Origin of the sequence: Pseudomonas sp. 21, from assembly GCF_000955805.1 — a bacterium.
In the GTDB taxonomy this organism is placed as follows: Bacteria; Pseudomonadota; Gammaproteobacteria; order Pseudomonadales; family Pseudomonadaceae; genus Pseudomonas.
Genome location: NZ_JYOA01000001.1, coordinates 184,710 through 278,629, shown reverse-complemented (window position 1 = coordinate 278,629; position 93,920 = coordinate 184,710). Strand labels below are relative to the sequence as shown.

General features: G+C 66.8%; 68 protein-coding genes. 34 read left to right on the top strand and 34 right to left on the bottom strand.

Annotated features, from left to right (window positions below; genetic code table 11):
• Positions 1 to 298 precede the first annotated feature (298 nt).
• The 4 genes from UB43_RS01150 to UB43_RS01135 all read left to right on the top strand — a co-directional run bounded on the left by UB43_RS01150 (position 299) and on the right by UB43_RS01135 (position 4,943).
• Positions 299 to 1,204, top strand: coding sequence for a LysR family transcriptional regulator (locus UB43_RS01150; protein WP_045207586.1), 906 nt, complete (start codon positions 299 to 301; stop codon positions 1,202 to 1,204).
• Positions 1,205 to 1,324: 120 nt separating this feature from the next.
• A complete protein-coding gene (locus tag UB43_RS01145; protein WP_045207584.1) occupies positions 1,325 to 2,518 on the top strand; it encodes a M20 aminoacylase family protein in 1,194 nt (397 codons plus the stop codon).
• Positions 2,515 to 3,789, top strand: coding sequence for an MFS transporter (locus UB43_RS01140; RefSeq protein WP_045207578.1), 1,275 nt, complete (start codon positions 2,515 to 2,517; stop codon positions 3,787 to 3,789). The genes UB43_RS01145 and UB43_RS01140 overlap by 4 nt, the downstream gene beginning before the upstream one ends.
• 44 nt (positions 3,790 to 3,833) lie before the next feature.
• Positions 3,834 to 4,943 (top strand): M14 family metallopeptidase, encoded by a 1,110-nt coding sequence (locus tag UB43_RS01135; RefSeq protein ID WP_045207576.1) that lies wholly within the window; start codon positions 3,834 to 3,836, stop codon positions 4,941 to 4,943.
• 144 nt (positions 4,944 to 5,087) lie between these two features.
• Here the strand turns inward: UB43_RS01135 and UB43_RS01130 are convergent, their stop codons facing one another.
• The 13 genes from UB43_RS01130 to UB43_RS01070 all read right to left on the bottom strand — a co-directional run bounded on the left by UB43_RS01130 (position 5,088) and on the right by UB43_RS01070 (position 21,159).
• Positions 5,088 to 5,267, bottom strand: coding sequence for a hypothetical protein (locus UB43_RS01130; protein WP_024762799.1), 180 nt, complete (start codon positions 5,265 to 5,267; stop codon positions 5,088 to 5,090).
• Positions 5,268 to 5,432: 165 nt separating this feature from the next.
• Positions 5,433 to 5,879: a hypothetical protein gene (locus UB43_RS01125; RefSeq protein ID WP_045207574.1), complete on the bottom strand. Its 447-nt coding sequence runs from the start codon at positions 5,877 to 5,879 to the stop codon at positions 5,433 to 5,435.
• 326 nt (positions 5,880 to 6,205) lie between these two features.
• Complete coding sequence (locus tag UB43_RS01120; protein WP_045207572.1) at positions 6,206 to 7,999, bottom strand: acyl-CoA dehydrogenase; 1,794 nt, start codon at positions 7,997 to 7,999, stop codon at positions 6,206 to 6,208.
• A gap of 133 nt (positions 8,000 to 8,132) precedes the next feature.
• Positions 8,133 to 9,569, bottom strand: coding sequence for a patatin-like phospholipase family protein (locus UB43_RS01115; RefSeq protein ID WP_045207570.1), 1,437 nt, complete (start codon positions 9,567 to 9,569; stop codon positions 8,133 to 8,135).
• A gap of 74 nt (positions 9,570 to 9,643) precedes the next feature.
• Positions 9,644 to 11,152: a wax ester/triacylglycerol synthase family O-acyltransferase gene (locus UB43_RS01110; RefSeq protein WP_045207568.1), complete on the bottom strand. Its 1,509-nt coding sequence runs from the start codon at positions 11,150 to 11,152 to the stop codon at positions 9,644 to 9,646.
• A gap of 30 nt (positions 11,153 to 11,182) precedes the next feature.
• The gene (locus UB43_RS01105) at positions 11,183 to 13,171 is read right to left on the bottom strand and encodes an alkyl/aryl-sulfatase (RefSeq protein ID WP_156160314.1); all 1,989 of its coding nucleotides are present in this window, start codon (positions 13,169 to 13,171) and stop codon (positions 11,183 to 11,185) included.
• A gap of 59 nt (positions 13,172 to 13,230) precedes the next feature.
• Complete coding sequence (locus UB43_RS01100) at positions 13,231 to 14,055, bottom strand: SDR family NAD(P)-dependent oxidoreductase (RefSeq protein WP_045207566.1); 825 nt, start codon at positions 14,053 to 14,055, stop codon at positions 13,231 to 13,233.
• Between the two features lie 11 nt (positions 14,056 to 14,066).
• Positions 14,067 to 14,486: a MaoC family dehydratase gene (locus UB43_RS01095; protein ID WP_045207564.1), complete on the bottom strand. Its 420-nt coding sequence runs from the start codon at positions 14,484 to 14,486 to the stop codon at positions 14,067 to 14,069.
• Between the two features lie 14 nt (positions 14,487 to 14,500).
• Positions 14,501 to 14,941, bottom strand: coding sequence for a MaoC family dehydratase N-terminal domain-containing protein (locus UB43_RS01090; RefSeq protein ID WP_045207562.1), 441 nt, complete (start codon positions 14,939 to 14,941; stop codon positions 14,501 to 14,503).
• A gap of 18 nt (positions 14,942 to 14,959) precedes the next feature.
• Positions 14,960 to 16,147 (bottom strand): lipid-transfer protein, encoded by a 1,188-nt coding sequence (locus UB43_RS01085; RefSeq protein ID WP_045207560.1) that lies wholly within the window; start codon positions 16,145 to 16,147, stop codon positions 14,960 to 14,962.
• A gap of 19 nt (positions 16,148 to 16,166) precedes the next feature.
• Complete coding sequence (locus UB43_RS01080) at positions 16,167 to 17,306, bottom strand: acyl-CoA dehydrogenase family protein (protein WP_045207558.1); 1,140 nt, start codon at positions 17,304 to 17,306, stop codon at positions 16,167 to 16,169.
• 123 nt (positions 17,307 to 17,429) lie between these two features.
• Entirely contained in the window at positions 17,430 to 18,257 is an 828-nt protein-coding gene (locus tag UB43_RS01075) for an enoyl-CoA hydratase/isomerase family protein (RefSeq protein WP_045207556.1), read from the bottom strand.
• Between the two features lie 85 nt (positions 18,258 to 18,342).
• Positions 18,343 to 21,159, bottom strand: a complete 2,817-nt coding sequence (locus UB43_RS01070; protein ID WP_045207555.1) for a LuxR C-terminal-related transcriptional regulator — start codon at positions 21,157 to 21,159, stop codon at positions 18,343 to 18,345.
• 248 nt (positions 21,160 to 21,407) lie between these two features.
• On the opposite strand from UB43_RS01070, the gene UB43_RS01065 reads away from it, so the two are divergent.
• The 19 genes from UB43_RS01065 to UB43_RS00975 all read left to right on the top strand — a co-directional run bounded on the left by UB43_RS01065 (position 21,408) and on the right by UB43_RS00975 (position 45,259).
• Positions 21,408 to 22,562, top strand: coding sequence for a CaiB/BaiF CoA-transferase family protein (locus UB43_RS01065; protein WP_045207553.1), 1,155 nt, complete (start codon positions 21,408 to 21,410; stop codon positions 22,560 to 22,562).
• Between the two features lie 45 nt (positions 22,563 to 22,607).
• Complete coding sequence (locus UB43_RS01060; protein ID WP_045207550.1) at positions 22,608 to 23,807, top strand: acetyl-CoA C-acetyltransferase; 1,200 nt, start codon at positions 22,608 to 22,610, stop codon at positions 23,805 to 23,807.
• A 15-nt stretch (positions 23,808 to 23,822) separates the two neighbouring features.
• On the top strand, positions 23,823 to 24,218 hold the full coding sequence (locus tag UB43_RS01055; protein WP_052969476.1) for a Zn-ribbon domain-containing OB-fold protein: 396 nt from the start codon (positions 23,823 to 23,825) through the stop codon (positions 24,216 to 24,218).
• Positions 24,215 to 25,360, top strand: a complete 1,146-nt coding sequence (locus tag UB43_RS01050; RefSeq protein ID WP_045207548.1) for a thiolase family protein — start codon at positions 24,215 to 24,217, stop codon at positions 25,358 to 25,360. The genes UB43_RS01055 and UB43_RS01050 overlap by 4 nt, the downstream gene beginning before the upstream one ends.
• Positions 25,361 to 25,369: 9 nt before the next feature.
• Positions 25,370 to 26,116 carry a 3-oxoacyl-ACP reductase FabG gene (gene fabG / locus UB43_RS01045; RefSeq protein ID WP_045207545.1) on the top strand — a complete coding sequence of 249 codons (747 nt, stop codon included), beginning with the start codon at positions 25,370 to 25,372 and terminating at the stop codon, positions 26,114 to 26,116.
• 3 nt (positions 26,117 to 26,119) lie between these two features.
• Complete coding sequence (locus UB43_RS01040; protein WP_045207544.1) at positions 26,120 to 26,923, top strand: enoyl-CoA hydratase/isomerase family protein; 804 nt, start codon at positions 26,120 to 26,122, stop codon at positions 26,921 to 26,923.
• Positions 26,924 to 26,940: 17 nt separating this feature from the next.
• Positions 26,941 to 28,095, top strand: coding sequence for an acyl-CoA dehydrogenase family protein (locus UB43_RS01035; protein WP_045207543.1), 1,155 nt, complete (start codon positions 26,941 to 26,943; stop codon positions 28,093 to 28,095).
• A gap of 29 nt (positions 28,096 to 28,124) precedes the next feature.
• On the top strand, positions 28,125 to 29,042 hold the full coding sequence (locus UB43_RS01030) for an SDR family NAD(P)-dependent oxidoreductase (RefSeq protein ID WP_045207541.1): 918 nt from the start codon (positions 28,125 to 28,127) through the stop codon (positions 29,040 to 29,042).
• Between the two features lie 13 nt (positions 29,043 to 29,055).
• The gene (locus UB43_RS01025) at positions 29,056 to 30,288 is read left to right on the top strand and encodes an acyl-CoA dehydrogenase family protein (protein ID WP_045207539.1); all 1,233 of its coding nucleotides are present in this window, start codon (positions 29,056 to 29,058) and stop codon (positions 30,286 to 30,288) included.
• A 49-nt stretch (positions 30,289 to 30,337) separates the two neighbouring features.
• Positions 30,338 to 32,065, top strand: a complete 1,728-nt coding sequence (locus UB43_RS01020; protein WP_082085738.1) for a long-chain fatty acid--CoA ligase — start codon at positions 30,338 to 30,340, stop codon at positions 32,063 to 32,065.
• Between the two features lie 40 nt (positions 32,066 to 32,105).
• Positions 32,106 to 33,662 carry a long-chain-fatty-acid--CoA ligase gene (locus UB43_RS01015; RefSeq protein WP_045207537.1) on the top strand — a complete coding sequence of 519 codons (1,557 nt, stop codon included), beginning with the start codon at positions 32,106 to 32,108 and terminating at the stop codon, positions 33,660 to 33,662.
• Entirely contained in the window at positions 33,662 to 34,102 is a 441-nt protein-coding gene (locus UB43_RS01010) for a PaaI family thioesterase (protein WP_045207533.1), read from the top strand. The genes UB43_RS01015 and UB43_RS01010 overlap by 1 nt, the downstream gene beginning before the upstream one ends.
• 274 nt (positions 34,103 to 34,376) lie before the next feature.
• Positions 34,377 to 36,227 (top strand): DUF1302 domain-containing protein, encoded by a 1,851-nt coding sequence (locus UB43_RS01005; RefSeq protein WP_045207532.1) that lies wholly within the window; start codon positions 34,377 to 34,379, stop codon positions 36,225 to 36,227.
• Positions 36,228 to 36,249: 22 nt separating this feature from the next.
• A complete protein-coding gene (locus UB43_RS01000) occupies positions 36,250 to 37,617 on the top strand; it encodes a DUF1329 domain-containing protein (RefSeq protein ID WP_045207530.1) in 1,368 nt (455 codons plus the stop codon).
• A gap of 187 nt (positions 37,618 to 37,804) precedes the next feature.
• A complete protein-coding gene (locus tag UB43_RS29980) occupies positions 37,805 to 40,270 on the top strand; it encodes a LuxR C-terminal-related transcriptional regulator (RefSeq protein WP_256204870.1) in 2,466 nt (821 codons plus the stop codon).
• Positions 40,271 to 40,381: 111 nt separating this feature from the next.
• Entirely contained in the window at positions 40,382 to 41,719 is a 1,338-nt protein-coding gene (locus tag UB43_RS00990; protein WP_045207525.1) for a coniferyl aldehyde dehydrogenase, read from the top strand.
• A gap of 48 nt (positions 41,720 to 41,767) precedes the next feature.
• Complete coding sequence (locus UB43_RS00985; protein ID WP_045207522.1) at positions 41,768 to 42,853, top strand: Zn-dependent alcohol dehydrogenase; 1,086 nt, start codon at positions 41,768 to 41,770, stop codon at positions 42,851 to 42,853.
• Between the two features lie 48 nt (positions 42,854 to 42,901).
• Positions 42,902 to 44,101, top strand: a complete 1,200-nt coding sequence (locus UB43_RS00980; RefSeq protein ID WP_045207520.1) for an acyl-CoA dehydrogenase family protein — start codon at positions 42,902 to 42,904, stop codon at positions 44,099 to 44,101.
• Positions 44,102 to 44,113: 12 nt separating this feature from the next.
• Positions 44,114 to 45,259, top strand: a complete 1,146-nt coding sequence (locus UB43_RS00975) for an acyl-CoA dehydrogenase family protein (RefSeq protein WP_045207517.1) — start codon at positions 44,114 to 44,116, stop codon at positions 45,257 to 45,259.
• A gap of 49 nt (positions 45,260 to 45,308) precedes the next feature.
• On the opposite strand, the gene UB43_RS00970 is transcribed toward UB43_RS00975, so the two are convergent.
• Complete coding sequence (locus UB43_RS00970; protein ID WP_045207515.1) at positions 45,309 to 45,650, bottom strand: hypothetical protein; 342 nt, start codon at positions 45,648 to 45,650, stop codon at positions 45,309 to 45,311.
• Between the two features lie 121 nt (positions 45,651 to 45,771).
• On the opposite strand from UB43_RS00970, the gene UB43_RS00965 reads away from it, so the two are divergent.
• Entirely contained in the window at positions 45,772 to 46,545 is a 774-nt protein-coding gene (locus UB43_RS00965) for an ABC transporter ATP-binding protein (RefSeq protein ID WP_045208833.1), read from the top strand.
• 128 nt (positions 46,546 to 46,673) lie between these two features.
• Here the strand turns inward: UB43_RS00965 and UB43_RS00960 are convergent, their stop codons facing one another.
• The 5 genes from UB43_RS00960 to UB43_RS00940 are packed head-to-tail and all read right to left on the bottom strand — an operon-like array spanning position 46,674 to position 51,729.
• Positions 46,674 to 48,299, bottom strand: coding sequence for a dienelactone hydrolase (locus UB43_RS00960; RefSeq protein ID WP_045207514.1), 1,626 nt, complete (start codon positions 48,297 to 48,299; stop codon positions 46,674 to 46,676).
• Positions 48,296 to 49,492 (bottom strand): MFS transporter, encoded by a 1,197-nt coding sequence (locus UB43_RS00955; RefSeq protein ID WP_045207513.1) that lies wholly within the window; start codon positions 49,490 to 49,492, stop codon positions 48,296 to 48,298. The genes UB43_RS00960 and UB43_RS00955 overlap by 4 nt, the downstream gene beginning before the upstream one ends.
• Before the next feature lies 1 nt (position 49,493).
• Positions 49,494 to 49,685 (bottom strand): hypothetical protein, encoded by a 192-nt coding sequence (locus UB43_RS00950; RefSeq protein WP_037011902.1) that lies wholly within the window; start codon positions 49,683 to 49,685, stop codon positions 49,494 to 49,496.
• Positions 49,682 to 50,830, bottom strand: a complete 1,149-nt coding sequence (locus UB43_RS00945) for a PepSY domain-containing protein (RefSeq protein WP_045207512.1) — start codon at positions 50,828 to 50,830, stop codon at positions 49,682 to 49,684. The genes UB43_RS00950 and UB43_RS00945 overlap by 4 nt, the downstream gene beginning before the upstream one ends.
• A 20-nt stretch (positions 50,831 to 50,850) precedes the next feature.
• On the bottom strand, positions 50,851 to 51,729 hold the full coding sequence (locus UB43_RS00940) for a TonB-dependent siderophore receptor (protein WP_256204868.1): 879 nt from the start codon (positions 51,727 to 51,729) through the stop codon (positions 50,851 to 50,853).
• A 21-nt stretch (positions 51,730 to 51,750) separates the two neighbouring features.
• Here UB43_RS00940 and UB43_RS00935 point away from each other — a divergent pair, with 21 nt between their 5' ends.
• Positions 51,751 to 53,061, top strand: coding sequence for an OmpA family protein (locus UB43_RS00935; RefSeq protein WP_256204867.1), 1,311 nt, complete (start codon positions 51,751 to 51,753; stop codon positions 53,059 to 53,061).
• A 63-nt stretch (positions 53,062 to 53,124) separates the two neighbouring features.
• On the opposite strand, the gene UB43_RS00930 is transcribed toward UB43_RS00935, so the two are convergent.
• The 6 genes from UB43_RS00930 to UB43_RS00905 all read right to left on the bottom strand — a co-directional run bounded on the left by UB43_RS00930 (position 53,125) and on the right by UB43_RS00905 (position 59,004).
• Positions 53,125 to 54,741 carry a gamma-glutamyltransferase family protein gene (locus tag UB43_RS00930; RefSeq protein WP_045207511.1) on the bottom strand — a complete coding sequence of 539 codons (1,617 nt, stop codon included), beginning with the start codon at positions 54,739 to 54,741 and terminating at the stop codon, positions 53,125 to 53,127.
• Positions 54,742 to 54,758: 17 nt separating this feature from the next.
• Positions 54,759 to 55,844: a polyamine ABC transporter substrate-binding protein gene (locus UB43_RS00925; protein WP_045207509.1), complete on the bottom strand. Its 1,086-nt coding sequence runs from the start codon at positions 55,842 to 55,844 to the stop codon at positions 54,759 to 54,761.
• Between the two features lie 21 nt (positions 55,845 to 55,865).
• Complete coding sequence (locus tag UB43_RS00920) at positions 55,866 to 56,645, bottom strand: amino acid ABC transporter ATP-binding protein (protein ID WP_045207507.1); 780 nt, start codon at positions 56,643 to 56,645, stop codon at positions 55,866 to 55,868.
• Between the two features lies 1 nt (position 56,646).
• Positions 56,647 to 57,414 carry an amino acid ABC transporter permease gene (locus UB43_RS00915; protein ID WP_045207506.1) on the bottom strand — a complete coding sequence of 256 codons (768 nt, stop codon included), beginning with the start codon at positions 57,412 to 57,414 and terminating at the stop codon, positions 56,647 to 56,649.
• 11 nt (positions 57,415 to 57,425) lie between these two features.
• Complete coding sequence (locus UB43_RS00910; protein ID WP_045207504.1) at positions 57,426 to 58,232, bottom strand: ABC transporter substrate-binding protein; 807 nt, start codon at positions 58,230 to 58,232, stop codon at positions 57,426 to 57,428.
• A 106-nt stretch (positions 58,233 to 58,338) separates the two neighbouring features.
• Positions 58,339 to 59,004 (bottom strand): GntR family transcriptional regulator, encoded by a 666-nt coding sequence (locus UB43_RS00905; protein ID WP_045207502.1) that lies wholly within the window; start codon positions 59,002 to 59,004, stop codon positions 58,339 to 58,341.
• 655 nt (positions 59,005 to 59,659) lie between these two features.
• Here UB43_RS00905 and mqo point away from each other — a divergent pair.
• The 5 genes from mqo (at position 59,660) to UB43_RS00880 (ending at position 78,332) form a co-directional block, all read left to right on the top strand.
• A complete protein-coding gene (mqo, locus tag UB43_RS00900; protein WP_045207500.1) occupies positions 59,660 to 61,294 on the top strand; it encodes a malate dehydrogenase (quinone) in 1,635 nt (544 codons plus the stop codon).
• 814 nt (positions 61,295 to 62,108) lie between these two features.
• A complete protein-coding gene (locus UB43_RS29465; protein ID WP_045207497.1) occupies positions 62,109 to 73,733 on the top strand; it encodes an Ig-like domain-containing protein in 11,625 nt (3,874 codons plus the stop codon).
• A gap of 15 nt (positions 73,734 to 73,748) precedes the next feature.
• A complete protein-coding gene (locus UB43_RS00890; RefSeq protein WP_045207494.1) occupies positions 73,749 to 74,993 on the top strand; it encodes a TolC family protein in 1,245 nt (414 codons plus the stop codon).
• Positions 74,993 to 77,152, top strand: a complete 2,160-nt coding sequence (locus UB43_RS00885; RefSeq protein WP_045207491.1) for a type I secretion system permease/ATPase — start codon at positions 74,993 to 74,995, stop codon at positions 77,150 to 77,152. The genes UB43_RS00890 and UB43_RS00885 overlap by 1 nt, the downstream gene beginning before the upstream one ends.
• Entirely contained in the window at positions 77,142 to 78,332 is a 1,191-nt protein-coding gene (locus tag UB43_RS00880) for an HlyD family efflux transporter periplasmic adaptor subunit (protein WP_156160313.1), read from the top strand. The genes UB43_RS00885 and UB43_RS00880 overlap by 11 nt, the downstream gene beginning before the upstream one ends.
• A 372-nt stretch (positions 78,333 to 78,704) precedes the next feature.
• On the opposite strand, the gene UB43_RS00875 is transcribed toward UB43_RS00880, so the two are convergent.
• The 4 genes from UB43_RS00875 to ccoN all read right to left on the bottom strand — a co-directional run bounded on the left by UB43_RS00875 (position 78,705) and on the right by ccoN (position 82,575).
• Positions 78,705 to 79,565: a LysR family transcriptional regulator gene (locus UB43_RS00875; protein ID WP_045207489.1), complete on the bottom strand. Its 861-nt coding sequence runs from the start codon at positions 79,563 to 79,565 to the stop codon at positions 78,705 to 78,707.
• Between the two features lie 74 nt (positions 79,566 to 79,639).
• Positions 79,640 to 80,773 (bottom strand): CBS domain-containing protein, encoded by a 1,134-nt coding sequence (locus UB43_RS00870; RefSeq protein WP_045207487.1) that lies wholly within the window; start codon positions 80,771 to 80,773, stop codon positions 79,640 to 79,642.
• A gap of 138 nt (positions 80,774 to 80,911) precedes the next feature.
• Positions 80,912 to 81,118 carry a hypothetical protein gene (locus UB43_RS00865; RefSeq protein WP_045207484.1) on the bottom strand — a complete coding sequence of 69 codons (207 nt, stop codon included), beginning with the start codon at positions 81,116 to 81,118 and terminating at the stop codon, positions 80,912 to 80,914.
• 11 nt (positions 81,119 to 81,129) lie between these two features.
• Positions 81,130 to 82,575: a cytochrome-c oxidase, cbb3-type subunit I gene (gene ccoN, locus UB43_RS00860; RefSeq protein ID WP_045207482.1), complete on the bottom strand. Its 1,446-nt coding sequence runs from the start codon at positions 82,573 to 82,575 to the stop codon at positions 81,130 to 81,132.
• Positions 82,576 to 82,943: 368 nt separating this feature from the next.
• On the opposite strand from ccoN, the gene UB43_RS00855 reads away from it, so the two are divergent.
• A complete protein-coding gene (locus UB43_RS00855; RefSeq protein ID WP_045207480.1) occupies positions 82,944 to 83,315 on the top strand; it encodes a DUF6306 domain-containing protein in 372 nt (123 codons plus the stop codon).
• Positions 83,316 to 83,445: 130 nt separating this feature from the next.
• On the opposite strand, the gene UB43_RS00850 is transcribed toward UB43_RS00855, so the two are convergent.
• Together UB43_RS00850 and UB43_RS28750 are read right to left on the bottom strand one after the other, a co-directional pair.
• On the bottom strand, positions 83,446 to 86,157 hold the full coding sequence (locus UB43_RS00850) for a cation-transporting P-type ATPase (RefSeq protein WP_045207478.1): 2,712 nt from the start codon (positions 86,155 to 86,157) through the stop codon (positions 83,446 to 83,448).
• Between the two features lie 77 nt (positions 86,158 to 86,234).
• Positions 86,235 to 86,957: an AraC family transcriptional regulator gene (locus UB43_RS28750; RefSeq protein WP_052969473.1), complete on the bottom strand. Its 723-nt coding sequence runs from the start codon at positions 86,955 to 86,957 to the stop codon at positions 86,235 to 86,237.
• Between the two features lie 213 nt (positions 86,958 to 87,170).
• Here UB43_RS28750 and UB43_RS00840 point away from each other — a divergent pair, with 213 nt between their 5' ends.
• On the top strand, positions 87,171 to 88,082 hold the full coding sequence (locus tag UB43_RS00840) for a LysR substrate-binding domain-containing protein (RefSeq protein WP_045207475.1): 912 nt from the start codon (positions 87,171 to 87,173) through the stop codon (positions 88,080 to 88,082).
• A 132-nt stretch (positions 88,083 to 88,214) separates the two neighbouring features.
• On the opposite strand, the gene UB43_RS00835 is transcribed toward UB43_RS00840, so the two are convergent.
• From UB43_RS00835 to UB43_RS00825, 3 genes are all read right to left on the bottom strand, one after another.
• Positions 88,215 to 89,480 (bottom strand): OprD family porin, encoded by a 1,266-nt coding sequence (locus UB43_RS00835; protein WP_052969472.1) that lies wholly within the window; start codon positions 89,478 to 89,480, stop codon positions 88,215 to 88,217.
• Positions 89,477 to 89,893: a DoxX family protein gene (locus UB43_RS00830; protein ID WP_045207473.1), complete on the bottom strand. Its 417-nt coding sequence runs from the start codon at positions 89,891 to 89,893 to the stop codon at positions 89,477 to 89,479. Before UB43_RS00830 ends, UB43_RS00835 begins: the two co-directional genes overlap by 4 nt.
• Before the next feature lie 62 nt (positions 89,894 to 89,955).
• Entirely contained in the window at positions 89,956 to 90,612 is a 657-nt protein-coding gene (locus UB43_RS00825; RefSeq protein ID WP_045207472.1) for a hydrolase, read from the bottom strand.
• A 345-nt stretch (positions 90,613 to 90,957) separates the two neighbouring features.
• On the opposite strand from UB43_RS00825, the gene UB43_RS00820 reads away from it, so the two are divergent.
• A complete protein-coding gene (locus UB43_RS00820) occupies positions 90,958 to 91,914 on the top strand; it encodes a GlxA family transcriptional regulator (protein WP_177329763.1) in 957 nt (318 codons plus the stop codon).
• 204 nt (positions 91,915 to 92,118) lie between these two features.
• Positions 92,119 to 93,498 carry a winged helix-turn-helix domain-containing protein gene (locus tag UB43_RS00815; protein ID WP_052969471.1) on the top strand — a complete coding sequence of 460 codons (1,380 nt, stop codon included), beginning with the start codon at positions 92,119 to 92,121 and terminating at the stop codon, positions 93,496 to 93,498.
• Positions 93,499 to 93,920 lie beyond the last annotated feature (422 nt).

Here is a 93,920-nt window from a genome sequence, read left to right as displayed (position 1 = left end):
GCTCGCTCCTACAAAATAAAGCCCCTGGCGTGACGCTTCTGGTTTGTTTCGGCGGCCTCCGAGTCGCTTTTTCCTGGACCTGTCTCGAGGGCTGACTGCTCTGGGTAGGAGCGAGCTTGCTCGCGAACCGCCCAGCACCAGAGGCGTCGGGGAATCCGTTCGCGAGCAGGCTCGCGCCTACAGAGTCCTGTAGGCGCGACCCGCCGGTCCGCCTCCGTTTACCAACCGTTACTCACGCCGGCCTCGTTTTTGCTTTATGTTCGGACCTGTTACCGATCCCCGAGCCGTCGTCCTAGCCATGAAGTTGCATCAACTCCGCGCCATCGTCGCCATCTGCGAGAGCGGCAGCATCCAGGAAGCTTCGCGCCTGCTGCATATCTCCCAGCCCGCCCTGTCCAAGAGCATCAAGGAGCTGGAGGCCGAGCTGGGCGTGCCGCTGCTGGTGCGTTCCAACCGTGGCATCACCGCCACCGAATACGGTGAGCGCCTGGTACGCCGTGCTCGACTGGTGGTGGAAGAAGTGCGCCGCGCGCGAGACGAGATCGAAACGCTCAAGGGCGCGATGGATGGCCGTGTGGCCATCGGCGTGTCACCGGTGACGCCCAGCCAGCAGTTCGCGACTTGCCTGCTGCGTTACCGCAAGCGCTACCCCAAGGTGCAATTGCAGATCAGCGAACTGCGCCCGGCCAAGCTGCTCGAAGGCCTGCGCGAAGGCCAGCTGGACCTGGTGCTGACCTCGCAACCGTCCTCGCGCAACATCGACGGATTCCACTGGCAGGAGCTCTACGCCCAGCCCACCACGCTGGCGGTGCGCAAGGGCCATCCGTTGCGCAATGCGCGCTCGCTGCACGAGCTGCTCGACGAGGAATGGCTGGTGCCCGACTCGCTGGACGTCTCCCTCGCCGGGCAGATGTTCGAGCAGTACCAGGTGCGCCACCCGGAGCGCGTCATCGAGTGTGCCTCGGTGGTGCTCTACGCGGAGCTGGCGGCCAACACCGATGCGGTGAGCTTCTGGTCGCGGCGGGTGTTCGACCTGCCGGTGGTCTCGGGCACCCTGGAGGCCCTGGACATTGCCGAGACCGTGCCGGGCACCGACATCTCGCTGGTCTGCCGCCCGCCGGAGCTGATGACCCGCGAGGCGCAGACCCTGGTGGACGAGCTGGTCTACGCCTTCAAGGGCCCGCACCTGCGCAAGGCCGACTGATCCTGGCTCGAGAGCGGCCGTCGATAACCAGCCTTGATAAGCATGCGCGAAGGTCATTATTCAGCGCCGCGCGCGTGGGGCATCCTGCCGGCCACATCAGAACAATGAGCAGGATGCGGCATGAGTCAGCACCCCACGATAGAAAGGCTTGCGGCAAGCACCGAGGATTTCGCGCGGATTCGCCGGGACCTTCACCAGCATCCCGAACTGGGCTTCGAGGAGGCGCGCACCGCCGCCATCGTTGCCGGCTACCTGCGCGAGTGGGGCTATGAAGTCCATGAGGGCGTCGGCGGCACCGGCGTGGTCGGGGTGCTGCGCCAGGGCAACAGCGCGCGCAGCATCGGCATCCGCGCCGACATGGACGCGTTGCCCATCGACGAGGCCAGCGGTGTTCCTTATGCCAGCCAGCACGCGGGCCGTATGCACGCCTGCGGGCACGACGGCCACACCGCGATCCTGCTCTGCGCTGCCCGCGACCTGGCCGAGCAGCGCCACTTCGACGGCACGCTCAACCTGATCTTCCAGCCTGCCGAGGAAACCCTCGGCGGCGCCGTGGCGATGATGGACGACGGCCTGTTCGAGCGCTTCCCGTGCGATGCGGTGTACGCGCTGCACAATGCGCCGGGCCTGCCGGTGGGCTGCTTCCTGACCCGCGAAGGCGCGCTGACGGCATCCTCGGACCGCGTGTCGATCCGCCTGACCGGCGTCGGCGGACACGGTGCCATGCCGCACCTGACCAAGGACCCGGTAGTCGCCGCCGCGGAGCTGGTGCTGGCGCTGCAGAGCATCGTCGCGCGCAACGTGCCGTCCACCGAGGTGGCCGTGGTGACCGTGGGCATGCTCAAGGCGGGGGAGGCGGCCAACGTCATTCCCGACCATGCCGACCTGCGCCTGAGTGTGCGCGCCACCAAACCGGAAGTGCGCGAGCTGCTCAAGCGGCGCATCGGCGAGATCACCCGTGGCGTCGCCGCCGTGCATGGCATGGAGCTGCAGTACGAGTACGAGGAGCTGGTGCCGGTGCTGGTCAACACGCCGGAAGAAACCCGACTCGCACGCCAGGTACTGACCGAACTGGTCGGTCCGCAGCGCCTGTTGTCCGAGGTCCCTTCGGGCTTCCTCGGCAGCGAGGATTTCGCCTGGATGCTCGAGCGTCGTCCCGGCTGCTACATCGCCCTGGGCAATGGCAACAGCGGCCCCAGCGGCTGCATGGTCCACAACCCCGGCTACGACTTCAACGACGGTGCCATTCCCTTCGGCGCGGCGCTCTGGGTGGCGCTGGTGGAGACTTCGCTGTCGAGTGGGGAGCAGGCATGAAACAGCGCACCGTAGTCCTCATCCTGCTGATGCTGGTGATGGTCATCAGCGTCCTGGACAAGACCATCTTCGCCTTCGCCGGCGCGCAGATCATCGACGAGCTGAAGCTTTCGCCAACCGAGTTCGGCTTCATCGGCAGTGCGTTCTTCTTCCTCTATTCCATCTCCGGCGTGCTGGTGGGCTTCCTCGCCAACCGCTTCCCGACGCGCTGGATTCTCGCTGGCATGTCGGTGGTATGGATGGCCTCGCAACTGCTGGTGGCGCTGTCCAGCGGCTTCGCCGCGCTGGTCGCCGGGCGCCTGTTGCTGGGTGCCGGCACCGGGCCGGGCACGGCAGTCACCCAGCACGCCTGCTTCAAGTGGTTCGGCCCGAAAGAACGCGTGCTGCCCTCGGCGCTGATCCAGGTGTCCATCATGCTCGGCGCGGTGCTGGGCGCGCTGAGCCTGCCGCTGGCGATCCAGCACTTCGGCTGGCGTACCGCGTACTTCCTGCTGGCGTTGCTCGGGCTGGTCTGGCTGGTCGTCTGGCTGGTCTTCGGCCGTGAAGGGCAGCAGACCGAGGAGGAGGGGCCGGGTTCGTCGCTGCGCCTGCCGTACAGCCGCCTGCTGCTCAACCGCAGTTTCCTCTGGATCACCCTGATGGGCTTCCTCAGCTACCTGCCCACCGCGCTGGTGTACAGCTGGGTGCCGGTGTACCTGCAGAAGGGCCAGGGCATGACGCCGATGCAGTCGGGCTACACAGTCATGGTGGTGACGGTCGGGGTGATCCTCGCCAACCTGCTGCTCTCCACACTGTCGCAACGGGCAATGAAACGCGGCGCCTCGGTGCAGCGCGCCATGGTACTGCCGCCGATGCTCTTCGCGGCGGTTGCCGGCGTGGCGTTCTGCGCGCTGACGCTGCTGCACGGCGATCGCCTGGCGATCCTGGTGCTCTACGCACTGGGCGCGATCCTGGTGAATGTCCTGCCGACCTTCTGCAACACCCTGGTCGCCTATATCGCGCCGAGCGCACAGCGCGGTTCGATGCTGGCCATTCACATTGGCGGCATGACCAGCGCCGGCATGCTCGCGCCCTGGATAGTCGGGCAACTGGTCGAGCTGCGCGGTGGCGACATAGCCCATGGCTTTGAGACGGCGCTCGGCCTGTTCGGCGTGCTCACCGTGGTCTGCGCCATCCTCGGCTGCCGGATCATCGCTCCCGAGCGTACCCGCCAGTCGCTGCAGGGCGAGCACAGCGAAGCGCCGCTCCCCGGTGCCGTCGGCCACGCCTGATCCCGTTCAAAGTCCTGACTCGTATCCAATCATCCGGAGTGGTGATGACCCCGTCTGCCTGTTTTTCCCAGAGCTACGCCGAAGCGCGTGGCAAGTTCCTCGCCGCCTGCCTCTCCGCCGGCCTGGTCGTCGAATCCCACCGCCATCCGCTGACTGGCCGCGACGGTGAGCCCCTGGCGCTGGACGTAGCGCGCAGCGGCCGCGCCGACGCGCAGAACCTGCTGATCATCAGCAGTGGCTGCCACGGTGTGGAGGGCTTCTGCGGCTCGGCAGTGCAGGTTGCGCTGCTCAACGACCCCGACTGGCTGGAACTCTGCGCCAAGGCCGATTGCGCGGTGCTCTACCTGCATGCGGCCAACCCCTACGGTTTTTCATGGTGGCGACGCTGGACCCATGAGAACGTCGACCTGAATCGCAACTTCATCGACTTCTCCCAGCCGCGCCAGCACAACCAGGCCTACGCAACACTGGACCCGATCCTGATACCGCGCCGCTGGCCGTCCTTCGCCAGTCACCTGCGTCTGCTGCGCTACGCCATGCACCATGGCCGCAAGCGATTGCAGGCGGCCATTTCCAGCGGCCAGGACAGCCATCCCAACGGCCTGTTCTATATCGGCGCGCAGCCGACCTGGAGCAACCAGGCCGTGCGCCAGGTGCTGCGCCAGCACGCCCGCGACTGCACCCGACTGGGCTGGATCGACGTGCACACCGGCCTGGGTCCCAAGGGCCACGGCGAGCGCATCTATGTTGGCGGCAACGATCCGCAGACCCTGGCGCGCACGCGCCGCTGGTGGGGCGATGAGGTGACTTCGGCGCACGAAGGGGGATCGGTGTCGGTGCAGTTGCAGGGGCAGATGATCCTGGCCGCCGCCAGCGAATGCCCGCAGGCCGAGCTGACCGCCATCGCCCTGGAGTACGGCACGCTGCCGGGGCTCAAGGTCCTCAAGGCGCTGCGTGCGGACCAGTGGCTGGCCAACAATCCCGGCGTGCCGGCGGACAAGGCCCGGCGTATCCATCGCCAGCTGCGCGATGCCTTCTACGTCGACGAGGATGGCTGGAAGCACCAGGTGCTGGAGCAGGCCGGCGAAGCGGCGCGGCAAGCCCTCGCCGGACTGGGCGAATCTCAGGCGATGCCGGCGCGCGCGTCGAGGTAGCCGGTGGTGAGCCGCCGCGACTCATCGGGGCGGCGCTGCCGGTCGGCCATGGGGATTTCCTCGAAGTCGGGACGCACGACGCCAGCCACTATCGGTGCATGGGGGCAGGCACAGTGGCTTGGGAAAACGCCAAGGGGGGGCGGCTCAGCGGCCGGGCAGCATCGGTGTCAGGTGCAGGATGTTCAGCAGGTGCGGAACGCGCAGCGGGTAGCAGGCCTGCAGGCGCACGCGCGCCTCGGAGAGGGTCATCTGACGGGAAAACGAGCGCAGCACAGTCTTGCCCAGGCAGTGACCGTCCTGAAAATGCACGAGGAATTCATTCATGGCGAAGCGACAACGAGGAAACACGCACGAGGTGGCGCACAGGGCGCGAATAATAACGACTTCGACGCGTTCATCGTTGCCATAAATCATCCTTTGCAGGAACTGTCCGACGGAACGCTCGTTCCGCCACCGGCCGAACCGACGACCGGCGGCGTCGGAAAAGACCTAAAGCCCAGAAACATGCTCGTAAGAGTAGTCCAGGCGCAACACGTTGTAGTCCAGCCGCATGCCAAAGGCATGCATGAAGAAGGCTTCCAGTTGCAGCTCCAGCGAGCGCGAGGTCAGCGTCGCCAGGCGCGCGCCCTGGCGGCGCGTGCGGCGGTTCACCGCGGTGAACTCCTCGTGGACTATGCCCTGGGCGGCCGGATCGGCAATCAGGCGATAGCAACTGTCCGGCAGGTCATCGCGCTGGGTGGCGCTAAGGCTGAGTTCGGGATGGCCGTCAGCGTTGGTGATCAGTTCCACGCTACAGCGCAGGCCTCGGTCGCGGGCGAAGCGCGAGGCCTCTTCGAAGGCCGGCAGGGCCTTCTGCAGGACCTGGATCTCGAAGGCGAGGAGGAATTGCTCGTCGAATTCGACGTCCTGGGTGTTCCGGGGTGCCTGGTTCAACATCGCCGGCATCTCCTGTGTCGATGAAACGAGAAAACTTTCGTAAGCGAGTCGGGATCGCCAAAGTTTCGTCATCGCGGCATTGCAGGACACAACGCACACAGTCGGCCAGCAATGCCATTTGCCTGAACGAAAGGCCATCTCACTGAAGCGGCGAGACCCTGTCAACGAGCATTCCTGCATAACGGCGCCCCGCGCAATAGCCAAGTGTGCACACGCCTGGCGCACGGCCTGTCGTGGCCATGGGCGACAGGATCGTCGGGGGGTGTAAAGTTTGCGTTACGATTCTCGGCCGCCCGCCGAGACTTCGGACGGGCGGCCATTCCTACTCAGAAGGCGAAGTCCTCCATCGCCAGGGCAGCGTCACCTCCCTCGACAATGGCCTGCGCGAGGCCCGGTGCGCGGGTGAGGAAATGCCCGGCGTAGAACTGTGCGGTGCACAGTTTGGCCCGGTAGAACGCGGCGTCGCCGTCGTTGCCGCTCAGGCGCTCGCGGGCCACCTGGGCGGAGCGCGCCAGCTGCCAGCCGCCGGTGACGATGCCGAACAGTTCCAGCAGCGGCACCGAGCCCAGTGCCACCTGGCGCGCCTGATCGTCGTAGTGGTTCACCACGTAGTTCACCGCGTCATCCAGGGCGTTGATCGCCGAGAACAGGCGATGGCGAATAGCGGCCAGTTGCGGGTCGTCGTCCGGCAGCGCCAGTCGCGCCTCGCGAAGGCGGGCGATCAGGGCGAATGCCGCCGCACCCCTGTCGCGGGCAATCTTGCGACCGATCAGGTCGAGCGCCTGGATGCCCGTGGTGCCCTCGTAGATCGGCGTGATCCGCGCGTCGCGCAGGTGCTGCGCGGCGCCGGTTTCCTCGATGAAGCCCATGCCGCCATGGACCTGCACGCCGAGGGAGGCGATGTCCACCGCGTTCTCCGTGCACCAGCCCTTGATCACCGGGATCATCAGCTCGACGAAGGCTTGCCGTTCGCGGCGTACCGCCTCGCTCGGGTGGCTGTGGGCCAGGTCGGTTGCCAGCGCCACTTCGCAGGCCAGCGCGCGCATGGCTTCCACCCGGGAGCGCATGGACATGAGCAGGCGGCGCACATCGGGGTGGCGGATGATCGCGGCCTTCTCACGGCCCGGTACGCCAATCTCCGTGCCCTGGATTCGCAGCCGGGCATAGGCCACCGCGCGCTGATAAGCCCGTTCGGCCAGGCCGATGCCTTCGATGCCGACGGAGAATCGAGCCGCGTTCATCATGATGAACATGTACTCCAGGCCGCGATTCTCTTCGCCCACCAGCCAGCCGCTGGCGCCGCCCTGGTCGCCGAAGGCCAGCACGGCGGTCGGGCTGCCGTGGATACCGAGCTTGTGCTCGATGGAGACGCAACGCACGTCGTTGCGCTCGCCCAGGCTGCCGTCGGTGTTCAGCAGCACCTTGGGCACCACGAACAGCGAAATGCCTTTCACGCCATCCGGCGCCCCCGGCACGCGGGCCAGCACCAGGTGGACGATGTTGTCGGTGAGGTCGTGTTCACCGTAGGTGATGAAGATCTTCTGCCCGAATACCCGGTAGCTGCCGTCCGCCTGCGGCTCCGCGCGCGTACGCACGGCGGCGAGATCCGATCCGGCCTGGGGCTCGGTGAGGTTCATGGTGCCGGTCCATTCGCCGCTCACCAGTTTCGGCAGCCAGGTCTGCTTCAGCTCCTCCGAGCCGCGCAGCTCGATGGCCTCGATGGCGCCACGGGTGAGCATGGGGCACAGGCCGAAGGCGACGTTGGCGGCGTTCCACATTTCCTCCACCAGCGCCGAGAGCAGGCGCGGCGCCCCTTGGCCACCGAAATCGGCCGGGCAGGAGAGGGCGTTCCAGCCGTTGTCGGCGAACTTCCCATAGGCTTCGCGCCAGCCGTCGGCGGTGCGTACGTCGCCGTCCTGCCACTTCGCGCCCTGGCGGTCGCCGATGACGTTCAGCGGCGCCAGCACGCCCTGGGCGAAACGGGCGGCCTCGTTGAGGATGGCGTCGACCAGTTCGGCATTCATGTCCTGCTGATTCGGCAGCTGATTCAGTGTGTCGAGCAGTTGCAGCTCACGCAGGACGAACTGCATGTCGCGCAGCGGGGCGATGTAATCACTCATGGCGAAACTCCTGTTCGAGGGGCGTGGCTTCATTCCGGGGCGGGGGTTATCCGGCCGCCAGGGAAACGCCGGTCTGCGAAGCTTGAGACCGGCACAAGGCGGTGAAGGTGCCAACGTTGTGCGGCGCAGGCCGTCAGGCCGACCAGTGCCGGGCGCGTAGAATGCCGTCGAGGGTGCGGCTGATGGCGGTGCAGTTGCGCACCATCTCCATGCGTTCCCAGGTCGCCTGTTCGCCTTCGCGCAGCAGTTGCCGCAGCTCGGCCAGCGGCATCGGCGCCAGCAGCTTGAGCGGGTTGTGCCAGCGTTTGCCGAGGAAGATGTTGATGTCGGCGATGTAGTCCTGCACCAGCACGCTGTAGCTCAGGTGCTGCCAGCGGGCGAGGGTGGGATTGCGGATGCGCAGGTGGTCGCGGCCCAGTCGCAGCAGGTGGGTGGCGACGCCTTTGCTGAGGCGTATCTGCTGGTTGAATGCACTCTGCAACAGGTTCGGCTGGGCGTTCGGGTTGGGCGTGAAGAGCAGCGCGGCGGGATTGGCCATGCTGGAGATGAAGTGGTTCACCCCGTACAGGCGGCCCAGGCGCTTGGCGGGCAGATCGTCGAGGAAGGAGCCGTCGATCCACTGTTGCTCCGGCAGGTAGGGCACCTGGAGGCCCGCAGCGTTCTTCGCCTGCAAGGTCACGGGGGGATAGATGCCGGCAATGGCGCAGGAGGCCATGACCGCCGAGCGCACCAGCACCGTTGGCGCGGTGATGGCGTTGAGCAGGCGCGGCGCCTGGCGTGGCTCGAGTCCCGTGACGGTGATGTTCAGGTGGCGGCCGCTGACCTTGTAGGCTTCGGCGAAGGTCAGGTCGGGAATCAGGCGCTCCAGGTAGCTGGCCAGGTCGCCGGCCTCCAGGGCGGGGCGCGTCCTTCGGCGGCGCTTGCGCGCGTCGCCCTGTGGTTGCATCAGCAGCAGTTCCGGCTGCAGCTTGTCGAGCATGTCCGAGTTGGCGTGGGTGCAGGCGATGGAGGCCAGGATCGAGCCGGCACTGGAACCGGAGATGATGCTCGGCAGCATGCCTTCTTCGAACAGTGCCTTGAGCACGCCGGCATGGAAGTAACCCAGTACCGCGCCGCCGCTGAGCATCAGAGCGGAACGACCGAAGCACTGGCTGGCGCGGAGGAAGAAGTCCTTGCGCTCGTCCAGCGCGATGATGCTCTCGTCGAGGCCGTCGATGGCCTGCAGCGCCAGGCAGACTTCCTCGATGTACTGGTGGATCAGGTGCTTGGTGCCCAGGTTGGCGCGGCCATAGAGCACGGCTTTGCCCATGCCGGCGAGGTTGCCGTGGATACCCTCGTTGAGGACGAACATCAGATTGGCGTAGGCACCGGCATTGCGCATGCCGCGCAGGCGCTCCATGCGTTGCCGTACCGTGCGGTAGTCGTAGTCGCCGGAGACTTCGTTGCCGCGCCAGTCGTCCATGCCGGTCGCGTGGTCGAGGGCGGCGGCGTGCTCCGCCCATTCCTGGTAGCTGTGGGCGTGGTCCATCTTGTCGCTCAATTGCCGCACCGCTGACTTCTGCCTGAACATCGGGACTCTCCCTGTTCGCTGATGGTTGACGGCGGCGCGCGAGGCCTCCCTGCCTTTCACGCGCCACCCCGGTATTACTCGACGCTCGGCTCGGACGATTGTGCAGCCGGGCGCCTGCGAGAGGCGGCAGGGCGCCTGGCCGGCTCGCTGGCTACCTCGGTTTCGCGCCGGTGCGCCAGGGCCAGGTACTCCTCGGTCGATTCCTGCAGGCTCGCCATGTACACATCCATGTCCGGCAGCATCTGCCGGTCGGCCAGTACGCCGAGGATGACGTTGCCGTACAGGCTGGTGATGCCATGGCTCAGACCCATGCCGTCGAACACCGGCACTATGGGGTAGGTGGCGAGGATCTCGGCACCGGCGAAGTACTTCTTCTCCGCGCCGTTGGTTGGGCCGGGCACGTTGGTGATCAGGGTGTTCTGCAGGTGGAAGCGGCTCACGTAGCGGACCTGGTTCTGCAGCCAGCCGCCGAGCATGCGCATCGGCGCGGGCAGTGCTTCGCCCACGGAGGTGATCAGCTCGTGCATCACCTCCTTGGCCAGCGGTGCGCCGCGCTGGGTGCGCTCGGTGATGGCCTGCAGGCGCAGTTGCGGATCGGCCATGTCGGTCCCCATGCCGATCAGCATCATGGAGATCAGGTTGCCCATGTCGCGCCGGGCGCTTTCCGGACGCATCGCTACCGGGCACAGGGCGACCAGCGATTGCTCCACCGGCAGCGCCTCGCGCCGCAACAGGTAGCGCCGCAGGCCCCCGGCGATGATGGCGATGATCACGTCATTGAGGGTGGCGCCCTCGGCGCAGCGGCGGATCTGCTTGAGGTCGGCGATCGGCCATTGGGTGGCACCGTAGCTGCGGTGCGGGGAAATCTGCGCGTTGAACAGCGTGGTGGGCACGCGACTCTGGTCCGGACTGGCATCGCCGCGCAATTGGGCCGCCAGTTGCAGGCTCTTGCGCGCGATGCTCAGGCTGGCCCTGGCGCTGCGCAGGGACTGGCCGAGCAGGCGCGGCATGGTCTTGGCCCACATCTGGGTGCGGGTGGGCATGCGGTCGCTGAGGGGGAGGCGGTAGGTGTTCTCGTCGAAGTCGATCTGGTCGTCCATCAGCAGGGTGGTGATCTCCACCCCCGACTTGCCGTCGACATAGGCGTGGTGCAGGCGCAGCAGCAGGGCGAAGCTGCCCGGTGGCACGCCCTCGACGTTGTTCAGGCCTTCGATGATGGTGATTTCCCAGGGCGCGCGCTCCATGTCCAGGGTCCTCGACATCGCCCGGGCGGTGAAGATGCACAGTTGCCGCCAGTCGCCCGGTTGCGGCAGGCCGACATGGCGGATGTGGTACTCCAGGTCGAAGTTCTTGTCTTCCAGCCAGTAGGGGTCGTCGAGCCGCAGTGGCGCGTGTTGCAGGCGCCGGCGGAACAGCGAGGTGCTGCTCAGGCGGCTGTTGATGTAGCGAATGATGTCCTTGTGCCGGACCAGACCATTGGGTGCGGAGTTCTGGTCGCAGATCCACAGGCCGCCGATGACCATCGGCTGATGGGGGGCATCGGAGTAGAAGAACTGTGCATCCATGGGGGTAAGTTGCTTCATGCCTTGTGTCCTGTGTCGAAGGGGCGCGCGTCAGGGCGTGACGATGTTGAACTGGGGGGTGGGGCTGTCGATCATCCCCAGGAATACGCCCAGGGCCTTGCCGTCGCCGTCCAGCTTGATGTCGCCCTGCCTGATGGCGGTGGGGAAGTCCAGCTTGCGCAGGCTGATCTGATCCAGCGTGGCCTTGGCCAGGGTGATGGTCACCGTGGGGCTGGCGTTCTTCTCGTTATCGCGATGGGTGAGCACGCCGTTGCGCAGCGTCACGGCATAGTCCCTGGCCAGATCGGTGAATACCCAGTTCATCACCATGTCGTGGCCCTGGGCCTTTTCCGAATCCAGGCGGATCGCCAGGAAGTCGAAGAACTGGCCGGGCTCCATGCTCTTGACCACGTCGGCCTTGGTGGCGCCGGCGTCATAGACCGGAACGCCATGGCGCAGCTCCATGGCGCCGGTCAGATAGATGTTGCGCCACAGCGCGTTCTCGGACTGGTAGCCCAACTGCTCCAGGGCATCGGCCTGCAGCTGCTTCGCTTCTTCGTTCTGCGGCTGGGCGAAGACCAGGTGGTTGCCCAGGGTTGCGGCCCAGCGGTAGTCGCCCTTGTCGATGGCGGCGCGGATCAGCTTGATGACGGCATCGGCGCCGCCCATCGCTTCGACGTAGCGAGTGCCTGCATCCACCGGTGTCAGCGGGTCGAGGTTCGCCGGGTTGCCGTCATAGAAACCCAGGTAGCGTTGGTAGACGGCACGGGAGTTGTGGCTGAGCGAGCCGTAGTAACCGCGGGTGTACCACTTCTTCTCCAGGTCGCCGGGCAGCTTGTCCATCTTCTGCGCGATTTCGGTGGAGGTCAGGCCCTGGTTCATCAGGTGGACGGTGCGATCGTTGAGGAAGGCGTACATGTCGCGCTGGTCAGCCAGCAGCGTACGGATGCGTTCGCCGCCCCAGGTCGGCCAGTTGTGCGACACGAACATCACGTCGGTCTTGTCGCCATAGCGCTCCAGGCTCGCATCCAGGTAGTGCGACCAGGCCTTGGCGTCGCGCACCAGCGCGCCACGCGGGGTGAGGATGTTGTGCATCATCTGCGTGCTGTTCTCGGACATGCACAGCGCGCGGTGTTGCGGGAAGTAGAAGTTCATTTCCGCCGGCGCTTCGGTGCCGGGGGTGAGCTGGAACTCGATCTCGATGCCGCCGACGGTGTGGGTTTCGTACTCTTTCCGGATCAGGTCGGTCGGTGCGATCAGGGTGAAGGTGCCGCCCGAGGGCAGCGCCTTGCCCATGCCGACGTCGACCTGGCCTTGTTCGCCTCGGGGCAGGAAGGTGCCGAACTGGTACTGCGAGCGACGGCTCATGGCGTTGCCGGCGAAAATATTCTCGCTGATGGCGTGCTCCATGAAACCCGAAGGCGCGAAGATCTTCACCTTGCCACTCTTCACGTCGGCTTCGTCGACGATGCCGCGCACGCCCCCGAAGTGGTCGCCATGGCTATGGCTGAAGCCGACACCGATGATGGGCTTCCTGGGGCGGTGCTGGTAGTAGAGGTCCAGCGCATTGCGTGCGGTTTCCGCGTAGGTCAGCGGATCGATGACGAAAAGCCCATCCTTGCCCTCGACGATGGTCATGTTGGACACGTCCATCCCGCGCAACTGGTAGATGCCTTCGGCGACCTCGAACAGGCCGGCATGGTTGTTCAACTGGGCGGTGCGCCAGAGGCTCGGATTGACCGTCTCCGGGGCCTGGTCCTTGTCGAGGAAGTCGTGGGCCTGAGAATCCCAGATCACCTTGCCTGCCGCGTTCTTCACCTGGCCCTTGTAGGGCGCGATGAGCCCGCGGGTGACCGACTCGTAGTCGGTGCGGTCGCTGAACGGCAGCACCTTCAGCACCGCGGCGTTCTTCTGCGCGGTGATCGGGCTCGCCGGTTGGCTACCGCCAGATTCCTCGGCGTGCAGCGAGGGGCTGATGCCGACAGCGAGGATGCTGGCCAGCAGGGTACAGGGCAGGTAGCGGGTGATCCGGGCTTTCATGGCTGACTCCGTGTTCTTGTTCTTGTAGTGGACTGGGCGCGGCTTGCGTGACGCGGCGGTTACTGCAGGTTCCCGGCCACGGCAACGGTTTGCGCGGTGATGTAGTTCGACTCCGGCGAGCAGAACAGGTACACGGCGTCGGCCGCCTCCTGGACCGTGCCCGGGCGGCCCAGCGGATTGCGCTGGGCGAACGACTTGGCGACCTCCGGGCTGATCCCCACGCGAATGTCGCGCCCGTCGATGCTCACCGTTGCGCCGGCATGGGCATCGGCACGGGTCATGCGGGTCTCGATGAAGCCGAAGGCCACGGCGTTGACGTTGACCTTGAAGCGTCCCCACTCGCGGGCCAGCGCGCGGGTCATGCCGGCGACGCCGGCCTTGGCGCCGCTGTAGTTGAGTTGCCCGGCATTGCCGTTGAGGGCAGACACCGAGGAGATGTTCACCACCTTGCGGAACACCTCGCGGCCGGCCTCGGCGTCGGCCTGGGCCTGCGCCTTGATGATCGGGTAGGCCGCACGGAAGATGCGGAAGGGCGCGGTCATGTGGCAGTCGAGGATGGAGTACCACTGCTCGTCGCTCATCTTCTGCACCACGTCGTCCCAGGTGTAGCCGGCGTTGTTGACGATGATGTCGATGGCCTTGAAGTGCTCCATCGCGGTGCGGATGTAACGCTCGGCGAAGTCCGGTGCGCTGACGTTGCCATGGCAGATCGCCGCCTGGCCGCCGAGGTCGCGGATCATCGCGGCGGTTTCCTGCGCCGGTTCCAGGTCCAGGTCGTTGATCACGATGCGCGCGCCTTCGCTGGCCAGCTTCAGCGCGATGGCCTGGCCGATGCCGCGTCCGGAGCCACTGACCAGGGCCACCTTGCCGTCGAGTTTTGCCATGTTGTTGTTCCTCACTGCAGGGCGACGATGGCGTCGCCGACGATCTTGGTTTCGCCGTACTGGTTGGCGGTCTGGATTTCCAGCTTCACGCGACGCTCGCCTTCGGCCTCGAACTTCTCCACCACCTTGCCGGTGCAGGTGATCTGGTGGCCGAGGTGGGTGATACCGGCGAAGCGCACGCCGAAGCCGCGCAGCTGGCGCTGGTCGACCCACTGGGTCAGCAGCCGGCCCAGATAGGCCATGGACAGCATGCCGTGGGCGAACACGTCGACCATGCCGGCCTTGCGCGCGTAGTCGATGTCGATGTGGATCGGGTTGTGATCGCCCGAAGCCCCGGCGAACAGCGCCAGGGTGGTGCGGTTGATCGGTGCCAGGCTCAGCGGCGGCAGGCTGTCGCCGACCTGGACGGAATCGAAGCGGACTAGGGTCATGGGTGGTCTCCGGTTCAGCCGTTGCGGTGGACGAGGGTGGTGCGCAGGGTCGCCACGTGCTCGCCGCGCTGGTTGGTGACCTTCGACTCGCGCACCACGAAGCTCAGTGCGCCGCCTTTCTTGTCGTAGATGTCGGTGATGCGCACGTCGTAGTGCAGGGTGTCGCCGGCGTAGGCCATGCGCAGGTAGGTGAAGGATTCTTCGCCATGCAGGATGCGCGAGGAAATGATGCCCAGCTCGTCGCGCCAGGCCTGGTTCGGCATCTGGAAGGCCAGGGAGAACAGGAAGGTCGGCGGCAGCGGCAGGGCGGGGTGCCCGGCGTCGCGCGCCGCCTGCTCGTCGAGGTAGATCGGATTGGTTTCGCCGATGCTCCTGGCGAAGAAGCGCAGCTGGCCGGCTTCGGCGGTGGCGCTGAAGGACGGCAGGACCTTGCCGATGTGTTTCTTGTCGATCATCTGGTAGGCGCTCCGAAGTCAGTTCTTCTGGTACACGGTGACCACGCCGGCACCGCCGAGGCCGAGGTTGTGCTGCACCGCGATGCGGGCGTTCTCCACCTGGCGGTCACCGGCGCTGCCGCGCAACTGGTGGGTCAGCTCGTAGCATTGCGCAAGGCCGGTGGCGCCCAGCGGATGGCCCTTGGAGAGCAGGCCGCCGGACGGGTTGACCACCCACTTGCCGCCATAGGTGTTGTCACCGTCTTCCACCAGCTGCTCGCCTTCGCCCTCGGCGCACAGGCCGAGGCCTTCATAGGTGAGCAGTTCGTTCTGGGCGAAGCAGTCGTGCAGTTCGATGACGTCGATATCGTTCACGCCGATGCCGGCCTGCTCGTAGGCCTGCTGGGCCGCAAGCCGAGTGACCTCGAAGCCGACCACCCGGATCATGTCGCGGGTGTCGAAGGAGGCGGGAATGTCGGTGGCCATGGACTGGCCGGCGATCAGTACGTCGGTGCGCAGGCCGTGCTTCTTCGCGAACGCTTCGGAGACCACGATGGCCGCGGCGGCGCCGCAGGTGGGCGGGCAGGCCATCAGGCGGGTCAGCACGCCGGGCCAGAGCACCACGTCGTTCATCACCTGCTCGGTGGTGACCACGTTGCGGAACACCGCCAGCGGGTTGCGTGCGGCGTGGCGGCTGGCCTTGGCGCGAATAGACGCGAAGGTCTCCAGCCTGGTGCCGTACTTCTGCATGTGCGCACGGCCGGCGCCGGCGAACTGGCGGATGGCATTGCTCGGCACGTCGACGCCGGCTACCAGTTCACTGACAATCGAGTTGGCGCGTTCCAGCGCAGCCGGCCGGTCGGTCCAGGCGGATTTCAGGGCGCCGGGGTTCATCTGTTCGAAGCCCACTGCCAGGGCGCAGTCCACCGCGCCGCTCTGTACCGCCTGGCGGGCGAGGAACAGGGCGGAGGAGCCGGTGGCGCAGTTGTTGTTGACGTTGAGCACCGGAATGCCGGTCATGCCCGCGTGGTACACGGCTTTCTGCCCGCAGCAGGAGTCGCCGTAGACGTAGCCGGCGTAGGCCTGTTGCACCAGGCGGTAGTCGATGCCGGCATCGCTGAGTGCCTGCTGGATCGCCTGGGCGGCCATGACATCGTAGAAGTCGCTGGTGCCCGGTTTCTTGAACTGGATCATGCCGACGCCGGCGACGAATGCTTTCTGGCTCATGGTTGTTGTCCTTGTGTGATCAGAGCTTGCGCGAGATGAGTTCGCGCATGACTTCGCTGGTGCCGCCGTAGATACGGTTGACGCGCATGTCGACGAAGGCGCGGGCCACCGGGTACTCGAGCATGTAGCCGTAGCCGCCATGCAGCTGGACCATCTCGTCCAGCGCCTTGCCCAGGGTCTCGGTGGCGAACAGCTTGGCGATCGCCGCTTCCTCCAGGGTCAGGCGGCGACGCATGTGCTCGCCCAGGTAGTGGTCGATCATCAGGCGCACGGCGGTGGCCTGGGCCTTGATGTCGGCCAGCTTGAAGCGGGTGTTCTGGAAGTCCCAGACGGTCTGGCCGAACGCCTGGCGGCTCTTCACGTAGTCCAGGGTGTGTTCGAGCACGGTCTCCAGGCGTGCGGCGGCGGAGACGGCGATGGAGAAGCGCTCCTGCGGCAACTCGCCCATCAGGTAGGCGAAGCCCTTGCCTTCCTCGCCGAGGCGGTTGCCGACGGGGACGCGGACGTTGTCGAAGTACAGCTCGGCGGTGTCCTGGGCGTGCTGGCCGACCTTGTCCAGCTTGCGTCCGCGCTGGAAGCCCGCTCGGTTGGTTTCCACCGCGATCAGGCTGATGCCCCTGGAGCCGGCGTCCGGGTCGGTCTTGCAGACCACGATGACCAGGTCGGCCGTCAGGCCGTTGCTGATGAAGGTCTTGCTGCCGTTGATGACGTACTCGTCGCCATCGCGCACGGCACTGGTGCGCACCGCCTTGAGGTCGCTGCCGGTGCCCGGTTCGGTCATGGCGATGGCCAGGATCAGTTCGCCGGAGCAGGCGCCGGGCAGCCAGCGTTGCTTCTGTTCCTCGTTGCCGCAGCGGGCGATGTACGGGGCGATGATGTCCGAGTGCATGCCCAGGCCGTTGCCGGACAGCCCGGCCCGGTTGAACTCCTCGTTGTACACCGCGCTATGGCCGAAGTCGCCGCCGCCACCGCCGTACTCGACCGGTAGCGTGATGCACAGCAGCCCTTCGCGGCCCGCCTTCAGCCAGATATCGCGGTCCCATTGTCCGGCCTGGTTCCAGGTTTCCTGGCGTGGCACGCATTCGCGCTCGAAGAAGCGGCGCACCGTGGTGCGGAAGATCTCATGGTCGTCGCGGAAAACACTGCGCTCGATATGCACGGAAGGCTCCTGATGCTGACCGGCAGTGCCGGTCGCGGTTGTCGTGTTGCGCGAGAAGCGCAGGGTCTCGCTGGCTACGTTAGGGGCAGGTATCGCGCGGTTACTCCACCCTGGCCGGGTGGCTCAGTCGCGGTCCCAGTCGAAGCGCGAAGGTTCGCCACGCAGGAAGGTCGATACGGCTTCGTCGTGATAGGGCGCGGTGGAGGCGACGCCCTGCGCCAGGCCTTCCAGCTCGGCCATGGCGTCCCAGTGGGTCTCGTAGCTCTGATTGAGCAGGCGCTTGCTCATGGCGATGGCGTCGCGCGGCGAGTCCAGGAAACGACGGGCCAGCCGTTGGGCGGCGGCGGGCAGCTCATCCTGGGGGTGAATCGAATGGACGATCCCCAGCTCGCGTGCTTCCTCGACCGACACGCGTCGTGCGCTGAACAGCAGCTCCTTGGCCTTCTGCAGGCCGACGGCGCGGGGCAGCGTGTAGAGCGCGCCGGAGTCCGGCACCAGGCCGAGCTTGGCGAAGGGCATGCAGAACGACGCGCGGTCGGAGGCGACGATGAAATCCGCCAGCAGGGCAATGGCGAATCCGGCACCGTAGGCGGGGCCGTCGACGGCGGCGATCACCGGGAGTTCCAGGCCGCGCAGGCGTTCCAGCCAGCCATGCAGGCGCCGGATACGCAGGCGCATGGCATTGGCCGAATTGATTTCGGGGTCGGTGCTGAGCTGGCGCTCCTTCAGTGACTTGATGTCGCCGCCGGCACAGAAACTGCCACCCGAGCCGGTGAGGATCAGTGCACGCAGGCTGCGGTCCGATTCCACGCGATCGAGCATCTGCGCATAGTCTGCCCGCAGCTCTAGCGAGAGCGCATTGCGCGCGGTGGGTTTCTGGTGGGTGAAGGTGGCGATGCCGTCGGCAATGGCCAGCTGGGACTCGCGAAACTCGATCACTTCGGTGCTCATGGCGGATCCTTGGGAAAGGTTCCAGCCATGCTCGGCTGCGCCGCAGCCGGCGCCGCCACCCGTTGCGGGTGGCGGCGCGGTGGGGTCAGCGGGTGGCGTCGTCGGCGGTCTCGGCGTCCCGCAGGCGGGCCACGGCTTCGTCGCGGCTGCCGACGCCAAGCTTGCTGTAGATGTGCCGCAGGTGCCATTTCACCGTTTCATGGGACAGGCCCAGTGCGCGGGCAATCTTCTTGTTCGGCAGGGCCTGGGCCAGCAGGCGCAGTACCTCGAGTTCACGCTCGCTGAGCGGCTCCATGCCTGCACCCAACTGCAGGCCGCTGGTTCGGGGTGCGGGATCGGCACAGGCCTGTGTGGCTGGCGCGCGGCGGGTGTTCTGCAAGCGTTCGACGTAGAACGCCAGCAAGGGGTCCAGCGGCTGGTCGCGGGTCAGTGTCTCGATCAGGTCCAGCGCATCGGGGTGGGCGTCGATCACGCTGCGCAGCTGTCCGAAGCGCTGGGCGGTGCGCAGCAGCGACAGCACCTTTTCCCGCGCCGCGTCCAGATGGCCGCGCTGGGCGTCGAAGACTGCACTGAGCATCTTCAGGCGGGTCACCGCCAGCTGGCGGCCGTACTGTTCACCGGCCTCGATCATCCTGTTCAGGCGCAAGGTCGCGCTATGCAGGTCGCCGTGGGCGGCGTCCCAGCGCAGGTGCGCGTTCTCGACCAGGATGAAGATGTCCTTGCGGCGGCTGGTGACCGCATCGGGGTGCCGCGCGGCGATGACGTCCAGGCGTGACAGCTTGGTCTCGGCAGCGACCACTTCACCCAGCAGCAGGTGCCAGTGCACTTGCCAGACCAGCGCGTGGGCCATGAGCCGGTCGAGCTTGTTGCGGCGGCCGTATTCCTCCAGGTGTTCGAGGTAGGCGAAGGCTTCGCGGCGGTTGCCCGCGACCCAGTGCGCCTTGCCCAGTACCTCCAGGGCGCGCAGGACCGAGTCGGGAATCGAGATGCGCTCCAGTACATCGATCTGCGGCTCCAGCAGCGCCAGTGCGGCTTCGATTTCATTGCTTTCGTACAGCGTGTCGCCCAGCAGGGCGGTGGCCAGGTGCAGCGCGTCCGCGCAGGAGCGGCCGTGGCGCTGTGCTTCGTAGATGACCTCGCGGTAGATGCGCTCTGCCTGGTTGATCTGGCCTTCCATCGCCAGGCTCAGGCCGATCAGGCAGCGTCCCTGCAGCGTCCCGCCGGCGGTGCCGAGCAACGGCGCACCATTGACCAGCAGGGGCGGGCGATCCAGCTGAACCTGCCGCGCCCGCTCGTATTCGCCGCGGTTCATGTACAGCCAGGAGAGGATGTTCAGGCTGCCGCCGAGCATCACCGAGTTGACCCCCGGCGGCGGGTTGAGCAGTTGTGGCAGGATCGCCAGTGCCTCATCGGTATCGTCGCGCTGCACTGCCAGCACGGCGCGCAGCATCGCGAGGCGGAAGCGTGAATCTTCATCATCGGCCGGCAGGTCTCGTTCCAGGCTGGAGATGCTGTTTTCGCAGGCGTTGAAGTCGCGGGCGAAAACCTGCATGCGTGCCAGCAGCAGGCGCAGGCGGATGCTGGTCTGGATCTGCTCCCTGGGCAGCAGGCGCGCCAGCTCGATGAGGATGCGCAGGTCGCCCTGGGCATACAGCGCTTCGAGCTGATCCTCGACCAGTTGCCCGGCCATGGCGGCCTGGCCGCCGGCCACGGCATGGCGGACGGCCTCGACCAGTTGTCCGCGATCACGCTGCCATTGCCAGGCGCGGCTGTGTACCGCGCTTTGCTGCTGGGCGGGCAGGCGGGCGAAGAGGCCAAGCAGCGTTTCCCGCAGCAGAGGGTGCAGGCGATACCAGTTTTCCTGATCGGGCGTCTCCAGGGCAATCAGGAACAGGTTGTCCTGCTCCAGGCGCGCCAGCAGTTCCACGGCGTCGGCGATGGCCTCCGGGCGATCGACGAGTGCTGCGCACAGGCTGGGGCAGAAGCGATTGCACACGGCGGTGTGCAGGAGTAATTCGACATCGTCGGGTTGCAGGCGAGCCAGCACGGCCGATTCGAAATAGCTGGCGAAGGCCTGGTGGTCGCGCAGGGGGGAGGGGGTGCCGTTGCTGCCCTGGGATGGCTTGCGCCGGCTGGCGGCGAGCAGTTGCAGGCCGGCAATCCAGCCGTCGGTCAATTCATGGATCTCACGAATCTCATCGGTAGCCAGTTCGCCCAGTTGCTGCTGCAGGAACTGCCGGGTTTCCTCCAGGGTGAAGCTCAGGTCGCGGAGATCCAGCTCCAGGACCTGTCCCTGGCTGCGCAGGCGGGCAAGCGACAGCGGCACCGCGCTGCGGGTGCCGAGCACCAGGTGCAGGTTGCTCGGCGCGTAGTCGAGCAGCCATTGCAGGGCCTGGTGGATGCCGACGTCGGTCAGGCTGTGCAGGTCGTCGAGCACCAGCACGACTTCGCGCTGGCTGCTGGCGACGCCCTGCACCAGGGTGATGATGGTGCGCTCCACCGATTCGCTGTCGAATCCGTGAGCCTCCATCAGGGATGCGTGCTGCACCATCTGCAGGTCGATCTGCGCCAGGCTGCCGAGCAGGTAGTCGATGAAGCGGCCCAGGTCGTTGTCCTCCGGGCCGAGGCTCAGCCACGCGACTTCGAACCCCAGCGAGAGCAGCTGCTGGCGGCAGGCGAGCAGCAGGGTGGTCTTGCCCCAGCCGGCGGGGCCCTTGATCACCGTGCAGCGGCGCCGGCGGTTCTCCACCAGCTGCTGCAGCAGGCGGTCACGACTGATGGTGCGGCTGCCACTGCGGGGAGGGACCAGCTTCGAGCGATCCAGGGCCGTGGTCAGTGCCGGTTCGGCGGGGCGGTCGTGCGGAGCTGAGACGTTTGTTGTTGTGCTGCTTGGCTTGTCCATGGCGCTTCCGAGGCAGTTTCATGCGCCCGTGATTGTTTTCGGCATAGGCGGGCGTCGTTCAGAGCATGCCCCAGTTGCCACGTCCTTCACCAGAGCCCTTCGGGAGCCCGATGACCGGGCGGAAGGTTGCCACCCAACGCGGGTGGCGGCCGCCACGAGCCTGGAATGTTCCAGTGATGACAAGTCGCAAAGGCACGGTATTGCCGATGCGCGGGCCATTTGCGCTGCAGATCAATGGGACGACGTCGATGGGTGTGTTGAGCGGTATTCGAGTTCTGGAGTTCGAGGCCATTGGCCCGGCACCCTTCGCCACCATGCTGCTGGCCGACATGGGCGCGGACGTCATTCGCATCGACCGGCCACAGGCGCACGACGACCTGGGGCCGAGGATGAACGGGCCAAAGGTGGATATCACCGGTCGTGGCCGCCGCTCGGTCACGCTCGACCTGAAGCGTCCGGAGGCGACGACTGTTGCTCTGGAACTGATGGAGCATGCCGACGTGCTGATCGAGGGCTTTCGCCCCGGCACCCTGGAGCGCCTGGGGCTTGGCCCCGAGCAGGCATTCGCGCGCAATCCGAAGCTGGTCTACGGCCGTATGACCGGCTGGGGGCAGCACGGCCCGCTGGCCCAGCGCGCAGGCCACGACATCAATTACATCGCGCTGTCCGGCGTGCTCTCCGGTATCGGTCCGGTGGCCGGCCGGCCCGTGCCGCCATTGAACCTGCTGGGCGACTACGGCGGTGGCGGCATGCTGCTGGCCACGGGCGTGCTGGCGGCGCTGGTCAACGTGCTGCGCGGCGGTGCGGGCCAGGTGGTGGATGCCGCCATGGCCGAAGGCGCTGCCCAGCTTGGCTCGGTGATCTGGGGGCTGCTGGCCTCCGGCAACTGGCGCGAGGAACGCGGCAGCAACCTGCTCGACGGCGGCGCGCCCTGGTACGACACCTACCGCACCCTGGATGGCGGCTACATGGCCATCGGCCCGGTGGAGGCGCGCTTCTACGCCGAGCTGCTGGCCAGGCTCGGCCTCGATGCGACGCAGCTGCCGCCCCAGCATGATCGACAAGGCTGGCCGCGCCTGCGCGAGGCCTTCATGCAGGCGTTCCTCCAGCGGACCCGTGAGCAATGGTGCGAGGTCTTCGCCGACAGTGATGCTTGCGTCGCGCCCGTACTCGGCTTCGCCGAAGCCGCGGGCCATCCGCACGCCAAGGCGCGCGGCAGCTTCATGGAAATCAATGGCGTGGTGCAGCCGGCGCCGGCGCCTCGCTTCCTCGGCACTCCCAGTCCCATTCCCCAGCCGGCGCCGGCCCGCGGTGCGGGCGGGCTCCACGCATTACGCGACTGGGGTTTGACCGACGAGCTGATCGGCCGGCTACGCCAGAGCGGCCTGGGCGTGGATGCCTGACAGCCTTTGAATCCCCACGACTCGATTCGACAAGAAGAGACAGCCATGTCCAACGCCTACATCCTTTCTCCCGTGCGCACGCCGATCGGCAAGTTCGGCGGCGCGCTGGCCGCCATCCCAGCGGCGAACCTCGCTGCGCTGGTCTTGCAGGAGGTCCTGCGTCGCACCGGCGTCGATGCCACGCAGGTCGACGAAGCCATAGTCGCGCAGTCCTACCAGTCCAGCGAGGCGCCCTGCATGGGGCGCTATGCGGCGTCCCTGGCGGGGCTGCCGGACGAGGTCGGCGGCTACACCGTGGACCGTCGCTGCGGCTCCGGCCTGCAGGCGCTGATCGACGCTGCCATGCAGGTCCAGACCGGGGCTGCCGACTGCCTGCTGGTGGCCGGCGTCGAGAGCATGAGCAATATCGAGTACTACAGCACCAGCATGCGCTGGGGCGCGCGCCTGGGTGACGTGAAGCTGCACGATCGCCTGGACCGCGGGCGGGTCAATTCGCAACCGATCAGCCGTTACGGCGAGTGTGCCGGCGGTGCGGTCGAAACCGCCGAGAACCTGGTGCGCGACTACGGCATCAGCCGCGAAGCCTGTGACCGCTGGGCGGTGGGCAGCCACCAGAAAGCCGCGACGGCCTGGGGCCAGGGCCGCTTCGACGCCGAAGTGATGCCGGTGGAAGTGCCGCAGCGCCGGGGCGAGCCGCTGGTGGTCGGGCGCGATGAGGGGATTCGTGAAGACGCCAGCTACGAGGCGATGGCCAGGCTGGCGCCGATCATCAAGGGCGGCACTGTCACTGCCGGCAGCGCCAGCCAGCAGAACGATGCGGCGGCGGGATGCCTGGTGGTGTCCGAGCGCTTCGTCATCCAGAACGACCTGCGCCCGATGGCGCGCTTCGCGGGATGGGCCTCGGCCGGCTGCCACCCGCTGCGCATGGGCATCGGCCCGGTGCCGGCGGTGGCCAAGCTGCTGAAACGACTGGGCCTGGAAATGCCGGACATGGGCCTGATCGAGGTCAACGAGGCCTTCGCCGGGCAGGTGCTCGCGGTGTTGCGCGAGTGGCAGCTCGAGGATGACCCGCGGATCAACGTCAACGGCTCGGGCATTTCCCTGGGGCATCCGATCGGGGCCACCGGGCTGCGCATCATGACTTCGCTACTCCATGAGATGCAGCGCCGCAAGGTCCGTTACGGCCTGGAAACCATGTGCATCGGCGGCGGGCAGGGGCTTGCCGCGGTGTTCGAACGCGTCTGAAGCCAAGGAGCTCCCATGAGTGCACACCACGAGGCGGCCCCCAGCGTCGCCGAACAACCCTGGCGCGAGCGCGATGGCCGTGTGGTTCTGCTCGCCAGCCGGCGTGCCGGCCATGCTGGCCTGCACTTTCCGCCGCTGCCGGAAACCTCGCCGCTGCGCGAGGGCAGCGAACTGGTCGAACTGGATTCCACGGCGCACCTGTACAGCTTCACTGTCGTGCATTTCAGCCCGAAGGCGAACAAGCCGCCGCAGCCGCTGGGCCTGGCCGACTTCCCCGAGGGCCTGCGGGTGTTCGCCCGCCTGGACTATCCCGCCGGTCGCCGGCCACGCATCGGTGATGCACTGAGCCTGTGCCTGGTGGAGTCCGACAGCGGCCCGATCTACGCCTTCCGTCCGCAGGAGGACGCATGAACAAGCCCGTCTACATCTCCGGCGTGGCCATGACGCCGTTTGGCCGTCCTGCCGCCTCGATGCAGGACCTCACCCAGCAGGCGGTACTGCAGGCCCTGGCCGACGCCGGCGTCGAGCTGCACGAGCCGCAGGCGTTCTATGCGTGCAACGTATTCGGCGGCATGGTCCTGGGCCAGGTGCTGCTGCGCGATCTCGGGCTCTCCGGCCTGCCGATCTACAACGTCGAGAACGCTTGCGCCAGCGGTGCCACCGGCGTGCACCTGGCCTGCCACGCGCTGCAGGCGGGCATCTACGACACCGTGGTGGTATTCGGCGTGGAGCAGCTCACCGCCCTGGGTGGGGGCACCATTCCGCTGCAGCGCAACGACTACATGACCGAGCTCTATGCCCGCGCCGGCATGGCGCTGCCGGCGATCTATGCCATGCGTGCCACACGCTACCTGCACGAATTCGGCGTCAGCGCCGAGGTGTTGGGCGAGGTCGCGGTGAAGAACCGTCGCCATGGTGCGCTGAACCCCTACGCCCAGAGCCGCACCGAGGTATCCCTCGATGAAGTGATGAACTCGCGGATGGTCTTCGACCCGCTGACGCTGCTGCAGTGCTGCCCGTCGGCAGTGGACGGCGCGGCGGCGCTGGTGCTGACCACCCGCAAACCGCAGCAGGCACGCCCGGTACGGGTGATGGCCTCCGTCATCCAGTCCGGCCGCGCCGAGGAACCGGATGACGACATCCTCAGCGCCGAGATCACTGCCCGCGCCGCCACGCTGGCCTATCGGCAGGCCGGCGTGAAGCCGGCGGATATCGACGTCATCGAGCTGCACGATGCCTTCAGCATCGCCGAGCTCATCTACTACAACGCCCTTGGCCTGTGTGGCCGTGGCGAGGCCCACGAGCTACTGAAAAGCGGTTTCACCCGCCTGGGTGGCAAGACCGTGGTGAACCCCTCCGGCGGCCTGCTCGCCAAGGGCCATCCGCTGGGCGCCACCGGCGTTGCGCAGATGGTCGAGGCGGTCTGGCAGCTGCAGCAGCGCGCCGGCGAACGCCAGGCCGAAGGCGCCGAACTGGCGCTGACCCAATGCACCGGCGGCGGCATCGCCGGTGTCGATCACGCGGCGTCCGCCGTACACATTCTGGGTGTTTGAGGAAATTCCATGAGCAAGCAAGTTGCAATCGTCACCGGCGGTGCCCAGGGTATCGGCCTGGGTCTGACCCGAGCGCTGTTGAATGCCGGTTATGCGGTCGCGATGTTCGACCTCAATGGCGAGGCCATGGACAGGCTGGTCGCCGAAGCGGGTGACCAGGCACAAAGCCTGATGGGCGTGAAGGTCGACGTGACCAGCGCCGAGCAGGTCAGCGCTGCGGTGGCCCAGGTCGCCACGCGCTGGAAGACCCCGGACCTGCTGGTGAACAACGCCGGCCTCACCCGCGACAAGCGCCTGGTGAACATGAGCGAGGCGGACTGGGACCTGGTGCTGGACGTCAACCTCAAGTCCCAGTTCCTCTGCGCCAAGGCCGTGGTGCCGGGCATGATCGAGCAGGGCTTCGGGCGCATCGTCAACATCTCCTCGCGCGCCTGGCTCGGTGGTTTCGGCCAGGCCAACTACTCGGCGGCGAAGGGTGGCGTGATCAGCCTCACGCGCACCCTGGCGATCGAGCTGGCCAAGCATGGCATCACTGCCAACGCCATCGCTCCGGGCGCCATCGACACGCCGATCCTCGCGCCGCTCTCCGACGAGCAACGGGCGAAGATCATGGCGACCATTCCCGTGGGCCGCATCGGCAAGCCCGAGGATATCGCCCATGCGGTCCTGATGTTCGCCGACCCGAAGGCGTCCTACATCACCGGCCAGACGCTGTACGTCTGTGGTGGCCGTTCCCTGTCCAGTCCGAGTGCCTGAGCCGTGGCGATCCAGTTCCAGATCATCGGCCATGTGGCGCTCATCACCCTGGATGCGCCCGAATCCATGAACGCCCTGACCATCGGTGACCTGCGCCACCTGCGCAAGGCGCTGAACACGGCGCAGGACGACGACCAGGTGCGGGCCATCGTCCTCACCGGCGCGGGCGACAAGGCTTTCTGCACCGGCGCGAACCTCAAGGCGACGCTGCCGCCGTCCAGCGGATTCGCCAGCGGCCACTTCAAGAGCCGCGCGGCTGAAGCCGAGGAGGGCGGCTACACGCGGCTGATCGACCTCGGCGACCTGGAGATCTGGAAGCCGATGATCGCCGCGATCCATGGCTACTGCCTGGGCGGTGGCCTGGAGCTGGCGCTGCAGTGCGACCTGCGCATCGCCAGCGACGAAGCATCCTTTGCCCTGCCCGAAGCGAAGGTGGCCAGCGTGCCGGCGGTCGGTGGCGTGCAGTACCTGATGCGTGCCGTGCCCGCAGCCCATGCGATGAAGCTGGCGCTGACCGGCGAGCGCATCGACGCCGCCCAGGCCCTGCGCATCGGCCTGGTCAGCGACTGCGTGCCGCGCGATGGCCTGCTGCCGCTGGCCATGCAACTGGCCGAGCGGATCGCCGCCAATGGCCCGCTGGCGGTCCAGGCGATCAAGCGCCTGGCGGTGGAAACCAGTCACCTGGCACCGCGCGACTTCGTCGCCCAGGCCAACCTTTACTGGGGCCTGCTGCGTGACAGCCGCGACCGAATCGAGGGCCGCAAGGCCTTCGCCGAAAAACGTCCGCCGAAATTCACCGGCGCCTGAGTCCCGAGAGCCCTTCGATGAACTTCGCTCCCAACGAATCCCAGGAAATGATGATCGACGCGGCGCGGCGCATGGTGCGCGACCGCATCGCTCCGGTGCTGGCCCGCCATCCCGTCGACAAGCCGCTGCCGCGCAGCGCCATGCTGGACATCTACGCCGCGATGGCCGAGCTGGGCATCACCGCGCCGCGCCTGCCGGTGGAGGTGGGCGGCGGTGGGCTGAAGATGCTCGATTACGGGCTGATCCTCGAACAGTTGCCGGCCATCGTCGCGCTGTCGCTGATATCCCATGAGGGCACCGTGGCGCGCATCTACTCCGGGTGCCCGGCGGAGATCGCCGCGCACTACCTGCCCGACCTGATCGCCGGGCGCAAGATCGCCTGCACCGCCAACTCGGAGGTGAACGCCGGCTCCGACTCCAATGCGGTGAAGACCCGTATCCGGATCGAGGGCGACAGCGCATACATCACCGGCCGCAAGATCTGGATCACCAACGCCTCGGTCTGCGACCTGTTCAACGTCTCCTGCACCCTGGGCAACGACGAGCGTGGCCGGCCCGTCGCCCAGCGCGCCCTGGTGGACCGCAGCCAGTCAAGGGTAGACGTGCGCGAGATCGGCGTGACCGGCCTGCAGCAGGGCCACCTCAGCGAAGTGGTCTTCGAGGAAACCCATATTCCGCGCAGCCACCTGATCGGCGACGCCGGGGACGCGGCCAGGACCTTGACCGTCGGCTGGAACGGCAACCGTCCGCTGATCGGCCTGATGTGCGTGCACCTGGCGCAGAAGGCTTTCGAGATGTGCATCGAATACACCCGCGTGCGCGAGCAGTTCGGCAAGCCGCTGGCCGCGCACCAACTGGTGCAGCAGGACCTGGCGGACATGGAAACGCTGATCGTCACCTCGCGCCTGCTCTGCTACCAGGCGCTGGACGCCATGGACCGCGGCCAGCGCGCCAACGGCACTTCGGCCATGGCCAAGCGCTACGCCACCCAGGCCTGCGAGCGCGCACTCGGACTGGCGATGCAACTGCACGGCGGCATGGGCATCACCGAGGAGCTGGGTATCGAACGCATGTGGCGCGACGCCCGCATGTTCCAGGTGCCAGACGGCATGAACGGCATCCTGGCGCTGATCCAGGGCCGTGAGATCACCGGCATCAGCGCTTTCCGCTGAGCCTGCAGAAGAATCCGAGGGAGCAATCGATGAGTTCGCAGATGATGGAAGGCAGGGTCGTCGTCGTCACCGGTGCAGGCCGGGGCATCGGCCGCGAGATGGCATTGCAGATGGCAGCCCAGGGAGCCCGTGTGGTGGTCAACGACGTCGGTGTGAGCGTCAGCGGCGAGACCGACGACGAGGATCCGGGCCGCGAAGTGGTGGACGCGATCCGCGCCGCGGGGGGCGAGGCAGTACTGAGTCGCGACAGCGTGTCGGAGTGGGACAGCGCCCAGCGTATCGTCCAGCTGGCGATGGACAGTTTCGGCCGCATCGATGCGGTGGTGAACAACGCCGGTATCCTGCGCGACCGTATCTTCCACCAGATGAGCCCGGAGGAGTTCGATGCGGTGATCAAGGTTCACCTCTACGGCAGCTTCTACATGAGCCGCGCGGCGATCACCCGGTTCCGCGAGCAGAAGTCCGGCGCCTTCGTGCACATGACCTCGACCTCGGGCCTGGTCGGCAACATCGGCCAGGCCAACTACGCCGCGGCCAAGCTGGGCATCGTCGGGCTCTCCAAGTCGATTGCCCTGGATGGTGCGCGCTACGGCGTGCGTTCCAACTGCATCGCGCCCTTCGCCTGGAGCCGCATGGTCGGTTCGATTCCCGCTGCCGATCCGGCCCAGGCCGCACGGGTGGAAAAGATCAAGTCGATGACACCGGCGCCGATCGCCGCGATGGGGGTGTTCCTCGCCAGCGATGCGGCCGCCGACGTCAACGGGCAGATCTTCACCGTGCGCCGCAACGAGGTGTTCCTGATGAACCAGCCGCGGCCGATCCGTTCGTTGCACCGCGCCGAGGGCTGGACACCGGAAGCCTTGGCAGAGCACCTGTTGCCGGCCTTCAGGCCGTCGTTCCCGCCATTGGAAGTGTCGGCCGACGTGTTCGGCTGGGACCCGGTCTGAGGAGAGCATGCCCATGGACTTCAACGTATCCGAGGATTGGATCGCGGTTGGCGATGCGCTGATCCGCTTCATCCAGCAGGAAGTGGAACCGCTGGAAAAGCAGCACGCCGACCTGTTGCACAACGAGCGCAAGCTCTACGCGGAGAATGGTCGCTATTCCCCTCAGGTGATGGAGCTGCGCGCCCAGGTGCGTCGGCTCTCCGCGCAGGCCGGTTTCTACACCGCCCTGGGCGATGCGACGCTGGGCGGCGCCGGGTTGGGCGCGCAGGCGGCGGTCTACCTGCAGGAGCGGCTGAACGCCTACGTCGGCCCATCGCGGCACCTGATCCAGACGGTGATCCTGCCGTCGCCCTTCACCAACGGCCTGACCCCGGTGCTCAAGCACATGCAGCCGGCGGTGCTGGAGGAATACCTGCCGGCCATCGCCAGTGGCGAAGACACCCTGTGCTTCGGCCTCAGCGAGCCGGATGCCGGCTCCGACGTCCTGGCCATGCGCACCCGGGCGGTGCGCGACGGTGACCACTGGGTGCTCAACGGTACCAAGCAATGGATCACCAACGCGCCCTATGCCGCCTACGCGATGATCTTCGCCGTCACCGACGAGGAAAAGGTCAAGGCGGGGAAGGGCGGCATCACCGGTTTCTTCCTGCCCACCGAAACCCCCGGTTTCTCGGTACCCAGCGTGATCCCGACCATGGGCCACCTGGGGGCAGACATCGGCATCATCGCGCTGGACAATGTGCGAGTGCCCGACAGCCACCGCATCGGCCCGGTCGATCGCGGGCTTCAGGCAGCGCTGGAGGGCGTCAATGCCGGGCGCCTGAGCATGGCCGCGTCCTGCCTGGGCCTGGCGTGCTGGGCGCTGGACCAGGCACTGGACTACTCGAAGGTGCGCAAGACCTTCGGCAAGCCGATCGCCGAGCACCAGATGGTGCAGGCCATGCTCGCCGACTGCGCGATGGATATCTACGCGGTGAAGAGCATGGTGCGCCACTGTGCCTGGCTGATCGACGAGGGCCAGCCGGCGACCAAGGAGGTTTCCATCGTCAAGGCGTCCTCCACCGAGGCGTTGTGCCGCGTCATGGACCGCTGCATGCAGATCCACGGCGGCATGGGGCTGACCAACGAGTTGCGCCTGGAGGAAGGTTTCCGCTTCGCTCGCACCATGCGTATTCCCGACGGCACCTCGGAAATCCAGCGACGCACCATCGCCCGACGCTTGCTCGATGGCGACACCCGCTTCTGACCGATAATTCCAACAAGCGGGCCACAACCCGCGATAGGAGGCTTTCTTCATGGCCTACAGCCATCCCTGCCCAACGGCGCCCGGGGTGATCGAGCGCCCGACCGGACCGCTGGGCGTCGACCCGCGCCACGCCGCGAATCTTCCGACGCGCCAGGTGCACATCCCCGAGACGAGTATCTTCTCGCACCTGGAAACCGCTGCCCGGCGCTATCCAGGCAAGACCGCGGTGCAGTTCTTCGGCGCTGCCTATCGCTACGCCGAACTGCTGCGTGACGTCGAGCGGATGGCCGGCTACCTGCAGAACGTCTGCGGGGTGGAGCGCGGCGATCGGGTCGTGGTGTTCAGCCAGAACTGCCCGCAGTTCATCGCCGCGTACTTCGCCATCCTGCGCGCCGATGCCGTGCTGGTGCCGGCCAATGCCATGCTCCGCCTCGACGAAATGGAGCATATCGTCAGCGACAGCGGCGCCGTGGCGGCCTTCGTCGCCGAGGAGCTGGTGGATCAGGTCGCGCCGCTGATCGGTCGTACCTCGCTGCGCCATGTGATCGTGCATGCCTACGGCGATGCGCTGGGCGAAGATGACGCGGGCCTGGCTGTCCCGGACTGGGTGCGTCGGCCGTCGTCGTCCGAGTCCCTGTTCGCCGGTGGCGAGCGCTGGACGGCCGCCCTGGCCCAGGAGCACGCGCCGGCGCCACACCGGGCCGGGCCGGACGATCTGTGCATGCTGCCCTACACCTCGGGCACCACCGGCAAACCCAAGGCGTGCGTGCACACGCACCGTACCGTCAGCACCTCGTTCGTCGGAGGGAGTCTCTGGCGGCCCACCAATGCTTCCTCGGTGTTCCTCGCGGTGGCCCCGCTGTTCCACCTGCTGGGCCTGCAGACCAACGTCAACGCGGCGATCTTCAATGGCGCCACCATCGTGCTGATGCCGCGCTGGGACCGCGAGACCGCTGCCACGCTGATCGAGCGCCATGGAGTGACCTTCTGGGCGGCGCTGCCCACCATGCTGGTGGACTTCTTTGCCCTGCCGGGCATCGAGCAGCGCGACCTGTCCAGCCTGGCAATCATCACCGGCGGCGGGGCGGCGACACCGCAGCACATCAATGACCTGCTGAAGAATCGCTACGGCCTGGACTACATCGAAGGCTACGGCCTCACCGAGACCGCCTCGTTCCTCTGCACCAATCCGCTGTTCAGGCCCAAGCGCGGTTGCCTGGGCATTCCGACCTATGGCGTGGACCTGCGCCTGCTCGATCCGGAGTCACTGCAGCCGGTGCGCCAGGGCGAAGTCGGCGAGGTCGTCGCGCATGCCGCGCAGATCATGCTCGGCTACTGGAACAACCCCAGGGCCAACGCCGATACCTTCATCGTCATCGACGGCAAGCGCTTCCTGCGCACGGGCGACCTGGCCAGCAGGGACGAGGATGGTTACCTGTTCATGCGCGACCGCCTCAAGCGGATGATCAATGCGTCGGGCTTCAAGGTCTGGCCAGCGGAGATCGAAGCGATGCTGCATACGCATCCGGCGATTTCCGAGGCCTGCGTGATCGCCGCTCCCGACCCGCATCGCGGTGAAACGGTGAAGGCCGTCGTCACCCTCAAGCCCGGCTCCCTCCTGGGCAGTGACGAGCTGCTCGCCTGGTGCCGCGAGCACATGGCGGTCTACAAGGCGCCGCGAGTGGTGCAGATCGTCGACAGCCTGCCGAAGAACGCTACCGGCAAGATCGCCTGGCGCGAGCTGCAGGAGCAGGAGATGGCCCGCTGCGCCGGTTGAGCGCGCGGGTCCGATAACAACAATTCCAAGGACTCTCACCATGTATCTGACGCAAGGTCTGCAGCGTTCGCTGCAGCAAACGCCTGACAAGATCGTCACCCTGTTCGGCGCCCGTCGCCGCACCTTCCGCGAATTCGGCGAGCGCGTCGCGCGCCTGGCCGGCGCGCTGCAACAGCTGGGCATGGTACCTGGCGACCGGGTCAGCATGCTGGCGCTGAACTCGGACCGCTACCTGGAGTACATGCAGGGCACCTGGTGGGGCGGTGGCGTACTCAACCCCATCAACATCCGCTGGGCCGTGCCGGAGATCGTCTACTCCCTGGACGATTGCCACACCCGCTTCCTGCTGGTGGATGACTACTTCCTGCCGATGGTGGAGGAGATTCGCCGCCAGGTTCGTGGCCCCCTGACGCTGATCTACGCTGGCGAGAAACAGGCACCGGCCGGCCTGCTCGACTACGAGACCCTGCTCGCCGAAGCCAGCCCCGTGGCGGATGCCGGCCGTGGTGGCGCGGATCTCGCCTGCATCATGTACACCGGCGGCACCACCGGTTTCCCCAAGGGGGTGATGCAGACCCACCTGAATCTGTGGTCCGCCTGCATCCAGCGCATGGCGGAAATCCACCAGAGCGCCGAACAGCGCGATCTGCACGTGATGCCGCTGTTCCACATCGCCGGCCTGGCCCGTGTGGTGTCAGGCTTCATCGCCGGCGGCTCGCATGTGATTCAGCCGACCTTCGACGCCACGGCAGTGCTCAAGGCCATCTCGCAAGAGGGTGTGACCGACAGCATCCTGGTGCCGACCATGATCCTCGGCCTGCTGGCGCATCCGGAGTTCGACCAGTACGACCTGAGCTCAATGCAGCGCCTCACTTATGGCGCCTCTCCGACCGCCGGGGAGATGATCGAGCAGGTGCTGGCAAAACTGCCGCACCTGCAGTTGTCGCATTCCTACGGCCTCACCGAAGCCTGTCCCATCGTCTCCACCAATCCGCCACAGAACCATGGGCCGGAAGCACGCGAAAGCGGCCTGATCCGCTCCGTCGGGCGTGGCGGCCTGGGAGTCAACGTGATGGTCGTCGACGAGTCCGGCGTCGAGGTGCCGCGCGGAACCGTGGGTGAAATCATTGTCCGCGGTCCGAACATCATGGCCGGCTACTGGAACAAGCCGGAGGAAACGGCCAAGGCCCTGCGCGATGGCTGGCTGTTCACCGGCGATGGCGCCTACATGGACGAGCAGGGCTACCTGTTCATCGTCGACCGCCTCAAGGACATGATCGTCAGCGGTGGCGAGAACGTGTATTCCGCCGAGGTCGAGAACATCATCGCCCGCCATCCGGCGGTGCTGATGTGCGCAGTGATCGGCGTGCCGCACGAGCAGTGGGGCGAAGCGGTGCACGCCATCGTGGTGCGCAAGCCCGGTGCCCAGGTCAGCGAGGACGAACTGCGCGGTTACTGCCGCGAGTACATCGCCAGCTACAAGTGCCCGAAATCGATGGAGTTCCGTGAAACACTGCCACTCACCGGGGCCGGCAAGATTCTCAAGCGCGAACTGCGCGAACCGTTCTGGGCGGGCAAGAGCCGGGCGGTGAACTGATGATGACGGCCGAAGAGGTGGTGCAGCCGGCGCCCGGAAGTTTCTCGGTCCTGCCGACTCCGCCCGGGTTCGTGCGCTTCTGTGGTGGTTTCTACCTGCACGATGAACTGCCCGTGCTCGGCGTGCGGATTGGCAGTCACCTGCTCAACTCCGTGCGCATCGTCCACGGCGGCTTCCTTGCCACGCTGGCTGATACTGCCTTTGGCGTGGTGTTCAAGCGCGAGTATGGGCTCGAGGTGCCGCCGATCACGGTCAGCCTCAACCTCGACTACCTTGGCGCGGTGCGTGAAGGTGACTGGCTGGAGGCGCACGTGCAGATTCTCAAGTTCGGCGGCAGCTTCGCCAACGCCGATTGCCTGCTGAAAGTGGGGGAGCGCAAGGTGCTGCGCGCCACCGGAATCTTTACCCTCTGGAAGGGCAAGATACCCGGTAGAACCTGACGTCTGCTGTTCCCTGCGATACCCAGCGCCCCGTCGGCCAGCCGACGGGGCGCTGGCGTTTCCGGGGTTACGGAAAGGGCTCGTGAAATGGCTCTGGCACAAGGCTTTTAGCGGAATCTGTCACCCTTGGTAACGCACATTCCCAGGTCCGGAGAGATCGCGACCGGCGCTGCCGAAAAACGACTGAAAGAATTACCCGATCGGGTGAATTGGCCCCAGCGAATGCCTCGATAGCATCAGGTCTCCCAACACTGATCCGCTTTCGGAGCGCCGCATGAGAACAATAAGAAAACGCGGAGTTTTTCAGCCGCACCTGCTGGCTGCCGCTGTCGCCCTGGGCGTCGGCTCGCAAGCCAAGGCAGTCGATTTCAACATCGGGGAAATCGAAGGCAAGTTTGACTCTTCGTTGTCCATCGGGGGCAGTTGGTCCACCCAGTCGCCCGACAAACAGTTCATCTCCAACTTCAACTCCGTGGGCGTGAAGGGCGGCAAGTCGTCGTCGCGCACCGTGGATGACGGTCGCCTGAACTTCAAGAGCGGGGAGAACTTCTCGACCATCTTCAAGGGCCTGCATGATCTGGAGTTGAAGTACGGCGACAGCGGCGCCTTCGTCCGCGGCAAGTACTGGTACGACTCCGAGCTCAAGGACGGCAACCAGCACTACTACGACATCGATGACCATGGGCGTGACCGTGCGGCCAAGTCGTCCGGAGCGATGTTCCTCGACAGTTTCCTCTACCACAACTACCAGCTCGGCGACCTGCCGGGCAACGTGCGCCTGGGCAAGCAGGTGGTGAGCTGGGGCGAGAGCACCTTCATCCAGAACGGCATCAACTCGATCAACCCGGTCGACGTCGCCGCGTTGCGCCGCCCTGGATCGGAGATCAAGGAAGGCCTGGTGCCGGTCAACATGTTCTACCTCTCCCAGGGGCTGATGGAGAACGTCAACGCCGAGGCGTTCTACCAGCTCGAATGGGACAAGACGGTGACCGACAACTGCGGCACCTTCTTCGGCACCGACGGCATCCCCAAGGGCTGCAACGATCGCCTGGTGGTCTCCGGCCAGGACCTGGCGCCGGGCGTGGCGAAGAATACCGGCAACGCCCTGGCGATCGCCCGTGGCCAGGACGACGTCTACATCCCCCGGCAGAAGGACAATGACGCGCGCGACGGCGGGCAGTTCGGCCTGGCGCTGCGCTGGTTCATTCCAGACTGGAACGATACCGAGCTGGCGGCCTACGCCATGAACTACCACAGCCGCAACCCCTTCCTGAGCACCATTCGCACCACCGGAGCCGGTACGCCGCCCAATGCGCTGAATGTGCCGCGCAATGCTGGCTACTTCATCGACTATCCGGAGGACATCCGCCTCTACGGCGTGAGCTTCCAGACCAATATCGCCGGTATTTCCCTCGGTGGCGAGGTCAGCTACCGGCCGAACATGCCGCTGCAGATCAGCACCCCGGACCTGCTCAGCGCCACCACCAATATTCCGGGCACTCCCAGCCTCAACCCGCTGGTCACCACCGGCTACATCAGCGGTATTCCCGGTGGCGGTGTGATCAATGGCTACAAGCGCATGCCGGTGCTGCAGGCCCAGGTTACCGCCACTCAGTTCATCGACCAGGTGATGGGGGCCGAGCGCCTGACCCTGATCGGCGAGGTCGGCTACAACCGCATCAACGGTCTGGGCGACGCCGATGGAACCGACATCCGCTTCGGCCGCAGCCCGGCGTTCGGCTCCGGCATCCTGCCGACTGCCGCGGGGGCAACGACCTGTGCCGGAACTGCGGTGGGGCAGGCCAATGCCAGCAACCCGGCGCAGAAGTGCAACAGCCACGGCTTCTATTCCACCAACTCCTGGGGCTACCGCCTGCGCGGCGCACTGGACTATCCCGACGTCTTCGCCGGGGTGAACCTCAAGCCCAACCTGGCCTGGTCCCACGATGTCGAAGGGCGCGGCCCGAACTTCGAGGAAGGCGCCAAGGCCATCAGCCTCGGCCTGGACGCCGACTACCTGAACACCTACACCGCCAGCCTCAGTTACACCAACTACTTCGATGGCGAATACAACACCCTGACCGACCGGGACTTCGTCTCGCTCAGTTTCGGCGTGAACTTCTGATTGAGCACAGGCAGAAACTCGCATGAAAAAGATCGTATTCCTGCAAACCGGCGCCCTGGCGCTGTCCCTGCTGGCTACCGGTGTGATGGCGGCCATTTCTCCCGAGGAAGTCGCCAAGCTCGGCACCAGCCTGACTCCGCTGGGTGGCGAAAAGGCCGGTAACGCCGACGGCAGCATTCCCGCCTGGACCGGCGGCCTGCAGCCTGGCGCGGCTCCTTTGGATGGCAACGGGTTCCTGGGCAATCCCTATGCCAGCGACAAGCCGCTGTTCGTCATCACCCCTGCCAACGTCGATCAGTACAAGGACAAGCTCACTCCCGGCCAGCTGGCGATGTTCAAGCGCTACCCGGATACCTACAAGATCCCGGTGTATCCGACCCGGCGTAGTGCCGCCTCTCCCGAATCGGTGTACGAGGCGGCGAAGAAGAGCGCAGCCAGCGCCGAACTGGTCAGCGGTGGCGACGGTATCGCCAATGTCAGTGGGCGCTACTACCCGTTCCCCATTCCGAAGAATGGTGTGGAGGTGGTGTGGAACCACGAGACCCGTTATCGCGGCACCAACTACACCCAGCAGATTGCCCAGGCCACTCCCCAGGTCAATGGCGATTACACCATCGTGTCGCTGCAGCAGAATGTCGGCGTACCTTCGCTGATGAAGGATTTCGATCCGAAAAAGGTCGGTGATTACCTGTTCCTGCTGCGCCAGGAGGTGACCGCGCCGTCGCGCATGGCCGGCAACGTGCTGCTGGTCTATGAAACCACCGATCAGGTCAAGGAACCGCGCAGCGCCTGGTCCTACAACGCCGGCCAGCGCCGCGTGCGCCGCGCTCCGCAGGTGGCCTACGACGGTCCGGGTACGGCCGCCGACGGCCTGCGGACAGCCGATAATGCCGACATGTACAACGGCTCGCCGGATCGCTACCAGTGGAAGCTGATCGGCAAGCGCGAGATGTACGTGCCGTACAACAACTACAAGTTGTGGTCGCCTCAGGTGAAGTACGCCGACATCCTCAAGCCCGGCCACATCAACCAGGACCTGACGCGGTACGAGCTTCACCGGGTCTGGGAAGTGGAGGGCACGCTCAAGCCCGGCCAGCGCCATATCTATGCCAAGCGCCACATGTACTTCGACGAGGACACCTGGTCCCTGCTGGAGGTGGATCACTACGACGGCCGCGGCCAGCTCTGGCGTGTGGGTGAGGGTTACCAGGTCAACGACTACCAGCACGGCATCAGCCTGTACGCCGCCCAGGCCCTGTACGACCTGATCGCCGGTCGCTACCTGGTGTTCGGCATGACCAACGAATCGAAGAAAGCCACCCAGTACGACCAGAACTACAGCATGAACGACTTCACTCCTGCGGCCCTGCGCAACGCCGGTATCCGCTGAAACACGGCGCTTGAAGGCGGCGTGTGGGTGGTCCAACGCCGCTCTTCTGCCGGGGCACGGCTCCTGCCCCGGCTTCTTTCTTCGTGAACTCTCTCTCACGGACCACACTTGCCTCGATGCCACCTGACATGGGGGGCGCCTTTTTCCACGGTGTTTTGCAGCATCGTTTCCGACTCAGCGGATTGCCGTGCGTCTGCGCCGGCCGCTGTCCCTGAAACGCCGTGGATCGAGGCTCATCATGCAAGGTCTGGGTGTCAGTTCGAGCCGCGCGCAAGCGCCTCTTGCCAGCGCTCCGCGACTGCCGGAGCACCATGTGCCGCGTCCGCGGCTGGCCGCTGCCGTACGTGGCAGCCGTCAACGCCTGACACTGCTGTGCGCTCCGGCGGGCTATGGCAAGAGCACCCTGCTGGCCGAGAGCCTTGCCGATGCGCCATCCGGCACCGAACTGCTCTGGCTCGCGTGCAGGGGGGAGCCGATGTCCCTGACAGAGCTCTGCGCCCGCGTTGCATCCGGCTTCGGCCTGTCGCCTCTGCAGGGCCCGCAGGCTCTCCTGCGTCAGCTCGGCCAAGGCGGGCGCATTTTGCAACTGGTGCTCGATGACCTTCCAGGTAACCTGCCCATCGGGGTGAACGCCTGGTTCGAGCAACTGCTCCACCTGCCGGAGAGCCGTGTAAGCCTGATCGTCAGTTGTCGGCAACGGCCGGCGTGGGATCTGCCGTCGCTGCTGCTCAAGGGCGAACTGTTCGAACTGGGCACCGATGCGCTGGGCATGACACGCGGTGAGTACGCTGCGATCAGCGCTCGGATTGCCGGCGATATCGCGGAAACCCGACGTGAAGAAATCGGCGTGCAAAGCGGCGACTGGTGGAGTGGTGCGTGCCTTTTGCTGGCTGGCCAGCAGCAGGGCGGGGTATTGCTGCGAGACTATCTGGAACGCGAGCTGCTCGGACGCATGAGCGATGAGGAGCGTCGCCTGTTCTACGGGCTGTGCAATCTGCCGCGCTTCTCCGTCGATCTCTGCGCACAGCTCTGGGATGGCAACGCTGGCGATCAGGTTCTCCATCGCCTGCTGCGGCAGCAGGTCTTCATCCAGCCGGTGGAGCGGGATGCCGGTTGGTACCGCGTGCAACCGCTGGTGGCGGCCAGCCTGCAGGATGGCATCGCCGCGACGGAACTGTCCCGACTGCGCCTGCATGCCTGCCGCCTGCTGAGCCTCGCCGGCCACCTGCATGACGCCATCGATCAGGCCCTGCATGTGCACCAGCCGGAAGTGGCGGCCAGTTACATCGAACGCCTGAAGCCGAGCTGGCAACTCGCTGACCTGCATCTGCGACGCGTGCTGGACTGGCATCGGCAACTACCCGCCTACCTGATGGAAGGCACGCCCCGGCTGATCTATCTGAGCACACTGGCCCTGTTGCTCAGTGGCCGGGTTAGCGAGGCGGAGCGCGGCCTCCAGGGCCTCTCGCGCTTTTTGCCGGCCGCCAATGCGGCGGACAATCAGCTGCTGCTCGCCCATTGGCAGGCCCTGAAGGGCAGTGCGCTGGCGTTTCGTGGTGAATTGCTGGAGGCCGAACAGCATTGCCGCGAAGCCCTTGGGCATCTGGGCTCCGCACCCAGGGAATGCCTCTCGCAGTTGCTGTGCCAGTTCACCCTGGGGCGGATCATGCTGGCCAGCGAGCGCGGCGATGAAGCGCAATTGCTGTGGCGCGCCGCCCTGGAGCAGGCGCGGCGGCAAGGTTGCCAGGACAGCGAGGCGCTGTTCCAGAGCGAGCGCCTGCGCGCCTTGATGCTGGCCGATGAGGCTGCGCTGGCGGAGCTGCTGCTCGAGGATTGCCTGGCCAGCCGCACGGCCACCGGGCTCGAGCGCGACCCGGTGCTCGGGAGGCTGATGATCACGAGGGCCGACCTGTTGCTGCAGCAAGGGCGGCTGCAGGAGGGCGAGGCCGTGCTGCTGGCGGCCCAGCCCTACCTTCGCGACTGCTCGGCGCCCTTTGTGCTGTATGGCTATCTGGGGTTGGCCGAGGTAGCGGGGCGGCACGCAGACCTGGCACTGGCGCAGGCGCAGATCCAGCGCGGCGAGCGCGCGATGCACTGCGGGCGGATCGATGAAGGTCTGTACCAGGCGGCCCTGGCGCTGCAACAGTTGAGGCTGCTGGTTCACGCGCAGGATTGGCGAGCGGCGCTGGAAGCCTCCCGCCGACTGGCGCTCGAATATCCCGTGGGAAGCGTGTTCTCCATCGTGCTGCCGCCAACCCTGCCTCACCATGTCCAGTGGTTTGCTGCGATGGCGGAACACAACCTGGGGCTTCGGGAGCAATCGCGGGCGCGGCTACAGGTGCTCGCCGAACACTGCCGGGTGGCTGGTTTCCATCAGTTGCAGGCCGAGGTGCTGGCGTTCCTGCGCAAGCGTGGCGGTGCGGACGAAGACGAAGGTGCAGACGCTTGCGGCTACCAGGAGGAACTCACAGTGCGGGAGGTGGCGGTGCTCGAGCTGCTGGCCGAAGGGCTGTCGAACCAGGAAATCGCCGACGCGCTCTTTCTCTCGGTGAACACCGTCAAGTACCACGCCAAGAACATCAACGCGAAGCTCGGCGCTACCCGGCGCACCCAGGCCATTGCCTGCGCCAAGGCCCGGGGCCTGCTGGCCTGAGTGGAATGCCACCTGATCCGGGTGGCGTGTTCCTACAGACGAAACCCCAACCATTGCAGCCACTCCCCGGCGGCGGATGCCGGCCGATCACGCACTACAGGAGCTTCTGCAATGAGCACCCACGAGTACCTGGACGAGGTCGCGATTCGCGCCTTGCTGGAGCGCCAGCGCGCCGCGAGCCGGGCCTGCGCGCCGCCGAGCGCCGAGCAGCGCGGCGAACTGATCGACCGCGCCATCGACCTGCTGGTGCGCCATGAGCAACCCCTGATCGAAGCGCTCAATGCGGACTTCGGCCAGCGCAGCCCGACCTTTTCCCGACACAGCGACGTGTTGTCGCCCTTGGCGACCCTCAAGCAGACCCGCGCCGAACTGGCCGGCTGGATGCGGCCCGAGCGCCGCCCGGCACCCCGTGGCGAGGCCTGGGTGGAATACCAGCCGTTGGGCGTGGTGGGCATCGTCACCGCCTGGAACGTGCCCGCCAACATGGTCTTCAAGGGCCTCGCCGGCGCCCTGGCGGCGGGCAACCGGGTAATGATCAAGCCGTCGGAATTCAACCCGCAGACTTCGGCGCTGATCGCGCAGATGATCGGCGAGGCCTACGCCCAGGACGAAGTGGCGGTGGTCACCGGCCCCGCGGAGACCGGCCAGGCATTCTGCCGGCAACCCTTCGACCACCTGATGTTCACCGGGGCCGCCAGCATCGGCCGCCACGTGCTGCGGGCCGCGGCCGAAAACCTGGTGCCGGTGACCCTGGAACTGGGCGGCAAGTCGCCGACCATCATTTCCCGCTCGGCGGACATGAAGACCGCGGTGAGCAAGATCATCCTCGGCAAGCTGATGAACGCCGGGCAGCTGTGCGTCGCACCGGACTATGTATTCGTCCCCGAAGAGTCGATGGATGCGTTCGTCGAGATCGCCCGCGCGGTAGTGGGCAAGGTGTTCCCGACCCTGGCTGGCAATCCCGAGTACACCGCGATCCTCAACGACCGGCACTACCAACGCCTGCAGGGGTATCTGGAGGAGGCGCGCGCCGCAGGCGTCGCCGTGGTCGAGCTGAACCCGGCCGGCGAAGTGCTCGACCCTGCCCGCCGCCTGATCGCCCCGACCCTGTTGCACAATCCGGACGATCGTCTGCAGGTCATGCAGGACGAGATTTTCGGCCCACTGTTGCCAATCAGGCCCTACCGCGACTTCGCCGAGGTCATTGCCTGCATCAACTCGCGCCCGCGCCCGCTCGGCCTGTACTGGTTCGGCAGCGATGCCGACGAGGAGCGCCAGGTGCTCGAGCGCACCTGCTCCGGTGGCGTGACGCTCAACGAGGTGATGCACCACGCCGGCCTGGAAAGCCTGCCCTTTGGTGGCGTCGGCCCCAGTGGCATGGGTGCCTATCACGGCATCGACGGCTTCCGCACTTTCAGCCACGCCAGGGCGGTCTACCGCGCGGGCTGACCGCTGCGACTCTCCCCCTGTCGATTTCCCTACTCGAGAACGAACATCATGAAAGCAGCTGTATTCCATCAGGTCGGCGCGCCGCTGAGCATCGAGGAAGTCGGTATCAGCAAGCCGGGGCCGCGCGAGGTACTGATCCGCACTGTCGCCGTCGGCGTCTGCCATTCCGACCTGCACGTGATCGACGGATCCTACCCGTATCCGGGCCCACTGGTGCTCGGCCACGAGGCGGCCGGCATCGTCGAGCAGGTCGGTGCGGAGGTCCGTACTGTCAAGCCCGGCGACCATGTTGTGACCTGCCTGACGGTCTTCTGCGGCCATTGCGAACACTGCGTGACGGGCCACCTGTCGCGCTGTGTTTCGCCGGAAACCAAACGCGGCAAGGACGAGGAATCGCGCCTGACCTACGTGCAGAAGCCGATGCCGCAGTTCGTCAACCTGTCGGCCTTCGCCGAGCAGATGCTGGTGCACGAGAACGCCTGCGTGGCCATCCGCCGCGACATGCCGCTGGACCGTGCGGCGCTGCTGGGCTGCGCTGTCACCACCGGCACCGGCGCGGTGTTCAACACGGCCAAGGTGCGGCCCGGCGAGACGGTCGCGGTGATCGGCTGCGGCGGCATCGGCCTCGCTGCGATCAATGGCGCGGCGCTGGCGGGGGCAGGGCGGATCATCGCCATCGACATGCTCGATTCCAAGCTGGAACTGGCCCGCCAGTTCGGCGCCAGCGACGTGGTCAACGCAAAATCGGGCGATGCGGTGAAACAGGTGCAGGAGCTCACCCGTGGCGGGGTCCAGCACTCCTTCGAGTGCATCGGCCTCAAGCAGACCGCCGAGCAGGCCTTCGCCATGCTGGCGCGCGGCGGCACCGCGACCATCATCGGCATGATCAAGCCCGGCCTGAAAATCGAGGTCGACCCCTATCAGTTGCTCCACGAGCGCCGGCTGCAGGGCTCGCTGATGGGCTCCAACCGCTTCCCGGTGGACATGCCGGCGCTGGTGGATTTCTACATGGCCGGTCGCCTCAAGCTCGACGAAATGATCTCCCAGCGTATCCGCCTGGAGCAGATCAACGATGCCTTCGACGAACTGCGGCGCGGCGAGCTGGCGCGCTCGGTGATCGTCTTCGACCAATGACCCGCACGGGCCGCCCCCAGTGGGCGAGCCCCTGCCAGGAGTTCGCTGATGGATATTCATTTCACGCCTGAGGAACAGGCTTTCCGCGAGGAGGCGCGTGCCTTCCTGCGTGCCGAGCTGCCCGAGCGGCTGGCGAGCCGCATCCTTCAGGGCAAGCGCCTGAGCAAGCAGGACCAGGTGCTGTGGATGCGCAAACTGAACGCACGTGGCTGGCTCGCGCCAGGCTGGCCGGCCGAGTACGGCGGCCCCGGCTGGAGTGCCGTGGAGAAGCATATCTTCGAGGAGGAGTGCTTCGCCGCCGGGGCGCCGCGAGTGGTCGCCTTCGGGGTGAAGATGGTGGCGCCGGTGCTGATCCGGTTCGGCACGCCCGAGCAGAAGGCGCGTTTCCTGCCGCGCATCCTCGACAGCTCCGACTGGTGGTGCCAGGGCTATTCCGAGCCGGGGGCAGGCTCCGACCTGGCATCGCTGAAGACCCGCGCGGTGCGTGAGGGTGACCACTATGTGGTGAACGGCCAGAAGATCTGGACCACCCTGGCGCATTACGCCGACTGGATGTTCTGCCTGGTGCGCACCGACCCGGATGCTGCGCAGCAACGCGGCATCAGCTTCCTGCTGATCGACATGAAGACGCCGGGCATCACCGTGCGGCCGATCATCACCCTGGATGGCGAGCACGAGGTCAACGAGGTGTTCTTCGACAATGTGCGCGTGCCGGTGGAAAACCTGGTGGGCCGCGAAAACGAAGGCTGGACCTGCGCCAAGTACCTGCTGACCCACGAGCGCACCAGTATCGGCGGCATCAACCAGACCAAGGTGTTGCTGCGCAAGCTCAAGCAGGTGGCGGCGCGGGAGTTGCGAAACGGCCGGCCATTGCTGGATGACCCCTTGTTCCGCGCCCAGGTGGCTGCTGTCGAAATGCAGCTGATGGCGGCGGACATGAGCAACCTGCGCGCACTGGTGGCCGCCCGCGATGGCGGAGTGCCCGGCGCGGAAAGCTCGATCCTCAAGATCAAGGGCACCGAGGTGCGCCAGCAGATCGTCTATCTGCTGACCAAGGCGGTGGGCGCCTATGCGCTGCCGTTCCTGGAGGATGAGCTGGGCTTCGAGGCATCGCAGGTGCCGGTGCTGCACAGCGCCGATAGCGCCACCGCCACCTACCAGTACCTGGATTCGCGCAAGGCTTCGATCTATGGCGGCTCCAACGAAATCCAGAAGAACATCATCGCCAAGATGATCCTCGAGCTGTAAGGAGCCCACCGCATGGACTTCAAATTGACCGAAGAGCAGCAGATGCTGCAGGACACCGCAGCCCGCCTGGTGCGTGACAATTATGCTTTCGAGCAGCGCGAGGCCTATCGGCGCGAGCCTGGCGGTTTCAGCCGGGCATTCTGGGCCCGGCTTGGCGAGCTGGGCCTGTGCGCGGTGCCGTTCGACGAGGCCCATGGCGGCTTCGGCGGCCAGGGTGTGGAAATGGGCCTGATCTGCGCCGAGCTTGGCCGTGGCCTGTGCCTGGAACCGTACCTGCCGTCGGTGATTTTCGGCGGCGGACTGCTGGCGCAACTGGGCAGCGCCGCGCAGCGTGACGAGCTGCTGCCGCGCGTGGCCGCGGGCGAGCTGCAACTGGCGGTCGCCCTGGAAGAGCCGCAGAGCCACTATCAGTTGCACGATGTTTGCTGCACCGCGAGCCCGACCGCCGGCGGCTGGTTGCTGGACGGGCGCAAGAGCGTGGTGTTCGGTGGCCGGAGCGCCGGGTTGATCCTGCTGTCCGCGCGTACCTCCGGCGGCGCCCGGGACGAGCAGGGCATCAGCCTGTTCCTGGTCGATCCGGCCAGCGCGGGCGTCGTCCGGCGCGAATTTCCCACGCTCGACGGGCGCATGGCCTGCGAGCTTTACCTGCACCAGGTCGTCGTCCCGCGCTCCGCGCTGCTGGGCCTCGAGGGCGAGGCGTTGTCGGCGTTGCGCTACCAGCAGGGCAGGGCCGTCGCGGCGCAGTGCGCCGAGGCGGTCGGCAGCATGGAAGCCGCTTGCGCGCTGACGCTCGATTATCTCAAGACCCGCCAGCAGTTCGGCAGCGTCATCGGCAAGTTCCAGGCGCTGCAGCACCGCATGGTGGATATGCGAATCGAACTGGACCAGGCCAGCTCCATGGCGCTGCTCGCGGCCTGCATGGCGGACGAGCCCGACAGCGATGAACGCAGTCGGGCGCTGGCCGCGGCGAAGTACATCATCAGCCGCGCTGCCCGCCTGATCGCCGACGAAAGCGTGCAGCTGCACGGTGGCATCGGCCTGACCTGGGAGTACCAGCTCTCGCACCACGCCAAGCACCTGTGGATGGTGGCGCGCCAATTCGGCGACGATGATCATCACCTTCAGGTCTTCAGCGAACTGATGGCGCCGGCAGACTGAGGCAAGCGTCCAGACGTCCCTTCTCGGGACACCGCGGGTGGCCCTTTTTTCAGGGTGTCGGGGTGGAGGTCATCGCCCAGGTGATGAAGCCGGCATTGAAACCGGTGAACACCAGCGCGAACAGGAACACCGTATCGGCGATGTGCATCATCCGCCGGCCGCGCAGGGTACGGTGGGTGCGCAGGCTCCAGTAGGAGCAGAAGGCCGAGACCACATAGAACATCATGTTGACGGCCACCATGTCATCGATGATCAGGTCTTCCCGGCGCAGGGTGAGGATCACCCGGATGATGCCGATCACGGTCAGGCACACGCCGACCATGGTGGCCGAGACGGAGAAGATGTGGACGCAGATGTCGTCGTCCAGGGAGGGCGTTTCCCGCTCGTTCATGACGCGCACTCGCTGTCGTGGAAAGTCTGGAAAGCGTAGTTCCGATTCAACCGGGGCTTGAGTCGCTCGCCCAAGGAGCCTACTGTCAGCGGCTGCCCCAGGCCCGGATATGAAACGCCCCATGATCGACTTCAACAACGTCACCGCCTACCAGCAGCAGACCCGCGTGCTGGACGGCTTCTCCCTGCACATCGGCGAAGGCGAGAAGGTCGCCATCCTCGGCCCCAACGGCGCTGGCAAGAGCACGCTGCTCAAGCTGATCAGCCGCGAGCTTTACCCGGTGGATCGCCCGGACAGCTCGCTGAACCTGTTCGGTCTGCAGAACGTCACCCTGTGGGACCTGCGCAGCCGCATCGGCTTCGTCTCCCAGGACCTGCAGGAAGACTACACACCCTTCACCCAGGCGCTGGACGTGGTGATCTCCGGTTTCTTCGGCGCCATCGGCAGCCATGGACACTTGCAGCCGACGCCAGAGCAGGTCGAAAAATCCCGCGAAATGCTCGCTGCGGTGGAGATGGGCGACTATGCCGAGCGCATGTTCCAGCGCCTGTCCACCGGCCAGAAGCGCCGCCTGCTGCTGGCCCGCGCGCTCATCCACGAACCTCGTGCGCTGATCCTCGATGAGCCGGCCAATGGCCTGGACATGGGCGCCAGCCTGCAGATGCTCACCCTGCTGCGACGCTTCTGCGGCCCTGAGCACGCGATGATCATCACCACCCACCATCTCGACGAGATCATCCCGGAGATCGAGCGCGTGGTGCTGATCGCCAACGGCAAGGTGGTGGCCGACGGGCCGAAGGCGGAGATTCTGACCAGCGAAAACCTGTCGGCGCTGTACCAGGCTCCGCTGAAAGTGACCGAGCAGGATGGCTGGTATCGCTGCTGGCACGCATGATTCGATCCTGGCCTTCTGAGCCAGACCCGCCCTATCGCGGACGGAGTCCGCTCCTGCGCTCATGGAAGCTCCTGTAGGAGCGTGCTTCGTCCGCGATGGGGCCCCGCACGTGCCGATCCGTGATCGGACTATTTGTCCAGCGCCCGCCGCTGGGCCCGCATCGCGCGAATGCGCTCCTGCAACCGTGCCCGTTCGGCCTCCGGCAGGCCCGCCCACCATTGGCTCACCGCGCGATTGCTGTAGGGCGTCAGCCAGTCGGCGTACGGCGCCATTTGCGCCTGCGGGAAGTTGTTGTCGCGGCCACGCAGGTAGTGATCGAAGAAGCCCAGTACCAGCGTGGCGGGAGCTTCGATCAGTACGTCGGTGGGTGCGCTGCCGATCAGCCTGTCGCGCAGTGGCCGGCGCATGTACAGCGCATTGTCGGTGAGGCCGGCGTGCAACGCATCGCGCAGGACCAGACGATGGATGCGCGGGTTCTGCCCAGCGTGCTCGATACGTTCGTAGGAGAAGTCGTTGAAACTGCGAGGTTGTGCCGGTGGCGCAAGACCCAGCATGCGATAGAACAACGACAGGTCCGAATGCAGCATCAACAGCGGCACCGGCAGGTCCTCGTCGAATGGTGTGAAGTCAAAGTCGCCGCCATCGAGGTTCACCGCCGCGGCGCAGCGCTTGTCGACCATGCACACGGCGCCAGTAGTCGAGCCGCCGAAGGACATGCCCATCTCGCCGACGTGGCTGAAATCGCTGGCGGCTACCAGGTCGGCCACGTTTGGCGGCACTTCGCCGGCCTGCAGGCGATCGTGGACGAACAACCGATCAGCCAGCCAGATCGGCGCGCTGAGGTGGATGGCGCGGTCCGCGGGCGGCTTGAGTTCGGTGGCGAAGCGCAACTGGCCGTCCAGGCGACGGCCCATATCGTCTTCGCCGTAGCCTTGCAGCAGGAGCGGGGAGAAACCGTGTTCGAAGGCATCCCGCAGGTGCTCGTAGAGCGCCGGGTCGGTGGGCGCCACTTCACCGTTGGGGAACAGCGTGGGAGAGGCGTCGCCGGTGTGTTGCACGGAGTAGACCGCGTAACCGTGGCTGGCCAGTTCCTCCATGATCCGTCCGTTCATGCCGGCGAACGAGCCGTAGCCGTGGCTGTAGAACACCACCGGCAGGCGGCCAGGATCGGACCGCAGCGGCGCGTTCTCGTAGGAGTGGGTGCGCAGGAGGCGCAAGTGCGTGAGCAATGGCGGAAAGTGGAGCAGCTCGCCGAAGCCGCGGGCGGTGCTGCGGCTTTCGGCAGTGCTGAAGTAGGTGCGTGGCGGCGCGCCTGTTGCCGGCCTGGCCGGATACCAGGCGCGCACCAGCAGGCGCCGAGCCTTGCCGACCGGTGCGCCGAGGAGGCCGGTGCGGCTGGCATCGACCAGCTCGAAGTCGCGTACACCCACTTGATAGGGGCCGCCCGGCATGGGAAGCGGCGAGACCGGGAAAAAGTACAGCGCGGCGACTGCCAGCCCGGACAGCAGGCTGAAGAGCAGTCCCGGCCAGAGCGGGACCCGTTCAGGGCGCTTGCGTTGCAGCAGCAGGCCCATCACCAGCAGCAGGGCGACCACTGCGCCGACACCCGCCTGCCAGCGGTCGTCCCAGACGTCATACAACGCAGCGACCAGCGCGAGCAGGGCGGCGAGAAGGGCCATTGACCGACGACGCAACCACCAACCCAGCAACGCGACAGCGAGAAGGGCCAGCAACAGGGCGTCGGCGAGGGTCACGCAGTGGCGCCCTTGCGCGGCAGAATGGTCCAGGCGACGCCGAACAGCAGCAGCGCGGCGACCAGTACATAGGGCGCGCGGCTATCCACCTGGTGCAGCAGGGTGCCGAGCAACGGGCCGCTGATCATGCCCAGCCCATGCACGGCCACCAGGCTGCCCGCAGCGGCGCCTTGCTCGTCGGCTTCCACGGCGTTGGCGTTGAGCGCCGAGACGGCGGGGAAGACCCAGCCCATGCCGGCAGCAGCGACGAAGCACGATGCGTAGAGCATCCCCGGTGCAACAGCGATACACACCGAGGCAAAGCCCAGTGCCGAAATCACGCCGCCCACGCCGATCAGCCGCAGCGGCGCCCAGTTCAGCTTGCGTACCAGCATCTGCGCGCAGATCAGCGCCACCCCCACCGAGGTCAGGGCGATGCCGGCGACCCGCGCGGCATCAGCGGGCGGCAGTTGCAGGCGGTCGAGGGCGAAGAAGCCGACGGTCATCTGCGCAACGGTGACGCAGACCATGGCGATGAAGCCCAGGGTCAGCGAGCGGCGCAGGCGCCGGTCTGTGATCGCCAGGGCAGGACCCTTGCGTTCGCTAACGCGCTGGCTGTCCGGCAGCCACTTCCAGAGTACGGCCAGGGCCAGCAGTGGCAGCAGGCAGGTGAGCAGCAGCGGCAGGGCCAGGCCGAGCATGGCCAGCAGGCCGGCGAAGCTCGGGCCGACCACCATGCCCACGGCACTGGCAGCACCCAGCCCGGCCATGGCCGAGGCGCGCTTATCGGCGCTGACGTGGTCGGCCACGAGGGCCGCCGAGCAGGCCGGCACGGCGGCGTAGAAACCGCCCGCCAACCCTCGCAGCGCAACGATGCCAATGAAGGCTGGCAGCGGCGACATCGAGGTGTTCAGCGCCAGGGCCATGAAGGCGCAGAGCAGGGCGTAGGTCACTGCGAAGCCAGCCAGGCCGCTGAGCAGTACGCGGCGGCGGCCCAGGCGGTCGCTGGCGATGCCCCAGACGCGGGCCATGAGCATCCAGGCGATACCGCCGACGGTCACGGTCATGCCCGCCTGCCAGGGCGCGAGGCCCAGGGTGCGCGCCACCGGGCCGATCAGCGCGACGAAGGACATCACTGCCACCGTGCAGACGAAGGTCTCGAACATCAGTGGGCGCAGGTTCAGGGTCGGCGCCTGGGGTGGCATGGCGGTCATTTCAGCGGGGCTCCTTGGGTCGGCGGGGCATTCTCATCCCTACAAAGACGATCAGCAGCAGCGGAACACCAAGGGAAATCCACGACAGCACGTCGAAAACCCCGTCGCCGAGCAGCGCGGAGAGCAGCCCGAAGGTGCTCAGCACGGCCAGCGCGAGGGGCCAGCGGAAGATCATCCAGAGTCCTCGCCTCATGCCTTGACCTCCGTGTTCAGACCGCCGGAATCCAGTTCCGCCAGGCGTTTCTCGATGGGCGTGCGGCGTCGGCCAAGCCACAGGTACAGGCCGCTGGCGAGGATGACGATGCTGACGATGTCCAGCAGCGCCCAGACGATCTTCAGCGGCATGCCGCCGTAGTCGCCGAAGTGCAGTGGCTGGGACAGCAGCAGCGTCTTCACGTAGAGCGGCATCTCGCGCATGTCGGTCAGTTCGCCGGTTTCGGCATCCACCAGCGCGGGCTTGAGCAGGCGTTCGGTGAGCGGCGTGTTGCCGCGCATGAACACGGCGTAGTGGTGCTGACTGCTGAACTGTGTGCCGGGGAAGCCGACGAAGCTGACTTCCATGTCCGGCGCGGCCCTGCGGGCGGTATCGATGGCCTTGTGCAGCGAGCCGAGGCTTTCCAGCGGCGGCGCGTCCTTGTACGGCGCGGTCATCTCGGCCAGCTGGCCGCCTTGCCAGAGCATCAGGATCGGCAGCGCCAGGGTGTTGATCACTCCGGTGACGCCGACCACCAGCACCCAGGCGAGGGTGACGATGCCCAGCACATTGTGCAGGTCCAGCCACTTCAGCCGCGAGCTGCGCTGGGAGCGCACGGTGGCGAAATCCAGCTTGCGCATGAACGGCGTGTAGACCACGACGCCCGAGACCAGCGACGCCACCAGCAGCAGGCCCATGAAACCGAGGAACAGGTAGCCGGGCAGCCCCATGAACAGGTCGGTGTGCAGCTTCAACATGATGTGCATGAAGCCGCCCGGCGGCGGCGGGTCGAAGAACTCCCCGGTGCGGGCGTCGAAGGGCTGGATGTGGCCATCCTCCGGCGGCGGCACCAGGGTCGGAGCCGTGAGGACCGCGCCCAGCGGATCGTCCTGTTCCCAGAACACGAAGCGCACCACTTCGCCGGGCCGCTTCGCCAGGGCGCGGGCCACCACGTCGTCGTAGTCGATCTTCGGCGACTGCTCGGTGAGCGGCTTGAGCTCCGGGTGTGGCTCGAAGGTGTGCTCGATCTCTTCATGGAAGATCAGCGGCAGGCCCGTGAGGCAGAGCATCAGCAGGAATACCGTGGAGATCAGGCTGGTCCACTTGTGCACCAGGTACCAGGTGCGAAGGGCTTTGGCGGTCATCGTAAGGCTCGTTCTTTTCGTTAGAAGTCCACGCTCGCAGACAGCTGCAGGGTGCGCCCCTCGCCCAGGTACAGGTACCCGGCGGTGGAGGTGCCCCAGTAGTTCTTGTCGAACGCGTTATCCAGGTTGGCGCGCAGCACCACCGGCTTGCCGAGGGTCTCGAAGCGGTAGCGCGCGCCCAGGTCCAGGCGCCACCAGTCGGGGAGGCTCAGGCTGTTGGCCTGGTCCACGTACTGCTCGCTGGTGTAGATCGTCCGCGCGGTCACCGTCAGGCCCGGTACCTGGGCGATGTCGTACTCGCCGCCGAGGTTCAGTTGCCGGCGCGGCACGCCGATGCCGTTGTTGCCGTCGTACTGGCCGTCCTGGGTTTTGGTCAGCTTGGACTGGGTGTAGGAGGCGCCACCGAGCAGGCGTGCACCTTCGGCCACCTCGCCGAACAGGCTCAGTTCGAGGCCGCGGTTGCGCTGTTCTCCGCCGCGGGTGAAGCGGCCATTGTCGTTGACGCTGCTCGGGCGCTTGATCTCGAAGGCGGCGAGCGTGGCGCCGAATCCGTTCCACTCGCCCTTGATGCCGACTTCCTTCTGCTTGGAGACATAGGGCGAGAGCATTTCCCCGGCGTTGGCGGTGCCGATGGGCGCGGTTTCGCCGGGGCTCAGGCCTTCGATGTAGTTGGCGTAGAGCGAGATGTTCTCCCACGGCTTGACCACGACGCCGGCCATCGGGGTGGTCTCTTCCTCGTCGTAGCCGGCGCCTGCCGGAGTGCCGACGTTCATCTCGTAGTTCTGCGACTCCACACGCTGCTTGCGCGCACCGACGGTCAGCTCGACGCGGCCTTCGAGAACCGACAGGGTGTCGGCCAGCGCGTAGCTGGTGAGTGTGGCAGCGGTGTACTTCTGCACGTTCTTCGGATATCTGGTGCGATGATGACTGGTAAGCGCGGCGAAGAGGTGGGCGTGGTCGAGGAGAAGCTGCGCCTGGGCGGTGATCCGCAGGGGAGCGAGCAGTCTGCGGCGCTGGGGGCGGAGTTGGCGAAGCTCAGCCATCCGGCGCGGCCGGACGTGGACTGGACGCGTGTGGAGCACCTGTGTCTGGCTCAATTTCGCGAGCACGGGGTGGAGCTGCAATCGGTTGCTGCCTTTGCCCTTTCACGTGCGCAAAGGCACGGCTTGTCCGGGCTGGGCGATGGCTTGAGCCTGATCGAGCGACTGCTCCAGCGGAGCTGGCAGCGGCTCTGGCCGCCGGCCTTGTCGGTTCGCCTGGAGATTCTGGGCTGGCTGTTCACCGAGCTACGAACGTGGATGCGTGGTTTGCAGCTAACGGTCGAGGACTTGCCCGAGTTGCTCTGCCTGGACGATCAGCTCGAGCGGCTGGCGGAACTGCTGGGGCGCCACGAAGCAGACCCGCTGCTTCCAATGCAGGCGCTGCGCAGCCAGCTGCGGGGCGTGCTCAAACGCTTGGCACCGGATGCTGCAACAGCCGAAGTTGGGGGGCTGCCAACCGCTGCGCCAGCCGAAGAAATGACAAAGGCTGCGCCGAACGATGTTGCGCCTCCCTCCCAGTTGCCGGTCTCTCCGACTCGTCGGCGAACCCCACGCAAGCCGCGCAGCGAGGCGCCTGCAATGGTTGTGCTGAAGCTGGATGGCGGGGCGCCGCCAGGCGAGCCATCGATCGAGCAGCAGGCAACACGAAAGCGCCGCCCGTTCTGGGCCTGGTTACTGCTGCTGGGCATTCTGCTGGTGTTGACCGTACTGCTCGCCTGGGCGCATAGCCGCTGGTGGCCGACGATGACGGGCGCGGGTGAGCTGCTGCCGTCAGTGGGGGTACGCCCGGTTGCCAATACCGAGGCGCCTGCCGCTCCCGCCGGCCCCGTCCGCCTGGACGGTCAGTTGCTGTTTCCGCCGGGCAAGGCTGAGCTCAAGCCCGAGTCCACCAAGGTGCTGGTCAACAGCCTGATCGGCATCAAGGCGCAACCCGGTTGGCTGATCGTCATCACCGGCCATAGCGATTCGACCGGCGATCCCCAGCGGAACCTGGAGTTGTCACGCAATCGTGCGGCAGCGGTACGCGACTGGATGCAGCGTATGGGGGATATCCCGGAGAGTTGCTTTGTGGTGCGTGGAGCCGGCTCCAGCGAGCCGATTGCCGCTGATGATTCGGAGGTGGGCCGTAATGCAAATCGGCGGGTCGAGATCACCCTGACCCCCGAAGGCGGTGCCTGCGAAAAGCCGTAACTGCTGGCAGATGGCCGAGCGACTTCTCCTCACCGGCTGCGGCCGGCGAGGAGAATCGATACGTCAGCAGACCGCGATATGCGAGTCCGCGCGCGGTTCGGTACCGCCGCAGAGCACGCCGGTTTGCGGGTCGCGGATGATGATCTGGCCGCGGCCGTAGTCGGTGAGGTCGCAGGCGATCTCGACCTCGTGGCCGCGTCGCGCCAGGCCGAAGGCGAGGTCACGGTTGGCGTGCTGCTCGATGCCGACCTTCATGCCGCCCAGCCACTGCCAGCGCGGGGCGTCCAGCGCGGCCTGCGGGTTGAGGCCGAAGTCCACCAGGTTCATCACCATCTGCACGTGGCCCTGGGGCTGCATGTAGCCGCCCATCACGCCGAACGGGCCGACGGCCACGCCGTCCTTGCTGAGGAAGCCGGGGATGATGGTGTGGAAGGTCTTCTTGCCCGGTGCCAGGGCGTTGGAGTGCGCCGGGTCGAGGCTGAATTCCGAGCCGCGGTTCTGCAGGCCGATGCCGCTGTCGGGCAGCACCACGCCGGAGCCGAAGCCGTGGTAGGCGCTCTGGATGAAGGAGACCATGTTGCCTTCGCCGTCGGCGGTGGCGATGTACACGGTGCCGCTGGCGTGCGGGTCGCCGTGCCTGGGCTCGGCGGCGTGCTCGCCGATCTCGGCGCGGCGGCGCGCGGCATAGTCGTCGGACAGCAGCGCGGCGGTGCTGACGCGCATGTGCTCGGCGTCGGTGATGTAGTGCAGGCCGTCGGCGTAGGCCTTCTTCATCGCTTCGAGCTGGCGGTGCCAGGTGAGCTGGCTGTCGCGCTGGTCGAAGTCGTAGCCCTGGAGGATGTTCAGGGTCATCAGGGCGATCAGGCCCTGGCCGGCGGGTGGGATTTCCCAGACGTCGTAGCCGCGGTAGTTGGTCTTGATCGGCTCGACCCACTTGGGTTTGTAGCCGGCCAGGTCCGCGGCGCTCAGCTCGCCACCGGTGGCGGCGGAGTGGGCGGCCAGGCGCTCGGCGAGGGCGCCACGGTAGAAGCTTTCGCACTTCGTCTCGGCCAGCTCGGCAAGGGTTTTCGCCTGGGCCGGGTTGCGGAACAGCTGGCCGGCGCGCGGTGCTTCGCCGTCGAGGGTGAAGGTGTCGAACCAGGCTTCCAGCACCGGCACGGCGGCGCGGCTTTCCTGGTACTCGCGGCGGGCGATTTCCCACTGGTGGGCGACCACCGGGGACACCGGGAAACCGTTGCGGGCCAGCGCGATGGCCGGTTGCAGCAGGTCGGCAAAGGGCAGTTTGCCGAAGCGTGCGGACAGCTCGGCCCAGGCCGAGGGAATGCCCGGCACGGTGATCGGTAGCCAGCCGTGAACGGGCATCTTGTCGTGCCCGGCGGCTTTCACCTTGTCGATGGAGATGGAGGCGGGCGCATGGCCGCTGGCGTCGAGACCGTGCAATTGGTCCTTGACCCAGACCAGGGCAAAGGCGTCGCCGCCGATGGCGCAGCCGGTGGGCTCGACCACGGTCAGCGCGGCGGCGGTGGCGATGGCGGCGTCGATGGCGTTGCCGCCGGCACGCAGCATGGCGATGCCGGCCTCGGCAGCCAGGGGCTGCGAGGCGGCGACCATGCCGTTGCGGGCGAACACGCTCTGGCGCTGGGAAGCGTAGGGGTACTCGTGGGCAGAGAAGCTCAGCATGGAAAACTCTCTTCGGTTCAGCGGTCAGTCTTGATACGGGTCCATTCGCGGGTGATCACGCGCTGGATTTTCGGCGGCAGGTCGGCGGAGACGTAGAGCTTCTCGATCACCGCATCGCTGGGGTAGATGCCGGGGTTGTCACGCACTTTCGGATCGAGCAGCGGTGTGGCGTCGGGGTTGGGGTTGGCGTAGCCGACGTAGTCGCTGACCGGGGCGATGACTTCCGGGCGCAGCAGGTAGTTCACCAGCGCGTGGGCGCCCTTGGGGTTCTTCGAGTCGCGCGGGATGGCGAGCATGTCGAACCAGAGGTTGGCGCCTTCCTTGGGGATCACGTAGCGCACGTCGATCTTCTTGCCGGCTTCCTGGGCGCGGGTCTGCGCCTGCATCACGTCGCCCGAGTAGCCGACCGCCACGCAGATGTCGCCGTTGGCGAGGTCGGTGGTGTACTTGGAGGAGTTGAAGTAGGTGATCGACGGACGCAGCTTCTGCAGCAGCGCCGAGGCCTTGGTGTAGTCCTCGGGGTTGGTGCTGTTCGGGTCCAGGCCCAGGTAGTGCAGCGCCTGCGGAATGATCTTCACCGGCGCGTCGAGGAAGGCCACGCCGCAGCCGTGCAGCTTGGCGAGGTTCTCGGGCTTGAAGATCAGGTCCCAGGAGTCGAGCGGGGCGTTGTCGCCCAGCGCCGCCTTGACCTTGTCGTAGTTGTAGCCGATGCCCACGGTGCCCCACATGTAGGGCACCGCGTACTGGTTGCCCGGGTCGGCGGCTTCCAGGCGCTTCATCAGGCGCGGGTCGAGGTGCTTCCAGTTGGGCAACTGGGCGCGGTCGAGCTTCTGGTAGACGCCGGCGTTGATCTGCTTGGTGAGGAACTGGCTGGACGGCACCACCAGGTCGTAGCCCGAGTGGCCGGAAAGCAGCTTGGCCTCGAGCATCTCGTTGGTGTCGAAGACGTCGTACTGGACCTTGATTCCGGTGTCCTTCTCGAAGTTCTTCAGGGTGTCCGGGCCCATGTAGTCGGACCAGTTGTAGAAGCGCACCAGCTTGTCGTCGGCCTGCGCGGCAGTGGCGCAGGCGAGCAGGGTGAACAGCAGAACTCCATTACGCATGAGCTTTCCTTTCTTCAATTGTCAGAGAACGCGGCTGAGGAATTCCCGCGTGCGCGGGTGGTGCGGATTGCCGAAGACCTGCGCGGGCGGGCCTTCCTCGATGAGTTCGCCCTGGTGCAGGACCACCACGCGGTCGGCCACTTCGCGGGCGAAGCCCATCTCGTGGGTGACGACCACCATGGTCATGCCCTCGTCGGCCAGCTCCTTCATCACCTGCAGCACTTCGCCGACGGTTTCCGGGTCGAGGGCGCTGGTGGGTTCGTCGAAGAGCATGGCCTGGGGCTTCATCGCCAGGGCGCGGGCGATGGCCACGCGCTGCTGCTGGCCGCCGGAAAGCTGGCCGGGGTAGTGCTCGGCCTTGTCCGACAGACGCACGCGGGCGAGTAGCCGGCGCGCCTGCTCCAGTGCTTCGCCCCTGGGCACGCCGAGCACCTGGGTCGGCGCTTCGATGATGTTTTCCAGCACGGTCATGTGCGGGAACAGGTTGAAGCGCTGGAACACCATGCCGATGTCGCGGCGGCGCCGGGCGATGTTGCTTTCCGAGTCGCGCACCAGCTTGCCGTCGGGGCGCTCGCGGTAGCCCATCAGCTCGCCGTTGACGCGGATGCTGCCGCCCTGGATGTCTTCCAGGTGGTTCATGCAGCGGATGAAGGTGGTTTTGCCCGAGCCGGAGGCGCCGATCAGCACCACCACTTCGCCGCGGCGAACTTCCAGGGAAACGCCCTTGAGGATTTCCAGCTCGCCGAAGGCCTTGTGCACGTCGCGGGCCTGGATCACCACGTCTTTCATGTCCGGGATCATCTCAACGCCCCCTCAGCAGTTTCATCGCCTGGCGGCCGAACAGTCGGTTCGAGGCGGCTGGCTGGCCGTCGGATTTGCCGAAGCGCACTTCCAGCCAGCGCTGGAAGAAGCCCCACAGGGTGGTCAGGGCGAGGAAGTAGATCGCCACGACCAGGTACAGCTCGAACACGCGGAAGGTCGCCGAGGTGACCATCTGGGTGCTCAGCAGCAGTTCCTGCACGCCGATCACGCTGACCAGCGTGGTGTTCTTCAGCATCACGTTGAACTCGTTGCCCAGCGGCGGAACGATCACCCGGAAGGCCTGCGGCAGCACGATGCGGCGCATCAGCTTGGGGAAGGTCATGCCGAGGGATTTGCCGGCTTCATACTGGCCCTTGTCCACCGCACCGATGCCGGCACGGATGATCTCGGCCATGTACGCGCCTTCGTTGAGGCCCAGGGCGATGATCGCTGCCTGGATGTTGCCCGGCAGGATGAACAGCCCCAGGTCCAGGTCCTCGAAGCGGAAGATGCCGCCAGCGGCCAGTGCGGTGTAGAGGAAGACGATCTGCACCAGCAGCGGCGTGCCGCGCATCAGCCACACGTAGAAGCGCACCGGGTATTGCAAGAGCGGGTTGGTCGACAGGCGCATCAGCGCCGCCAGCAGCCCGAGCACGCAGCCCAGGAGCATGGCGCTGACGGCGATCACGCAGGTCAGCCACAGGCCGTAGAGGTAGATATCGCTCGGCCGCAGCAGGTACTGCCAGAACACGTCCCAACTGAAGTTCATGTCTCGTTACCTCAGTCCAGTTTGTCGCCTTCGATGTGCCACTTGGCCAGGAGCGCGGCGTAGCTGCCGTCGGCCTGCATGTCCTTGATGATCTGGGTGACGGCTTCGCTCAGCTGCTTGTCTTCCTTGCGGATGCCCAGGCCGGTGAGGATGCGCGCGAAGGCCGGCACGCCGATCTCGAACAGGTCCGGCGCCGTGCTCTGGTAGTAGCCGGCGGTTTCCACGGTGGTGCCGTAGGCGTCGGTCTGGCGGATGCGCAGGGACTGGAAGGCGTCGGTGTCGGTGTTGTAGACCACCACCTTCATCGGCGGCTTGCCGGCCTTGGCCAGCTTCTCGTTGTGGGCTTCGAGCAGGGTGCGGATGGTCGAGCCGTTGAGCACCGCGACCTTCTTGCCGGAGAGATCGTCCAGGGTGTGAATGCCCTCGGGGTTGCCCTTGCCGACGACCACCGCCTGGCTGGAGTACATGTAGTTGACCATGTCGATCACTTCGCGCCGCTCGGGCTTGTCGAACAGCTGGTCCACCAGCATGTCGCACTGGCCGGCGAGCAGCGCCGGGATCAGCCCGGAGAAGGGCGTGATGCGCCAGTCGATCTCCTTGTCGCCCAGGCGCTTGGCGATGGCCTCGCCCAGGTCGATGGTGACCCCGGTGAGCTTCTGGTTGGCGTCATAGAAACCCATGGGCGGGGAGTCCATGCCGCCGCAGAAGGTCACCTTGCTGGCGTTCTGCAAGCGGTCGGGAATCTTCACATCGGCGTGCGCCAGCGGGGCGGCCAGGCAAAGGGCGAGAAGGCACTGCGGGATCCTGCGTTCGAACATGTTGCTCTCCGGGGTGGGGTTGCCAGGGGCAGTTCAGGGACACAGAAGTACGGGTCTAGGCGCCCGTTGCTTCAAAGGACTTGCGCTTGCTTTGGAGGATTGCGCCTCAGGAGGCTTGTGCTTCCAGAAAATGGGCCAGGGACGGAATCGTTCCCTCGATGTGATCGCAGATCACCCGCTCGGCTTCGCGGGCATCGCCCGAGCGCAGCGCGTCGAGGATCACCGCGTGCTCCTCGCGGGCGCTCATGGGCTTGTCGACGTGCTGCAGCCACAGGCGCATGTGCGGCTCGATCACCGAGTACAGCGCGGTGATCTGGCGCAGCAGGCGCGGGCGCCCGGCGAGGCTGCAGAGGTATTCATGGAAGGCGCGGTGGCGGCTGACCCACTCGGCGCTGTCGTCGCGGTAGTCGTCCATCTCGTCGAGCATGCGCTCCAGGCGAGAGATGTCGCGGTCGGTCAATTGTGGCACGGCGATGCGGATGGCCAGGCCCTCCAGGGCGCTGCGCATCTCGAAGACTTCGCGCATCTCCTCGATGTTCAGGCCGCTGACGATGGCGCCGCGATTGGGTCGCAGGGTCACCAGGCCCTCGGCGTCCAGGCGCTTGAAGGCGCCACGCACGGGCATCCGGCTCATGCCGATCTCGCTGGCGATGTCCTCGGCCACCAGACGGTCGCCGGTCCTGTAGCGGCCGGTGCAGATGGCCTGGAGGAGATAGTCGTAGGCCTCGTCTTCGGCGCTCATCGGAGGGCGGGCAGTGGGCACCAGGCGCATGGGGTGTTTCCTCGTGGATTTTTGGATCCAATTATCCATGCATGCAATTAAGCAGTTGCCGTGCCAATGATGGCGAAGTGATTGAAATGGGCTGGAGTAGAGCGGTTGGCGTAGGAAATCGGCGTAAGAGTCGTGGCGGAGGGAGGGGCGGAACGGTAACGGATGGTGCGCTTCGTGCGCAGTTGCGGTGCGCTTCGGTAACGATGTGGTGCAGGGCGGGTATTTTGTAGGAGCGAGCTTGCTCGCGAACGAGCCCGCGGCGATGGTCGGTTCGCGAGCAAGCTCGCTCCTACAGGGTAGGGTCACGCTCCGCGCGCAACAGAGGAACACACCTACATACAAACCGTCCGGTCGATACTTGACCGTAATGGTTGGTGATGCCGTTCTCATTCGCTAGAATGCGCAAACGTTTCAGCAGACCATGCATCCCTCCCACAACAAAAGCCAAAGCCGAAGGCTTTGCGTGTCTCTCTGCGCAGGACGTCCCTCATTCCATCAAGCAGGCCTCAGAGCCGGCGGAGGAGGGAACTGAGTCCCGACTCATCCTCGTCATCTGTCGCCTTGCCCATCGTTTGCGCCCCGTGCGCGAGGCACGGCCTTCACGCTGTATGACGCCGGTGGGGAAGGCCAAGCCCTAACGACGAGAAACCTTTCGATGATCAAGAAAGTTAGCGGGGCGCTGCTGGGCCTCGCCCTGGCAGTGAATTGCGCGCCCGCCTTTGCGGATACCAAGAAAGTCGACGTGCTGCTGATCGGCGGCGGCATCATGAGCACCACCCTGGGCGTCTGGCTCAATGAGCTGGAACCGGGTTGGTCGATGGAAATGGTCGAACGCCTCGACGGCGTCGCCCAGGAAAGCTCCAACGGCTGGAACAACGCCGGCACTGGCCATTCAGCCCTGGCCGAGCTGAACTACACCCCCGAAGATAAAGACGGCAACGTCACCATCGCCAAGGCGGTGGAGATCAACGAGTCGTTCCAGATCTCCCGTCAGTTCTGGGCCTGGCAGGTGCAGAACGGCGTGCTGAAGAACCCCCGCTCGTTCATCAACTCCACCCCGCACATGAGCTTCGTCTGGGGCGACGACAACATCGCCTTCCTCAAGAAGCGCTATGAAGCCCTGCAGGCCAGCCCGCTGTTCCGCGGCATGCAGTACTCGGAAGACCCGGCGCAGATCGCCAAGTGGGTGCCGCTGATGATGCAGGGCCGCGATCCTTCGCAGAAGATTGCCGCCACCTGGACGCCCATCGGCACCGACGTGAACTTCGGCGAGATCACCCGCCAGTTCGCCGGCTACCTGCAGACCAGGCCGAACTTCAGCCTGAAGCTCTCCAGCGAAGTCGAGAACATTACCCGCAACGACGACGGCACCTGGCGCGTCGAGTACAAGAACCTCAAGGACGGCAGCGTTACCGAGACCGACGCCAGGTTCGTCTTCATTGGTGCCGGCGGCGGCGCGCTGCGCCTGTTGCAGAAGTCCGGCATCGAAGAGGCCAAGGACTACGCTGGCTTCCCGGTGGGTGGTTCGTTCCTGGTCACCGAGAACCCGACCATCGCCCAGCAGCACCTGGCCAAGGCCTATGGCAAGGCGTCCGTCGGTGCTCCGCCGATGTCCGTGCCGCACCTGGATACCCGCGTGCTGGACGGCAAGCGCGTGATCCTGTTCGGGCCGTTCGCGACCTTCTCCACCAAGTTCCTCAAGGAAGGCTCGTACCTCGACCTGCTGGGCAGCACCAACGTCCACAACGTCTGGCCGATGACCCGCGTGGGCATCGACGAGTACCCGCTGGTGGAATACCTCGCCGGCCAGCTGATGCTCTCCGACGAAGATCGCCTCGCCGCACTGCGCGAGTACTTCCCGGAAGCCAAGGCCGAGGACTGGCGCCTGTGGCAGGCCGGCCAGCGCGTGCAGATCATCAAGCGTGACGCGGACAAGGGCGGCGTGCTGAAGCTCGGCACCGAGATCGTCGCTTCCGCCGACGGCAGCATTGCCGGCCTGCTGGGTGCATCGCCGGGTGCTTCCACCGCCGCGCCGATCATGCTCAACGTGCTGGAGAAGGTGTTCAAGGACGAGCTCGCCACGCCCGAGTGGCAGGCCAAGGTCCACCAGATCGTCCCGAGCTACGGCACCAGGCTCAACGACAGCCCGGAGAAGACCTACGCCGAGTGGAGCTACACCGCCAAGGTCCTGCAACTGGACTCGCCGCCAGCCATCGACCAGGCACCGGCCGCGCAGCCGACCGACGCCGCCCCGGCGCCGGAAAAGGCCTCCAGCGATATGGCGCTTTAAGTTGCCACGCTGAATAAGCGAGTTCCGAAGGCCTGACTTTCCGTTCGGTCTTCGGATACTCCGCTATATATCTGCGGCGGTCGAATTGGCCAGACTTTAGTTTGGCGCCCGTCGCGCCATATTTCCCGTGAATGCAAGTCGCTATTTCGCCTTCGGCCGCTTTCTCGCGGGGTTCTGTTCGAACTCTGGAATATCAAGGCCAACCCGAACCTTGGAATGCGCGCGGTTCTTCAGGTATTGCCTGAAGTTGCTCCTGCGCCATTCGCCGGGCGGAATTCTTCGCGGTTCCCCGCAGGGGGATAGGCCCTTTACATTCATTTTTGCATGTCAGCGCGTCTATTCTGCCGCTTCGCTCTGCATCGGGCCTTTGGCTCTCGTCGCCCCTTGTGTCGGGCCTGTCCGTACGGACAGGAAACGGGCTGATCAACCTATCCGACGAACGGTAATCCTGTAATCCAGGGATTACATGCGTGTAAGTGATTGGCGATACTCAAGCAAGCGACTGAATATTGTCAGGCGGCCACTTGGCAACTGCGACCAAGTTGTCGTGGAAACCGATTCTGGCGTTGAGGCTGAAAGGCCGGTGCTTGCGGCAAATGTCAAATTTTTGTCAAAAGTCGCAGCGGCAGTTAATGGTGCTGCTATCTGTCGTTGATAAATAAACTCTGAACTTCCTGCCCGGTGCATAGGCTACTACCTTTCGATTAAACACTTCGTCCAAGACCCTTCCGGCGCACTTCCGGCGCCCTGCACAGAAGCTGCTATCTCTTTCTGGCCATAAACAAAAACATTATTCCGGGCAGAGGAAGTCAGCATGGCGATCCAGGCGAAGGTCGTGGCGTCTCAGGTGCAGGTGGCCACCGCCACGCAGCAGACGGTCGAAGGGAGCATCGTTCTTCAGCAGGCCAGCAACGTGGCCCTGGACGTCACTGCCGACGCAGTCGCCAGCTACCAGCAGGTCGGTGCCGACCTCGTGGTGCAGCTCAAGGACGGCGAGACCATTCGCATCGCCAACTTCTTCGCTGAAGGCCAGCCGCCCAGCCAGCTCTACCTGGTGGACGAGAAGGGCGACCTGGTGGTGACCGAACTGGATCAGGTCGCCGCTGACGGCACCTTGGCGCCCACCTACGCCGCCGAGCCCGTCGACGCCGGCTTCGAGTCGCTGACCAGTGCCGAGGCCGGCGCAGCAGGTACCGCCGGCGGTATCGCCGGGATGGGCGTCCCTGCGACCATCCTCGCTGGCGCCGCTGTGATTGCCGGCGGTGCCGCCATCGCCAGCAGTGGTGGTGGTGGTGGTGGTGGTGGTGGTGGTGGTGGTGGCGGCGGCAGCAGCAACCCGCCGACGCCTCCCGCACCGGCGACCGATATCACGGTCAGCCCTGACGGCAGCGTGATCACCGGCCGTGCCACGCCGGGTACGACCGTCGAGGTGGACGTCAACGGCGATGGCCAGCCTGACTACACCGCGCCGGTGGACGGCAACGGCCACTTCCAGGTGCCGGTCAGCCCACCCCTGAGCAACGGCGAGAATGTCACCGTGGTGGTGCGCGGCCCCAATGGCGGCAGTGCCAGTTCCGGCGCCACCGTCACCGCGCCGGATACCACGGCGCCGGGTGCCGCGATGGGCGTGACGGTGTCCGAGGATGGCAGCAAGGTCAGCGGCAGCGCCGAGCCGGGCTCCACCGTGAAGGTCGACACCAACGGCGACGGTATCCCCGACGCCACCGGGGTTGCCGGCTCCGACGGGCATTTCGAGATCACCCTGCCCACGCCGGTGAACAATGGCCAGGGTGTGTCGGTGACAGTGACCGACCCGGCCGGCAATACCAGCCCGCCGACCCTGGTGAGCGGGCCCGATACCACGCCGCCGGCGCCGGCCCATGACCTGACGATCAGCGCCGACGGCAGGGGCCTTGCCGGCATCGCCGAGCCCGGCAGCTCGCTGTCCATCGACCTGAACAACGACGGCGTCCCTGACCTGACCGTGCAGGTCGGGCCCGACGGCCGCTTCAGTTTCAACCTGGATTCGCCGCTGCCAGCCGGTCAGATCGTTTCGATCATCGTCCGTGACGCCGCCGGCAACGCCAGCCCGGTTGCCAGCATCAGTGCGCCGGGCGGCAACGTGCCCGCGCCCGTCATCGACCCGAGCAACGGCCACATCATCCAGGGCACCGCGACGGTCGGCACCCAGGTGTACCTGACCAACGCCCAGGGCACCCTGATCGGTGTGGCGCTGGTGGGAGGCGATGGCCACTGGAGCTTCACCCCGATCACGCCATTGGCCGACGGCACCGTGGTCAATGCCGTGGCACGCGGCCCGCAGGGGGAGAGCGGTTCCGCCAGCATCACGGTGGACGGCATCGCGCCCGGCACACCTGCCATCACCTCGGGCAATGCCGGGGGGCTGGAAGGAACGGCGGAGGCCGGCGCAACGGTCGTGCTCACCACCGGCAACGGAACCCCGCTGGCGACCGTCGTTGCCGATGGCAGCGGGCATTGGAGCTACCATCCCGGTTCGCCATTGCCCAACGGCACCCAGGTCACCGTCGTCGCCAGGGACGCAGCCGGCAACCTCAGCGGCCCGGCGCAGCTCACCCTGGATACCGAGCCGCCGCCGGCGCCCACGGTCAACCCGAGCAATGGCGGGCTGTTCAGTGGTGTCGCGGAAGCCAATAGCACGGTGCTGCTGACCAATGCCGATGGCCAGGTGATCGGTCAGGTACAGGCTGACGGCAGCGGCCACTGGCAGTTCATCTTCAACCCGCCGCTGGCCAATGGCGCGGCGGTGTCGGTGACGGCCACGAACGCCGCCGGCAACACCGGAGCGGCGGCCAGCATCACGGTGGACGCCAGCATTCCCTCGGCGCCCACGGTCGACCCCAGCAATGGCTTGACCATCAGCGGCCTGGCGGATGCCGGCGACCGCGTGGAGATCCGCGACGCCAACGGCAACCTGGTCGCCTTCGTCACTGCCGATGGCGGCGGTCACTGGAGCTACACCCCCGGCGCGCAGTTCCCCGACGGCACCCCGTTGCAGGTTGTCGCGGTGGACCCGCAGAGCGGCCAGCAGAGCCAGGTGGTCAACCTGGTCGTCGACGGGGTGGCGCCCGATGCGCCGCAGGTGGACGTCAGCAACGGCACCCAGCTCAGCGGCATCGCCGAGCCCGGCAGCCTGGTGACCCTCAGCGACAACCAGGGCAACCCTATTGGCCAGGTCCGCGCCGATGGGGTCAGTGGCGCATGGACCTTCACACCCGGAGCCTCGCTGCCCGACGGAACGGTGGTGGTGGTCCTGGCCACCGACGCCGCCGGTAACTCCAGCCCGCCCACCAGTGTCGTGGTGGACGCCGTCGCGCCGCCACCGCCGCAGGTCAATGCCAGCAACGGCCTGAGCTTCAGTGGCAACGCCGAAAAGGGCGCCACCGTGATCCTCCTCGATGCCAATGGCAATCCCATCGGCCAGGTCACGGCCGACGCCAGCACCGGGCAGTGGAGCTTCACGCCGCCGTCGGCCCTGCCCAACGGCACGCAGATTTCCGTGGTCGCCCGCGATGCTGCCGGCAACGTCGGCCAGCCGACTCCCGTGATCGTGGACCGCCAGGCGCCCAATGCCCCGCAGATCGACGCGAGCAACGGCGACGTGCTGCATGGCATCGCCGAGCCCGGCAGCACGGTGACGCTCACCGATGGCAACGGCAATCCCATCGCCCAGGTCGCGGCCGACCCGGTCACCGGGGACTGGTCGTTCACGCCGGGCACTCCTCTGGGCAACGGCACGCAGGTGCGCGCCACCGCGACTGACGCAGCCGGTAACGTCAGTCAGGTCGGTCAGATTACCGTCGACAACCTGCCGCCCAATGCGCCCTCGGTCGGGCCGAGCAATGGCACGCAGATCAGCGGGACCGCCGAGCCGGGCAGCACCGTGCTGATCATGGACGCTTCCGGGCAGCCGCTGGGTGAGGCGGCGGTAGGCCTCAATGGCTTCTGGCTGTTCCGCTTCAGCCAGGCGCTGCCCAGTGGTTTCGTGCTGCGGCTGGCAGTGCGCGATGCGGCCGGCAACGTCGGCGCGGAAACCACCACCACGGTGGACAGCAACCTGACCACGCCGCCGACACCGGATGCGAGCAACGGCAGCGTCATCAGCGGGACCGCCGAGGCCGGCCAGCAGGTGATAGTGCGTGACGCCAATGGCAACGAGATTGGCCGCACTACCGCCGATGGCGACGGCAACTGGAGTGTCACGCCGGCTTCGCCGCTGGCCAACGGCTCCGATTACCAGGTGGTGGCCGTCGACCCGGTCAGTGGTCACGAGAGCGTACCCGTGGTCGGTACGGTGGACTCCGTGGCGCCGGCCGCGCCCACCATCAATGGCAGCACGGGCGCCACCCTGACGGGCTCGGCGGAGCCAGGCTCGACGGTCACGCTGAGCGACGGCAACGGCAACCCCATCGCCGTAGTCACGGCAGGCGGGAACGGCCAGTGGACCTTCACGCCCGGCACGGCCTTGCCCAATGGCACGGTGGTCAACGTCACCGCGACCGATGCGGCCGGCAATGTCAGCCAGCCGGCGACGACCACGGTGGACTCCGTGGCGCCGCCGACGCCGGTGGTCGATCCGAGCAATGGCCAGCTGCTGACCGGCACCGCCGAGGCGAACGCCACGGTGATCATCCGCGACGCTGGCGGCAACCTGATCGGCGAGGCCATCGCCGATGGCGGCGGTGCCTGGAGCTTCGCGCCGCAACCGGCGCTGCCCAACGCTACCCAGGTGACGGTGATGGCCCGCGACGCGGCGGGCAACGAAAGCGGCACCGCCGGCGTGATCGTCGACGCACAGCCGCCGGCGGCGCCGGTGGTCACCCCCAGCACCGGCGCCGAGCTGAGCGGCACGGCCGAACCCAATGCACAGGTGGTAGTGATCTCTGCCAACGGCCAGGTGATCGCCGAGGTGCCGGTCGGCCCCGGCGGAACCTGGAGCTATACCCCGAGCGCACCGCTGCCCGATGGCGCGACCCTGAGCGTCGTCGCCGTGGATTCCTCCGGCAACCGCAGCGGCACCACCACGGTGACCATCGACAGCACGCCGCCAGCCGACCCGGTGGTGAACCCCGGTAACGGCACGCAGATCAGCGGTACCGCCGAACCGGGCAGCACCGTCACGGTGACCGACAGCAACAACAATCCGCTGGGCCAGACCACCGCCGACGGCCAGGGCAACTGGAGCATCACCCCGGCGTCGCCGTTGCCCGATGGCAGCAGCGTGACCGTGGTCGCCACCGACGCGGCCGGCAACCCCAGCAATGGCACAACGGTGACCATCGACACCAGCGCGCCGACGACTCCCGTCGCCGAGCCGAGCAACGGCACCGTGCTCAGCGGCACGGGGGAAGAGGGCAGCACCCTGGTGTTCACCGATGGTGCCGGCAATGCGCTGGGGCAGGTCACGGTGGGCGCGGGTGGCAACTGGGCCTTCACCCCGGACCAACCCCTGGCCGACGGCACCGTGGTGACCATCGTCGCCCGCGATGCTGCCGGTAACGAGAGCGGGCCGGTGCAGGTGACGGTGGATTCCAGCGCCCCCAGCACACCAACCCTCGACCCGAGCAATGGCTCGGCACTGGGCGGCACCGGCGAAATCGGCAGCACGGTCGTCATCAGCGTCGCCGGCAGCGAAGTCGCTCGCGTGCAGGTCGGCCCGGACGGGCGCTGGAGCTACACGCCCGGCAGCCCGATCGCCGATGGTACGGCCATCTCGGTGCAGGGCACCGACGCGGCCGGCAACGCCACACCGATCGTCAGCGGCACCGTGGACGGCCTGGCCCCCGGCGTGCCGGACATCCATCCGAGCAACGGCACCACCTTCACGGGCACCGCCGAGGCCGGCAGCACCGTGATTCTCAGCGGGCCGAACGGCGAGATCGGCCGCGCCCTGGTGGATGCCGAAGGCCACTGGAGCCTGACCGCCGCCACCCCGGTGGGCAATGGCGTGACCGTCAGCGCGGTGGCGCGGGACGCCGCCGGCAACACCAGCGGCAGCGACAGCGTGGTGGTGGACTCCTCCGCACCGCCGGCGCCGAGCATCGACCCGAGCAACGGTACGGTGATCACCGGGACCTCGGAGATCGCCAGTACCATCACCCTCGTCTACGCCAACAACGTGCTGATTGGCCAGGCCACGACCGACCCGGACGGCAACTGGACCTTCACCCCGACCCCGCCACTGGCCGACGGCACGAAGATCGACGTGATCGCCCAGGACGCCGCCGGCAATTCCAGTTCGGTGGCGAGCATCATCATCGATGCCACGCCTCCGGCGGTGCCCACGGTCGCGGCAAGCAACGGCAGCGTGGTCAGCGGTACGGCGGAAGTGGGCAGCACCGTCATTGTCTCCACTGCGGGCGGGCAGGAACTGGGCCGCGCCACCACCGGCCCGGATGGCAAGTGGACGCTCAACCCCAGCCCGCAGCCCGGCGATGGCGACGTGCTGCAGGTGGTCGCACGGGACGCCGCCGGTAACCAGAGCACGCCGTCCAGCGTCACCATCGACGCCGCTCCGCCAGCCGCGCCAACCCTCAGCGTGAGCAACGGCGAGGTGCTCAGCGGCACGGCGGAGGCGGGTAGCACCGTCATCCTCACCGACGGCAACGGCCTCCCCATCGGCCAGGCCACGGCGGATGCCGGCGGCAACTGGACCTTCACGCCCGGCGGCCCGCTGGACAATGGCAGCGTGGTCAGCGCGGTGGCTCGCGACGCCGCGGGCAACATCAGCCCGCCGGCCACCACGCTGATCGACAGTTCTCTGCCGAGCGCTCCGGTCATCAACCCCAGCAACGGCGTGGTCATCAGTGGCACCGCCGAGGCGAATGCCCTGGTGCGCATTCTCGATGGCAATGGCGCCACGCTGATCGAGGTCAGCGCCGATGGCGACGGCAAGTGGAGCTGGACTCCGCCCGTGGCCATCGCCAATGGCTCGCAGATTTCCGCGCTGGTGGTGGACGGTCCGCGGCTGAGCGGTACCACCGGTATCGTCATCGACGCCCAGGCGCCCGATGCCCCGACCATAGTCGCGAGCAATGGCATCGAGCTCAGCGGCACCGCCGAGGCCGGCAGCACGGTGATCCTCGCCGATGGCAACGGCAACTCCGTGGGGCAGACCATCGCCGATGGCACCGGGCACTGGAGCTTCTCCCCGGTTGCGCCGCTGGCCAACGGCACGGTGGTCAATGCCATCGCGCAGGATGCCGCCGGTAATGCCAGCCCGCCCGCCAGCACCACGGTGGATGCGCTGGCGCCCATCGCCCCGACCATCAACGCCAGCAACGGCAACCTGGTGACCGGCAGCGCCGAGCCTGGCGCGACGGTCCTCCTCACCGACGGCAACGGCAGCCCCATCGGCCAGGTGGTCGCCAACGCCAGCACCGGGCAGTGGAGCTTCACGCCCAACCCGCCGCTGGTGGGTGGCACCACGGTGAATGCCGTGGCCCAGGATGCCGCCGGCAACACCAGCACCCTGGTCAACACCGTGGTCGATACCACGGCGCCGACCACGCCGACCATCCTGCCCAGCAACGGCAGCATCCTCAGCGGTACCGGCGAGGCCGGATCGAGCGTCGTGCTCACCGACGGCAACGGCAATTCGATTGCCCAGGTCAGCGTCGATGGCAACGGCAAGTGGACCTACACGCCATCGCCGGCCCTGCCCAACGGCACGACGGTCAACGCTGTCTCGGTGGATGCGGCCGGCAACCAGAGCTCGTCGGTCAGCACCGTGGTGGACACCACTGCGCCGGCCGACCCGACCATCAACCTGAGCAACGGCACGCTGCTCACCGGTACCGCCGAAGCCAATGCGCTGGTGCTGCTCACCGACGGCAGCGGCAATGCCATCGGCCAGGTACGCGCCGACGGCAATGGCGCCTGGAGCCTGGCGGTCAGCCCGGGCCTGGCCAATGGCAGCGTGGTCAACGCTCAAGCCAAGGATGCCGCCGGCAACACCAGCAACAGCGTCAGCACCACGGTGGACTCGGTCGCACCTGGCGCGCCGACCATCGCGGCGAGCAATGGCACCGAACTGCACGGCACGGCGGAGATCAATTCCACCGTGCTGCTCACCGACGGCAACGGCAATGTGATCGGCCAGGCCATCACCAACGGCAGCGGCAGCTGGACCTTCACCCCCGGCACCGCCCTGGCCAACGGCACTGTCGTCAACGCAGTGGCGCAGGATGCCACCGGCAACACCAGTGTCGCGGCCGTGACCACGGTCGATAACCTCGCGCCACCCACACCGACCATCGATGCGAGCAACGGTGCGCTGCTCGCCGGCACCGCCGAAGCCAACGCCACGGTCATCCTCACCGACGGCAACGGCAACTCCATCGGCCAGGTCACCGCCAACGGTTCCGGGCAGTGGGCCTTCGTGCCTGGAACACCGCTGCCCGATGGCACCGTGGTCAACGTCGTGGCGCGGGATGCCGCCGGCAACACCAGCGGTTCGGCCAGTACCACGGTGGACGCCGTGGCACCGGCCAGCCCGACCATCGATCCGAGCAATGGCGTGCACATCACCGGCACGGCCACGGCCGGCGTCACCGTGGTGCTCACCGATGGCAGCGGCAGTCCCATCGGCACCACCGTCGCCGACGGCGCGGGCAACTGGTCCTTCGATCCGTCCACGCCGCTGGGCAATGGCGTGGTCATCCAGGCCGCCAGCCGGGATGCGGTCGGCAACACCAGCAGCCCGGTCAGCACCACGGTCGACAACGTCGCACCGCCGCCGCCGACCATCGAACCCAGCAACGGCACCGAACTGGCCGGCACCGCCGAGGCCAATGCCACCGTTGTCCTCACCGACGGCAACGGCAACCTCATCGGCACCACCCGGGCCGACGGCAGCGGTGACTGGGAGTTCACCCCGAGCCCTGCGCTGGCCAACGGCACTACGGTCACCGCCGTGGCCCAGGACGCCGCCGGCAACACCAGCGGGTCCGCTTCCACCGTGGTCGACAGTCAGGCACCCGAACCGCCGGTGATCGACCCCAGCAACGGCACGCTGCTCAGCGGCAGCGCCGAACTGGGTGTCACCGTGGTGCTCAGCGTCAATGGCGTGGAACTGGCACGGGTCTCGGTGCAGGGCGATGGCACCTGGTCGTTCCCGGTGCCCTCGGCGCTGGCCAACGGCACGGTCGTGGACGCCGTGGCGGTGGATGCCACGGGCAACCTGAGCGCGAGTGCCAGTGTCACCATCGATGCCCTGGCACCGCTGGTGCCCACCGTCACGCCCAGCGATGGCGCCGTGCTGGCGGGTACTGCCGAAGCCAACGCCACGGTCCTCCTGCGCGATGGCCTGGGCAACCTGATCGGCTCGGTCCAGGCCGATGCCAACGGCAACTGGCACTACGTGCCGGACTCGCCGCTGGCCAACGGCCTGGAAGTCGTGATCAGCGCTCGCGACGCGGTTGGCAACGTCAGCCTGACGACCAGCGTCGTCATCGACTCCAGCCTGCCGGCGGTCCCGGTGATCACACCTAGCAACGGCACGGTCATCAGTGGCACCGCCGAGGCCAATGCGACCATCATCCTGACCACCACCGGTGGCCTGCCCATTGGCCAGGTCAGTGCCGATGCCAACGGCAACTGGAGCTTCACCCCTGGCACGCCGTTGGCCGACGGCACCGTGATCAACGCCGTCGCCCGCGATGCCAGTAACAACCTCAGTGGCGCCGCGACCCTGGTGGTGGACGCGGTGGCACCGAACGTACCGGTGGTCTCGCCGAGCAATGGCAGCCAGATCCTCGGGACGGCGGAGGCCGGCAGCACGGTGGTGCTCAGCGTGGGTGGCGTGACCATCGCCCAGGTCGCCGTCGACGGCTCCGGCAAGTGGAGCTACACCTCCGGTGTGCCCCTGGCCAACGGCGTGCAGGTCAGCGTGGTGGCCAAGGACGCGACAGGCAATACCAGCGTCGCGGCCGTCGTTACGGTGGATAGCGTTGCGCCCAATACGCCGACCATTGCCGCCAGCAACGGCATCACCTTCAGCGGCACCGCCGAAGCCAATTCGACGGTGATCATCAGCGGTGCCAATGGCGCGCTGCTCGGTCAGGTCACGGCCAATGCCAGCGGCATCTGGATCTTCAACCCGACCACGCCGGTGGGTAATGGCGTGGTAGTCAGCGCGCTGGCCAAGGACGCCGCCGGCAATGTCAGCCTGGTTGCCGCCACCACCACGGTGGATGCGCTGCCGCCGGCGCTGCCCGTGGTCAATCCAAGCAACGGCGCGCTGCTCGCCGGTATTGCCGAGGCGGGTTCCACGGTGGTGCTCAGCGTGGGTGGCAACGTCATCGGCCAGGTCACCGCCAATGCCCAGGGCCAGTGGAGCTTCGCTCCCGGCGCGGCTCTGGCCAATGGTGTGCAGGTCAGCGTGGTGGCCAAGGATGCCGTGGGCAACGCCAGTGCTGCCGCCAACGTCACGGTGGATGCCGTGGCGCCGACCGCGCCGGTGGTCGCGCCGAGCAATGGCACGGTCCTCAGCGGTACGGCGGAGATCGGCTCGACGGTGATCCTCAAGGTCGGCGGCGCCATCATCGCGCAGGTCACCGCCGATGCCAGCGGGAACTGGAGCTTCACCCCCGGCAGCCCACTGGCGAACAACACCCAGGTCAGCGTGACGGCCAAGGACGCCGCCGGCAACACCAGCCTGGCGACCACCGTCGGCGTCGACAGCGTGGCGCCGGTCGCTCCCGGCAGCCTGAGCGTGACCGCCAACGGCACGCTGCTCACCGGCATCGCCGAGGCCAACAGCACGGTGAAGGTAATCATCAACGGCGACACGGCCAACCCGATCACCGTGCAGGCCAACGGCAGCGGCAACTTCACCGTCAACTTCAGCCCGGCGCTGACGGCGGGGCAGTTGCTGACGGTCAACGCGGTGGATGCCGCCGGCAATACCGGGGCGGCCATCCAGATCCAGGCGCCGGACCTTACGCGCCCGCTGCTGACCATTGCCGAGGCCGCCGACGGCTACATCAACAAGGCCGAGCTTTCCGACGGCATCCAGGTACGCGTGGGCCTGACCGCCGGCGCCCGCGCCGGGCAGACCCTGACCCTGCGCTACAACGGCCCCGGCGGCTACAGCTTCAGCCAGGCCCATGTGCTCACGGCGGCAGAAATCACCGCAGGCGTGGTACTGGTGAGCATGCTCCCGACTGCTGGCGTGGCGGCGATCCCGCAGGGCGCGGCGACCGTCACGGCCGACGTCAACGGCGGGCTGGCGGCGACCCCGGCAAGCTTCACCCTCGACACCATCGCGCCGACCACGCCGGTGCTGTCGCTGGCGAGCAACCTGCTGGGCATCAGCGGCGAAGCCAACAGCACGCTGACGGTCGACGTGAACGTCAGCGGGCTGACCTCGCACACCGAGCTCACCGCCAGCAATGCGGGCCTCGCCCAGGTGGATCTGTTCAGCGGGCTTGGCCTGAACCTGACCTGGGACCAGTTGCTGGATGCCAGCGTGTCGGTGGGCTCCCGCGATGCCGCCGGCAACGTCGGCAACCTGGCGAGCATCAACCTGGAGAACGTGCTCACGCAGAACACCGTGGTCCTCGGCGGATTCGGCCTCGCGGTCGGGCTGCTGCCGCCGGTGCTGGGGCTCAGCGGTACGGCGGTCGCCGGGGGCAGCCTGGCGGTCCAGGTGATCACGCCGGCGGTCAACGTGACACTGCACCCCATCGTCGACGCCACCGGCCACTTCACCATCAACCTGTTGGCACCGGACCTGCTGGCGCAACTCGGCCTCTCGGTCACCGGGCTGCTCAACCTGGGCAGCCAGCTCAGCCTGCAACTGATCGCCTACGACGCCAGCGGCCACCAGAGTGCGACCTATGGCATCGCGCTGACGGGCAGCGGCCTGAGCCTGGCGATCGGCGAGGTCAGCGTCACCGGCACGGCGGGCGCCGACGTGTTCGTCGGGCAGAGCGGCTCCGAGCACTTCTACGGCAATGCCGGGGCGGACCTGTTCCTCCATGTCGGCACCGGCGACATCGTGCAGGCGGGCGACGGCAACGACACCATCCAGCTGCAGGCCACCAACTTCAAGAGCATCGATGGCGGGGTCGGCTTCGACACCGTGATGCTCGACCACGGCATCAGCCTCAACTACGGCGCGGTGGGAACCGGTACCTGGACCAACATCGAGCGGGTGGACATGGGCAAGGGCGACACCGGCGGCAGCCTGACGCTCACCGCCGCCCAGGTGGATGCGGTCACCGATGCCAACAACGTCCTGCAGGTGACCGGCGACGCCAACGACACGCTGAACGCGAGGGGGGCGGTGGATACCGGAGTCAACCAGGTCCACGGCGGCATCAGCTACGACGTCTACACATTCGGCAACACCACGCTGCTGGTGGAGGAGAACACCGTCCACGTCGTCGTGTCCTGAGGAAGGAAAGACTGCATGACGCAACGCAACGCCTGGTTGTACGGCCTGCTGCTGGTGAGCGCGGCAGGCCAGGGACAGACGCTGGATGAGGCTGTGCGCGCCGGCCTCGCCATCCATCCTGAGGTGCGCGCCGCGGTGGCGGAAGCGGAGCGCGGCAAGACCGATGTGGAGATCAGCAAGGGCGGCTACTACCCGCAGGTGAGCATGTCCGGCGGGCCCGACGAGTTCGACTTCGGCGAGGTGGTCTACGACCTCACCGCGTCCCAGATGCTCTACGACTGGGGCCGGATGAAGAGCAAGGTGGACAGCGCCAGGGCCACCCACCGCCAGCTCGACGAGAGCGCGCTGGTGAGCCGCGAGGATGCGGCACTGGACATCACCGAGACCTACCTCGACGTGCTCGCCGCCCAGGCGCGGATCGAGACGGTGCGCGAGCACATCCAGCGCCTGGGTGACATCCGCGAGATGACCCGGGCGCGCGGTGGCGACGGCTACTCCGACCGCAGCGAGCTGGACCGGGCCAACCTCGAACTGTCTCGCGCGCAGGAACAACTGGCGCTGGAGAAGGGCGCCCTGCAGGACGCCCGCAACCAGTACGAGGTGCTGGTCGGCAAACCGCCGGCCGACCTCGCCGAACCGGAGCCACTGTCCATGCAACGCTACCTGGTCGGTACCGACATGAACCGCCTGATCGTTGACAGCCCGCTCTATCGCAAGGCCGCCGAAGACGCCGAGGTGGCCGAGGCCAAGCTGCGCGAGAGCAAGGCCTCGCTGCTGCCGCAGGTGAACCTGGAGGCCTCGTCGCTGCGCCGGGAGATCGGCGGGCACCTGGAGAACGACTCGGTGGTGTCGTTGCGCCTGCGCATGGATACCTTCGAGGGCCTCTCCAACTTCCGCCGCCCCACCGCCGCCCAACAACACCTGGAGTCCACCCGCTGGACCCGTGACGCCATGCAGCGCGATATCAGGCGCAAGCTGCAGACGCTCTTCGACACCGACGACACCCTGCGCTGGCGACAGGATTCGCTGGTACAGCAAGTGCACGAATCGGAGCAGGTCAGTGGCGTCTACCGTGACCAGTTCGAAGTCGGCCGGCGCGATGTGATCGACCTGCTCAACGTGCAGCGCGAGCGCTTCGAGGCCGAACGCCAGCTGGCCAACCTGCGCTTCGAACGCAAGCGCGTGGAGTACCGCGCCGCCGCGCAGGTCGGCCTGCTCGGGCCGCTGCTGGAAAACCACCTGGCCCCGGGAGCCTCCTGATGAACGCCGAAAATGTGGCACTGCTGGCGGACCACGAGGCCGAGGTTGATCCGCTGCGCCAGGGGCTTTCGCTGCTCTGCCGCCAACTGGGGCGGCCGCTGGGTGTCGCCGAGCTGGGGGAGGGCATGCCGCTGCACCAGGGTCGCCTGCCGCTGCGATTCGTTCCCCGCGCCCTGCGCCGCGCGGACATGGTCGCGCGGGTCGAGCGCCTGGCCCTGGCGAAGATGGACAACTACCTGCTGCCCGCGCTGCTGCTACTCGAAGACGGCGGCACCCTGGTGCTCTGCGAGCAGGACGAGCAGACGGCCAGCGTGCTGGTGCCGCACAGCGATGGCGGTGTCGAACGGATTGCGCTGGCGGAGCTGGAGCATCGCTACAGCGGCGTGGCGATCTTCGCCAAGTGCCGTTACCGCGCGGACGGGCGCGTCGGCGATTTCGCCAGGCGCGAGCCGGACCACTGGTTCTTCGGCCCGTTGAAGCGGCTCTGGCGTTCCTATTTCGAAGTCGCCATGGCGGCGATGATGGCGAACCTGCTGGCGATTGCTTCGGCGCTCTTCGCCATGCAGGTGTACGACCGAGTGGTGCCCAACGCGGCCATGGATACCTTGTGGATCCTCGCCACCGGCGTCGGCCTGGCCATCGTGCTGGAGGGTGTGATTCGCGGGTTGCGCGGGCATCTGCTGACCACCATGAGCAAGCGCATCGACCTGCAGCTCTCCACGCTGCTGTTCGAGCGCGTGCTCAACACCCGGCTGGCGGCCAAGCCCGGCTCGGTGGGGGCTTTCAGCACGCAGGTGCGCGAGTTCGAGGGCGTGCGCGAATTCTTCACTGCCTCCAGCGCCGCGATGATCAGCGACCTGCCGTTCGTGCTGCTGTTCCTGCTGATCATCGCGCTGATCGGCGGGCACCTGGTCTGGGTGCCGGCGGTGGCGGCGTTGCTGATGCTGATCCCCGGGCTCTTCTGCCAGGGCGTGCTGGCGCGGCTGTCGCGGGAGAACCTGCGCGAAGGCGCGGTGAAGAACGGCATCCTGCTCGAATCCATCGAGAACCTCGAATCGGTCAAGGCCACCCGCGCCGAGGGCCGCTGCCTGCACCTCTGGGAAAACCTCACCGCGCAACTGGCCGGCAACGCCATGCGCACCCACACGCTGACCACGGCGCTGTCCTATGGCGCGAGTATCGTGCAGCAGCTGTGCTACGTCGGCGTGGTGGTGTTCGGCGTGTACCGCATCAGCGAGGGCGAGCTGAGCGTCGGTGCGCTGGTGGCCTGTTCCATCCTCGCCGCTCGCGCGGTGGCGCCGCTGTCCCAGGCCGCGGGCATCCTTGGTCGCTGGCAGCACACCAAGGTCGCCATGGAGGGGCTCGACCAGCTGATGAAGGCGCCCATGGAGCGCCCGCAGGACAAGCGCTTCGTGCGCAAGGAGCGGCTCGCCGGGCACTATCGCCTGGAGGCGCTGAAGCTGGCCCACGGCGAGAACCCGCCAGCGGTAGACATCGCCGCGCTGGAGATTCGCCCCGGCGAGCGCGTCGCGCTGCTGGGCGGCAACGGTGCCGGAAAATCGACCCTGCTGCGCTTGCTGGCCGGGTTGTACGACGCACAGTCCGGCCGCCTGCTGCTGGATGACCTGGCCATCGCGCAGATCGACCCATCCGACCGCCGCCGCCATATCGGCTACCTGCCTCAGGATGTGGCGCTGTTCTACGGCACCCTGCGCGACAACCTCAACCTGGAAGGCGCGGCGATCAGCGACGAGGAGCTGTTCGAGGCACTGGATGGCGTCGGCCTGGGCGATTTCGTCCGTTCGCACCCACTGGGGCTCGACCTGCCGCTGCTGGGCAACGGCAGCCTTTCCGGCGGCCAGCGCCAGGCCGTGGGGCTGGCCCGCGTGCTGCTGCAGGACCCGCCCGTGGTGCTGCTCGACGAGCCCACCGCGACCTTCGACCAGAGCACCGAGCTGCACGTCATCGGCTACCTGCAGCGCTGGCTGGTTGGCCGCACCCTGGTGATGACCACGCACAAGAAAACCATGCTCGCCGTGGCCACCCGTGCCGTGGTGCTCAGCCAGGGCAAGGTGGTGATGGACGGCGCGCTGGACCAGATCGTCAAGGACCGCACCGTACACATTCCCGGACAGGAAGGAGCCGTCCATGGCCAGTGAAACCCGCGCTGCCGAACGCCTGCGCCGCGAGCTGCAGGACCCGCTGCTGGCTTCCAGCCACCCGGTGTCGCGGCCGCTGCTCTGGGCGCTGCTGCTGAGCCTGGTCGCCGCCATCGCCTGGGCGGCCTGGGCCGAGCTGGACGAAGTCACCCGAGGCGATGGCCGCGTTGTGCCGTTCAGCCGCATGCAGAAGATCCAGAGCCTGGAGGGCGGCATCCTCGACCGCCTGCTGGTGCAGGAGGGCGAACTGGTGCAGGTGGGCCAGCCGCTGGTGCGCCTGGATCGCACGCATTTCGAGACCTCCTGGCAGGAAGCGGCCAACCAGGCCGAGGTGCTCGGCGCCGCCATTGCCCGGCTGGATGCGGAAGTGATGGGCCAGGACCGCATCGTCTTCCCCGCCGGCATGGCCGCCGACGGCCCGGTGGCGCGTTCGGAGCGCGAGTTGTTCCAGTCCAGGCGCGACAAGCTGGAGGAGAACACCCGCTCGCTGCAGCAGCAGATTCGCCTGGCGCAGAGCCAGCTGGCACTGGTCAAGCCATTGGTGGAGCGGCGCGCGGTGAGTCAGATGGAGGCGCTCAAGCTGAGCCAGGACATCGCTACCCTGAGCGGCAAGCTCACCGAGCTGAAGAACAGCTACTTCCAGGATGCCTACACCGAACGCCAGGAGAAGAAGGCCCAGCTGGCCCAGATCGAGCCCATTGTCCAGCAGCGCAAGGACCAGCTGCGCCGCACGGAAATCCTCTCGCCGGTGCGCGGGCGGGTGAACACCGTGCTGATCAGCACCCGCGGTGGGGTAGTGCAGCCGGGTGAGCCGATCATGGAGGTGATCCCGGTGGAGGAGCGTCTGCTGGTGGAGGCCAAGGTCAAGCCGCGCGACGTGGCCTTCCTGGTGCCGGGCATGCCGGCCAAGGTCAAGATCACCGCCTACGACTACAGCATCTACGGCGATTTGAAGGGCACCCTGGAACAGATCAGCGCCGACACGATCGAAGAAGATACGGTGCACGGCAAGGAGTACTACTACCAGGTGCTGATCAAGACCGATGGCAGCCAGCTGATGCGCAACGGCGAGGTGCTGCCGATCATCCCCGGCATGGTCGCCGAGGTGGACATTCTCAGCGGCAAGCGCAGCGTGCTGAACTACCTGCTGCGGCCGTTGCTCAAGGCGCGGTTGATGTGAGGTGCGCGGCGAGGGATCGATTGCCCCTGCAGGAGCGGGCCATGCCCGCGATCGCGCGCATGGCGTGCTCCTGCAGGTTGACTCCGGCGCCGGGCCTCGCTCGGCCAACATGGGAACACCCGGCATACGCCTCCTTTCCCGACAGGAAAGGGCCGGGGACCTGGGGAGGGAAGGGCGTGGCACTGTAGGGGCGAGCTGGCCTGCCATGGATGTCCGGGCGGGGCATGCTGGCCGGCTCGCTCCTACGGCGGCCAGATCGATCTTCGTATCCACCACTACGGCTCTTCCTGTAGGAGCGAGCTTGCTCGCGAAGAGTATCCGGGCGGGGCTTGCTTGCAGGCTCGCTCCTGCGTGGGCCCATCGCGACGGCGATCAGATCATCGGGTCCCAGCGCTGCGACCAGTCCGCATCCTGCGCGACTACCTCGCGCAGCAGGGCGAAGGCCTGCTGCAGCGCCTGTGAATCGCGGTCCCGCGAGTACACCAGATAAGTCGGGTAACTGAACTCCGGAGCCTTGGGCACCCGGCGCAGCACCTTGCGGTCGAGATAGCTCTGCACCACCCGCGTGCGGAAGTAGCCCGAGCCGCCGTTCTCCAGGATGTACTGCAACGCCAGCGGGCCGAGGTTGAACGACACCGGCGCCTTGGCCAGCTCCGGCAGGGCGCTGTCGTGCTGCTGGCGGAAGCCTTCGCCCCAGTCGATGTAGACGTAGGGCTCGGGGTTCTGCGCGCGTACCAGGATCAGCTTCTCCTCCAGCAACTGCTCCACCTGCATTCCCGGCCAGTAGGTCGGCTGGTAGACCAGGGCGGCGTCGAGCACCCCCAGTTCCAGCTGGCGCAGCAGGCTCTGGCCGTCGCCGATCTCGGCGCGCACCGCGTGGTCGCCGATCGCCTGGCGGATACGGCTGACCCAGCGCAGCATCAGCGGGTTGCACAGGCTCACTTCGCCGCCGATGTGCAGCACGTTGTGGATGCCTTCGGGCAACGGCAGGTCGCGCTGGGCGGCCTCCCAGGTCTGCAGGATCTGGTTGGCGTAGGTGACGAAGGCCTCGCCGTCCGGAGTCAGGCGGGCGCCGGCGCGGTTGCGCACGAACAGCGTGCAGTTGAGGTGCGCTTCCAGCTTCTGCACCCGTGCGGTGATAGCGGTCTGGGTGACGTGCATGCGTTCGGCGGCGGCCACGAAGCTGCCGTGGCGGACGATTTCCAGGAAGGTGCGGGTGAGGTCGATGTCCATGCGGGAGCTTCTGCGCGAATCAGGCCGCCAGTGTAGCGGAAAGGGTGGTTAGCCCAGGTGAACTGAAAGCGCGGTCAGCCCAGGTGACTGAGCAGGTCGCGTTCCAGGGCGGCGATCAGGTCGGTCTGGGTGATCACGCCCACCAGCTCGCCGCGTTCGAGCACCGGCAGGCAGTGCAGGCCATGGTCCGAGAGAAGCGGGATCAGCTCCACCGCATGGGTGTCGGCATCCACGTGCAGCACCGGGCGGGTCATCACCTCGCCCAGCAGGCGATCGCGGCGCAGGCCGATGCCGCCGAGCAGTCGCTGCCACCAGACGCCCCTGGGCGCCAGCAGGTCGATCAGGCTGACGATGCCCACCAGCCGGCGCTCCTCGTCGAGGATCGGCAGGGCCTTCAGGTGGTGCTTCACCAGCAGGCGCAGGGCGTGGCTGAGCGGTGTCTCCGGCGAGGCGCAGATCAGGTCGCGGGACATCACTTCCCGCGCGCGGGTGTCGCCCATGCTGCGGCGCAGGGCGTGGCGTTCGGTACTGCGCACCAGGCGTTCGAGGTCGTCGCGGGTGATGTCGACGAAGGAGCCCAGTTCGTCCAGCGCCTGGTCAAGGTCGGCGGCCTGGATGCCGACCCGCTCGCCGGGAGCCCGGTCCCGGGTCTGGTGGTCGTCCGGCGCGAGGCTGCGGCGGCGCGGGTAGGGCACGCGCGTCAGGTTGTTGAACAGCAGGGCCAGCAGCACCAGGCTGAGGCCGCCGCTGATGGCCGGCAGTGGCGCCATCCACGCCGGCTCGCCGGGCAGGGGCGCGGCGAACACCATGCAGAAGGCCAGGGCGCCACCCGGCGGATGCAGGCAGCGCAGCGGGTACATCAGCAGCAGGCTCAGGCCCAGGGCGAGGGCCGCACTGGAGATGCCGGCGGGCAGCCAGAGGACGATCAGCAGCGCCACCAGCGAGGCGCAGAGGTAGCTGCCGATCACCGACCAGGGCTGGGCGAGGGCGCCGGAGGAGACGGCGAACAGCAGCACCGCCGAAGCGGCCCAGGGGCCAGCGAAGTGCAGCGCCACCGAGGAACCGAACAGCAGGCCGCAGGTGGCGGCGCTGAGCAGGAAGCCCAGGCTGGCGCCGAGCGAGGCGCGCAGCCATTCGCGCGGGCGGGTGTGGGGAATGTCGGGCAGGTACGCGGCGGCGCGGTGCCGCCAGCCGGTGAGGGCGGTCATCGGAAGGTCCGGGGAGCGAGGTCTGAAAAAACGGGCTCTCGCGGGGAAGAGCCCTGCAAGGTGCCAACATCGGCACTCGGGGAGTGCCCCGTCCATGGGGCTGGGAAACCAGGGTGCTGGAAACACGAGCGCAAGTTGTCAGGCGCGCATTCGGTACGGCGGTGGTGGCTCCGGCAGCGGCTGGACGATCCGCTCGCAGTGCCGGCCGGTGGCTTCGCTCATGCGCCGTGCGGCGTCCGGGTCGTCGGCGAAGGGCAGCAGCGCCGCCTGTTCGCCAGCGTCATGGCGGCAGGTTCGCCAGCAGGCGGCAGCACAGGCAGTCAGGCCGATGAGGCTCAGCAGCATCTGGGTATTCCTCAGGCCGCAGCCGCTTCAAGATTCGACACCGGCTTGCCGCTGCGCACCGTCGCCCAGGTGTTCCAGGCCATCAGCAGCATGCCGCTGGCGAAGGTGGAACCACCGATCAGGCGCACGATGTAGCCCGGATGGCTGGCCGCCAGCGCCTCGACGAAGGAGTAGGTCAGCGTGCCGTCCTCGTTCACCGCGCGCCACATCAGGCCCTGGGTGATGCCGTTGACCCACATCGAGGCGATGTAAAGCACGGTGCCGATGGTAGCCAGCCAGAAGTGCGCGTTGATCAGCCCGACGCTGTGCATCTGCTCGCGGCCGTAGAGTTTCGGAATCATGTGGTACAGCGCGCCGATGGAGATCATCGCCACCCAGCCCAGGGCGCCGGCGTGCACGTGGCCGATGGTCCAGTCGGTGTAGTGCGACAGCGAGTTCACTGTCTTGATCGCCATCATCGGCCCCTCGAAGGTGGACATGCCGTAGAAGGCCAGCGACACCACGAGGAAGCGCAGGATCGGGTCGGTGCGCAACTTATGCCAGGCGCCCGACAGGGTCATCATGCCGTTGATCATGCCGCCCCAGCTGGGTGCCAGCAGGATCAGCGACATCACCATGCCCAGGGACTGCGCCCAGTCCGGCAACGCGGTGTAGTGCAGGTGGTGCGGGCCGGCCCAGATATACAGGGTGATGATCGCCCAGAAGTGCACGATGGACAGGCGATAGGAGTAGATCGGCCGCTCGGCCTGCTTGGGCACGAAGTAGTACATCATGCCGAGGAAGCCCACCGAGAGGATGAAGCCCACCACGCTGTGGCCGTACCACCACTGGATCATCGCGTCGGTGGCGCCCGAGTAGAGCGGGTAGGACTTGAGCAGCGTCACCGGGATCGCCAGGTGATTGACCACGTGGACCATCCCGGTGACCACGATGAAGGCGCCGTAGAACCAGTTGCCCACGTAGATGTGGCGCACCTTGCGGCGGGCGATGGTGCCGAAGAACAGGTAGGCGTACACCAGCCAGAGGACAGTCACCCAGAGGGCGATGGGCCACTCCATCTCGGCGTACTCCTTGGACGTGGTGATACCCAGCGGGTAGCTCACCAGCATCGCCACCAGGCTCGCCTGCCAGCCCCAGAACAGCACATTGGCCAGGCTGTCGGAGATGATCCGCACGCGGCAGGTACGCTGCACCACGTAGAAGGAGGTAGCGAACAGCGCGCTGCCGCCGAAGGCGAAGATCACCAGGTTGGTGTGGATCGGCCGGATGCGCCCGAAGCTGGTCCAGGGCATCTCCAGGCTCAGTTGCGGCCACACCAGCTGGGCGGCGATGAACACGCCCATGAGCATCCCGAGGATGCCCCAGCCCAGGGTGGTGAGGGTGAAGCGGCGAACGATGTCGTAGTTGTATTCGGCGTCGCGGGGGGTGTGCTGATCGAGGGGTATTGCACTGTCCATCTTGATTCCGTCGTACTCCGGTTGACTGACGGCTCCCTGCCCACCCGAGAGTGGCAAGCGAATCAGGCAATCAGGAGGCAATTCGCCGCAGGGAGCCCGAACAGTCTGAACAGACAAGATGGATGCAACAAACGAATAATAATGCTGCATAAGTGCAGTTTTTTTGAGTTGAAGGCGATGCACTGGCATGCAGCCGCTCTGCCATGCCTTGTCCGGGATCAATGCCGACGAGCGGCGCAGCGGAAATGAAGAGGTACGGTGCAAGCTGGATGTATTCGGAATAGTGCAGCGTCAGTGCAATTCAATTCATTTAAAGCGGCTTCGCGAGACGGTCTAGGATGGGCCTTCGCCACTAGCGGGAAAGTTTCATGTCCGACGATCTCATTGACTGGCTGCAAACCCTGATGCGCGCCGAGCGCGCTGGCGCGCGGGTCATGCTCGACAGCCTGCGGCAGACCGACGAAGCCATCGTGCGACGCCGCCTGGAGCGCCTGCACGAAGGCGAGGCCGAGAGCTGCCGCCGCCTGCGCCGCTGCCTCGAACGCCTGGGTGCCGCGCCGGACAGCGGCGTGGGCGATTTCCACGCCAGCGCCATGGCCATCGAGGACCTGGAGCTGCGCTTCGAGTTCATTGGCCGCGGCCAGCGCTGGGTTGCCCGGCAGATCACCCAGCGCCTGCCGGAGATCGACGAGCCGTGGCTGCGCGAAGAGCTGGAGGCGGTGCTGCGGTTGCATCAGTGACCGCGCGCACCTATTCCTGCCTGTAGGAGCGAGCTTGCTCGCGAACCACTTTCCGCAAACAACAAGCCCTTCCGGTTGAAGGGAGGGGCTTGGGCTGTTCGCGAGCAAGCTCGCTCCTACGAAAAGCAGCTTAGCGCCGCGAGGCCTTCCAGCGACGGATCACCAGCTTCTCCAGCTCCACCGCGAAGAACACCGCGATGCCGATGCCTAACGAGATCAGCCAGCCGCTGAAGGGCAGGGCGACGGTGTGGAAGGCGGTCTGCATGAAGGGCACGTAGATCACCAAGCACTGCAGCAGGATCAGCGCCAGGGTCACGGTGAGCAGCGCGCCATTGCGCAGCAGCGCCCAGTTCAGCGAGAACTCCTCCTGCAGGCGGCAGTTGAACAGGTAGGCCCACTGCGCGGTGACCAGGGTGTGCAGGATCATGGTGCGGATGTGGTCGGTGTCCTGGCCGTTGCTGACCAGCCAGGCCTCCAGCAGGAAGGCGGCGGCGGTGAGCAGGCCGCCCACGTAGAGCACCCGCCAGACCGCGAAGCCGTTGAGGATCGACTCCTTCGCGTTGCGCGGCGGCCGGCGCATCATCCCCGGCTCGCCGGGCTCGAAGGCCAGGGCGAAGGACAGGGTGGTGGAGGTCGCCATGTTCATCCAGAGGATCTGCAGCGGCGCCAGCGGGATCACCGCGCCGGCGAGGATCGCCATGACGATCAGCAGGCCCTGGGCCATGTTGGTCGGCAGGATGAACAGCACGGTCTTCTTCAGGTTGTCGTAGACCCGGCGGCCCTCGCGCACGGCGCCGGCGATGGTGGAGAAGTTGTCGTCAGTGAGCACCATGTCGGCGGCTTCCTTGGTCACCTCGGTGCCCTTGATGCCCATGGCGATGCCGACGTCGGCCTGCTTCAGCGCCGGGGCGTCGTTGACCCCGTCGCCGGTCATGCCGACCACTTCCTCGTTGGCCTGCAGCGCGCGCACCAGGCGCAGCTTGTGCTCGGGGCTGGTGCGGGCGAACACCGAGTATTGCAGGGCGAGGGATTTCAGCTGGGTGTCGTCGGCCTGTTCCAGCTCCTGGCCGGTCATGGCGCGCAGGTCGTTGCCCATGCCGAGCATGCCGGCGATGGCGACGGCGGTGTCCGGGTGGTCGCCGGTGATCATCTTCACCTGGATGCCGGCGCGCTTGCACAAGGCGATGGCCTCGATGGCCTCCGGACGCGGCGGGTCGAGCAGGCCGGCGACACCGAGGAAGATCATGCCGTCCTGTACATCCTCGTGGTCGATCACGCCGTCATCGGGCTGCACCGGTTTGTAGGCCGCGGCGAGCATGCGCAGGCCCTGCCCGGCGATGAAGCTCATCTCGCGCTCCCAGTACTCGCGGTCCAGCGGCTCCACGCCGTTGGCGCCGAGCTGCTGCTGGCACATGCGCAGCAGCACGTCGGGCGCGCCCTTGAGGTAGATCAGGTTCTGCCCGGCCACATCGCAGCGCCGCGCCATGTACTTGTAGGCGGAGTCGAAGGGAATCTTGCCGAACTTGTGGAACTCGATCTCCGGCAGGTTCGCCTTGCGCGCCAGGACCTTCAGCGCGCCCTCGGTGGGCCCGCCGACCACGCCCCAGCGGCCTTCGTCATTGAGTTGCAGGCTGCTGTCGTTGCAGATGTCCACTGCGCGGATGAATGCATCCAGGGCGGCGTGTTGTGACCAGTCCAGTTCATCGCTGGTGCTGCCGAAGGTGATGCGGCCCTTGGGCTCGTAGCTCTGGCCCTCGACCGCATAGAGGCCGTGGGCGAGCAGCACGCTCTTCACGGTCATCTCGTTCATGGTCAGGGTGCCGGTCTTGTCCGAGCAGATCACGCTCATGGCACCCAGGGTTTCCACGGTGGGCAGCTTGCGGATGATCGCCTTGTTCTGCGCCATGCGTTGCACGCCCAGTGACAGGATGATCGAGACGATGGCCGGCAGGCCCTCGGGCACCGAGGCAACCGCCAGGCTGATCAGCGACAGCAGCAGCTCGCCGAAGGGGTAGTCGTGCCAGAAGAAGCCGATGATGAACAGCACCACCATCATGCCGACGATCAGCTGGAAGATGCGCTTGCCCAGCTCGGCGATCTGCCGCAGCAGCGGAGTCTCGCCCTCGTCGACGTTGGCGATCAGCTTGTTGATGCGCCCGAGCTCGGTGGCCGGGCCGGTCTCGATCACCACGCCGCGAGCGTTGCCGGCGCTGACGTTGGTGCCGGAGAAACCGAGGTTGGTGCGGTCGGCCAGCAGCGCCTCCTTGTCCAGGGCGTCGGCGTGCTTGCCCACGGTGAGGGATTCGCCGGTGAGCATGGATTCCTCGACCTGCAGGTGGTGCACGTCGAACAGCCGCACGTCGGCGGGAATCTTGTCGCCGGGGCGCAGGATGACGATGTCGCCGGGCACCAGCTGGGCGGCGTCCATCTCGATCTTCTTGCCGTTGCGCACCACGTGGGCGGTGCTGCTGAGCATGCCGCGCAGGGCGGCGAGGGATTTCTCCGCCTTGTTCTCCTGGAAGAAGCCGATGCCGGCGTTGATCACCGCCACCAGCAGGATGACGACGGTGTCGGTCCAGTGGCCCATCAGTGCGGTGGCCACGGCGGCGGCCAGGAGGATGTAGATCAGCACGTCGTTGAAGTGCCGGGCGAAGCGCAGCCAGAGCGGATCGACCTCCTTGGCCGGCAACGCGTTGGGGCCCAGGCGCAGCAGCCGCGCCTCGGCTTCGTCGGGGGAGAGGCCTTCCGCGCTGGTCTGCAGATCGGCCAGGGTCTGGTCGACGCTCTTGCGGTACCAGTCGGTGGTTTGGGGTTTGCCGTCGGTGGTTTGCGGTGCAGTCATGCGCTGACTCCCGGCTCCTGCCTGTTGGGAAAATGGGACTGTCCCCAGACTAGACGGCGGGCGTTGCAGCGGAACTGTCATACCTCAAGGTTCGGCGGGTCATCGCTGAACCTTTGCTGAACAGCGTAGGAATTGTCATCAGAGGTGTCGATTGGCGTAGGAGCGGACTCCGTCCGCGATCGACTCAGCATCGCTCCGATCGGTCCGGAGTGGGGCAAACCCATCGCGGACGGAGTCCGCTCCTGCATGGCCGGTGGCTCCAGTTCCCGTGTCCCGCCCACCCGGCCGGCCTGCCGCCAGCGGTTCGGCGTGCAGCCCACCAGCTTGCGGAAGCTGCGGCAGAAGTGCGACTGGTCGGCGAAGCCACATTCCTGGCCGACCTGGGAAATCGGCGCGTCGCCGCCGGCCAGCAGCTCGCGGGCGCGGTCGATGCGCAGGCGCAGCGCCCATTCCCGTGGCGCAAGCCCGGTGGCCTGCTTGAAGGCGCGGGAAAAATGGCTGCGCGACATGCCGCATTGCTCGGCGACATCGGCGATATACAGGCGGCTGAGCAGGCTGCCGGCGAGGATGTCCTTGGCCTTGCGTTCCTGCCAGGGGGCGAGGGCGAGGCGTTGGCAGGTGTCCGCGGCATCGTTGCAGGGCTCGGGCACCCGGTAGTGTTCCAGCAGATGCTGGCAAAGGCGCTGGCTGGCCTGGTGGAGGCCGTCGCCCTGGCTTTCCAGCTCCTCCATGAGCTGCAGGACCAGGCGGTGGGTCTGGGGGGCGAGCATGGTCGCTACCTGGTGGGCAGGTGCGGGCATGGCGTCTCTCTTCTCGTTTTATCGGCGGCCGAAATGCCGCTCCGGAATGTAAAAAATTCAAGGTAAATCAAGGTGATCCGATGCTCAATCGGATTAAGCAAACGGCGCGCGAATGAGCACACGCGTCCAAGAAAAACACCCTGTTCCATGATCGACTGGCGCGACCCTCGTCTTGTGCAAAGATGCCCACCCCACAGCCCCGAGCGACCAGCCATGAACCGAAACGACCTGCGCCGCCTGGACATGAACCTGCTGGTGATCTTCGAATCCCTGATGCTGGAGCGGAACCTCACCCGCGTCGGCGAGAAGCTGTTCATCACCCAGTCCACCGTCAGCGCCGCCCTGGCGCGCCTGCGCGACCTGTTCGACGACCCGCTGCTGGTGCGCGCAGGCCGTGCCATGGAACCCACCAGCCGGGCGCTGCATATCTTCGAGGAACTGCGCCCGGCGATGGATGTGATCTCCGCCGCGGTCAGCCGCGCCAAGACCTTCGAGCCCCAGAGCAGCTGCAACATCTTCCGCCTGGGGCTTTCCGACGACGCCGAGTTCGGCCTGTTCCCCGCGCTGCTGGCGCGCCTGCAGCAGGAAGCGCCGAACATCACCGTGGTGGTGCGCCGCGCCAACTTCCTGCTGATGCCGGCGCTGCTGTCTTCCGGCGAGATCACCGCCGGGGTCAGTTACACCACCGACCTGCCGGCCAACGCCAAGCGCCGCAAGTTGCGCGACATCGGCGTGAAGGTGCTGCGCGGCGACGACCGCCCCGGCCCGCTGACCCTGGACGAATACTGCTCGCGGCCGCACGTGATGGTGTCGTTCTCCGGCGACCTGAACGGCGCCATCGACTTGGACCTGGAACGTATCGATCGCCGCCGTCGCGTGGTGCTTGCCGTGCCGCAGTTCGGCAGCCTGCGCGCGCTGCTGCGCAACACCGAGATGATCGCCACCGTGCCGGACTACGCGGCCTGCGCACTGGTGGAAGACAGCTGCCTGCGCGCCGAGGACCCGCCGCTGGAGATCAAGCCGGCGGAGTTGTCGCTGGTGTGGAGCGCGGCCCACGACAACGACCCGGCCGAACGCTGGTTGCGCGAGCGGATGGTCGAGTACATGAGTGCGCCGGTGCCCTGAGGCGTGCCAGGAACCCGTGTAGGAGCGGGCCATGCCCGCGACAATCTCTGGTGCCTGAACCCCGGAGGCGCGGACTTGGTCCGCGGATCGCGGGCATGGCCCGCTCCTGCGAGGGAAGGCGGTTCCAGGGGTTCAAAACACACCCTTGAGCGGGTACTCGATGATCACGTAGATGCGGTCGATATCCGCGCCGCCCTGGGCGTCGTTGGCGCGGTGCGAGACCTGGGCGAAGCTCAGCGCCAGGTCCTTGGCCGGGCCGGATTGCACCACGTAGCGCACATCGAGGTCGCGCTCCCAATGTCTGCCGCCGTCGCCGTAGGCGGGCTGGCAGGTGCCGCCCTGCATGGGGTTGTAGGCGCCGCCGCACGGTGCGTGGGTGCCGTCGATGCCGCTGCCGCGCACGTAGCGCGTGGAGAGGGTCAGGCCGGCAAGCCCGGCGCTGGCCCCGTCCCACTGGTAGCGCGCTTGCCAGGAGTGCTCGCCGGGGCCGTTGAAGTCGGCGTACTTGATGGAGTTGGCGAGGTAGATGGAGTCGCCGCCGACGAAGTCGAAGGGCGTGTCGCCATTGACCTTCTGGTAGGCGAGGCTCAATGCATGGCTACCCAGGGCGACCTTGCCCAGCAGGCTCCAGGCCAGGGTGTCGATGTCGCCGGCGCGGGCGCTGCCGGTGTCGCCGGTCTTGTACAGGTTGGCGTCCACCGACCAGCGACCGAAATGGCCATTGAGGTTGGCGTAGGCCTGGCGCCAGACGTCGTCCAGCTGGCTGGCATAGAGTGCACCTCCCCAGTTCGCGCCGGGCGCGCTCCAGGTGGCGCCGGCCAGGCTCAGGCCGCCGAAGCGGGTGCTGCCGCCATAGCCCTCGAATTCGCCGTGGCTGGAGCTGGAGTCCTGGTTCTTGAAGGCCGTGAAGCGCCCGGCTTGCAGGCGCAGGCCCGGCAGGCTCCTGTCGTCGAGGAACCAGCCAGTGGCGTATTCGGGTTGCAGGCGCTTGTCGCCGGTGTCGAATACCGGCGTTTCCACTTCCATTTCGCCCCAGGCGAGGCTGGTTTTTTCGTGCACCAGGCGCAGCGCGGCGCCCGCATCGGAGTAATCGCTCTCGCTGCGACCGTCGCTGTCCAGTGGCAGCAGGCCGGTGCCTGCGTGGCCGCGCCCGCCATCGAGCTTCAGGCCGAGGAAGGCGTGGGCGTCGACGCCCACGCCGATGGTGCCGGGCGTGACGTCGCTGCTGAACTTGCCGATGAAGCCCTGCGCCCATTCGCGGCGCAGGCTCTGGCCGTTGGGGCCGGGGCTGCGGTAGTCGTTGTCGAGGAAGTAATTGCGCGACAGCAGCGACCAGTCGGCGGCATGGACCGGAGCGCAGGCGAGCGCCAGGGCGCAGGGAAGCAGGGCGTTTCTCACGGTCTGGGCTCCGTGTGGAGGGCACCAGGGCGGGGCAGGGCGAGGCGATAGCTGCCCGGCCCGGCAATCGCCAGGCCGGCGAAGAGAATCAGCATCCACCAGGCGAACTGGCCTTCCTCCAGCGACCACTGCGGGTGCACGAACAGCAATGCCACCAGCAGCACGGCGATCACCGGCAGGCAGGCGAGGCGCGCGAACACGCCGAGGATCAGCAGGATCGGGCAGAGCACTTCGGCGAACACTGCCAGCGCCAGGGTTGGCGCCGCGCCGAGGCCGAAGGGGTCTTCGATGTGCTGCAGCTCGCTTTGCCAGTGCAGCAGCTTGGGCAGCCCGTGCACCTGGAGCAGCAGCAGGGCGGCGGCAGCGCGCATGAACAGGAGCGCCAGGGCGCTGGAGCGGTCGTGGGTCGGCATGGTGTCTTCAATCCTGCGAATGAAAAAGGGGCGGCACTGCCGCCCCTTTCCGGTGCCCGGGCTCAGTGGCCTTCGCTGGCGTTGAACATGGTCTTGGCGTAGATCAGGCCCAGGCCGTAGGCACCGCCGTGCTCGATGGAGGTCTTCACGGTGGCATCGTAGGTCTCGCCACGGGCCCAGTCGCGTTGCAGTTCCAGCAGGTACTGCAGGGAAGTCATCGGGCGCGCGCCCAGCTGGATCATTCGTTGCAGGGCCATTTCGTGGGCCTCGGTGGAGACGTCGCCACAGGCGTCGGCGATGACGTAGACCTCGAAGCCCTGGTCAATGGCCGACAGGGCCGGGCCGACGATGCACACGGAGGTCCAGAGGCCGGCCAGGACGATCTTCTGCTTGCCGAACTGGTTCACTTCCACGGCGATGCGCGGGTCTTCCCAGGTGTTCATGCTGGTGCGGTCGATGACGTTGTGCTCGGGGAAGACCGACTTGATCTCGTCGAAGATCGGGCCGGAGAAGCTCTTCTCGGCGACGGTGGTGAGGATGGTGGAGACGTCGAACTCCTTGGCCGCCTTGGCCACCAGGGCGGCGTTGTTGCGCAGGGTCACCGCGTCGATGGACTTGGTCGCGAAGGACATCTGCGACTGGTGGTCGATCATGATCAGGGTGTGGTCGGTGGGGTTGAGCAGGGTCTTGCCGGGAACGGCTTTGGCGATGGCGGTCATGGCGATGGTCCTTGTGAATGGCGTGGGTGGATGAGGTTCGAGTGGTCGGTGGGCCCGGACTGCCGTAGCCAGTGCCGAACCGTGGACGCATCTTTGCCGATCGGCGAAAGGCGCGGAACAGACAGCCTTGCACGGCCACTTTGCAGTTCTGCATGACCCGTCCGAAGGCTCCGCTGGGCAGACTATGGTTCCGCCGTCCGGCATTTATTGGACCTGTGTGCTCGGCCCGCCCGGCGGAGAATGATGCAAACGTGCGATTCGCCGGCGTGGCGAATCGGTACAGTGGTTTTTTCCTATACCGGGGCACGCGAGACCGCCAAGCCCCGTTTGCGTGCGAGTAGAAGAATGAAAACAGTGGCCATGGTGCTGTACGACGATGTGCTGGCGCTGGATGTGACGGGGCCGATGGAGGTGTTCTCCATGGCCAACCGCTACCTGCCGCCGGAGCGCCATTACCGCTTGCTGACGGTGGCGGCGAAGCCCGGCGCCGTGCGCGCCTCCAGCGGCCTGAGGATGAGCGCCGACTTGCCGCTGGAAGCGCTGCTCGCCGGCGTCGACCTGCTGCTGGTACCCGGCGGGCCTGGTGCCTACAACGGCAACAACGAGGCGCTCAACGCCTGGCTGCCGGCAGCGGCGCGCGCGGCGAAACGCTATGGCGCGGTGTGCACCGGCGCCTTCCTGCTCGGTGCCGCCGGGTTGCTCGACGGCTACCGCTGCACCACCCACTGGAATTACCTGGAGCGCCTGGCACAGCTGTACCCGCGCACCCAGGTGCAGGCCGAGCGCATCTACGTCATCGACCGCAACCTGATCACCTCCGGCGGTGTCACCGCGGGCATCGACATGGCGCTGGCGGTCGTGGCCGAGGACCACGGCAAGGACATCGCACTGGAAGTCGCCAAGGTGCTGCTGGTGGTGCTCAAGCGCCAGGGCGGGCAGACGCCGTTCGGCCCGCTGCTGGTGTCGGTGGTGCGCGACGGCTCGGTGATCGCCCGCGCCCAGGCCTACGTGGTGGACCACATCGACGAGCCGCTGACGGTGAACCGCCTGGCCGAGCAGGTGGCCATGAGCCCGCGCAATTTCGCCCGCGCCTTCCAGCGCGAGACGAGCATGACGCCCATGCAGTACGTGCAGAGCGCGCGCATCGACCATGCGCGCAAGCTGCTGGAAAGCAGCGACCTGCCGCTCAAGCAGGTCGCCTGCCGCAGCGGCTTCGGCAGTCCCCGGCACATGCGCACCGTCTTCGGCGAACGCATCGGCATGACGCCGAGCCAGTATCGCGAGCAATTCGGCTTTGCCTGATGGCAGTGCGCCGCATTTCCCGCTGTTTGACCGTCCGGCGCACCCAAGTTGGCCGAATCCTTCCCCCTGCGGGAATTGCGCTGTCACACGAGGGCGGGAAAATACCCTGACCAATCATCAGGGGCGCGTCACCTCGGTACTGGCCAGATCGCCTGGAGGACCCGTTGTAGAGCGATCCGTCAGATCCGAAGACGTGAGCAGGACATGAGCGCAAGCACGGAAAACCGCACCGAGACCATCCTGCAGTTCGGTCGCTTCCAGTTCCACCCCTACAAGCGCCAGCTGCTGCAGGGGGATCGCCCGGTACGCATCGGCAGCCGGGCGCTGGACATTCTCCAGGTGCTGATCCGCCAACCCGGCGAGATCATCGGCAAGGACAGGATCATCGCCCAGGTCTGGGGCGATACCGTGGTCGAAGAGATCAACCTGCGCGTACACATCGCCGCCCTGCGTCGCGCCCTCGGCGAAGGCCGCACGGGCGAGCGCTACATCGCCAACGTGCCCTTGCGCGGCTATGGCTTCGTCGGCGTGGTGGAGAGCGTGGTGGCTCCGGCGCAGGCCGTGACACTGCCGTGCGAAGTGCGCGCCAGCAACCTGCCGGTGCTGCTGATGGGCCTGGTCGGCCGCCAGGCGCTGCTCGAGCGGGTGGTGAAGCAGATGCCCGCCACGCGCCTGATGACCCTGGTCGGCCCCGGCGGCATGGGCAAGACCTCCCTGGCGATCCACGCTGCCGAGCAGCTCGGCAAGCACTTCAGCCAGGTGCGCTTTCTCGACCTTTCTGCCGACCCGGACGGCGTTTCCCTCAGCCAGAGCCTCGCCATTCTCCTGCGCGAGCCGGCCTATGAACCGACCCTGCTGTTGCTGGACAACTGCGAGCACCTTGCCGATCGCTGCGCCGAGGCGGTGGAGCACCTGCTGCGCCTGCACCCGGCACTGAGCATCCTCGCCACCAGCCGCGAGCCGCTGCGGGCGGAAGGGGAGCGCGTGGTGCGCCTGCCGCCGCTGGAGGTGCCCGCGCAGGACGATGCGCCGCTGGCGTTGGCCATGTGCAGTTCGGCGGTGCAGCTGTTCGTGATGCGCGCGCGGGAGGTTTGCGACCGCCTGGAGCTCAAGCCGGGCCAGGTGCGCGCGATCATCGACATCTGCCGGCGCCTGGACGGCATTCCCCTGGCCATCGAAATGGCCGCAAGGCAGGTGGGCATCCTCGGCCTCGCCGGACTGCCGGCCCTGCTGGACACGCCCATGCAACTGCTGATGCCCGGCCGCCGCACTGCTCCGGCGCGGCAGCAGAGCCTGCTGGCGACCTATGACTGGAGCTACGGGCTGCTGGACGTTGCCGAACAGCGCTGCCTGCGCCTGCTCGCTCAACTGGGCGAGGACTTCACCCTCGACGCGGCGGTGGCCTCGCTCGACGGCGACCGCCTGTGCCGCGACTGCGCGTTCGCGACCGTACGCCAGCTGGCGGACAAGTCGCTGCTGTGGGTGGAGCAGGGCGAGAGCGAAGTACGCTACCGCGTGCCGAACACGGCGCGTGCTTACATACGGCAGGTCAGCCTTCCGGATGTGGCGAGCTCGGCGGCTTGACCTCGGGTGGGAGCGGACTTCGTCCGCGATAGGTTTCAATCGCGCTGGACGTCATCGCGGACATGGTCCGCTCCTACAAAAGCCCGCCGTCCCGTCGCACACGTTACGCTTTTCGTAGGAGCGAGCTTGCTAGCGAACCGCCCAGCGCCGGAACGGCCAGGAAGAGCGTTCGCGAGCAAGCTCGCTCCTACAGGTCGCCCCATCACCAGCGCAGGGTGGATCACCCGTTCCGGGTCATGCGCCCAGCGAAAGCAGAAGCCCCAACCCAGCACATGTGTCCAATAGGACCGCCGCGGCCGAGGCCAAAGCCGTGCGTCCCGTGCGTCCCGTGCTTCACGTCGCACACGTTGACGCTTTTCGCAGGAGCGAGCTTGCTCGCGAACCGCCCAGCGCCGACGTTTTCCTGTAGGAGCGGGCCATGC

What these genes read in the sequence shown, in the direction of transcription:
- UB43_RS01150 (WP_045207586.1), top strand. Translation starts at nt 299, where the DNA reads ATGAAGTTGCATCAACTCCGCGCCATCGTCGCCATCTGCGAGAGCGGC.
- UB43_RS01145 (WP_045207584.1), top strand. Translation starts at nt 1,325, where the DNA reads ATGAGTCAGCACCCCACGATAGAAAGGCTTGCGGCAAGCACCGAGGAT.
- UB43_RS01140 (WP_045207578.1), top strand. Translation starts at nt 2,515, where the DNA reads ATGAAACAGCGCACCGTAGTCCTCATCCTGCTGATGCTGGTGATGGTC.
- UB43_RS01135 (WP_045207576.1), top strand. Translation starts at nt 3,834, where the DNA reads ATGACCCCGTCTGCCTGTTTTTCCCAGAGCTACGCCGAAGCGCGTGGC.
- UB43_RS01130 (WP_024762799.1), bottom strand. Translation starts at nt 5,267, where the DNA reads ATGAATGAATTCCTCGTGCATTTTCAGGACGGTCACTGCCTGGGCAAG.
- UB43_RS01125 (WP_045207574.1), bottom strand. Translation starts at nt 5,879, where the DNA reads ATGTTGAACCAGGCACCCCGGAACACCCAGGACGTCGAATTCGACGAG.
- UB43_RS01120 (WP_045207572.1), bottom strand. Translation starts at nt 7,999, where the DNA reads ATGAGTGATTACATCGCCCCGCTGCGCGACATGCAGTTCGTCCTGCGT.
- UB43_RS01115 (WP_045207570.1), bottom strand. Translation starts at nt 9,569, where the DNA reads ATGTTCAGGCAGAAGTCAGCGGTGCGGCAATTGAGCGACAAGATGGAC.
- UB43_RS01110 (WP_045207568.1), bottom strand. Translation starts at nt 11,152, where the DNA reads ATGAAGCAACTTACCCCCATGGATGCACAGTTCTTCTACTCCGATGCC.
- UB43_RS01105 (WP_156160314.1), bottom strand. Translation starts at nt 13,171, where the DNA reads ATGAAAGCCCGGATCACCCGCTACCTGCCCTGTACCCTGCTGGCCAGC.
- UB43_RS01100 (WP_045207566.1), bottom strand. Translation starts at nt 14,055, where the DNA reads ATGGCAAAACTCGACGGCAAGGTGGCCCTGGTCAGTGGCTCCGGACGC.
- UB43_RS01095 (WP_045207564.1), bottom strand. Translation starts at nt 14,486, where the DNA reads ATGACCCTAGTCCGCTTCGATTCCGTCCAGGTCGGCGACAGCCTGCCG.
- UB43_RS01090 (WP_045207562.1), bottom strand. Translation starts at nt 14,941, where the DNA reads ATGATCGACAAGAAACACATCGGCAAGGTCCTGCCGTCCTTCAGCGCC.
- UB43_RS01085 (WP_045207560.1), bottom strand. Translation starts at nt 16,147, where the DNA reads ATGAGCCAGAAAGCATTCGTCGCCGGCGTCGGCATGATCCAGTTCAAG.
- UB43_RS01075 (WP_045207556.1), bottom strand. Translation starts at nt 18,257, where the DNA reads ATGAGCACCGAAGTGATCGAGTTTCGCGAGTCCCAGCTGGCCATTGCC.
- UB43_RS01070 (WP_045207555.1), bottom strand. Translation starts at nt 21,159, where the DNA reads ATGGACAAGCCAAGCAGCACAACAACAAACGTCTCAGCTCCGCACGAC.
- UB43_RS01065 (WP_045207553.1), top strand. Translation starts at nt 21,408, where the DNA reads ATGGGTGTGTTGAGCGGTATTCGAGTTCTGGAGTTCGAGGCCATTGGC.
- UB43_RS01060 (WP_045207550.1), top strand. Translation starts at nt 22,608, where the DNA reads ATGTCCAACGCCTACATCCTTTCTCCCGTGCGCACGCCGATCGGCAAG.
- UB43_RS01055 (WP_052969476.1), top strand. Translation starts at nt 23,823, where the DNA reads ATGAGTGCACACCACGAGGCGGCCCCCAGCGTCGCCGAACAACCCTGG.
- UB43_RS01050 (WP_045207548.1), top strand. Translation starts at nt 24,215, where the DNA reads ATGAACAAGCCCGTCTACATCTCCGGCGTGGCCATGACGCCGTTTGGC.
- fabG (WP_045207545.1), top strand. Translation starts at nt 25,370, where the DNA reads ATGAGCAAGCAAGTTGCAATCGTCACCGGCGGTGCCCAGGGTATCGGC.
- UB43_RS01035 (WP_045207543.1), top strand. Translation starts at nt 26,941, where the DNA reads ATGAACTTCGCTCCCAACGAATCCCAGGAAATGATGATCGACGCGGCG.
- UB43_RS01030 (WP_045207541.1), top strand. Translation starts at nt 28,125, where the DNA reads ATGAGTTCGCAGATGATGGAAGGCAGGGTCGTCGTCGTCACCGGTGCA.
- UB43_RS01025 (WP_045207539.1), top strand. Translation starts at nt 29,056, where the DNA reads ATGGACTTCAACGTATCCGAGGATTGGATCGCGGTTGGCGATGCGCTG.
- UB43_RS01020 (WP_082085738.1), top strand. Translation starts at nt 30,338, where the DNA reads ATGGCCTACAGCCATCCCTGCCCAACGGCGCCCGGGGTGATCGAGCGC.
- UB43_RS01015 (WP_045207537.1), top strand. Translation starts at nt 32,106, where the DNA reads ATGTATCTGACGCAAGGTCTGCAGCGTTCGCTGCAGCAAACGCCTGAC.
- UB43_RS01010 (WP_045207533.1), top strand. Translation starts at nt 33,662, where the DNA reads ATGATGACGGCCGAAGAGGTGGTGCAGCCGGCGCCCGGAAGTTTCTCG.
- UB43_RS01005 (WP_045207532.1), top strand. Translation starts at nt 34,377, where the DNA reads ATGAGAACAATAAGAAAACGCGGAGTTTTTCAGCCGCACCTGCTGGCT.
- UB43_RS01000 (WP_045207530.1), top strand. Translation starts at nt 36,250, where the DNA reads ATGAAAAAGATCGTATTCCTGCAAACCGGCGCCCTGGCGCTGTCCCTG.
- UB43_RS00990 (WP_045207525.1), top strand. Translation starts at nt 40,382, where the DNA reads ATGAGCACCCACGAGTACCTGGACGAGGTCGCGATTCGCGCCTTGCTG.
- UB43_RS00985 (WP_045207522.1), top strand. Translation starts at nt 41,768, where the DNA reads ATGAAAGCAGCTGTATTCCATCAGGTCGGCGCGCCGCTGAGCATCGAG.
- UB43_RS00980 (WP_045207520.1), top strand. Translation starts at nt 42,902, where the DNA reads ATGGATATTCATTTCACGCCTGAGGAACAGGCTTTCCGCGAGGAGGCG.
- UB43_RS00975 (WP_045207517.1), top strand. Translation starts at nt 44,114, where the DNA reads ATGGACTTCAAATTGACCGAAGAGCAGCAGATGCTGCAGGACACCGCA.
- UB43_RS00970 (WP_045207515.1), bottom strand. Translation starts at nt 45,650, where the DNA reads ATGAACGAGCGGGAAACGCCCTCCCTGGACGACGACATCTGCGTCCAC.
- UB43_RS00965 (WP_045208833.1), top strand. Translation starts at nt 45,772, where the DNA reads ATGATCGACTTCAACAACGTCACCGCCTACCAGCAGCAGACCCGCGTG.
- UB43_RS00955 (WP_045207513.1), bottom strand. Translation starts at nt 49,492, where the DNA reads ATGACCGCCATGCCACCCCAGGCGCCGACCCTGAACCTGCGCCCACTG.
- UB43_RS00950 (WP_037011902.1), bottom strand. Translation starts at nt 49,685, where the DNA reads ATGAGGCGAGGACTCTGGATGATCTTCCGCTGGCCCCTCGCGCTGGCC.
- UB43_RS00945 (WP_045207512.1), bottom strand. Translation starts at nt 50,830, where the DNA reads ATGACCGCCAAAGCCCTTCGCACCTGGTACCTGGTGCACAAGTGGACC.
- UB43_RS00935 (WP_256204867.1), top strand. Translation starts at nt 51,751, where the DNA reads ATGATGACTGGTAAGCGCGGCGAAGAGGTGGGCGTGGTCGAGGAGAAG.
- UB43_RS00930 (WP_045207511.1), bottom strand. Translation starts at nt 54,741, where the DNA reads ATGCTGAGCTTCTCTGCCCACGAGTACCCCTACGCTTCCCAGCGCCAG.
- UB43_RS00925 (WP_045207509.1), bottom strand. Translation starts at nt 55,844, where the DNA reads ATGCGTAATGGAGTTCTGCTGTTCACCCTGCTCGCCTGCGCCACTGCC.
- UB43_RS00920 (WP_045207507.1), bottom strand. Translation starts at nt 56,645, where the DNA reads ATGATCCCGGACATGAAAGACGTGGTGATCCAGGCCCGCGACGTGCAC.
- UB43_RS00915 (WP_045207506.1), bottom strand. Translation starts at nt 57,414, where the DNA reads ATGAACTTCAGTTGGGACGTGTTCTGGCAGTACCTGCTGCGGCCGAGC.
- UB43_RS00910 (WP_045207504.1), bottom strand. Translation starts at nt 58,232, where the DNA reads ATGTTCGAACGCAGGATCCCGCAGTGCCTTCTCGCCCTTTGCCTGGCC.
- UB43_RS00905 (WP_045207502.1), bottom strand. Translation starts at nt 59,004, where the DNA reads ATGCGCCTGGTGCCCACTGCCCGCCCTCCGATGAGCGCCGAAGACGAG.
- mqo (WP_045207500.1), top strand. Translation starts at nt 59,660, where the DNA reads ATGATCAAGAAAGTTAGCGGGGCGCTGCTGGGCCTCGCCCTGGCAGTG.
- UB43_RS29465 (WP_045207497.1), top strand. Translation starts at nt 62,109, where the DNA reads ATGGCGATCCAGGCGAAGGTCGTGGCGTCTCAGGTGCAGGTGGCCACC.
- UB43_RS00890 (WP_045207494.1), top strand. Translation starts at nt 73,749, where the DNA reads ATGACGCAACGCAACGCCTGGTTGTACGGCCTGCTGCTGGTGAGCGCG.
- UB43_RS00885 (WP_045207491.1), top strand. Translation starts at nt 74,993, where the DNA reads ATGAACGCCGAAAATGTGGCACTGCTGGCGGACCACGAGGCCGAGGTT.
- UB43_RS00880 (WP_156160313.1), top strand. Translation starts at nt 77,142, where the DNA reads ATGGCCAGTGAAACCCGCGCTGCCGAACGCCTGCGCCGCGAGCTGCAG.
- UB43_RS00875 (WP_045207489.1), bottom strand. Translation starts at nt 79,565, where the DNA reads ATGGACATCGACCTCACCCGCACCTTCCTGGAAATCGTCCGCCACGGC.
- UB43_RS00870 (WP_045207487.1), bottom strand. Translation starts at nt 80,773, where the DNA reads ATGACCGCCCTCACCGGCTGGCGGCACCGCGCCGCCGCGTACCTGCCC.
- UB43_RS00865 (WP_045207484.1), bottom strand. Translation starts at nt 81,118, where the DNA reads ATGCTGCTGAGCCTCATCGGCCTGACTGCCTGTGCTGCCGCCTGCTGG.
- ccoN (WP_045207482.1), bottom strand. Translation starts at nt 82,575, where the DNA reads ATGGACAGTGCAATACCCCTCGATCAGCACACCCCCCGCGACGCCGAA.
- UB43_RS00855 (WP_045207480.1), top strand. Translation starts at nt 82,944, where the DNA reads ATGTCCGACGATCTCATTGACTGGCTGCAAACCCTGATGCGCGCCGAG.
- UB43_RS00850 (WP_045207478.1), bottom strand. Translation starts at nt 86,157, where the DNA reads ATGACTGCACCGCAAACCACCGACGGCAAACCCCAAACCACCGACTGG.
- UB43_RS28750 (WP_052969473.1), bottom strand. Translation starts at nt 86,957, where the DNA reads ATGCCCGCACCTGCCCACCAGGTAGCGACCATGCTCGCCCCCCAGACC.
- UB43_RS00840 (WP_045207475.1), top strand. Translation starts at nt 87,171, where the DNA reads ATGAACCGAAACGACCTGCGCCGCCTGGACATGAACCTGCTGGTGATC.
- UB43_RS00830 (WP_045207473.1), bottom strand. Translation starts at nt 89,893, where the DNA reads ATGCCGACCCACGACCGCTCCAGCGCCCTGGCGCTCCTGTTCATGCGC.
- UB43_RS00825 (WP_045207472.1), bottom strand. Translation starts at nt 90,612, where the DNA reads ATGACCGCCATCGCCAAAGCCGTTCCCGGCAAGACCCTGCTCAACCCC.
- UB43_RS00820 (WP_177329763.1), top strand. Translation starts at nt 90,958, where the DNA reads ATGAAAACAGTGGCCATGGTGCTGTACGACGATGTGCTGGCGCTGGAT.
- UB43_RS00815 (WP_052969471.1), top strand. Translation starts at nt 92,119, where the DNA reads ATGAGCGCAAGCACGGAAAACCGCACCGAGACCATCCTGCAGTTCGGT.